The 115,343-nt window shown below is 68.3% G+C and carries 103 protein-coding genes and 2 pseudogenes (2 of these 105 running past the window's edge); 59 read left to right on the plus strand and 46 right to left on the minus strand.

Annotation, left to right across the window (positions count from 1 at the left end):
* Positions 1-5,120: the 5' portion of an ATP-binding protein gene (locus tag RIF23_RS02055; protein WP_310910590.1), read on the minus strand. The gene continues 337 nt to the left of window position 1, outside the view; the window shows 5,120 of its 5,457 coding nt (coding positions 1-5,120); it begins with the start codon at positions 5,118-5,120; its stop codon lies beyond the left edge, outside the window.
* A 224-nt stretch (positions 5,121-5,344) separates the two neighbouring features.
* On the minus strand, positions 5,345-6,592 hold the full coding sequence (locus tag RIF23_RS02060) for an MFS transporter (protein ID WP_310910591.1): 1,248 nt from the start codon (positions 6,590-6,592) through the stop codon (positions 5,345-5,347).
* 37 nt (positions 6,593-6,629) lie between these two features.
* Here RIF23_RS02060 and RIF23_RS02065 point away from each other — a divergent pair, with 37 nt between their 5' ends.
* The gene (locus RIF23_RS02065) at positions 6,630-7,178 is read left to right on the plus strand and encodes an ArsR/SmtB family transcription factor (protein ID WP_310910592.1); all 549 of its coding nucleotides are present in this window, start codon (positions 6,630-6,632) and stop codon (positions 7,176-7,178) included.
* Between the two features lie 99 nt (positions 7,179-7,277).
* Here RIF23_RS02065 and gdhA read toward each other — a convergent pair whose 3' ends face one another.
* Positions 7,278-8,645 carry an NADP-specific glutamate dehydrogenase gene (gdhA, locus tag RIF23_RS02070; protein ID WP_310910593.1) on the minus strand — a complete coding sequence of 456 codons (1,368 nt, stop codon included), beginning with the start codon at positions 8,643-8,645 and terminating at the stop codon, positions 7,278-7,280.
* A gap of 110 nt (positions 8,646-8,755) precedes the next feature.
* Positions 8,756-9,379 carry a TetR/AcrR family transcriptional regulator gene (locus RIF23_RS02075; RefSeq protein ID WP_310910594.1) on the minus strand — a complete coding sequence of 208 codons (624 nt, stop codon included), beginning with the start codon at positions 9,377-9,379 and terminating at the stop codon, positions 8,756-8,758.
* A gap of 163 nt (positions 9,380-9,542) precedes the next feature.
* Here RIF23_RS02075 and RIF23_RS02080 point away from each other — a divergent pair, with 163 nt between their 5' ends.
* Complete coding sequence (locus RIF23_RS02080; protein ID WP_310910595.1) at positions 9,543-9,737, plus strand: hypothetical protein; 195 nt, start codon at positions 9,543-9,545, stop codon at positions 9,735-9,737.
* Between the two features lie 9 nt (positions 9,738-9,746).
* Here RIF23_RS02080 and RIF23_RS02085 read toward each other — a convergent pair whose 3' ends face one another.
* The gene (locus RIF23_RS02085) at positions 9,747-11,000 is read right to left on the minus strand and encodes an FAD-dependent oxidoreductase (RefSeq protein WP_310910596.1); all 1,254 of its coding nucleotides are present in this window, start codon (positions 10,998-11,000) and stop codon (positions 9,747-9,749) included.
* 522 nt (positions 11,001-11,522) lie between these two features.
* Here RIF23_RS02085 and RIF23_RS02090 point away from each other — a divergent pair.
* Both RIF23_RS02090 and RIF23_RS02095 read left to right on the plus strand, forming a co-directional pair.
* The gene (locus RIF23_RS02090) at positions 11,523-12,458 is read left to right on the plus strand and encodes an MBL fold metallo-hydrolase (protein WP_310910597.1); all 936 of its coding nucleotides are present in this window, start codon (positions 11,523-11,525) and stop codon (positions 12,456-12,458) included.
* Positions 12,459-12,492: 34 nt separating this feature from the next.
* Entirely contained in the window at positions 12,493-13,155 is a 663-nt protein-coding gene (locus RIF23_RS02095) for a TetR/AcrR family transcriptional regulator (protein WP_310910598.1), read from the plus strand.
* A gap of 183 nt (positions 13,156-13,338) precedes the next feature.
* Here the strand turns inward: RIF23_RS02095 and RIF23_RS02100 are convergent, their stop codons facing one another.
* Positions 13,339-13,941 carry a DUF4287 domain-containing protein gene (locus tag RIF23_RS02100; RefSeq protein ID WP_310910599.1) on the minus strand — a complete coding sequence of 201 codons (603 nt, stop codon included), beginning with the start codon at positions 13,939-13,941 and terminating at the stop codon, positions 13,339-13,341.
* A gap of 162 nt (positions 13,942-14,103) precedes the next feature.
* On the opposite strand from RIF23_RS02100, the gene RIF23_RS02105 reads away from it, so the two are divergent.
* Positions 14,104-15,171 (plus strand): winged helix DNA-binding domain-containing protein, encoded by a 1,068-nt coding sequence (locus RIF23_RS02105; RefSeq protein ID WP_310910600.1) that lies wholly within the window; start codon positions 14,104-14,106, stop codon positions 15,169-15,171.
* A 71-nt stretch (positions 15,172-15,242) separates the two neighbouring features.
* Here the strand turns inward: RIF23_RS02105 and RIF23_RS02110 are convergent, their stop codons facing one another.
* From RIF23_RS02110 to RIF23_RS02135, 6 genes are all read right to left on the minus strand, one after another.
* Complete coding sequence (locus RIF23_RS02110; protein WP_310910601.1) at positions 15,243-15,704, minus strand: hypothetical protein; 462 nt, start codon at positions 15,702-15,704, stop codon at positions 15,243-15,245.
* Positions 15,705-16,230: 526 nt separating this feature from the next.
* Entirely contained in the window at positions 16,231-16,452 is a 222-nt protein-coding gene (locus RIF23_RS02115) for an MmyB family transcriptional regulator (RefSeq protein WP_310910602.1), read from the minus strand.
* A gap of 126 nt (positions 16,453-16,578) precedes the next feature.
* Complete coding sequence (arfB, locus tag RIF23_RS02120; RefSeq protein WP_310910603.1) at positions 16,579-17,004, minus strand: alternative ribosome rescue aminoacyl-tRNA hydrolase ArfB; 426 nt, start codon at positions 17,002-17,004, stop codon at positions 16,579-16,581.
* A gap of 153 nt (positions 17,005-17,157) precedes the next feature.
* On the minus strand, positions 17,158-18,270 hold the full coding sequence (locus tag RIF23_RS02125) for a calcium/sodium antiporter (protein ID WP_310910604.1): 1,113 nt from the start codon (positions 18,268-18,270) through the stop codon (positions 17,158-17,160).
* 991 nt (positions 18,271-19,261) lie between these two features.
* On the minus strand, positions 19,262-19,828 hold the full coding sequence (locus RIF23_RS02130; protein ID WP_310910605.1) for a GNAT family N-acetyltransferase: 567 nt from the start codon (positions 19,826-19,828) through the stop codon (positions 19,262-19,264).
* Positions 19,829-19,911: 83 nt separating this feature from the next.
* Positions 19,912-20,286, minus strand: a complete 375-nt coding sequence (locus RIF23_RS02135; RefSeq protein WP_310911212.1) for a VOC family protein — start codon at positions 20,284-20,286, stop codon at positions 19,912-19,914.
* A 247-nt stretch (positions 20,287-20,533) separates the two neighbouring features.
* On the opposite strand from RIF23_RS02135, the gene RIF23_RS02140 reads away from it, so the two are divergent.
* From RIF23_RS02140 to RIF23_RS02155, 4 genes are all read left to right on the plus strand, one after another.
* Entirely contained in the window at positions 20,534-21,523 is a 990-nt protein-coding gene (locus RIF23_RS02140; RefSeq protein ID WP_310910606.1) for an arsenic resistance protein, read from the plus strand.
* 67 nt (positions 21,524-21,590) lie between these two features.
* The gene (locus tag RIF23_RS02145) at positions 21,591-22,040 is read left to right on the plus strand and encodes a hypothetical protein (protein ID WP_310910607.1); all 450 of its coding nucleotides are present in this window, start codon (positions 21,591-21,593) and stop codon (positions 22,038-22,040) included.
* Positions 22,041-22,118: 78 nt separating this feature from the next.
* Positions 22,119-23,186 carry an ArsO family NAD(P)H-dependent flavin-containing monooxygenase gene (locus tag RIF23_RS02150; RefSeq protein ID WP_310910608.1) on the plus strand — a complete coding sequence of 356 codons (1,068 nt, stop codon included), beginning with the start codon at positions 22,119-22,121 and terminating at the stop codon, positions 23,184-23,186.
* A 66-nt stretch (positions 23,187-23,252) separates the two neighbouring features.
* Complete coding sequence (locus tag RIF23_RS02155; protein ID WP_310910609.1) at positions 23,253-23,987, plus strand: class I SAM-dependent methyltransferase; 735 nt, start codon at positions 23,253-23,255, stop codon at positions 23,985-23,987.
* Between the two features lie 524 nt (positions 23,988-24,511).
* Here the strand turns inward: RIF23_RS02155 and argS are convergent.
* The gene (gene argS, locus RIF23_RS02160; protein ID WP_310910610.1) at positions 24,512-26,176 is read right to left on the minus strand and encodes an arginine--tRNA ligase; all 1,665 of its coding nucleotides are present in this window, start codon (positions 26,174-26,176) and stop codon (positions 24,512-24,514) included.
* Positions 26,177-26,472: 296 nt separating this feature from the next.
* Between argS and RIF23_RS02165 the strand changes: the two genes are divergently transcribed.
* The 4 genes from RIF23_RS02165 to RIF23_RS02180 all read left to right on the plus strand — a co-directional run bounded on the left by RIF23_RS02165 (position 26,473) and on the right by RIF23_RS02180 (position 29,755).
* Positions 26,473-26,634, plus strand: coding sequence for a hypothetical protein (locus RIF23_RS02165; protein ID WP_310910611.1), 162 nt, complete (start codon positions 26,473-26,475; stop codon positions 26,632-26,634).
* A 41-nt stretch (positions 26,635-26,675) separates the two neighbouring features.
* A complete protein-coding gene (locus RIF23_RS02170; RefSeq protein ID WP_310910612.1) occupies positions 26,676-28,010 on the plus strand; it encodes a tetratricopeptide repeat protein in 1,335 nt (444 codons plus the stop codon).
* Entirely contained in the window at positions 28,003-28,860 is an 858-nt protein-coding gene (locus RIF23_RS02175; protein ID WP_310910613.1) for a 2OG-Fe(II) oxygenase family protein, read from the plus strand. The genes RIF23_RS02170 and RIF23_RS02175 overlap by 8 nt, the downstream gene beginning before the upstream one ends.
* 364 nt (positions 28,861-29,224) lie before the next feature.
* The gene (locus tag RIF23_RS02180) at positions 29,225-29,755 is read left to right on the plus strand and encodes a protein-L-isoaspartate O-methyltransferase family protein (protein ID WP_310910614.1); all 531 of its coding nucleotides are present in this window, start codon (positions 29,225-29,227) and stop codon (positions 29,753-29,755) included.
* A gap of 186 nt (positions 29,756-29,941) precedes the next feature.
* On the opposite strand, the gene RIF23_RS02185 is transcribed toward RIF23_RS02180, so the two are convergent.
* The gene (locus RIF23_RS02185; RefSeq protein WP_310910615.1) at positions 29,942-30,751 is read right to left on the minus strand and encodes a UTRA domain-containing protein; all 810 of its coding nucleotides are present in this window, start codon (positions 30,749-30,751) and stop codon (positions 29,942-29,944) included.
* Between the two features lie 496 nt (positions 30,752-31,247).
* Here RIF23_RS02185 and RIF23_RS02190 point away from each other — a divergent pair, with 496 nt between their 5' ends.
* The 4 genes from RIF23_RS02190 to RIF23_RS02205 are packed head-to-tail and all read left to right on the plus strand — an operon-like array spanning position 31,248 to position 32,905.
* On the plus strand, positions 31,248-31,796 hold the full coding sequence (locus RIF23_RS02190) for a hypothetical protein (RefSeq protein WP_310910616.1): 549 nt from the start codon (positions 31,248-31,250) through the stop codon (positions 31,794-31,796).
* Positions 31,793-32,077 carry a hypothetical protein gene (locus RIF23_RS02195; protein WP_310910617.1) on the plus strand — a complete coding sequence of 95 codons (285 nt, stop codon included), beginning with the start codon at positions 31,793-31,795 and terminating at the stop codon, positions 32,075-32,077. Before RIF23_RS02190 ends, RIF23_RS02195 begins: the two co-directional genes overlap by 4 nt.
* Positions 32,074-32,364, plus strand: a complete 291-nt coding sequence (locus tag RIF23_RS02200; RefSeq protein WP_310910618.1) for a hypothetical protein — start codon at positions 32,074-32,076, stop codon at positions 32,362-32,364. The genes RIF23_RS02195 and RIF23_RS02200 overlap by 4 nt, the downstream gene beginning before the upstream one ends.
* Positions 32,357-32,905 (plus strand): ATP-binding protein, encoded by a 549-nt coding sequence (locus tag RIF23_RS02205; RefSeq protein ID WP_310910619.1) that lies wholly within the window; start codon positions 32,357-32,359, stop codon positions 32,903-32,905. Before RIF23_RS02200 ends, RIF23_RS02205 begins: the two co-directional genes overlap by 8 nt.
* Before the next feature lie 312 nt (positions 32,906-33,217).
* Here RIF23_RS02205 and RIF23_RS02210 read toward each other — a convergent pair whose 3' ends face one another.
* On the minus strand, positions 33,218-33,961 hold the full coding sequence (locus RIF23_RS02210) for a 5-formyltetrahydrofolate cyclo-ligase (RefSeq protein WP_310910620.1): 744 nt from the start codon (positions 33,959-33,961) through the stop codon (positions 33,218-33,220).
* 177 nt (positions 33,962-34,138) lie between these two features.
* Between RIF23_RS02210 and RIF23_RS02215 the strand changes: the two genes are divergently transcribed.
* Positions 34,139-34,573 carry a hypothetical protein gene (locus RIF23_RS02215; RefSeq protein WP_310910621.1) on the plus strand — a complete coding sequence of 145 codons (435 nt, stop codon included), beginning with the start codon at positions 34,139-34,141 and terminating at the stop codon, positions 34,571-34,573.
* A gap of 192 nt (positions 34,574-34,765) precedes the next feature.
* On the opposite strand, the gene RIF23_RS02220 is transcribed toward RIF23_RS02215, so the two are convergent.
* The 3 genes from RIF23_RS02220 to RIF23_RS02230 all read right to left on the minus strand — a co-directional run bounded on the left by RIF23_RS02220 (position 34,766) and on the right by RIF23_RS02230 (position 38,506).
* Positions 34,766-35,797 (minus strand): SGNH/GDSL hydrolase family protein, encoded by a 1,032-nt coding sequence (locus RIF23_RS02220; protein WP_310910622.1) that lies wholly within the window; start codon positions 35,795-35,797, stop codon positions 34,766-34,768.
* 424 nt (positions 35,798-36,221) lie between these two features.
* Complete coding sequence (locus tag RIF23_RS02225; RefSeq protein WP_310910623.1) at positions 36,222-37,727, minus strand: amidase; 1,506 nt, start codon at positions 37,725-37,727, stop codon at positions 36,222-36,224.
* A gap of 47 nt (positions 37,728-37,774) precedes the next feature.
* Positions 37,775-38,506, minus strand: a complete 732-nt coding sequence (locus tag RIF23_RS02230; protein WP_310910624.1) for a metallophosphoesterase — start codon at positions 38,504-38,506, stop codon at positions 37,775-37,777.
* Positions 38,507-38,789: 283 nt separating this feature from the next.
* Here RIF23_RS02230 and RIF23_RS02235 point away from each other — a divergent pair, with 283 nt between their 5' ends.
* From RIF23_RS02235 to RIF23_RS02245, 3 genes are all read left to right on the plus strand, one after another.
* Positions 38,790-39,791 (plus strand): FecCD family ABC transporter permease, encoded by a 1,002-nt coding sequence (locus RIF23_RS02235; protein ID WP_310910625.1) that lies wholly within the window; start codon positions 38,790-38,792, stop codon positions 39,789-39,791.
* 11 nt (positions 39,792-39,802) lie between these two features.
* Positions 39,803-40,873, plus strand: coding sequence for a FecCD family ABC transporter permease (locus RIF23_RS02240; RefSeq protein WP_310911213.1), 1,071 nt, complete (start codon positions 39,803-39,805; stop codon positions 40,871-40,873).
* Between the two features lie 106 nt (positions 40,874-40,979).
* Entirely contained in the window at positions 40,980-41,795 is an 816-nt protein-coding gene (locus RIF23_RS02245) for a siderophore-interacting protein (RefSeq protein ID WP_310910626.1), read from the plus strand.
* A 48-nt stretch (positions 41,796-41,843) separates the two neighbouring features.
* Here the strand turns inward: RIF23_RS02245 and ddaH are convergent, their stop codons facing one another.
* On the minus strand, positions 41,844-42,620 hold the full coding sequence (gene ddaH / locus RIF23_RS02250; RefSeq protein ID WP_310910627.1) for a dimethylargininase: 777 nt from the start codon (positions 42,618-42,620) through the stop codon (positions 41,844-41,846).
* Positions 42,621-42,839: 219 nt separating this feature from the next.
* Between ddaH and RIF23_RS02255 the strand changes: the two genes are divergently transcribed.
* The gene (locus tag RIF23_RS02255; RefSeq protein ID WP_310910628.1) at positions 42,840-43,247 is read left to right on the plus strand and encodes a RidA family protein; all 408 of its coding nucleotides are present in this window, start codon (positions 42,840-42,842) and stop codon (positions 43,245-43,247) included.
* Between the two features lie 19 nt (positions 43,248-43,266).
* Here the strand turns inward: RIF23_RS02255 and RIF23_RS02260 are convergent, their stop codons facing one another.
* Positions 43,267-45,045, minus strand: coding sequence for a serine/threonine-protein kinase (locus tag RIF23_RS02260; RefSeq protein ID WP_310910629.1), 1,779 nt, complete (start codon positions 45,043-45,045; stop codon positions 43,267-43,269).
* Between the two features lie 75 nt (positions 45,046-45,120).
* The gene (locus tag RIF23_RS02265) at positions 45,121-46,113 is read right to left on the minus strand and encodes an aldo/keto reductase (RefSeq protein ID WP_310910630.1); all 993 of its coding nucleotides are present in this window, start codon (positions 46,111-46,113) and stop codon (positions 45,121-45,123) included.
* Positions 46,114-46,501: 388 nt separating this feature from the next.
* Here RIF23_RS02265 and RIF23_RS02270 point away from each other — a divergent pair, with 388 nt between their 5' ends.
* Entirely contained in the window at positions 46,502-47,107 is a 606-nt protein-coding gene (locus tag RIF23_RS02270) for a septal ring lytic transglycosylase RlpA family protein (RefSeq protein WP_310910631.1), read from the plus strand.
* 36 nt (positions 47,108-47,143) lie between these two features.
* On the opposite strand, the gene RIF23_RS02275 is transcribed toward RIF23_RS02270, so the two are convergent.
* Together RIF23_RS02275 and RIF23_RS02280 are read right to left on the minus strand one after the other, a co-directional pair.
* Entirely contained in the window at positions 47,144-47,443 is a 300-nt protein-coding gene (locus RIF23_RS02275; protein WP_310910632.1) for a hypothetical protein, read from the minus strand.
* 147 nt (positions 47,444-47,590) lie between these two features.
* Positions 47,591-48,919: a flavin monoamine oxidase family protein gene (locus RIF23_RS02280; protein ID WP_310910633.1), complete on the minus strand. Its 1,329-nt coding sequence runs from the start codon at positions 48,917-48,919 to the stop codon at positions 47,591-47,593.
* 348 nt (positions 48,920-49,267) lie between these two features.
* Here RIF23_RS02280 and RIF23_RS02285 point away from each other — a divergent pair, with 348 nt between their 5' ends.
* From RIF23_RS02285 to dnaE, 3 genes are all read left to right on the plus strand, one after another.
* Entirely contained in the window at positions 49,268-49,741 is a 474-nt protein-coding gene (locus RIF23_RS02285; protein ID WP_310910634.1) for a hypothetical protein, read from the plus strand.
* Between the two features lie 62 nt (positions 49,742-49,803).
* Positions 49,804-51,012 (plus strand): site-specific integrase, encoded by a 1,209-nt coding sequence (locus RIF23_RS02290; protein ID WP_310910635.1) that lies wholly within the window; start codon positions 49,804-49,806, stop codon positions 51,010-51,012.
* Between the two features lie 151 nt (positions 51,013-51,163).
* Positions 51,164-54,724: a DNA polymerase III subunit alpha gene (dnaE, locus tag RIF23_RS02295; protein ID WP_310910636.1), complete on the plus strand. Its 3,561-nt coding sequence runs from the start codon at positions 51,164-51,166 to the stop codon at positions 54,722-54,724.
* A 99-nt stretch (positions 54,725-54,823) separates the two neighbouring features.
* Here dnaE and RIF23_RS02300 read toward each other — a convergent pair whose 3' ends face one another.
* Entirely contained in the window at positions 54,824-55,033 is a 210-nt protein-coding gene (locus RIF23_RS02300; RefSeq protein WP_310910637.1) for a hypothetical protein, read from the minus strand.
* Between the two features lie 393 nt (positions 55,034-55,426).
* On the opposite strand from RIF23_RS02300, the gene RIF23_RS02305 reads away from it, so the two are divergent.
* Complete coding sequence (locus RIF23_RS02305; protein WP_310910638.1) at positions 55,427-56,239, plus strand: hypothetical protein; 813 nt, start codon at positions 55,427-55,429, stop codon at positions 56,237-56,239.
* An 11-nt stretch (positions 56,240-56,250) separates the two neighbouring features.
* Here RIF23_RS02305 and RIF23_RS02310 read toward each other — a convergent pair whose 3' ends face one another.
* Complete coding sequence (locus tag RIF23_RS02310) at positions 56,251-56,790, minus strand: hypothetical protein (protein ID WP_310910639.1); 540 nt, start codon at positions 56,788-56,790, stop codon at positions 56,251-56,253.
* Between the two features lie 132 nt (positions 56,791-56,922).
* On the opposite strand from RIF23_RS02310, the gene RIF23_RS02315 reads away from it, so the two are divergent.
* Positions 56,923-57,351: an ankyrin repeat domain-containing protein gene (locus tag RIF23_RS02315; protein ID WP_310910640.1), complete on the plus strand. Its 429-nt coding sequence runs from the start codon at positions 56,923-56,925 to the stop codon at positions 57,349-57,351.
* Here RIF23_RS02315 and RIF23_RS02320 read toward each other — a convergent pair.
* Positions 57,312-57,929: an NUDIX hydrolase gene (locus tag RIF23_RS02320; RefSeq protein ID WP_310910641.1), complete on the minus strand. Its 618-nt coding sequence runs from the start codon at positions 57,927-57,929 to the stop codon at positions 57,312-57,314. The two genes, RIF23_RS02315 and RIF23_RS02320, sit on opposite strands and share 40 nt — an antisense overlap.
* Positions 57,930-58,057: 128 nt before the next feature.
* On the opposite strand from RIF23_RS02320, the gene RIF23_RS02325 reads away from it, so the two are divergent.
* From RIF23_RS02325 to RIF23_RS02345, 5 genes are all read left to right on the plus strand, one after another.
* Entirely contained in the window at positions 58,058-59,287 is a 1,230-nt protein-coding gene (locus RIF23_RS02325) for a hypothetical protein (protein WP_310910642.1), read from the plus strand.
* 119 nt (positions 59,288-59,406) lie between these two features.
* The gene (locus RIF23_RS02330) at positions 59,407-61,281 is read left to right on the plus strand and encodes an AAA family ATPase (protein WP_310910643.1); all 1,875 of its coding nucleotides are present in this window, start codon (positions 59,407-59,409) and stop codon (positions 61,279-61,281) included.
* Positions 61,278-61,991 (plus strand): 4Fe-4S single cluster domain-containing protein, encoded by a 714-nt coding sequence (locus tag RIF23_RS02335; protein ID WP_310910644.1) that lies wholly within the window; start codon positions 61,278-61,280, stop codon positions 61,989-61,991. Before RIF23_RS02330 ends, RIF23_RS02335 begins: the two co-directional genes overlap by 4 nt.
* The gene (locus RIF23_RS02340; RefSeq protein ID WP_310910645.1) at positions 61,961-62,527 is read left to right on the plus strand and encodes an FHA domain-containing protein; all 567 of its coding nucleotides are present in this window, start codon (positions 61,961-61,963) and stop codon (positions 62,525-62,527) included. Before RIF23_RS02335 ends, RIF23_RS02340 begins: the two co-directional genes overlap by 31 nt.
* A 5-nt stretch (positions 62,528-62,532) precedes the next feature.
* On the plus strand, positions 62,533-65,283 hold the full coding sequence (locus RIF23_RS02345; protein WP_310910646.1) for a protein kinase domain-containing protein: 2,751 nt from the start codon (positions 62,533-62,535) through the stop codon (positions 65,281-65,283).
* Between the two features lie 14 nt (positions 65,284-65,297).
* Here the strand turns inward: RIF23_RS02345 and RIF23_RS02350 are convergent, their stop codons facing one another.
* Entirely contained in the window at positions 65,298-65,762 is a 465-nt protein-coding gene (locus RIF23_RS02350) for an Lrp/AsnC family transcriptional regulator (protein WP_310910647.1), read from the minus strand.
* 163 nt (positions 65,763-65,925) lie between these two features.
* Here RIF23_RS02350 and RIF23_RS02355 point away from each other — a divergent pair, with 163 nt between their 5' ends.
* The 3 genes from RIF23_RS02355 to RIF23_RS02365 all read left to right on the plus strand — a co-directional run bounded on the left by RIF23_RS02355 (position 65,926) and on the right by RIF23_RS02365 (position 69,732).
* The gene (locus RIF23_RS02355) at positions 65,926-66,759 is read left to right on the plus strand and encodes a tryptophan 2,3-dioxygenase (RefSeq protein WP_310910648.1); all 834 of its coding nucleotides are present in this window, start codon (positions 65,926-65,928) and stop codon (positions 66,757-66,759) included.
* A 32-nt stretch (positions 66,760-66,791) separates the two neighbouring features.
* A complete protein-coding gene (kynU, locus tag RIF23_RS02360) occupies positions 66,792-68,030 on the plus strand; it encodes a kynureninase (RefSeq protein ID WP_310910649.1) in 1,239 nt (412 codons plus the stop codon).
* A 76-nt stretch (positions 68,031-68,106) separates the two neighbouring features.
* Positions 68,107-69,732 carry a DUF885 domain-containing protein gene (locus tag RIF23_RS02365; protein ID WP_310910650.1) on the plus strand — a complete coding sequence of 542 codons (1,626 nt, stop codon included), beginning with the start codon at positions 68,107-68,109 and terminating at the stop codon, positions 69,730-69,732.
* A gap of 66 nt (positions 69,733-69,798) precedes the next feature.
* On the opposite strand, the gene RIF23_RS02370 is transcribed toward RIF23_RS02365, so the two are convergent.
* The 7 genes from RIF23_RS02370 to RIF23_RS02400 all read right to left on the minus strand — a co-directional run bounded on the left by RIF23_RS02370 (position 69,799) and on the right by RIF23_RS02400 (position 77,225).
* Entirely contained in the window at positions 69,799-70,167 is a 369-nt protein-coding gene (locus RIF23_RS02370) for a hypothetical protein (RefSeq protein ID WP_310910651.1), read from the minus strand.
* A 14-nt stretch (positions 70,168-70,181) separates the two neighbouring features.
* Positions 70,182-71,183, minus strand: coding sequence for a sulfotransferase family protein (locus RIF23_RS02375; protein WP_310910652.1), 1,002 nt, complete (start codon positions 71,181-71,183; stop codon positions 70,182-70,184).
* Between the two features lie 38 nt (positions 71,184-71,221).
* Entirely contained in the window at positions 71,222-71,941 is a 720-nt protein-coding gene (locus RIF23_RS02380; RefSeq protein ID WP_310910653.1) for an alpha/beta fold hydrolase, read from the minus strand.
* Between the two features lie 12 nt (positions 71,942-71,953).
* Positions 71,954-72,799: an exodeoxyribonuclease III gene (locus tag RIF23_RS02385; RefSeq protein WP_310910654.1), complete on the minus strand. Its 846-nt coding sequence runs from the start codon at positions 72,797-72,799 to the stop codon at positions 71,954-71,956.
* A gap of 44 nt (positions 72,800-72,843) precedes the next feature.
* The gene (locus RIF23_RS02390) at positions 72,844-73,812 is read right to left on the minus strand and encodes a tyrosine-type recombinase/integrase (RefSeq protein WP_407659383.1); all 969 of its coding nucleotides are present in this window, start codon (positions 73,810-73,812) and stop codon (positions 72,844-72,846) included.
* A 172-nt stretch (positions 73,813-73,984) separates the two neighbouring features.
* Entirely contained in the window at positions 73,985-75,322 is a 1,338-nt protein-coding gene (locus tag RIF23_RS02395; RefSeq protein ID WP_310910655.1) for a DUF418 domain-containing protein, read from the minus strand.
* Between the two features lie 880 nt (positions 75,323-76,202).
* Complete coding sequence (locus tag RIF23_RS02400) at positions 76,203-77,225, minus strand: acyltransferase domain-containing protein (RefSeq protein ID WP_310910656.1); 1,023 nt, start codon at positions 77,223-77,225, stop codon at positions 76,203-76,205.
* 121 nt (positions 77,226-77,346) lie between these two features.
* Here RIF23_RS02400 and RIF23_RS02405 point away from each other — a divergent pair, with 121 nt between their 5' ends.
* Positions 77,347-78,966, plus strand: coding sequence for an AMP-binding protein (locus RIF23_RS02405; RefSeq protein WP_310910657.1), 1,620 nt, complete (start codon positions 77,347-77,349; stop codon positions 78,964-78,966).
* A 47-nt stretch (positions 78,967-79,013) separates the two neighbouring features.
* Here RIF23_RS02405 and RIF23_RS02410 read toward each other — a convergent pair whose 3' ends face one another.
* A complete protein-coding gene (locus RIF23_RS02410) occupies positions 79,014-79,817 on the minus strand; it encodes a hypothetical protein (protein ID WP_310910658.1) in 804 nt (267 codons plus the stop codon).
* An 84-nt stretch (positions 79,818-79,901) separates the two neighbouring features.
* Here RIF23_RS02410 and RIF23_RS02415 point away from each other — a divergent pair, with 84 nt between their 5' ends.
* Genes RIF23_RS02415 through RIF23_RS02430 form a run of 4 tightly spaced genes read left to right on the plus strand, consistent with a single transcriptional unit; the run spans position 79,902 to position 83,868 of the window.
* Positions 79,902-80,948 carry an AAA family ATPase gene (locus RIF23_RS02415; RefSeq protein WP_310910659.1) on the plus strand — a complete coding sequence of 349 codons (1,047 nt, stop codon included), beginning with the start codon at positions 79,902-79,904 and terminating at the stop codon, positions 80,946-80,948.
* A 29-nt stretch (positions 80,949-80,977) separates the two neighbouring features.
* Entirely contained in the window at positions 80,978-81,949 is a 972-nt protein-coding gene (locus RIF23_RS02420; RefSeq protein ID WP_310910660.1) for a DUF58 domain-containing protein, read from the plus strand.
* Positions 81,950-81,961: 12 nt separating this feature from the next.
* Entirely contained in the window at positions 81,962-82,918 is a 957-nt protein-coding gene (locus RIF23_RS02425) for a VWA domain-containing protein (protein ID WP_310910661.1), read from the plus strand.
* Positions 82,915-83,868, plus strand: coding sequence for an NUDIX hydrolase (locus RIF23_RS02430; RefSeq protein WP_310910662.1), 954 nt, complete (start codon positions 82,915-82,917; stop codon positions 83,866-83,868). Before RIF23_RS02425 ends, RIF23_RS02430 begins: the two co-directional genes overlap by 4 nt.
* A 111-nt stretch (positions 83,869-83,979) precedes the next feature.
* On the opposite strand, the gene RIF23_RS02435 is transcribed toward RIF23_RS02430, so the two are convergent.
* From RIF23_RS02435 to RIF23_RS02450, 4 genes and pseudogenes are all read right to left on the minus strand, one after another.
* The gene (locus RIF23_RS02435; protein WP_310910663.1) at positions 83,980-85,020 is read right to left on the minus strand and encodes a polyprenyl synthetase family protein; all 1,041 of its coding nucleotides are present in this window, start codon (positions 85,018-85,020) and stop codon (positions 83,980-83,982) included.
* Positions 85,011-86,422, minus strand: a pseudogene (locus RIF23_RS02440) (family 2B encapsulin nanocompartment shell protein). Before RIF23_RS02440 ends, RIF23_RS02435 begins: the two are co-directional and overlap by 10 nt.
* Before the next feature lie 437 nt (positions 86,423-86,859).
* Entirely contained in the window at positions 86,860-87,144 is a 285-nt protein-coding gene (locus RIF23_RS02445; protein WP_310910664.1) for a DUF1876 domain-containing protein, read from the minus strand.
* 116 nt (positions 87,145-87,260) lie between these two features.
* The gene (locus RIF23_RS02450; protein ID WP_310910665.1) at positions 87,261-88,016 is read right to left on the minus strand and encodes an SDR family oxidoreductase; all 756 of its coding nucleotides are present in this window, start codon (positions 88,014-88,016) and stop codon (positions 87,261-87,263) included.
* Between the two features lie 120 nt (positions 88,017-88,136).
* On the opposite strand from RIF23_RS02450, the gene RIF23_RS02455 reads away from it, so the two are divergent.
* The 4 genes from RIF23_RS02455 (at position 88,137) to RIF23_RS02470 (ending at position 92,082) form a co-directional block, all read left to right on the plus strand.
* Positions 88,137-88,781, plus strand: coding sequence for a class I SAM-dependent methyltransferase (locus RIF23_RS02455; RefSeq protein WP_310910666.1), 645 nt, complete (start codon positions 88,137-88,139; stop codon positions 88,779-88,781).
* Between the two features lie 51 nt (positions 88,782-88,832).
* Complete coding sequence (locus RIF23_RS02460; RefSeq protein ID WP_310910667.1) at positions 88,833-89,405, plus strand: TrmH family RNA methyltransferase; 573 nt, start codon at positions 88,833-88,835, stop codon at positions 89,403-89,405.
* A 260-nt stretch (positions 89,406-89,665) separates the two neighbouring features.
* Positions 89,666-91,069, plus strand: coding sequence for a hemolysin family protein (locus RIF23_RS02465; RefSeq protein ID WP_310911215.1), 1,404 nt, complete (start codon positions 89,666-89,668; stop codon positions 91,067-91,069).
* Complete coding sequence (locus RIF23_RS02470; RefSeq protein WP_310910668.1) at positions 91,069-92,082, plus strand: hemolysin family protein; 1,014 nt, start codon at positions 91,069-91,071, stop codon at positions 92,080-92,082. Before RIF23_RS02465 ends, RIF23_RS02470 begins: the two co-directional genes overlap by 1 nt.
* A gap of 255 nt (positions 92,083-92,337) precedes the next feature.
* Here the strand turns inward: RIF23_RS02470 and RIF23_RS02475 are convergent, their stop codons facing one another.
* Together RIF23_RS02475 and RIF23_RS02480 are read right to left on the minus strand one after the other, a co-directional pair.
* Positions 92,338-94,161: a hypothetical protein gene (locus RIF23_RS02475; RefSeq protein ID WP_310910669.1), complete on the minus strand. Its 1,824-nt coding sequence runs from the start codon at positions 94,159-94,161 to the stop codon at positions 92,338-92,340.
* Positions 94,121-95,185, minus strand: coding sequence for an EamA family transporter (locus tag RIF23_RS02480; RefSeq protein WP_310910670.1), 1,065 nt, complete (start codon positions 95,183-95,185; stop codon positions 94,121-94,123). The genes RIF23_RS02475 and RIF23_RS02480 overlap by 41 nt, the downstream gene beginning before the upstream one ends.
* A 71-nt stretch (positions 95,186-95,256) precedes the next feature.
* Here RIF23_RS02480 and RIF23_RS02485 point away from each other — a divergent pair, with 71 nt between their 5' ends.
* The 5 genes from RIF23_RS02485 (at position 95,257) to RIF23_RS02505 (ending at position 101,853) form a co-directional block, all read left to right on the plus strand.
* A complete protein-coding gene (locus RIF23_RS02485) occupies positions 95,257-96,210 on the plus strand; it encodes a LysR substrate-binding domain-containing protein (RefSeq protein ID WP_310910671.1) in 954 nt (317 codons plus the stop codon).
* A gap of 207 nt (positions 96,211-96,417) precedes the next feature.
* Positions 96,418-96,972, plus strand: coding sequence for a GNAT family N-acetyltransferase (locus RIF23_RS02490; protein ID WP_310910672.1), 555 nt, complete (start codon positions 96,418-96,420; stop codon positions 96,970-96,972).
* Between the two features lie 470 nt (positions 96,973-97,442).
* Positions 97,443-98,225 carry an ABC transporter substrate-binding protein gene (locus RIF23_RS02495; protein WP_310910673.1) on the plus strand — a complete coding sequence of 261 codons (783 nt, stop codon included), beginning with the start codon at positions 97,443-97,445 and terminating at the stop codon, positions 98,223-98,225.
* A 90-nt stretch (positions 98,226-98,315) separates the two neighbouring features.
* Positions 98,316-99,626 carry a coiled-coil domain-containing protein gene (locus RIF23_RS02500; protein ID WP_310910674.1) on the plus strand — a complete coding sequence of 437 codons (1,311 nt, stop codon included), beginning with the start codon at positions 98,316-98,318 and terminating at the stop codon, positions 99,624-99,626.
* Between the two features lie 202 nt (positions 99,627-99,828).
* Complete coding sequence (locus tag RIF23_RS02505; RefSeq protein ID WP_310910675.1) at positions 99,829-101,853, plus strand: FUSC family protein; 2,025 nt, start codon at positions 99,829-99,831, stop codon at positions 101,851-101,853.
* Between the two features lie 24 nt (positions 101,854-101,877).
* Here the strand turns inward: RIF23_RS02505 and RIF23_RS02510 are convergent, their stop codons facing one another.
* Complete coding sequence (locus RIF23_RS02510; protein WP_310910676.1) at positions 101,878-102,555, minus strand: cyclase family protein; 678 nt, start codon at positions 102,553-102,555, stop codon at positions 101,878-101,880.
* A 152-nt stretch (positions 102,556-102,707) separates the two neighbouring features.
* Here RIF23_RS02510 and RIF23_RS02515 point away from each other — a divergent pair, with 152 nt between their 5' ends.
* Both RIF23_RS02515 and RIF23_RS02520 read left to right on the plus strand, forming a co-directional pair.
* Positions 102,708-103,406, plus strand: coding sequence for a lysophospholipid acyltransferase family protein (locus tag RIF23_RS02515; RefSeq protein WP_310910677.1), 699 nt, complete (start codon positions 102,708-102,710; stop codon positions 103,404-103,406).
* Positions 103,407-103,859: 453 nt separating this feature from the next.
* Positions 103,860-105,527 (plus strand): penicillin-binding transpeptidase domain-containing protein, encoded by a 1,668-nt coding sequence (locus RIF23_RS02520; protein ID WP_310910678.1) that lies wholly within the window; start codon positions 103,860-103,862, stop codon positions 105,525-105,527.
* A gap of 291 nt (positions 105,528-105,818) precedes the next feature.
* Here RIF23_RS02520 and RIF23_RS02525 read toward each other — a convergent pair whose 3' ends face one another.
* The 3 genes from RIF23_RS02525 to RIF23_RS02535 all read right to left on the minus strand — a co-directional run bounded on the left by RIF23_RS02525 (position 105,819) and on the right by RIF23_RS02535 (position 109,055).
* Positions 105,819-106,064: a DUF3040 domain-containing protein gene (locus RIF23_RS02525; RefSeq protein WP_310910679.1), complete on the minus strand. Its 246-nt coding sequence runs from the start codon at positions 106,062-106,064 to the stop codon at positions 105,819-105,821.
* Positions 106,065-106,293: 229 nt separating this feature from the next.
* Positions 106,294-107,985, minus strand: a complete 1,692-nt coding sequence (locus tag RIF23_RS02530) for a glycoside hydrolase family 10 protein (protein WP_310910680.1) — start codon at positions 107,983-107,985, stop codon at positions 106,294-106,296.
* 338 nt (positions 107,986-108,323) lie between these two features.
* The gene (locus tag RIF23_RS02535) at positions 108,324-109,055 is read right to left on the minus strand and encodes an HAD family hydrolase (protein ID WP_310910681.1); all 732 of its coding nucleotides are present in this window, start codon (positions 109,053-109,055) and stop codon (positions 108,324-108,326) included.
* Between the two features lie 186 nt (positions 109,056-109,241).
* On the opposite strand from RIF23_RS02535, the gene RIF23_RS02540 reads away from it, so the two are divergent.
* On the plus strand, positions 109,242-110,048 hold the full coding sequence (locus tag RIF23_RS02540; RefSeq protein ID WP_310910682.1) for a helix-turn-helix domain-containing protein: 807 nt from the start codon (positions 109,242-109,244) through the stop codon (positions 110,046-110,048).
* A gap of 11 nt (positions 110,049-110,059) precedes the next feature.
* Here RIF23_RS02540 and pdxR read toward each other — a convergent pair whose 3' ends face one another.
* Positions 110,060-111,571 (minus strand): MocR-like pyridoxine biosynthesis transcription factor PdxR, encoded by a 1,512-nt coding sequence (gene pdxR, locus RIF23_RS02545; RefSeq protein ID WP_310910683.1) that lies wholly within the window; start codon positions 111,569-111,571, stop codon positions 110,060-110,062.
* Positions 111,572-111,650: 79 nt separating this feature from the next.
* On the opposite strand from pdxR, the gene RIF23_RS02550 reads away from it, so the two are divergent.
* From RIF23_RS02550 to alc, 6 genes and pseudogenes are all read left to right on the plus strand, one after another.
* Positions 111,651-112,262: a LysE family translocator gene (locus tag RIF23_RS02550; RefSeq protein WP_310910684.1), complete on the plus strand. Its 612-nt coding sequence runs from the start codon at positions 111,651-111,653 to the stop codon at positions 112,260-112,262.
* Positions 112,263-112,318: 56 nt separating this feature from the next.
* Complete coding sequence (locus RIF23_RS02555) at positions 112,319-113,083, plus strand: B3/B4 domain-containing protein (protein WP_310910685.1); 765 nt, start codon at positions 112,319-112,321, stop codon at positions 113,081-113,083.
* A 148-nt stretch (positions 113,084-113,231) separates the two neighbouring features.
* Positions 113,232-113,474, plus strand: a pseudogene (locus tag RIF23_RS20750) (acyl-CoA thioesterase domain-containing protein); the annotation flags it as partial.
* A complete protein-coding gene (locus tag RIF23_RS20755) occupies positions 113,472-113,954 on the plus strand; it encodes a thioesterase family protein (RefSeq protein ID WP_407659384.1) in 483 nt (160 codons plus the stop codon). The pseudogene RIF23_RS20750 and the gene RIF23_RS20755, both read left to right, overlap by 3 nt.
* Before the next feature lie 145 nt (positions 113,955-114,099).
* Positions 114,100-115,116: a LysR family transcriptional regulator gene (locus RIF23_RS02565; protein ID WP_310910687.1), complete on the plus strand. Its 1,017-nt coding sequence runs from the start codon at positions 114,100-114,102 to the stop codon at positions 115,114-115,116.
* 96 nt (positions 115,117-115,212) lie between these two features.
* A protein-coding gene (gene alc / locus RIF23_RS02570) for an allantoicase (RefSeq protein WP_310910688.1) crosses the window boundary here: on the plus strand, positions 115,213-115,343 show its beginning. The gene runs 1,006 nt beyond the window's last position; 131 of the gene's 1,137 nt are visible here — the first part of the coding sequence; its start codon is at positions 115,213-115,215; its stop codon lies beyond the right edge, outside the window.

Genomic DNA, 115,343 nt, shown 5'->3' on the forward strand with positions numbered 1-115,343 from the left:
GCAAGGACGGTCAGGTTGGGATTGAGGGCTTTGGAGAAGACCACGAACGCGCCACCGTGGTAGCGCGAGATCACGCAGAACACGATGGGGCCGCGGAAATTCACGATCGCTCGCCCAATCTCGGCGCCGTACTCCAGCTGGAGTTTGCGCATCGACTCCGGGGAGCCGTCAAAGCCCGACAGGTTCGCTAGTACCACCAGGGGCCGGTTCCCGCTGGCCGCGTTGATCGCCCGCGCCGCCTTCTTCGACGAGCGGGGGAACAGGGTGCCAGCGGTGTAGGCGTCCGGGCCGTCGGTAGGGGGAAATCCGCGTCGGGCCACCGAGTGGGACTCGATGCCGAGCAGACACACCGGGGTTCCGCCCAGGTGTGCGTCCTGGACCACTGTGGTGTCTGCGTCGGCCATTGCGGCCCAGCGTTCCAGCGTGGGGTGGTCCTGGTCGGACAGGGCGCGCATCACGGTGCGGATGTCGAAGGGTTTCTTGCGGTCCGGGTTGGTTTCGGCGGAGAAGATGTCGCCGACACGGGTGAAGTCGCTGCCGTCGAGGGCGTGTGGGAATTCGCAGATGTCACGGTCGACGGGGTCGGTGGTGGTGGTCCGGCGGGGTGTGTCCTCTCCTGGAGCGATATAGGTGTGATCGTAGTGCGCCATGAGTACGTCCCGGGCGGCGGTCAGGTTGGGTGCCCAGTACTGTGCCTGACCGTTGGGGCCCATCACCCGGTCGTAGCCGCCGATGCCGAAGTTGTCCTCGGCTGAGACCCCGCCGGAGAAGTCCAGGGACTGTTTTCCGGTCAGCACCATGGCCGAGTCCGGCGTCATCACCAGGATGCCCTTGGTGTGCATGAGCATGGTCGCTTCGGCGTTCCAGTAGGGCTGCGCGCCGACGTTGATGCCCGCGACCACGACGTTGATCTCCCCGCCGTTTTGGGTGAACTCGACGATGCGGCGCAGGGCGGCGGCGACCCAGTCCATGTTTTCGGTTCCCGATTCCATGGAGATGCGGGCGCCGGCGGATAGGGCGTACCACTCCAGGGGCAGGCGTAGGCGTTCGGCCAGATCCAGGGCCGCGATGACGCGGCGGCATTCCGCTTCGGCCAGGGCCCCTAGCGACTTGGTTGGGTCGCCGAACAGGACGACCCGCTGCATGCCCTGGGGGTGGCGTTGGGTGGGTGTGGTGATGGTTCCGGTGACCAGGCCGGCGCTGTTTTTGCCTTTTGGACGGTCGACGGGAACCAGGGTGTGGTCGGTGTCGAGGTCGTATTCGACGAAGTCGCCCAGCAGGGTGGCCAGCTCGTAGGGGTAGACCGTGTTGCGGCTGGCTGCGCGGAGGACCTTCCTGCGGTAGTCGTCGATCGGCTCGATCGGCTCCTCCGGGGGTGGGCCGACCGTCAATTCGTGCCCACCGGCGGCGTCGAAGGTGATCCGCACCGCGATTTTGGTGAGCTCTCCGGTGCTGCGGGTGTGCTGGCGGGCGATGACCAGGATTTCCTCCAGCCCGGCGCCGGTGGTGGTCGGCAGGATACGGTGCGCGATCGTGTCCAGTTCGGCGCGGGTGAGCTCGCTGGGTGGCCAGACGTAGAGCACGATCCGGTTGGTGGTGGAGCGTTTTTTGGGTGGTCGCTGCGCCTGTGCGCGCCGGATGGCGTCCAGGCAGGCGGCGACGGCGCCTTCGGCCGTGGGTAGTGCGACCAGCCGGCCGTCGTGTTCCCGGAGTTCCGTGAGGTCGCGTACCTGTGCGAAGGCGGCGAGGCGGTCGTCGCTGGGGTTGTCCTTAGCCACGCAGCGGAACAGGTACACCTCCTCATCGGAGGAGGGCAGGCGGGTCAGGTCGAACTTGTTGAGCCGCTCCATCTGCATGCGCTGGGCGATGTAGGGGTGCAGGCCGCGGATCAGGCGGTGTTCGGCCATGCCCGTGGCTGCGGGATGGAACGTGAAGTGATGGTGCATGACCGCGCCGCCCCGACCTGCGACTGTGGTGGTGAGTCGGCGGATGTGGTGTGGCAGCGGGTGGGTGCTGATGGCTTCGTGTAGGGCGGTGGCCATCGCGTCGGAATCTGCGGGCTGGTTCTCCCAGGCGAGGTAGATATCGGCGTCGACGTCGTGTTCGTCGCTGGCGAGCTGGGCTAGCCCGTGCAGTGCGTTGCCGATGTCGTCGAAGCTCACGGCGGTGGTGACTACGGGGGCCTCGGCGCGGTCGGCGATGACGAAGGTGCAGCCCGCTGCCGTGTGGGTGCGTACGTCGGTGATGGGTTTGTTGCCGTAGTAGCGCCGGGTGAGCACCTCCAGCATGACGGTGTTGTCGAGATGCTCGCGGCGGTTGAGACGCTGGCCCAGCAGGCGCACCAGGGGTTCGGTGCTGCGCACCATGTCGGCGATGCGTTCGCTGCGGTCGGGGGAGGTGGGGTGGGTGTCGAGGTGCCGGAGGTGTTTGCGAACGTTGGCGTAGACGCGGGCCCGGTTGCGTCGTAGCAGCGGCTGGGCGAACCAGGTGAAGACCACCCCGCGGGCCAGGTCGGCGACCGCGGGGAACCGGACCTGGGTGGCCGCGATCAGTCGTTCCAGGGCACGACCGGCCGGTTCGCGCAGCGGTTCGTCGGGGGGTGGTTCCTGCCCCCACACGCGCAGGAGGGCGCTGATGATCGCTGTGTCGGAGGTGGCGCGCTGTTGGGCGAGGAAGATCCGAAACACGGCCTCCTCGAGCTGGGGGCTGCGTTCCAGGTCGGTGACGCCGTAGTGGGCGAGAACCCGGGTGAGCTTGGCCTGGAACGCCTCGGGCAGCCCGGCGCGGGCCACGTCGAGGCTTTGCATGTAGGTGTGGAAGAGCTCGCGGGGACTGTGTACGTGCTCCTCGCCCGGGGTGTCCTCACCCGCGGGGCGGTTGCGGCTGAGTTCGGCGAGGTCGGCGAACATATCCACAAGGTCGATTTCGGCGGCCAGGGGGCGTTGGCCGTGTGCGGTGGCCTGTTGGCGGTCCGTCAGGTAGGTGTCGAGGGCGCGGTGTTCGTCGTGGGGGTCCGGGTCGAATCCCAACAGGAGACCACGTAGATCCTCCTGGCCCCGGGTCAGGCGCTGCGGAAGGGAGCGGACGTTGGCTACGTCCGGCAGGTCCAGCTCCGTGGACGTGCCGGAGGTGGTGTCCTCGGTGTCGGTGAGCGCGTCCAGTCGCAGCAGGGGCGCCCCGGTCTCCACCTGGCTGCCCACGGAGACGCTGCATTCCTTCACACGCGCGTGAAACGGTGCCCGCAGTACCGTCTCCATCTTCATGCTCTCCAGTACCAAGACCGGGGCATCCGCCTCGACCTCGGCCCCGACCTCCACGGGCGTGGCCACGACCAGGGCGGGGGTGGGGGCGCGGATGACTCCGCCCTCGTCCCGGTTGACCCGGTGGGTGACCCCATCGACCTCCACCAGATGGATCGGCCCGTGGGTTCCGGTCACCAGACTGTAGGGGGTGTCGTTGACGACGATCCGCCCGGTGTGGGCGTCGAAACGTTCCAGCTCCACATCGGCGGTGCGGACGTCGGTGCCCGCGTCGATGCCGATGCGGAAGCGGTGGCTGCCCACGCGCGCGACCCGCAGACGGTAGGTGACGCCGCGGAGTTTCAGGCCGAGGGGGCGGCCACTTTCGTGTTGGGTTTGGGGGCGACCCCCGTGGGCCGTGGACAGCAGCCGCTGCTGTTCGACCCGTTCCTCCTCCTCATAGGCTTCGATGGCGGCAGCGGCCAAGGCGACGCAGGAGTGCCGGTTGGCCACGAGTCGACCCTGGCCGCGGACTCGGTCGATCCAGCCGGTGTCGGCGGTGGCCTCGATCACCTCGGGGGCGGTGAGTAGGTCGAGCACGAAGCTCTTGTTTGTGGCGCCCCCGTCAATGATGACGATGGTTTGGGTCATTGCACGGCGCAGTCGGCCCAGCGCCTCCTGGCGGTCGCGGCCATAGGCGATGACCTTTGCGATCATGGAGTCGAAGTCGGCGGGGATGGTGTCGCCCTCGGTCACGCCGGTGTCCACCCGAATCCCCGGACCGGAGGGCAGCGTCAGTCGCGCGATTCGGCCCGGGGCGGGAGCGAAGTCGCGGTCGGGGTCCTCTGCGTTGAGGCGAGCTTCGATCGCGTGTCCGCGTTCTGCCGGTGGTTCACCCTCGAGGCGACCGCCGGAAGCTACATGCAGCTGCGCCTTGACCAGGTCGAACGCGGTGGTGGACTCGGTGATCGGGTGCTCGACCTGGAGGCGCGTGTTGACCTCAAGGAACGCGAACATCTTCTCGTCGGGGTGGTAGAGGAACTCCACGGTCGCCGCGCCGCGGTAGCCGACCCTACGGGCCAGGCGTTCGGCGGATTCCTTGACCTGTGCGGTCTGGTCGGGACTGAGCAGAGGTGAGGCCGACTCTTCAATAATCTTCTGGTTGCGTCGCTGCACCGAGCAGTCGCGTACCCCCAGAGCCCAGGCCGTGCCCTGACCGTCGGCGATCACCTGAACCTCCACGTGCCGGGCGCCGGTGACCAGGCGTTCCAGGAACAGGGTGCCGCTACCGAAGGCTCGTTCGGCCTCCTGACGGGTGCGGTCGTAGGCCTCGACCAGTTCCGTTTCGTTGGTGATGACGCGGATACCACGCCCACCCCCGCCGGCGGCCGCCTTGAGCATCAGCGGGTATCCGATCTCCCGGGCTGCGGCTACCGCCGCGTCCAGGTCCGCCACCGCGCCGCGGCTCCACGGTGCGACCGGAACACCGGCCTCCTCCGCGAGGAGCTTCGCTCCGACCTTGTCCCCAAGCTGACGCATCGCGTCTGCGCTTGGCCCGATGAAGGTCACACCGAGTGTTGCGCACAGTTCCGCGAACGCTGGATCCTCGGCGACAAACCCCCAGCCGACCCACGCCGCGTCGGCTTCGGTGTCGATCAGTGCCCGCTCGAGCACGGATAGGTCCAGGTAGGGGCGTGCGGACGCAGGTCCCAGTTCGTAGGCGAGGTCTGCCTGGCGAACGAATGCGGCCGTGCGGTCGACGTCGGTGTACAGGGCCACGGTCTCGATCCGTGTTCCCGTCTCCGTCGACAGGTCACGTACGGCATGGATGAGCCGCATGGCGGCCTCACCGCGGTTGACGATGGCGATACGCCTGAGCACTCGACCGAGCCCTTTCCGTTGACCAATGATGCTGTGAATACTGCGGAGACGGTGGTCCCGCAGTATTCACTCTGTCGGTTCTCGGGCCGGTGGCGCCATGCTCCACCCACCGAAGACGCGCGGGCTGACATTGTGGGAAATGACCAAGACTGGGGTGCCGTCGGGGCAGTCGCTGCTGCACAGCGGGGGTAGGTCTCGCTGCGTGCACCGGTTTGCCCGAGGCCTCAGGGCTGGGTGGAGCTCGGGCTGTCCTGTTCGGCTGCGGTGAGGGCGCGTTCGGTGAGGGTGGCAAAGCAGACCAACAGGGCCAGGCTGCTCGCGGCACTGGCCAGGAACAGGCCGCGTAGGCCGAGCAGTTCCGCCAGGAGGCCACCGAGGAGGGCGCCCAAGGGCAGGGTTCCCCAGGCAACGAGGCGGTAGCAGGAGTTCACTCGCCCCAGGAGCTCGGCGGGGATGATGCGTTGGCGCAGGGACACTGCGACCACGTTCCACATCATGAGGCCAACCCCGAAGCTGATGAAGCCGGCTGCGACCAGGAGGAGGTTGGCTGTGGCCGCGGGAAGGGCCTTGGCTAGGGCAGACACCACCACGGTTGCCGCGAGTAGCTGGGCGCGCCCCAGCCAGGCCTGGAGGCGTTCGGTGACCAGTGCGCCGAGCACGCTGCCGGCGGCGGTCCCCATGAGCAACCAGCCGTAGGCGTACTCGGGTAGGCCCATGGCCGATTCCGGTCCTACGGCGTAGAGAACGAACACGGCCATGAAGGCGGAACTGCCCAGATTCATGACGCCGGTCATGACCGCCAGGGTGCGTAACACGCGGTGACGCCACAGGTAAGCGATGCCGGCGGCGATGTCGCTGCGGAGTGTGGTGGCGGGCCCGCGGTGGGGACGGTAGTGGCCCGCGAGCAGGAGTAGGATCAGCGCCGATACTCCATACAGTGCTGCGGGGGTTGCGACGGCAGCCACCACGGTCACAGCGACCAGAACACCCCCCAAGGCCTGGCCGGCGAAGCTCTCCATGGTCTCCCGTGCGGCGAACAGTCGGCCGTTGGCGCGGCCGAGTTGGTCCCGTTCGACGAGCATGGGCAGGATCGACTGTGCGGTTCCGTCGAAGAAGACCTCACCGGTTCCCACGATCAGTGCCAGGACAAGCAGCAGCCAGAGACTGTCGATGCCGAGGGCGACGGATGTGGCGAAGGTGGCCAGGGCGGCCAGGCGCAGCCCGTTGGCGCTGACCATGATGCGACGTCGGTCCAGTCGGTCGGCGATCGCGCCGGCGTGGAGGGCCAGCAGCAGCCACGGGAGCGTGGCCAGCACAGTCACCAGGGCAATCAGGGTTGGCGAGCGGGTGTAGTGGAGTGCGATCAGGGGCAGCGAGACGCGGTACATCCCGTCTGCCAGGTTGGAGATGGTGGAGGAACCCCACAGCTGCCAAAAGCGGCGCCCGAGGGAGGAATCGAGGGAGGACGACACTGATATAGTTTTTCATATCGGTTAGGATGTGGCAATCGTGTCCGAACAACCCACCGCCTCATCCCAGCGTCGCCCCGCGACCCCGGAAGAGGCCAAAGCCCTGGCCCATCCGTTGCGCATCCGCATCCTGAGGTTGTGTTGGCAGCGTCCCCACACCAACAAGGAGCTGGGGGAGTGTCTGGAGCGAGAGCCGGGGGCGCTGCTGCACCATGTGCGCCGCCTGCACCGCACCGGATTCCTGGAACTGTCCGAGACTCGTCCGGGCCCCCGCGGCACCACCGAAAAGCTCTACCGCGCCACCGGAAAGTCCTGGACACTCGATGTCGCCGATACCGACCAGTCGGTGGCCTTCGCTGCGCTGGAGGCCTTCCGGGAGGAGGCCCGCGCGGCCGGTGCACAGCGACAGTTCCTCATCAACCGCTTCGCGTTGCAGCTGAGTGACCAGCGCGCCCACGAACTCAGGCAGCGGCTCCACGACCTCGTCGCCGAGTACTCCGCCAGCCCGGACGCCCACGGCCAGATCTATGGTGCATTCTTCGGGATGCACCTGGACGCGCGCGAGGACAGCCCACCCCCGGACTCCTAACGGCTCTGCGATCGGGGCCGGCGGCCCTCCCCGACGCGTCACCACCCGTGCCGCACAGCGCTGTGCGGCACGGGTGGTGACGCGTGCGCGTGGCTGCGCTCAGACGAGTCCCTGGGCAAGCATGGCGTCGGCAACCCGCTCCAGACCAGCAATGTTGGCCCCAGTGACGTAGTCACCCGGGACGTCGTAGCGAGCGGCGGTCGCGGCGCAGGCGCTGTGGATGTCGCCCATGATCTCGGCCAGCCGCTGCTCGGTGTACTCGAAGCCCCAGGGCTCGCGGGTCGCGTTCTGGCGCATCTCCAGCAAACTGGTGGCAACACCCCCGGCGTTGGCGGCCTTGCCCGGGCCGAAAGCCACCCCCGCCTCCCGCAACACCCGGACCGCATCCGGGGTGGTGGGCATGTTCGCCCCCTCCGAGACGGCCCGGATCCCGTTGCCAACGAGGGTGCGTGCAGCGTCGGCGTCGATCTCGTTCTGGGTCGCCGACGGCAGCGCCACATCCCCGGGCACATCCCACACCCGGCCCCCGGGAACGTGGGTTGCCGAACTGCCGCGCCGCTGGGCATAGTCGGCGAGCCGGCCCCGCTCCACCTCTTTGACCTGCTGGAGCAGTGCGAGGTCGATGCCCTTCTCGTCCACGACGTAACCACCGGAATCCGAACAGGTGAGCACGTGGGCTCCCAGCTGCTGGGCCTTCTCGATGGCGTAGATGGCGACGTTGCCCGATCCCGACACCAGGACCTGCTGGCCGTCCAGGTCCTCACCGCGGGCGCGCAGCATCTCCGCGGCGAACAGGACATTTCCGTAGCCGGTGGCTTCCTTGCGCACCGGCGAGCCACCCCAGCCCAGCCCTTTACCGGTGAGGACGCCAGCCTCCCAACGGTTGGTGAGCCTGCGATACTGGCCAAAGAGATAGCCGATCTCGCGTTCCCCCACACCGATGTCGCCGGCCGGAACATCGGTGTGCTCGCCCAGGTGCCGGTGCAGTTCGGTCATGAACGACTGGCAGAACCGCATGATCTCCGAGGGGGAACGGCCCTTGGGGTCGAAGTCACTGCCCCCCTTGGCGCCACCGATGTTCAGCCCCGTCAGCGCATTCTTGAATACCTGCTCGAAACCCAGGAACTTGACGGTGTCGAGGTTCACGGACGGGTGGAACCGCAACCCACCCTTGTAGGGACCGAGCGCGCTGTTGAACTCGACCCGGAAACCGCGGTTGATGTGAATGGTGCCGCTGTCGTCCTGCCACGGCACCCGGAAAATGATCTGGCGTTCCGGCTCGACGATCCGTTCCACAATCCGGGACGCGGCGAGATCGGGCCGCTGCGTCAGAACCGGGGCCAGAGATTCCAGTAACTCGCGTACCGCTTGATGGAAATACGGCTCGGCCGGGTCCCGCCGTCGGATCTCGTCGAACGTCCCGATCAGCTCGGGGGGCAGTGTGGCGTGCTCGGACGTCACCGTCATCGGGTCAGGCTCCTTCACGGGTCGCGGGAACATTGGCCGGGGACCGAAGTCAACCTATGTCAGCGCGCCCGAGCCTCCGGTCATTCCCGCTCCTGGCGCATCGTCCGGCATCACGCGGAACTCTCGCCCCACGCTTCCCCCGAGCCAGCATCGGCCTCGCCACCGCAGTGCCCCGAGGTCAGGAGGGCGTGCACCATCTGGCGGGCCTGCTGGCGGTGCCCGGCCTGACTGTCGATGCCCTGGTGGGCAACGGCTCCCTCCAACAGCAGAAACACGTGCTCGGCGACAGAGTCCGCATTGTGCAGCACCGGATAGTCCGCCGCGACGAGCGCGCCGAGCCGGGCCCGCACCTGCGCCTTGTGGCGGCGGATCACAACCAGGCCCGGATGATCGGCCGGAAGCTCCGCGGCCCCGTTGAGAAAACCGCAGCCGCGCGAGACATCCAGCCACGGATGGTCGAAGTAGCAGTCGAACAGAACCAGAGCTCGGGGCACGGCGGCGCCCTCCAGGCGCTGTTCCAGGTAGTCCCACCACCGGCTATGGCGGTCCTCGAGGTATGCCACCACCAGCTCGGTTTTGGAGCCGAAGCAGTCGTAGAGCGTCTTCTTGGTGACCCCGGCGACCTCGGCGATCCCCGCCACCCCGACCGCGTTGATGCCCTGGTGGTAGAACAGGTGTGCGGCGGAGTCCAGAAGACGCCGGCCGGCTTCCGTCCGTTGCGCACGCTGAACCACACACCAACCATACCTACCGGTGGAACAGCCAGCAGGCGCCGAATGGCGCAGGCCTACCCCGAGATGTCCCCCAGTTCCCCGGCCAGGGGTGGACACCTGGACACAATGCCCGAGACTGGAAGAGAGGCCCGGAGTACGACCGGCGACACATATGGAGGTTGCGATGTCCAGCCGCGGATGGATGATTGCCGGCGGTGTGGGAGCCGGGCTGCTGCTGTTGTGGCTGCTGCCGGGATGGCTGACACTGCTTGTGGTGCTGGCCGTGGTGGGCGTGCCGATCGCGGGATACCTGATGCTGGATCCGAGCCAGAGGCGCCGGCTGGGCCGCGCCGCCGGACGGGGACGGTTGGGTCCCTGACCTCCAGGATCAGGCTGCGTGCGCCCCGGAATCGGGGCGCATGGCCGCGGCCGGTGGGTGCTCACGACGGGCCCCGTAGGCCAGCAGGTACGGCGGAATCCCGCGGAACCACGGGAGGCGGTTGGCGACCCGGAGTGGCAGCGGAAGACGCGCGGCATCGCTGGTATCAATCGTGCCGGCCAGCGCCGGACGCACCACCCGTGCATGCATAGCCCGCTGGAACCCTTGCAGAAGGACCGTTGTGGGGAGCCGCCGCCGCTGGACCGCGGCCACCGCGTCGCGGGTGACCCGGCCCTCCAACAGCGGTCCGGCAAGCTTCCGCGCCGCGGCCACGGCATCCTGGACGGCCAGGTTGATGCCGATCCCACCCACCGGTGACATGGCGTGTGCGGCGTCCCCGATGCACAGCAGTCCAGGCACGTACCAGCGGCGCATGCGGTCCAGGCGCACATCCAGCAGCTTGACCTGTGCCCAGTCATCGAGCAGCTGTCGGCCGGCGAGCCAGGGAACCAGGGTGGTCAGGAACTCGTTGAACTCGGCGAGCGGGCGTGCCCGGCGTGCGGAATCGGTCCCTTTGGCGATGATGGCGGCGGCCTGGTAGTACTCGCCACGGTCGATGAGCAGGAGAAACATACCGCTGCGCATGGTGGGCACCACCCCAGAGGGATCCTGGGGGTGGCGGGGAAGCCGGAACCACCAGACGTCCATGGGTGTGGCATAGTCCCGTACCGTCAGCTCGGCAATGGTGCGGGCGATGGATCCGCGGCCGTCACAGGCCACGGTGATCGGGGCCCGGATCTCCCCGGTGCTGCCGTCGGCAGTGCGATAGTGCACGCCGTTGACACGGCCTGCCTCCCGAATCAGAGACGTGGCCTCGGTGTTCATGCGCAGGGTGAAGGTGGGCTCCTGGGCGCCGGCCTGGGCCAGCAGAGTGAGGAAGTCCCACTGCGGCACCATCGCGATGTAGTTGTGCTTGGTGGGGAGTCTGCTGAAGTCACCGAGGGTCACCAGCTGCCCGTTCGGGCCGATCGGAAACTGCACCTGCTGTACCCGGCGTTGGGGTAGTTCGGCGAATCGGCTGCCCAGTCCCAGGTCGTCGAGCAGGGACAGGGTGGTGGGATGGACGGTGTCGCCACGGAAGTCCCGCAGGAAATCGTTGTGCTTCTCCAGAACCGTGACCTCGATGCCGCAGCGGGCCAGCAACAGGCCGAGCACCATCCCGGCTGGACCGCCACCCACGACACAGCAGCGCGTACGAACCATGGGCATCTCCGTTCGTGCCGGCGCGTTCCGAAACTCATTCCCTCGTTCCGCGTTGCGCACGCCTGGCCGAACGGACGTGTCTGGGTCATGCGCAGTGCTGGCTGGACGGATACACAGCCCCGGTAAGCGTGCCGGGGGCTACGGCCCACGGGTAACGCCCGGGGGTCAGAGCCGGGCCGGAACGCGCGGCAGGTTCCTCGCGTCGCCGGTGGGTGCGGGAACCGACACCCGGGCGCGCCGGTCTGTTGGCCAGGGTGACCGGCACGCGGGCCGAGGTCGGCACACCGAGCTGTGCGGTCGACACGATGGTGCACGGTCCCCGGCCAGCGGCGGAGCAACGGCGGCCGCAGCTGTGTGGCCACGGTGAGCGCGTCTGCACCAGGTTCGGCAACGGGGCACCAGGTACGACACCCCAATTTAATAACACGTGTTGTGTGAATGGGGGGCGTGACCTATCGTCAGGGTCGTTTCCACGAAAGTACGCACGACCACCCGGAGGCGGGGTAGGGAGGCTGAAGGGCGATGGATACGCCGACCGCGGGTTACACGGTGGTGGAGTACGGTGGGGTCAGTGCCATCGAGGGCGCGGACCGCAGCGCCTACCCCTACGGGCGGTCGTTGCTGGTGCGTGGCCGTGACTCCTCGCTGGTCGTCGACCCGTCCCTGTCACTCGCCGACGGCGGCCCGCCCGCGGACGTGGTCGCGGTGAGCCACGCCCACGAGGACCACATCGCGGGATTGCGCAGCTATGACGTCCCGGTCCATGTCCACGAGCGCGATCTCGAGGCACTGCGCTCCCGCGAGACTCTCATCGCCGGTTTCGGGCTCCCGCCCGAGGCGGCTGCGGAGGCCGAGACGGTGCTCCGGGACCAGTTTCACGTGGCCGGACGCCCTGATGCGCTCGGATTTACCGATGGCGCCGTGTTCGACCTGGGTGGGCGCACCGTGACGGCCGTCCACCTGCCCGGTCATACCGCGGGCCACAGCGGTTTCCTGATCGAGCCCGATGGCTTCTTCTTCATCGCCGATATCGACCTGACCTCGTTCGGCCCGTACTACGGCGACGTTGACAGCAGCCTCGCGGATTTCGATGCATCACTACACCGTTGCCGCGAGATCGAGGCCCGGTGGTACGGCACCGCCCACCAGAAGGGCGTGATCGACGGCCCCGCGGAGTTCCGGCGCCGGCTCGACGCCTACGCTGACGTGGTGCAGCAACGGGACGCCACACTGCTGGACTTTCTCCGTGAGCCGCGGACCCTCCGGCAGATCGCAGAACACCGGCTGGTCTACCGTGCCCATGTGCGGGGATCGCACGTGGAGCTGGTGGAGCAACGCACTGCCACTCAGCACCTGGAGAGGCTTCGGAGGGAAGGCCGGATCACCGAGGTCGAGCAGGGGCTGTTCCGTGCGGTCCCGGGACACCGGGATCCACGCACCGCCGCGCCCCCGATCTAACCCGCCCACGTGTCCGTCGCGCCCTGGGACCGCCATGACCCATCCGAATAACCGCAATCCCCCCTCCACCACCGCGGGTGCGCCGCGCGGCCGCCCGGCCGGGGACCACACTGCCAAACGGGTCGAGCTGCTCCGCGCGGCCACATCGGTGATCGCGGAGAACGGCTACGCCAACGCGTCCCTACGCGCCGTGGCCCAGAAGGCCGGATGCACAACCGGGGCGGTCACCTACTACTTCGCCAGTAGGCAGGAGCTGGTCATCGCCGTGGCCGAGCACCATTTCGACTCCTTCGACGCGATGCTTGCCGACGTGCGCGACCAGACCGATATCCGGACACTTGTCGAGCGGTGGCTGTCCCACACCACCGACGACCCCGAATTCTGGCCGGTGATGTCCCAGCTGCTGGTCCACGCGCGCTACGCCCCGACCCTCGCCCGCGTCATCGAGCGGCGCTACACACACTTCCGGACCGTCTACACCGAGCTCCTCGCAACGGGGCAGGAGCAGGGCACCGTACGCGACGACATTCCCGCCGACCTGCTGGCTGACCAACTCGCGGCAATGGGTGACGGCTGGATGATTATGGCGCCGTTCGAGCCCGCTCGGTTCAGCCCATCTCGCATCCGCGCCCTCGTCGAGGCAGCCCTCACCCTGATCACCCCACCGCCCTGCCCAGCTCACGGTCCCCAGCCGTGACCCGACAACCATCCGGACCCGCGCCTGCGGAAGGACCGCCGCCCCCGACGCACCGGTGTGGCCGGGACAGACAGCCAGGGCCACGTCGTGGCGAGGGGGCGCAGGTGCTCCCACTCGGTCGCGCCAGGGAGTACGGGAGCAACGTTCGGGACGCACCGGGCGATGCCGACACCACGGGGCCGGTTAGGGGTCCATCAGCTCGCTGAGTACGGCCAACCGTTCGCGCCAGCGCGTTTTACTGTGCGCGGCAGCCGCAGCGTCAGCCAGCCGTTCCTGTTCGACCGACACCTGGCAGCGGGACGGCCCCTTGGCGGTGATCCCCACCACCAACCGGCTGCTGTCCTCGACCACATCGGCGCGGAAGTTGCGCGGGGCAGACTCCCGACGCACCGACAGAGACACGTCAGGCAGCCACCGCTGACGCAGCTGCGGATCGGCGAATGCAGCGAAAGCCAGCTCGGCAGGAACGTTCAGGGTGCGCGACGCTGTGGCCGAGAAGGTCCCGTCCCTGCGCTGTCCGGGAGCCCGAATCCCGCGGTCCTGCTCGTAGGCCACCGTGAGGGTCTGGGCCCACCAGCCGGGGACCTGGTGGTGTTCGGTGAGCCACCGTGCGATCTCGGCATGGCTCCGGGACAGCGCCCCCCACGCGTCCAGAAGCGCGAACCATTCCTCGCGGGGCCGCCCCGTGGTGCGTCGTATGGTCTCCGCGGAGTACCGCACCGCACCGACCTCGCTGGTGGGAGGGCCGTCGTCCGGCGGGGACGGGTCCGGGGAATTCGTCGACATGTGCTGCTGGCCCCTTTCGCTGTGCATGGTCAGCGCCCGATCCGGGGCGTATCACTGCGTCACCCGGATATGTTCCCTGGACCGGTCCCCATATCCGGATCCGTGCCCGAGGCGATGGCCGGGCCAGCCCCCAAGGTCACCCGTGCGCGATAGCCTGCCCGCATGAGCGATCTGCGAGAGCTCGCCCGGTTGCGGTGCGTCGCCCAGCTGCTGGCCGGGCAGCGAGCAGAGACACCGGCAGCCGCAGTGGCCTGGCTTACCGCGGCCCAGGGTCAGGACTATGCCGGTGCGCTCACCTCGATCGCCCTGCGTACCCGCACCGGAACTCGAGCTGCGGTCGAGCAGGCCCTGGACGCAGGCGAGATCGTGCGCTCCTGGCCCATGCGCGGCACCCTGCATCTGGTGTGCGCGGCCGACCTGGGGTGGATGCTGGAGGTACTGACCCCACGCGTCCTGGCGGCCAGCGCACGACGCCGTTCCCAGCTGGGGGTGGACGAGTCCACCATTGAGCGGGCCCGGACGATCGCGGTCACCGAGCTGGCCGCGCACGGCCGGCTCTCCCGCAGTCAGCTGCTGGCCCGGTGGGAAGAGGCAGGAATCGCCACCGCCGGCGGTCGGGGCTACCACTTGATCACCTATTTGAGTATGACCGGACTCCTGTGCTTTGGTCCGACCCGCGACGGGGAGCAACAGCTCGTCCTCGTCGCGGAGTGGATTCCCCAGCCGCGCACCGTGGAGCGGGAGGAGGCCCTGGGGGAGCTCGCGTTGCGTTACTTCCGCAGTCACGGCCCGGCCACCTTCCAGGACTTCGCCCGCTGGGCGCAGCTCACCGCGACCGACGCCCGAACCGGCGTGGCGCGGGTCGACGGCGAGCTGACCCGCCTGTACGTGCACGACACCGAGTACCTCCTCGATCCGGCCATACCGCAGCGGCTGGAGCAGTGCCGAGGCGAGATCGACGACGTGCTGCTACTTCCCGGATTCGACGAGTTCGTGTTGGGTTATGCCAACCGTGCGGCCGTGCTCCCCTCCGCGTTCGCGGACCGAATCGTTCCCGGCGGCAACGGGGTATTCCGGCCGACCGTGGTCCGCGACGGTCAGATCGTGGGGACGTGGCGCCATGTCGGCACGGCCTCGGCCCGCAGAATCGAAGCCACCGCGTTCACCGAGTTCGCGACGCAGGACCAGGCCCGAATCGCCGAGGTGTATGCGGCCCTGCCGCACCAGTAGGCCCCAGGGAGTGTGGTCCGCCGGGGCGGGCGGTGTGGCAGGGCGCGAGCGTCTGCGCTGACGGCGCCGACTCAGTCGTCGTGGTCCACCTCGACCTGCGGGGTGTCGTCCACACAGGTCACGTCATACTCGTAGGATTCGGTGTCGCTTTCGAATTCGATCTCGGCGTCATCCTCGGGTCCCGCGTCCACATCGTCGACGTGGAAGTCCTCGTCTGGAACCCACCAGACCAGTTCGGCCAGACCGTCGGCGCATCGGGCGAGGAACGTGCCGCCGCCCTGCTCCACCAACTCTTCGGTGTCGGTCACGTCGACGTCGTCGGGGACGCTGGACAGCTCGCCCCGGGCCTCCTCCTCGGCTTCGATCTCGCCGTTGGCTTCCTGGTCTTCTTCCTCAGCCGGGGCATCCGGAGTCTCTTCCTCGGCCGGGTCGTCATCGGTGAGGTCGTCGCAGGCCGGCAGCAGGAACATCGCCGTTGCCGCGGCAAGTGTCAGGGTGAGTGTGCGCGGGCTGGGCGCCGGTGCGTGGGGCATGGTCGCGAACCTCCGTGTTTCCCATCCTCGGCTATGACTCTGTGTGTTCGTTCCGCTCCAGGATTGTGTGAAGGGTCGCGCCGCTCCACCTGACACGCGGCTGACCGGAAAGGTTCCGGTTCCCCTGCACGGGGTGGTCCGGTGTGTTCGGCCGCCTCGGCCACCCGCGGTGCCTGGTGCTGCGGGTGGCCGGAATCGTCGTCGCAGCCAGGCCGCACGTTCTGTGCGGGATGGGGGCGGGGACGCTGGTGCGGGGATCATGTCGACAGTCCGGTCTCCACGACGGTCACGGCCGGGTGGTGGAGCCGTCCCGGCGGCGGGGCACCGAACAGCCGACACGCGCCGGCACCCGGGGGACGACTACGTGTGCGGGCCGAACATGTGACCGGACGCCCGACCGAGCCGGTCTCCTCCTCTCGGGGGAGGTCCGCGGGACCGTCGTGGTGAGGGCGCGGGTTCCGCGTCGACACCGGTCACCGACCACCCGACGACCTCATCGCTGGGGGTCAGGGCGCCGTTCGTGGGGCTAGTCCGTCGTTTCGGTAAAGGTGTGCTGCCGGGTCGTCCAGGAGGCGAGGATGCGCAGCCGCTCGTGGCTGGGGCTGTCGGCCTCGGCGGTCCAGGTGATGAGCTGCTGGTCCGGGTCGGTTGCACAGGTCGGCGTGTCCCAGTCGAGAGTGAGCTCGCCGACGACGGGATGGTGCATTGTTTTGGTGCCGATGCGCTGACCGGCGAGGTGGTGGGCCACGGCTATCCCGGAGTGTCTGCCACAGTGCACCCTGCCATGTTCGCCAGACCGTCCGGTGCGTCGACGCGATCGGATAGCACGACACGCAGCGGACCGCGCGTGCCCGTGCCGGCGGACCCGTGTCCGTTACTCCGGGCGGGGCGGACGTCGGTTCCGTTTGATGTCGGCGCGGGTGCGCTTGTCGTGCAGCCTTCGTTGGCGCGCTCCCCGGGATGGGCGGCTGCGGCGCCGCGGTGTGGGTATCGCCAACGCCGCCGCCACCCTGGTCCGGAGCCGCTGGAGGACGTCCTGGCGATTGCGGTGCTGGGATCGGTGCCGCGATCCCTGGATGCGAAGTATCCCCTCCGTGGTCAGTTGGGACGACAACCGTTCGAGGAGACGCCGGCGCTGGTCTGGAGTGAGAGCTGCCGACTCGGCAATATTCCAGCGCAGCTCCACTTTGGACGAGGTCGTATTCACATGCTGCCCGCCTGGCCCACCGGAGCGCGCCGTGCGCCACTCCAGCTCGGCGTCGTTCAGAACAACTCCGTGCGCCAGGTAAATCCTGGTCATCAAACCCTCCCGGGGCCAGTCATGGGGGAGCCGAATCGTGGTGCACCCGCCCCCAGTGTGAACTTCCAGCACAATCGGCCCACCAGGACCAGGGAGGTGTGTACGGCCACCGTCGACGTCCCCGCGCCGAATGCCCAGACGTGCTGGTGCTCATCACCGGTGCTGGGGAGTAGGGGCCGCACGCTGTCGGCGGCGACGCAGCTCGTGCGTGAGGTGCATCAGCAGTCCCAGGCCGATGATGGGGATGACGAATCCCAGCATTGCCACACTGAAGGGCTCCACCGCGTCGTTGCTGGTCGCCTGCAACACCAGGTAGGCGAGGTAGGCGGCGTAGCAGGCGAGGAGGAGTGCCCCCTCCCAGCGGACCACGGCCATCCCGGTGATGGCCAAGGGCAGGAGCATCACGGCGACGGCGAGCATGACCGGTAGGTCGAAATGCAGGGCTGAGACCGGGACGGACACCCCTTCGGGGCTGATGAGCGCCGTCAGACCAAGGACCGTCCCAATGTTGAAGGCGTTGCTGCCCACGATGTTGCCCACCGCGATGTCACGTTCCCCACGCGCCACCGCGACCAGGCTGGCCACCAGCTCCGGCAGCGACGTGCCGATGGCCACCACGGTTAACCCGACGACCAGGTCGCTGACCCCAAGCGCGGTGGCGATGTCGCTCGCCGCATCCACCAGTAGGCGTGCCCCGGCCACGAGCATGACCGCCCCCAGGATCACCAGCAGCAGGTCGACCATCGCCCGGCGTACCCGCGAGGTGGAAGGTGGCGCCGCACCGGTGCCACTGTCCGAATCGATACGTACGCCCTGTCGGCGGGCCATGACCACGGTCGTGGTGACGTAGGCGAGCAGGGCGGCGAACAGGAGGGCACCGTCGGTGCGGCTGAGTGTTCCGTCCAGTGCGAGGAGCAGCACCGCCACGGACAGCACCACCATCACCGGGATGTCGGCGCGGATGATCTGGGATTTGACCTGGAGCGGCACCACCAGCGCACACAGGCCGAGCACCAGCAGAATATTCGCAATGTTGCTGCCGACAACGTTGCCGATGGCCAGCCCCGGATAGCCGCTCAGTGTCGCCCCGGTCGTCACTGCCAGTTCGGGGGCCGAGGTGGCAAAGGAGACCACGGTCAGCCCCACAACCAGCGCCGACATCCCGATGGTGCGGGCCAGGGAGCTGGCACCACGGACCAGCGACTCTCCTCCGGCGATGAGCAGCCCCAGCCCTGCCAACAGGGCGAGAATCGTGAGCCAGCTCACCGGTCCGCCACGGCGTCAGCGCCGCCCCGTACTCCATCGCTGCTGCGGTGTGGATTCGATGTGGTGTGTCTGGACACTGGGCTCCCTTCCTCGCCAGCCAGGGAGCCTAGTAGGTCCCCCAGGGTGCTGTCCCTGCGGGCACGCATCATCCGCATCATCGCCGACCAGCGGATCCGGCGTCACGCCATGCCCAGGTGGTGCGCTGTGCTGTGGGGCACAGGTGCTGGTGGCGAGGTGTGTGCCACGCGGTGCCGCTCCGGCGACCCGGCGTGCCCGCAGTGGGGAGTCGGTCATCCCACGGTGTTCGCGGTCGCCCACCTCGTTGGGGGCCTCACGAGTGGCAGGACGTGCCCGTCATCGTTCTCGTGTGTAGCGATTTCGGGGATTGGTCCGCGTGGTTCTCCATGGATTCTCGTCGGCGTTGGCCCGTGACGGACCGGACCATACGGTCCAGGCGCCGCACCGGTCGCTCAGGTCACGGCCCTCCCGCCAGCTCCGCCGCTGGAGTTGCGGCCGGGTCATGTGTTCGGTCGATGTGACCGGCCGTCCTCCCCAGACCGGGCAGGGGGTCGCGGGCCGGGGGCCAGGGGCCGACCGGAGCCCCGAGGCGTTACCGCGCCTCAGACGCGAGCGCGCAGTGCGTGGTCCGGGCCGGTGCCCCTGCGGGCTGACATGGCTCGTCCCCCGCAGGCGGCGATGGGCGGTGCTCCACTGGTGGCTGCCCCCATGCCGACCTCATGAATACGTAGCGTTTGAAACGTTATGTAATAACGTTATATACGTATTGCGAGACTCGAGATGCACCCGCGCCGGTCGAATCCTGGGGTCCGATAAGTGGGCCTTATCGGACGTCAGGACAGGCCAGGAGTCCGAGGTGGCAGGGATTCCGTGCGTGGGGGTGCAACGAAACCCAGGGATAACGAGAAAGTCACGGAGAATGCCCCCCCGGTAGGGGGTACGGCGAGGAAACGAGCCGTAGCGCCGCGGGCCCCTATCGGGAAGGCAGCTCCCTTGCCAGCTCCTCGAACTCCAGGTCGCCGCGCTTGGGGATCCCGAGGCGGGTGTCACCGTAGGGAAACGGCTGACGCCTACCCGTACGGCGGTAGCCACGCCGTTCGTACCAGGAAATGAGGTCATCCCGCTGCCGAAGCACGGTCATCACCATCCGAGTGCAGCCCCATTTCTGGACCACCCGCCGCTCTGCCTCGGCGAGCATCTGGCGACCGAGACCGTGTCCCTGCATCCCGGGCGACACGCAGAACATACCGAAATAGGCCGTGTCATCACTCAGCTGGCGCAGCTCGCAGCAGGACCGCAGCGCGCCGGCCTGCTCGGCGAGCAGCAGCACCGTGTCCGGTCGCTGGAGGAGTTCCACGATGCTGTCACAATCGACGCGTTGCCCACCGAGAAGATCCGCCTCGGTGGTCCAGCCCCGACGCGACGTCTCCCCCCGGTAGGCACTGTTGACCAGAGTGACCAGGGCAGCCGCATCGGCTGCCCCCGCCAGACGATAGGCGCCATCGCCCGCCCCCGGACGGGACTTCCGAGTATCGACCATCCTTGGCCTCCGAGCACCCAGCCGAGGACGCGGGGCCCCTGCACCCTGCGGGATGCGTGGTCCGCAGCGTCCGAAGAGTTCCGTCAGATCGGGGCGATGCGCGCCTTGAGTAGGCAGAACTCATTGCCTTCGGGATCGGCGAGGACGTGCCAGGGCTCCAGCCCGGTCTGACCGATATCGACACGGTGGGCCCCCGCAGCCAGGAGACGTTCCAACTCGGCCTGCTGATCCTGGTCGGTGGCGCTGACGTCGATATGGAGCCGGAGCGTGCCGTTCTGCCCATCGGTGCGACTGAGAACCATTGTCGGTTGTGGACCGCCGAAGCCGGAACGTGGCCCGATCTCGATGTCCTCATCGTCCCGATCGAGCACGACAAAATCCAGGACCTCGCACCAGAACTTCGCCAACCTTTCCGGGTCGCGGCATCCAAGCACGAGCTCACTGATCCGGCAGGCCATGGACACACCCTACTCTCCATCGAGGCTCGGGGGCCGCACGCGCAGCGCGTTGCTAACCCGAGGCGCACCTGCCGCGACCGTACTAGGCCCAGCGGGTACCGCGGAACGAATTCTTCCGACGCAGCGCCGGCCTCGGGCCACTGCTCCACCACCCATCTGCCGGGCCTGCGATCCTGGTCGCAGGCCCGGCAGATGGGCGGTGGCAGGTCCCGGGGAGGCGAGCCACCAGCACGATAGGAGGTCCAGGGTGTCTCTGGTCGAGCGATTCCAGAGCCTACTCGTGGCCGCAGCCGCGGCGGTCGGTCTCGCTGCGGGGCTCGTCTGGCCCACAGCGCAGGGTGCACAGCACGTGGTCCTGCCCATCCTGCTCGTCATGCTCACGGCCGTGTTCGTCCAACTGGAGGCGGGCCACATCCGTGAGGTGCGCCAGGCGCGTTCCCTCGTAGCCGCCAGCCTCCTGCTCAACTTCGCCCTCACCCCGCTGCTGGCCTGGAGTCTTGGTGTGGGGATGCTGGCAGATCACCCCGACCTGCGCATCGGGCTGCTGTTGTTGCTGGTGACGCCCTGCACCGACTGGTACCTGGTGTTCACCGCGCTGGCCAGGGGCCACACCGCCATCGCCGCGGCACTGCTGCCGCTCAACCTGGGCCTACAGCTGGTGCTGCTTCCGCTGTACGTGCTGCTGCTGGGGGGCGAGGCCGCCATGGTGGATGGTGCGACGCTGCTGCGCTCGGTGCTGCTGGTGCTGGTGCTGCCCCTCGCTGTCGCCCTGGTGCTGCGGTGGCTGGCCTGCCGCTGGGGCGGGGACGCCTGGCGAGCTCAGGTACTGTCCCCGGCCGCGGGTCGAGTGGTCATTCCGCTGCTGTGCCTGGCTGTTCTGGCCATGTTCGCCGGACAGGCCCACGTTGTCGCGGTCCACGCCACCGAGATCCTCCTGTTGCTCGTACCACTGGCGGTGTTCTTCGTGGCCGCACCACTCGCGGCCAGCGCAACCGCAGCATCCCTACGACTGCCCGCGGACCACCGCGCCACCCTGACCATGACCGTCACCGCCCGAAACTCACCCGTCGCCCTGGCCATCGCGGTATCCGCCTTTCCGGATCGCCCCCTCATCGCGGTGGCACTGGTGGTGGGGCCATTGGTGGAACTGCCCGTGCTCACGTTCTTGAGCCAACTGGTGCGGGCGCCGACACGGGCATCGACGTCACCGCCACACGGTCCCCCAGACTCCCGGTAGCGACCGGACGGGGCCGCCAGGTCGAGGCCCATCGAGATGGCGGCCCTGACTGGGGCACAATGCCGGAATGGAGATTGTCGCCACCCTGGTGCGGACGGTGCATGTCCTCGTGGCCGCGCTGTGGCTGGGGGCCATGACCTACAGCCTGCTCGTAATCCAGCCACGGCTGCGCACACTCACCGGCGCGGACCCGCAGCGCCTGGAGGAAGCCCAACGCGTACTCGCTCAGGGCAATCGCTGGCCGGTGGCCGCACTGATTACCGCGTTGTGGGCCAGCGGCCTGGCACTACTGATCGTTCCGGGCGCCGCGGCATCCATCGGCTGGGTCGTGGCGGTGAAGGTCGGGCTACTGGCGGGCGCGAGCGTGCTGTTCTGGTGGGTGTCCTGGCGGGGATGGCCGCGCCGGGTATTCGCACATCCCGAGGAACTGCCCGCGCTCCAACGTCGGTTCGGTCGTGTTGCGGTCGCAATGGCCACCCTGGTTGGAATCGCCTTCGTCCTGGCGGTCGTGGCCTGAGGCCACCCGGGCATATCGGCGTTCCCCAGGACGCTGTGCCGCGTGGAAGGCGTCAGGACCGTGGCGAGGGGAAGGCGAATGGACGTCGATGTTGCAGTGGTCGGTGCGGGACAGGCCGGACTGGCGGCGGGCTATCACCTGCGCCGAACTGGGCTCGACTTCGTGCTGCTGGACGATCAGCCCCAGCCGGGCGGGGCCTGGCAGCACTACTGGGACTCGCTACGGCTCTTCTCGCCAGCGGCGCACAGCCCGCTGCCGGGCTGGTGGATGCCCGAGCAGCCCGGAGCAGAATTCCCCACGGCCAGGCATGTGGTCGACTATCTAAGCGCCTACGAGCAGCGCTACCAGCTCCCCATCTACCGGCCGGTGCGAGTGGCGACGGTGCACGAGCGTGGGCCGCGCCTCGAGTTGACCACCGACCAGGGGCTGTGGCGCACCCGCGCGGTGATCAGCGCGACCGGAACCTGGAGCCATCCCCACGTGCCCCGCTATCCAGGGGGTGACACTTACCAGGGGCGTCAGCTACACACGGTGCACTACCGCAGCGGACACGAGTTCGAGGGACAGCGTGTGGTCATCGTCGGGGGCGGCAACTCTGCGGCACAGATCCTCGCCGAGGTGTCCCAGTATGCTGAGACGCTGTGGGTGGCGCGCCGGGAACCGCGCTTCATGCCGGACGACATCGACGGGCGCGTGTTGTTCGACGTCGCCACCCGGAGCATGGCCACCCGCGCGCAGGGAATGGACGACACCGTTGACGTATCCCGCCTCGGCGATATCGTCATGGTGCCGTCGGTGCGTGCGGCACGTTCCCGCGGCGTCCTCAAAGCCCACCCCATGTTCGAGGCGTTGACCAGCACTGGGGTGGTGTGGGGCCAGGGGCGCGAGCAGTGGGCGTGCGACGCGGTGATCTGGTGTACCGGATTCCGGCCGGCATTGGGGCATCTCGCCGGGATGGACCTGTTCGACGTGTCGGGGCACATTCCCACCACCGGGACGCGCGCGCACCACGATCCGCGGGTCCATCTGCTCGGCTACGGAGACTGGACCGGCCGGGCCTCGTCCACGATCATCGGCGCAGGTCGTACCGCGAAAGCAGCGGTGCGCGAACTCGCCGAGCGTGTGGGCCCGCCACGGTATCCGTGATGAATCTACCTTCCTCCACGATAAATCCGTTGCTGCGGCGGGAGCCGCCCAGCAGAGTGCTCCAGTATGGACAGTCTGATCTATCTCGATTCCAGCGTCGCCCGGTGGTACGACTGGTTCAATACCTCCCGTGGCGACACGGACTTCTACCTGAACCTGGTCATGTCTGCGGACTCCGTGCTCGACATTGGCTGCGGGACCGGAGTCATCTTGCGCGAAGCCCGCGCTGCGGGACATACCGGTCGGCTGTGTGGGATCGATCCGGCTCCGGCGATGCTGGACATTGCGCGTCGGCGCACCGACATCGAGTGGACACTGGGCGATGCGGCCTCGATCACCTGGCGGGACGCGTTCGACCTCGTGATCATGACTGGGCACGCGTTCCAGGAGTTGGACACCGACACGGCGGTGCATACGGCGCTGACCCGAATGGGAGGCGCGCTGCGTCCCGGAGGTCGGGTGGCGTTTGAAACCCGCAACCCCCAGGCACGAGCATGGCAGCGCTGGACGCCGGAGCATGCCCGCACGGTCACGAGGCCGGACGGGACCTGGGCTCGGATGGAGCACCAGGTCCAGAGATGGGACGGTGACTGTGTGGAGTTCACCCACACGTTCACGGGATCGGACTGGGACCATTGCCAGGTCAGCCGTAGTCGGCTGCGGTTTCTCGATGTCAGGGCCGTGGACCACTGGGTTTCCGCATCCGGGATGACGGTCGACCAGCGGTACGGGGACTGGGACCGTTCCCCGCTGGTGGAGCACAGCCCGGAGATCATCACTGTGGCCCGCAAACGCTACTGAGGTTTTCGTTGGTTGGTTGCAGGGCGGGGGGTGCGGATGTGGGCGATGCTGGTCTGGGTGGCGTGGGCGGTGTCGGCGAGGTGCTCCCCGGTGAGGTTGGCCAGCTCGCGCGTCCTCAGGCTGGCCCCCAGTTTCGCCATGGGGGTGAGTTCGGGGCGTAGGCGGGCCAGCGTTCCTGGTCGGCGAGCCCGTCGCGCAGGGCGCGGCTGCGGCCGAGTCAACGGCGACACAGGCTCAGCGGAATTTCCAGTACACCACGTTCACATCCGGAGCGATGAATACCTCCCTCGAAGGGCACAAAATATCCCAGGTCGGATGGCGTGCACCAAACCGACGTAGGGTCATCACCGCTGATCAGTGATCCGCCTGACACACAAGTCCACCATCTGTTAATTAAGTCGAAGCGGATTCAATTAATAATAAGCTATCGTGACTTATGCTCATTTTCTTTAGAAGACAATCTTCGTCTTATGTATTCTTTCGGGTTTTATTTTAGCAGTTTTTGTGTTTTTCTGTAAAGTGACTCACATGCGGTCGGGAACCTTGATCCCAAGGACTCCAAGGCCGTGTTCGAGGATGGCATGGACGCGTTCGACGAGGAAAAGCAAGCGGTCGTCGGCGGCATTGTCGGTGATGACCTTCTCGCTGGCGTAGAGTTTGTTGAAGGCTTTGGACAGTCGGGTGAGGTAGTCGCAGACGACATTGGGTTGCAGTCGGGCCGCGCTTTCCAGGAACGCACGTTCGTACTGGTCGGCTACGAGTGTGACGTCCCACATGGCATCAGATACGTCTTCCGTGATGGCTCGCCGTTCAACCCCTGAGGCTTTTTCGCGAATCGAGGCGCAGCGCACGGCCGTGTATTGCAGGTAGGGGCCGGTCGCTCCTTCGAAACGTACAGCGTCGGCCAGGTCGAAGGTGATGGTGCTGGAGGGAGAGTTTCGCAACAGGGCGAAACGCACTGCCGCCGTAGCGACGTCTTCGGCAATGCCGTCAATCTCGACTGTTTCCAGATTGGGGTTGGCATTGGCCACACGCTCACGAGCGAGCTGGCGAGCTTGGTCTATGAACTCGCTGAGCAGAACAACGCTGCCCTGACGGGTGGACATCTTTCCGTCTTTGAGCGCGACATAGGAGTAAAACACCGATTCGGGTGTCTGTTCTCCAAGCGAGCCGATCACGAGGTCCAACTGTTCCATGTACAGCTTGTGGTCTTCGCCAAGGACGACGATATTGCGCCCTTCGTTCGCGGCGCGGGCCTTACGCAGGTTGTAGGCCAGATCTCGCAATACATACATGGAGCTGCCATTGGCGCGGCGAAGGACCAGATACCGGCCTTCCTCCCGATCGAACCCAAGGCTGGTGAGATCGATAACAACGCGGCCGTGCTCATCCTTGTGCGTCAGGTTCTTCTCGCTGAGATGTTCTTCGATCTCGCCGAGCTCAGCGCTGTTCAGCAGATCAGTTTCGAAGTCGAAATCGTCGAAGGTGATGCCAAGCTGATTGAGAATGGCAAGCTGGCCTTGAAGGGAGTGCCGCGCAATCTCGCGCAATGCGTCTAGCGTGGCCGTATCACCTGCTTCGGCTTTGGCGAGCAGTGACAGGGCTTGTTCTCCGATCGCGGGGTCGTCCTTGGCCTGGGCGTTGATACGCACGTAGACGTCAAGGATGTCGGCAAAGTCCACCGAGTGCACACCGTCGGGTCCCAGGGCAACCAGAAGCAAGGCGATCTGGCGGCCGAAGTCGTTCACGTAGTAGTGACTGGTCAGCTCCGCACCCAATGCACGCAGGGTGCGGGCGATGGTGTCGCCCAGGATGGCGTTGCGTGAACGGCCCACGTGCGGAGCGGCATTGGGGTTGATACTGGTGTGTTCCAGGAGTACCGGCATGCCGCGCATGCCGGCCTGGTCGATGTCGAGCACGGTGCTCGCGCGCAGTGCCTCGACGTAGTCGGCCCGGTTCAGGCGGATGTTGAGGAACTTACCCACGTAATGAACGTCGGCCACGTAGGGCAGGTCTGCCAGCGCATCTTTGATGGTCTCGGAGGTGTGTCGGTCCAGCAGCGAGGAGTCCAGTGCGTGGAAGGCGAAGCCAATATCGCCATGGACTGCGGTTCGTCCGCTGTTGTAGCGCGCCTCCACACGGGTTCCGAGCAGGCTGGCTATGCGTGACTCAACTTCGCTGATCAGCATGTCTACTTTCTCATCCCACGCTTTGCGGTGGCCGACTCTTGTGCGTTCGCCAGGCAGGTGTGTCTAGCGAAGCGGTATTGGACACACCCACAGCCCGGGGATCAACAACGAAGGAACAGTGGATACGCCGAGGCTGTGGGACGGTGTCAGTGTAATGGTCTGCCCCCATGCCTTGTGTCGGAGCGATCGCATGGGCCTGACCAGCCGTGTCGCTACGTTCGGCGAACATGCCCTTGCCTTACGTATATACCGCGTTTTACGTTTAAGTGGCAATGTCGGCACGAGGAAGGCCGGAGATGACTGTCCCCTACGAGCAGTTGCACGGCGTCGAGGACATCCCTGAGACTCGCGATGAATCCACCGACCGTATCGAGGAAGCAGCGACCGCGCTGGCCACAGCGCGCTATGAGGATGCCCAGGGAACCACGAGCATCTACCCCCGCTTCACCGATTGCTGAACACCTCGCCACCTGTCTGGCTCGGGCTTGCTGAGAAGTTCGTGCGCGCTGGGTGCTGTCACGAGGACATCACCCAGCCGCTACACCAGCGAATCCGTCGTGCAGTCGATCCTGCTGAGGACCATTGGACGCAGACCTACTGGTGGGGGGAACGTCCCGACGCCGATGCTCCGCTGACCGCGTGGGTTCCCTTCTTCGCACTGCACCGCATGCGATCCGGATACCGACCGGCAACGCATTCGGTCGCGTTGCAGCGTTCGGTCAGTCGCACCTTCCGCCGTGAAGCACTGCTCTGCCGCCAACCTGGCCTACCAGCCGGGGAGGCTACCTCGACCGCTGAGGACGTGTACCAGGTACGCGGAGCCGTCCGCGAAGCCGTCACGACGTGGCCTGATGGGCAGGCAGCTCGGCTTGTCGGACGTCTCGGGTTGCACGAGCAGGCATGGGGCCAGATCCGCCGTGTTCCCCTGCACAGCGGAAACGAACTGGTCATGGGAACGCTGCTGGACCAGGTCGCGATCAGTCACTACCTGGTCGCATCCTCAACCAGCACACCTTTCCTTGATGCCATCGGCGCGCTGGCCCACCGTCTGGACCAGCATCCCTCCGCCGTGCCGCCCGAACAAGTCCGTCCCGCCGCGCTTGGCGCTGTCAAAGCCACTGTCCACTACGGCACCAGCAACGATGCCGCATCGTGTGCGTGGTGGGCTGGCCACGCCACAGAGCTGGGTCGTCGCTACGACGGCCCGGAGTTTGAAGCGCTGCTGTTGCACACACGGATCGACCGAGCCAAGGCGTTCCTGCCTCACCTCCACGGTCGTCTCGACTCCCTTATATCGGCAGCCAGGGCATTACTGGATGATGCCGCCAGGCTTACCGCCCTAGCCGACGGTCCCGACGAGGTACTGATGGCACGCGAGAACCGGTTGGCGGTCTACGAAACCACCTCGCGCATGTTCGAGGGCACCGGCGACGACACTACCGCGCACCAGGTTCTCGAAACGGCTGCCGACCAGGTCGATCCTGCCGACCCCAAGATTCGCCTTCACCTGGGCGATTTCCACCACAGGAGAGGCGAGACGCAACGCGCACTGGTTCACTTCATCGCCGCTGGCGCGCTGGACGCCCCCTATTCGCGTATCGGGTGGTACCGCGCGGGCTTCCTTCTGCAAAACCAGCAGCGACACCACGATGCGATCGGCGCCTACCTTCTCTCACTGTCTTACTGGCCCGAAGGTACCTCGGCACACGCCGGGATCGTGCGATCAGCACGCCGCATCGGCCTGCCCGAGGATGACTACCGCTTCGCGCGGACTGCCCTGGAACGCACGATTGCCGCCCCCGAATCAGAACGCCAAGGAGCGCCCCGTGGATGAGATCGGCGTCTACACCTGGGACCGTACGCCGGCCAACGCCGCTGACATGGTGCAATCCCTGCGGGACACCGGCTACACGTTTGTCCCCATTGCTCACGACCCCATCAAGGACGCGCTCGACACCGCGCAACGGATGTCCACCCTCACTGATGAGGACCTCTGCCGATTCGTCTGGGAAGACGTAGATGAATTCGGCTCCCTGGGATGGGAGAAACGCGTGCTCACCGATGGTGTTCGCCGGGACATGCTCAACGTCACGGGCGGGCTCATCGCCAACGATCAGCACTGGCTCACCGATGAGCATCGGAGGCTCCGCGCGATCTGTGTCGCGGCCCACCATGAACTCCACGCCGTCCTCACCGAGGTCTACAGCGCGATCGACGTCCAACTCTGCCTTGACTCCCCCATCACCCAGCTGCTGGACCATGAGGTCAGTACACTGCGCCTGCTCTGGTACGTCGGTGTGGAGCAACCCGACACCTCCCCGTACCCCACACCCCCGCACACAGACCTCGGACTGGTGACCGCCGTCGTGCAGGACCTCGATGGTGGCCTCGAAGTCGACATTGATGGCACCTGGTACCGCCTCCCGGTCCGTGCGGGACACGCTCTGGTGGCCGTTGGCGATCTCCTGGAAGTCATCACTGACGGGGATTTGAAATCCCGACCGCATCGGGTGCCCGCCCGTCCGCGGCAGGCACCCGATGCCGGGAACCGGGTGAGCATGGTTCTCTTCGCCCACCCCGCCGCTGACTTCGAACTCGCCAAGACCATGGCGAACCCACGATGGACAACAGCGGGCGAGTACCTGAGCTACCGTCTCGCCCACAAGGGCGAACCCATCTCATAGCGCTGGGCACGGCACCAGCCAGCCGGTCCGGGCGGGTAGGCAGGACGGTCTTGGCCACGGTGAACCTCCCCTTTCAATGGCGCAAACGCGCCAAATGGGATGCATATGGTCTGGCGGGGGCTTGCAGGGCCTGCCGGGGCATGTCGGCTAGAAAGATTCTGGAAAGTCCGTAGGGGCGGCCCCGCGTTCCGCGTTTCCCGGTGCATGGTCGACCCCACGCGCTACCGTGCGAAGGCAGCTGATCAGCGCGGCGCGGCAGTGGGTCCGGCCCGTGTCCGCATACATCCACAGGGTGACGTTGTGATCACGGTGGGGTAGGGGTGGGGTGGTTCGTGGTGTCGCGTATGGAGAGGCCGATCCCCCTATGGCCGAGCCCGAGCACAAACCCCTAGAGGAGTTCGCCCCGAGCGCGGAGTGGGCCGCGCCGCGGGAATGGTTCGTGCCGGATGTGGCCTGGACAGTGGAGGACGGGCTGATCGACCGGCACGCCGACCTACCAACGTGGAATGCGGCGGTGGCACGCGATGACGCAATCGTGACCCAGATCGACGACGGGGCCACGCAGCTGACCGCATCGAATGTACGACGCACGCCGAACCGCTCCAGCTCCTGTTCGGCACCGTCCCTGGTCTTCGATTTTCTGCGGCTCCTCGAGCCCTACCCGGGGGATCGGGTGCTGGAGGTGGGTACGGGAACGGGGTGGACGGCGGCGCTGCTATCGGCCTACCTGGGGGCGCAGCAGGTGACCAGCATCGAGGTGGACGAGCAGATCGCCGCACAGGCCGAGGAACATCTCGATCGTGCGGGGTTCGCTCCTGGGCTCCTCGTTGGCGATGGCCGGTGCGTTAAGTGGATGCGTTGCGACGCCTGTAACGGCACCGGAAAGCAGCCCTGAGCCACGCGGTACCAGGTGGGCCACCCACGCCGACTGCGACGTCCGGACCCTGGCTCACTTACGCCGGCCGCCCGCGTTCGGAACAAGGGTGCGTCCCGGGATCAGGAACCACACCGGAACGTATCGCCGGTCATGGCCCCATGGGGCCATGAAGGCGCGGGTCGCACTGTCAGGTGGCGGGGGTGGTCAGAACTGGTCGGAGCCGACAGCTTGGCCGATGGGGAAGACGTGGCGGCTTGCCGCGCAGATCGTTTCCAGGGCGTGCACCGGCGCGTCGTCGGTGTTCACGCTGACCCGGAGTACCTGAACGACCCATTCGCCGGCAAGATCGAGGAGGTCAGCTTCATACACGGTCGCTGGGCGGGCGGTGAGAGTTTCGGTGGCGTGGGCGAAGACGTGACCCATGTCCTCCAGAGCCGCCTGGAGTGTTGGCAGGATGAAGCCCTCTTGTTCCAGCTGGGTATTCGCGGCCAGGTCACAGCGGAAGTAGCTGGTGGAGATCCGCACGGGGACCTCGTTGGCCCAAAACATCTTGCGCCGAGCGATGACCTCGTCCCCGGGGTCCAGTCGTAGCCCCGCGGCCACGTGCTCATTGACGGCCTCGCGCCCTACGTAGAGCATCTTCCGCTCTGGAGTGAGCCCCTGGCGTTCGGCCTCGGTCAGATACAGCGATCTCGAGCCCCGTACCGCCGGCGGAGTGGGCAGCGCACGTTCCACGAGTACCCGCGGACGTGGTTCCACCGGACCGATGGGCGCCGCGTGGCTGGAACCACCCGCCTTCTTCATCTGGCTGACCCGCCCCGGGGATACGCCAAGGTACTGGGCGATCTGTTCCTGGAGCAGGCCTGAATCCTGGGCCTCAATGATCGCCGCACGGCGGATCCGCGACAGTTCGACCGACTGTCCCTGGAGCGTGGCCATCGCTCCGGACGCGGCCTGGGCGCGTTCCAGCGGGTCCGTCAGTGCAGCAATCTCGTGCAGGGTCCTTGCATCCACGGTGTTGATCTTCCTCTGTTCGCGCTTACACAGAAATTTAGCCCCTCTATTGCACGATGCGACACGCCTGGGCTACGGTCACACCATGCGAGGGTTTACCCCCTATAAACACCATCCCATTTGGGGCTTTCTGGGGCGCAGGAGGGTCAGCGGAGGAGTGTCGGTCACCCCTTCAGTCTGCCGCATGATACGCGCCGGCTCTCGCGCAGCGGGTGCCTCATGGCCTCCGTAGTGGCGGGTGCAGGCCGCGCAGCGCTCGCATGCCAAGTGTCATACACCGGCCACCTCTCCTGGCCGGTGGTTTCCCGAAGGAGGGGTTCTTATGCGATTGGTGACCGCGATCACCGCGCCGGGGCTGTCGTGGCTCGGTCGTCTCGTGTCCGTACCATCTGTGCCGCGACCGCCTCGGCGGGTGAGTTCGCGGAACCATCCCGCCCCGGAGCCGCCTGGGTGGGTGCGCTCGTGGACTCTGCCCTCGGGGCGGTGGTCGGCCCGGGTGCGGCCGTACTATTGGCGCGGCTCGCTGGAGGCGCGCGGCATCCTGCCCCACGGTCCGGTGTTGAATTGGCGGTGCCCGGTGGCGGGGTGTGTGTTCGCGGCGATCTATCCGATGGGGCATCCCTGCCCGCTGCGCCCGGGTGGGGGCGAGGCGTCCCCCGCGGGGGCGGCCCGGGGTCCGGCCACGCCGGCCGTGCCGGCCGTGTCCGGGGCGGCGCCCGCTCCGGAGGTGCTGGGTCGGGTGTTGGCCGGTTTGCAGGAACTGGATGCCGCACCCCGAGGCCGGGCTCGGGGTGCGGCGAAGGAACCGGTGCCGGGGGTGGTGCCAGACGACCAGGCGGACCGGGAGCCCATCGCAGTTCCGGTGGGCGGTGCGGACTCGGCTCTGGGGAGTGCGTCCCGTCCGGCCCCCGGCGCCCGGCCCGGCCCTGGGGCCACCCCGGTTCCGCCGGTGAAGGCCGGGCCGTGGCCGGGCTCGGTGGCGATCGTGCCCACGAAGGTCATCCCGGACGCACCCACGATCCCGCTGGGGGTGATCTCGTCATGAGCCGCTCGACCCACCAGCTGTATCGGGCGATCGTGAACCAGGAGCTCACCCGGTCCGAACGCCACGCCGTGGCCCAAGTGGTCACCCTCGTGCTCGCACTGGCCCGCAGCGAACATCCGGACCGCAGCCGCGAGCACACCCAGGCCGCCGCCTGGCGCATGGCCCGCGCACAGCTCGCGTGCCAGCACGCCCTACTCCTGAACCTGAAACCTCCCGCCCACCCCCGAGAGAGCGACACCCCGTTCACACATCAGCACACGGCGGGGGTGGTCACGCCATGACCGGGAATCACGAGCAGCCCTGGGGGTTGGGGTTGGCAGAGACGCACCGGCTGCACCGGGCGATCCAGGCCCTGGACCAGGCCGCGGGCGATCTCGCGCGGGTGTATGCCAGTGGCGCTGCCCGGGACCTGTGGGACGCCCCGGGGGTGTCCCACCTGGGGTCGTTGTTGGAGCCGGGTGCGGCCCAGGCCGACCAGCTGGCCGAACAACTCCGTGCCGCGGCCTCGGGCACCGCGATCGTGCTGCCCAATCGGGCGCGGCCAATGGGGGGTGGGGACCATGTGTGAACGCTTCCACCACACCTTCCCTGGCATCCCCGCCAGTGTGGCCCACGCCCGGGCCTGGGTCACCGAAATCCTGTCTCCGCGGATCCCCGATGGCGAGGCCATCGGGGATGCCCAACTGGTGGTGAGCGAGTTGGTCACCAACGCGCTGCACCACACCAGCAGCGGCGACACCGGCATGGGACGCGCCGAAGCCCGGCTGCGGGCGATCCTGGGCCGCGTCCAGCTCCGCCTACTCCTCGCCCCCCACCGCATCCGCGTGGAAGTCACCGACACCGGAACGCTCCCCCGAACCGGTGGCTTATCCCCACACGGGGATAGCCGGGACGGCCCCGGAGCACCAGGCCCCATAGTGCGCCGCCCCGACCCCGACGCCGAACACGGCCGCGGACTCGCCCTGGTGGATCACCTGGCCCAACGTTGGTTCTGGCGAGGCGACCACACCAGCCGAACGGTCACCGCAGATCTCGCCCACCAGCCCGCCGAAGCCGGGCATTCCGCCACGGCCGGGACCAGCGGCGTGCCCGCCCAGCGGCAACCCTGATCGCGCACTGAGCAGCACCCTTGGGGATGGTGAAGCGCACCCCGCACGCCCGCCAGGCGCCCGAGGCAGGCCACACCACCCCACACACACCCGCCGAACCCTCCGGCCCCCGCCCGGCCCGGTTCCGTGTCTTTCCCCAACCGGGCTGGGTGGGCCTGAGGCCGCTCTGGCGCCTCGGGGCCACCCCCCAGACGATGAGAGCCCTCAAAAGCCGATGGGGGCGACGAAAAGCCGATGGGGGCGACACACGGTAGGCAGAGCCCGGACCCGGCCTGACCATTCACCCCGCCCTACAACCAACCAACGAAAAGCTCAGTAGGAACCGACGTCACCGGCGCTGTGGAGTTGTTGGAGTGCGGGGATCGCCGCGATGCGGTCGGCCTCCAGGTGGTGCCACAGAATCCCTGCGGGGCGGCGCGGGGAACACGGACGGATGACCTTGTCGGGAGTGACGATGAGATCGACCCGGAAGTCGTGCTCGGTTTCGGGAAGCTCGGTGTCGAGGACCTGGACGGGATGCACCGTGGTGGCGATGGTCGTCTGGTCGTCGACGAGACCGGCCTCGGTCAACAGCCCGAACTCCATGTCGGAGAACCCCCCACCCTTGCCCAGACGTCGCCCGGCATGGTCCACAGCCACGCTGCCACACAGGATCAGCTCCACCCGTGACATCTCGGACAGCGCGATCGGGCGGGCGTGGCGGGCCGAACCGGTGATGGATGTGGCCCCACGCGGGGCCACATCCAAACGGTGCCGTTCCAGCAGCAGGAAGGGGGCCTGGTCCGCGAGGCGGGGCACAGCCATGTACAGGCGTTTGTCGGCGGCTACGGCCCGGGTGCGGGCCGGCCACTGTGGCGAGTCGGGGTTGGATTTGACCACGGCGGATTCCACCCATTCGGGCTGATCGGCGAGGTGTTCGGCGGCCCGCTCGGCGCCGGGGAAATTGGGGATGCGGCCGCGGGTCCCCGGAAACCTGGCGGCACCGGCGGCGCGCAGCCGCGCCCACACGTCCTCACGTATGTCCTGCTTATCCGCCGCGACCTGATCCGGTTCCATCTCCGTATGTCCCGCCACGGGGCCAGGTTAGCCGGTCCGGGCGCGTTGGCCAGCCAGGTGTCGCGACCCGTCGGAGGCTTGGGTACGTTCCAGACAGCCGGGGCCGCATGGTTGCGGACGAACGCCCCACGGGCACCCCAAAAACTCCATGGCATGAACGGGAAGGCGCGATCTGGGATGAGTGAGCACGGATGGCCGGAGGACGATCGGCTGACAGAGCGGCAACGTCGCCTGGTCGAGGAGGAGCGGCGTCGCCAGGAAGAGGAGGGCTACGCCGATCCTGGTGGTGGTCAGGGCCCGGATGAGGCTACCCCACCAGGCGAAGGGCCGCGGCCACCCCGGCAGCCGCAGGGTGGGAAACCCCGGGGTGGGGCGATGTCGGGGTGCGGCTGCTGTTCCGGTGTGGGCTGTCTGGTCACTGTGGCTGTGCTCCTTGGGCTGGGCCTGGTGGTGTTCTTGTTGCCGTTGGACACGGTCTTCGGTGCGGACAACGTGTGTGGTTCGGCCACGGCCGTGGAGTGCCTCCAGGACGGATACGACGCGGTGGGCGAGGTCGTTGAGTTCGTGGAATCCATCCCCGAGGGGATCGGTGAGGTGTTCGACGCCGGCTGACCCGGGCTGGTGCGGGGCGCCGCGGCGTTGGGCATGCGATCCGGGTGGCCACTGTCGCCCCGGGACGCACGGGCGGATTCGAGCCAGGGCACCCACTGTTGGTGTGGGGGATCGGAGGTCAGGCCCTGCGGGACACACGACCATGGCCGGGGTGGTGTTGCCTCGGCCGAGGAATGGGGCAGGTGTGGCTGCTCAGGCCGGTGCCCGCTCGGCGTAGCGCTCGCCCATGAGCTCCAAGCCCGCCTGGTCTGGATGCAGCCCGTCGAGCAGATGCGCGGTGTCGTCTTTTCCCAGTAGTTCCTGCCCGTCGATGTAGTGCAGGGCCGTGTCTCCGCGGCGGCGCCGCGTGTGCACGACCTCGGCGAGAATGTCGCGCATCTGTTCCAGGGTGAGATCACCGGAGGCGCGGAACAGGGACTGGCCGTTCAGGTCGATGACGGTGTCGGTGGAGGCTTCGCGCGGGGGGCTGTGAATGGGAGACACCACCGTGATCTGCGTGTATGGCTGACGGTACCGGATGGTAGCCAACAGGCCATGCACCGCGGGACGGAACGCGCGTTCGCGTTGGGACTGCCAGTTGTGCACGTTGATGCCCAGCTTCAGGGTGATGAACTCGGCGGGACGTTCGGCGATCATCTGCCCGACGAGGGGGTCGAGATGACACTCGCCGGCGAAGCCCAGGTTGGTGACCTCCCGTCTCAGTCGGCGCGCGGCCACCGCCGGCCAGGTTTGCGCTGGCGCCCCCAGCAGCCCATGCGTGATGCTGCTGCCGTAGACGATCCACCGTGGCGCGCCGGTGGGGTAGGGCGCTTCGATCTGCGCACCGTCCAACGAACCGAGGTCGTAAAGCCGTACTCCGGCCAGTTCCGGCAGCCACAGTTCGACGTTGTTCATCGTCCCCGCCGGTTCCACACCGTCGAAACGCACCACGCTGCGGTGGGGCGGACCGAGAACCACCGGTTGTACCCGCCCGTTGATGACGAGCTGGTAGGGCGGGTGTAGACCGTCGAGGCGTTCGGACTGGCCCACCGGCTCGACGTCCATGCCGAGCGCGCAGGCTGTGGTGCGAAACCGCAGCCGCACCCCGCTGCTGCCGCTGGCGGCGGCCACCAGGCGGGGATGATGCAGCTCCATGTCTTCGGGTGGTAGCCGCCAGGGGCGCAGGTAGTCCGTCCCGCGCTCCACACCAACGGCACCGACGATCTCGACCTGGTTCGGCACCATGTCGTTCGTCCTCCTCCCTGCGGGGGCCAAGCCAGGACGGGCGTCACGTCGCCCCGCAGGCAGCCCGTCCCGCGGTCCCGATCAACACGTCCGTCGGCGGGCACACCACCCCGTGGCCTCGGCCCCAGGGCTGGCCCCACCTTGCTGCCCGCCCTGGGGCCAGGATGGGCCTCTGGTCCGGCCCGCTGGCTCTGGGCGCCTTCACTGCTATCACTCTCCAGGGCCACCACCGGGGACTGCCATCCCGACAGTGGCCGGATGGTACTGCTGAACGTGTTCAGCCTTCCTGTGCTTGCCCGGCCACGGGACGGTCGGCGCTGGTGCCACATCATGCGGCCCCCGGTTTTCGACCCGAGCCGGGACGGCCGGTCGAGGCCCCGCTCACGGAGTTCCTCGTTGCCCGCGCGGGCCCCAGGGGTAGGGCCTAAGCCGGGCCGCGAGACAACAAGCTCAGCCCGGAGGGACGTCGGTGGGACCAGGGGCGGGCCTGTTCCAGCTGGTTGGCCAGGCGCAGCAGGAGACCTTCGCCGCCGGGCGGCGCCCCGAACTGAACACCGAGGGGAAGTCCGCTCTCGGTCCAGTGCAGGGGGACAGACATCGCCGGGGTTCCGGTGAGGTTGGCGAGCTGGGTGAAGGGGGTGGCGGCGAGGTTGGTGCGAACCTCGCGCAGCACCAGATCGGTGGCGGCCACGATCCGTTCGGCGTGGGCGCGCACCAGGAGCCGTTCGGCGTTGCGTAGCCACTCCGGCGGGTCGAGCCGGCCGATCGTGACCGGGGGGCCGGCGATGGTGGGGGTGAGCAGCAGATCGTAGGTGCGGTGGAAGTTGAGGAGCGCGCGGGTGTGGTCGTGCCAGCGGGTGTGGGCGCGCACGTAGGTTGCCGCGGAGGTGGCGCGGCCGGTGGCCGCCAGCATCAGCGAGTCGGGTTCGAAGGCACTGTCCGTACAGCCGGTGGTGGATTTGACCCAGTCCACCAATGCGGCCATCTGCGCGAACCACATGGTCAGAAAGTCGTCGGTGAGTGCGTGACCGTCGATGTCGGGTTCGGCTTCCTCCACCTCGTGTCCCAGTTCGGCCAGCAACGTGGCGGTGGAGGTGACCGCGGTGTGGGCTTCCGGATGTACGCGGCTGTCCAGTGGGGAACGGGTGGTGACGCCGATGCGCAGTCGGCCGGGCTCGCGGTCGAGTTCGGCGCGGTAGCTGCGTTCGGGTGGGGCGATGGCGAACGGTGCCGTGGGCTCGGGGCCGGCCATGATGTCCAACAGCAGGGCGCTGTCCCGTACGGTGCGGGTGATGACCCCGTTGACCGCGGCCCCGTGCATCGGGTCGCTCCAGCGGGGCCCGGTGGGGACCCGCCCTCGTCCCGGTTTGAGACCGAACAGGCCGCAGCAGGCCGCCGGGATTCGGATGGATCCGCCGCCGTCGTTGGCGCCGGCCGCCGGTGCGATGCCGGCGGCGACCGCGGCGGCTGAACCGCCGGAGGAACCACCGGGCGTGTGGTTCAGGTTCCACGGGTTGCGGGTGGGGCCGAAGGTCAGGGGTTCGGTGACGCCCTTGGCGCCGAACTCCGGCAGGTTGGTCTTGCCGAAGACCACCAGACCGGCGTCCAGCCAGCGGCGCACGATCTCGGCATGCTCGGGCACAGGCATGTCCCGCAGTGCGGCGTTGCCGGCAGAGGTCGGCCAGCCGCCGTAGTCCTGGAAAAGGTCCTTGATCAGGAAGGGAACCCCGGACAGTGGACCGGTGCCGGGCTTGGTGGCGACGTGGCGAGCCTCGGCGTACATCGGTACCACGATGGCGTTGAGGCTCGGGTTGACAGCCTCGGCGCGGGTGATCGCGGCCTCGGTGACCTCGGCGGCGCTGACCTCGCCGGTGTGGATCAGCTGGGCCAGCGCGGTCGCATCGTGGGCCTGGTACTCCTCAGCCTTCATAGGCGAGAACCTAGCACGCTGGGGGTGGGCGGCCCCACCCCCAGCGGCTACACCGCGCGGAAGTGTGTGGTGATGCGGCCGTGTTCGTAGGTATGGAAGGCGATGAGTGCGGGGTGGTCGTAGTCCTGGGGGTGTCCCTCTTCCCAGGCCAGTCGTACGGTGGAGGCCAGCCCGGGGGCGACCAGGAGGGGGCGGTTGGCGAAGGTGGTGACGGCGGGAGTGTGGGCGTGTCCGCACACCACGGCGACCACGTTTGGGTGTCGCTCCAGCAGGGCCGCCAGTTTCTCGGCCCCGTGCAGGGGCCACTGGTCCACGAACGGCATGTGCAGCGGCACCGGATGGTGGTGGAGGCACAGGAAGACGGGCTCGTCGGCGTTGTCGGCGAGGGTGTGGTCCAGCCAGGTGTGGGTGGCGGCGCTGAGTTCGCCGGCGTTGCTGCCGGGAATCACCGAGTCGAGGAGGACGAACACGACCCCGCCGTGGCGGTGCACGGCGTTGACGGGGGTGTCGCTCGCGGTGAGGCCGTGGAGGTGGCGGCGGTAGTTGGCCCTGTCGTCGTGGTTGCCGGGCAGGGTCAGGATAGGGCTGGGGCCGAGCAGGAGCTGGCGGGCATGGGCATATTCCTCGGGCGTGCCGCGGTGGGTGATGTCGCCGGTGATCAGGACGAGATCCGGGGGTGTTGCCAGCCGGGCAATGTGGTCGAGGGCGCGGGTGGTGCGTTCCTGAGTGCGCGTGCCCCCGTCGATGTGGGTGTCGCTGAGGTGAGCCAGAACCAACACGAGTGGGCTCCTTGGTGGGTCGGCGCTCGGTGGCGCGTCGACACGTCACGGTAGCGTCCGGTCGATACCGATGCACACACCGTAGGTTGTGCCAGCTGTGCGGGGAGGTGATCCCCGCACGCGGCGGTGTGTCGGGGTCTGTAGGGAGTGCGACGGGCGACGGGCGCTGTCTGGTCCTGGTGCCGGGTGAGCGCGGCCTACGTGCACCCCCACCCCCCACCTCTGACAGATATAGGTTAGGCTTCGCTAAGTCCATCCTCGGTTCGTGTGACGGGAATCTGTGGTGCCGCGACGTCTGATCCGCTTGGCCACACTGGTGGCCGCGCTGGGAGTGCTGGGGCTGTGTGTGCTGCTCAGTATTGCTGTGGGCGCCAACGCGATCACACCGGCCACTGTCGGCGCGGCGCTGGTGCACAATGACGGCTCCTATGAGCACACCGTCATTCACGAGCTTCGCATCCCGCGCACCGTGTTGGGGGTATGTGTCGGGGCCGCACTGGGCCTGGCCGGAGCGCTGATGCAGGCGTTGACCCGCAATCCACTGGCTGAGCCCGGGATTCTCGGTGTGAACTCCGGGGCGGCGGCCGCCGTGGTCCTTGGCATCTTCGTGTTCGGTATCACCAGCCCCGACGACTACGTGTGGCTGGCGTTCGTCGGGGCTGGTATCGCCGCGGCCGTGGTGTACATCCTGGGAACCCGGGGCAGTGGCCAGGCGTCGCCGGTGCGCCTGGCGTTGGCGGGCACCGCGGTTGCTGCGGTCCTCCAAGGCCTGATCCACGGAGTCATCGTCCTCAACGATTTCGTCTTCGACCGCGTGCGGTTCTGGCAGGTCGGCTCCCTGACCGGTCGTGACGTGGACATGCTCGTCCTCGTGGGGCCCTTCCTCGCGGTGGGCCTGGTTCTGGGGCTGCTGTTGGGGCCGTCGCTCAACGCCATGGCTCTGGGGCAGGACGTAGCCACGGCGCTGGGGGCGCGCACCGCACGCACCCGCATGGTCACCGCGCTCGCGATCGTCCTGCTGTGCGGGGCGGCCACGGCCGTTGCGGGGCCGATCTGGTTTGTTGGACTGGTTGTTCCCCATATGGCCCGGGCCCTGGTGGGCATTGACCAGCGCTGGATTCTGCCCACCTCGGCGCTGCTGGCGGCAATCCTGCTGACCGGCGCCGACACGCTGGGGCGCATCGTCCTGCCCCAGGGGGAGCTCGAGGTTGGCATTATCACCGCCTTGGTTGGTGCCCCGGTGTTCATTGCCATGGTCCGGCGAAAGGAGTTGGCAGCTCTGTGACCCGCGAGACCATGTCCCCAGTACGCGCGGCACAGCCACCTCGGGGGGTGGTGCCGGGCCCTGTGTTGCACCGGGGCGGGATCGCCGTGATCGTGCATCCCCGTTCGGTTGTGGCGTGCCTGGCTCTGTTCCTGGTCTGCGTGATCGTGGGGGCAGCCTCCCTGGTTCTGGGGGACTATCCCGTCCCCCTGGAGCGGGTCCCCGCGGCACTGGCGGGGCGGGGCGAACACCTGGACGTGTTCTTCGTCCAGGGGGTGCGCCTGCCCCGCATGGTGACCGCGTTGTTGGTCGGCTTCGCGCTCGGTGTGGCGGGTGCGGTATTTCAGAGTTTGACCCGCAACCCCTTGGGCAGTCCCGACATCATCGGTTTCACCGGGGGAGCGGCGACCGGCGCCGTCGCGGTGATTCTGGTGGTGGGCGGCACGATGACCCACGTGTCACTCGGCGCGGTCGCCGGGGGGATGATCACCGGTCTGGTTGTGTACCTGCTTGCGATGAAGCAGGAGGTGCAGGGGTATCGGCTGGTCTTGGTGGGGATCGGGGTCAACGCCATGTTGTTGGCGGTGCGCGACTACCTCCTCACCCGCGCCGAGCTCACGGACGCGATGAGCGCCCAGGTGTGGATGGTGGGCAGCCTCAATGGTCGTGGCTGGGGCGAGGTTGGTGCCATCCTGGTCGGTGTCGTTGTGCTGACGCCGGTGTTGGTGAGTCTGGCGCCGCACCTACGGCTGATGGAGATGGGGGCCGACACCGCCCGGGGGCTGGGGGTGGCTCCCCAGCGCACCCAGACGGTGGCGCTGCTGGTGGCGACGGCCCTCACCGGTGCGGCCATCGCCGTGTCCGGGCCGATCTCGTTTGTCGCGCTGGCCGCGCCCCAGCTGTTTCGGCGTCTGGCCCGCACCACCGGCCCCAGTCTGGTTGGGGCCGGAACGATGGGAGCAAGTCTCCTGGTCACCGCGGACCTGCTCGCCCAGCATGGCCTTCCGGACAACCAGCTGCCCGTGGGCGTGGTCACGGCTGTGGTGGGGGGCAGTTATCTCGTGTGGTTGCTGTACCGGGAGTGGAGCAGTGGCCGGGCTTGAGGGGTGGTCCCTGCGGGGACCGAGCCGTTCCGGTTCCGCACACACCCCAAGTGAGTTAAGGTAAGGCTTACCTAGTTTAAGGTTAGCCTTAGTTAAGGATCATTGGATGTCTGTTGCTTCGTCCCGCGTCGAGCTGTACCCGGTGCAGGCCCGTCAACTCTCCGTGCGCACCGCCCACCGCCTCACCCCCCGCATGATCCGCATAGTCCTCACTGGAGCAGAACTGTCCGGCTTTCGCACCGACAACCACGACGACCACGTCAAACTCTTCTTCCCCGACGAGAACACGGGACAGTTGTGGCTTCCCCAGCCCGATGCCGAGGGCCACTGGAACTTCCGCGACCCAAACCTGACCTTCCGCGACTACACCGTGCGGCACTACGCCCCGGAACGCGCGGAGCTGACCATCGACTTCGTCGCCCACGACCACGGCCCCGCGGGGCGCTGGGCGCTCCATGCCACCCCCGGTGACCGCATCGGCGTCCTGGGCCCCCGCGGCACCCGTCACCTCGACCGCACCGCCGACTACTACCTCATCGTCGCCGACGAAACAGGACTTCCCGCCGCTGCCCGTCTCCTGGAGGAACTTCCCGCACACAGCACCGCCCTCGCCTTCCTGGAGGTCGCCGCCCCCAGCGAGGAGCAGACCATCACCACCGCGGCCACGACCCACATCACGTGGCTTAGTCGCGACGGCGCGCCGGCCGGATCCAGCAGCCTGCTCCACCAGGCACTGCGTACCACCCCCCTCCCACCGGGCACCGGAATCGCCTGGTGCGCCGGGGAAGCGCTCACCCTTAAGCCGCTGCGCCGCATCCTCAAAGAACAGGGCTTCGTGCGGGGCCACAACGCCGAGATCGATGGCTACTGGCGTCGTGGAGCCAACAACCGGGACCACCACCTGGCTGCGGAGGCCGCCTGAGTCCCGTCCCCGAGCCCCTGCGGGGCGCCACCAGCGCCCCGCATCGCCTCACCCCGTGCCAGGCAGCAGCACACTGAGGCAGGTGACACATCCTTCGAGCTTCTCGAACTCGCTGATGTCCACAACCCGCGGGACGAAACCGAGATCGGCGAGTTCCGCAGCAGTGCGGGGAGCCGCGGCACTGATGAGCACCTCGTCCCCGCCCAGGGGCACCACATGGCAGCCGGCCTCCTCAACGACCACACGGGGGTGGGGGAGCGCCCCCGCAGCCCAGTGGTCGGACCGTACCAGCATCGTTCCGTCCGGTAACGCCGTCGCCGCCGACTTCAGATGGAGTACCGCACCCAGACGCACCGGCACAACCGTACGTCCCCGGGGGTGCAGCAGCCGGCCCAGCTGCCGGATGCCCTCGCTGTTGGTACGGCCGCTGCGTCCCACATAGACGGTGGTGCCCACCTGGAGCACGTCCCCACCGTCCAGGGTGGCCGGCGCCTCGATGCGAGCCAGCTCCATCCCGAGCCCGGCCAGGGCCCGTTCGACCCCGACCAGCTCGCCGCGCCGCCGGTCATCGCCGCACCGTGTCAGCACCGCCAGGTCGTCACAGACCACCACGGTGTCCTCCACGAACACCGAATCCGGGTGGTCGGGCGCCGGTTCCACCTCCCGCAGCTGCCACCCGGCGGCCTCCACAACGGCGCAGTAGGCCGAGAACTGCTCGCGTGCCACATCCACATCAACCGGACTCCGGTCGATGTGGGTGACGATGCCCTCCGCCAGGAGGGGACTGGGCGCACGCACCAGGGCTCGGGGCTGGACTCTGGACACGGTGGTTCCCTTCGCCGGTCCCGGGGGCGACCGTGCTCAGCTTACTGCGCGCCACCCCACCACACCGAGGAAAGGTCCCCTTCGTGCCTCGGCCAGCCTCCGCGAGCGTGGGATCAGGAACCACAGCCACGCGCCCCCGCGGGGTGGGCGGGAACTCTCGCTGCGCATGCCCCGTTGTGCCACATACGTGCCACAGCCATCCCCAGGGGAGAGGTCTCTATGCCGGAATCCGTGACACTCGTTCGCAGCGACACACTCACCGACCAGGTGGACTATGCCTACGCCGCCGTCGTGGATCTGCCGTCGGCGCGAGCGGTGTGGACGGCAGGAGCCTGCCCCCTGGATACCGACGGAAATACGGTTGCCCCCGGCGACTACGTCGGCCAAGCGCACCAGGTCATGCACAATCTGAAGGCTGCCTTGGACAGCGCCGGGGTCGACCGAACCGACATCGTCAAGACCACCGTCTACGTGGCGTCCGCAGACCAGGGAGACCTGGTGGCAGCCTGGACTGTGGTGCGCTCGCACCTGGGGGAGCACGACCCACCCAGCACCCTGCTCGGGGTCGCCGCCCTCGGCTACGACCACCAACTCGTGGAGGTCGAGGCCGTGGCCCTGGCCCGGTAGCCCGCGGGCTCGCCCCGGTTCACGACCGGGCGTCGGCCAGCACCGCGGGCAGCTCGTCGGTGTTCCACTCGTCGACGATGTAGACCTCTTCCTCGGGCAGGTACCAGTCCCGTTGCACGTAGGTCTGCTGCTGGCCCCCTGCCTCCTGGCCAGCGCCAAAGCACGGACGCAGCCACTCGCGGTAGTGAGCCTCATGCTCACCGACCGCGGCAAAGTCCTCGGACTGCACATCCGTATCCTGGCCCGCAGTCATCGGTGTCTCGGACATCTCCATGGCCGGGTGACACGGTGGTGCCTCCCCGGTCAGGGGGTGGGCCGGATGGTCCTGACTCAGCGGTTCGGCGAGACTGGCCACGGCCGGCTCGTCGGCGAACTGATCCAGCCCCTGGATGCGCTCCGGCCCGTAGAAGACGATCACACCGCATTCGCTGAGCGCGGCAATGTAGGTATCGCGAATCCCTGCTTCCGTGCAGGCCGGGTTGTTGGTGTCGATCTCGAGTGCGCCCGGCACGCTCACCCCCGCGGTCTGCACGTCCACATCCCAGTCGTCGGGCACGTGCAGCGTCAGACTCCCGAACTGCACCGGCTGCCCCTCAGGATCGTCATCCGGGGAATCGGCAGGGCTCGGATCCACGGTGGGGGGCGTCTCGGGCGTACCTGCGTCCGCGTCTGGCTCCTCGGCCGCGCCCCCCACTCCGTTCAGGGCCAGGTAGCCGCCCAGGGCCAACGTCAGCACCACGGCCAGGCCGCCCCCCACCAGTGCCACGCGCCACCCGGGCCGATGCCGCGCCGGACCCGAGCCGGAGTCAACACCGCCGTCCGCGCTGTCCGCGCTGCCCGGCGCTCCCTCCTCGACGGGGACGTCCTGGCCCGAGAACCACCCCGATGCTTCGGATTCTGGTTGGCGCGGTGGTGCCGAGGCAAGAGCACGCCACTGATGGGGATCGTGGCCGGCGCCGTCAATGTCACTCCAGGCGAGATCAAGCAGGTCACGCACCATCCAGGCGAAGGATTGCCGCGACCGTTCCTCCTCGGTGAAACCGGCGGCGGCCAACAGCGCGTCCGTGGCCCAGGCAGCGGTGGGCCGCAATGAGGCGGTATCGGCCAGGGCTTCGGCCACAATGGCGCGCAATCCCTCGGGAAGATCATCCTGGGCGGTCACATCCGACGCATTCTCTGGGGTCGCTGCGCCTGCGGCATCGACCACCAGGTGGGCCCAGTCCCGCATGTCCTGTGGAGCGCCTGTGGCGACATCAGCACCGGTTGCAAACGTAGCCAGGTCACCCGGCAGCAGGACCGGGCCGCTGGGGTTGAGAATCACGGATTCCGGCGTGAGGTCACCGTGGATGTTCCCGGCGGCGTGCAGGGCCGCCAGTGCCTCGGCAACCCCCACAGCCAACGACATCAGGTGCTGTTCGGGCAGGGGGCCGTAGCGACGAACGTAGGCTGCCAAGCTGTGTCCGGCCACGAATTCGGTAGCCAGCCAGGGAGGCTGGGCCGTGGGATCGGATTCCACGATGCGGGGCACACACGTCGCGCCGACCGCCTGCCGCCGCTCAACGGCCTGGGAGAACCACGACGGTGCCTCGCATTCGCCGTCCGGTCCGACCTCGAGGGTCTGGACCGCAAGACACGTAGCCGTCTTGGTCAGGGCGGCGAACACGGGGCCGGTCGGCGTGGCCGCCAGGCGTCCCACGACCCGTAACGACCCGATCCAGGCCGGATCGTCGTGTCGCAGCGCCGACATCCCCGGAGGAAGCTCCGGGGATGGTTCCTCGTGTGGCGCGTGGGGGGACATCGCACCTCCAGGTTCTCCACTGCCGCAGGACCAGTATTTCGTGACATGCGCCCATCGGAGAAGTCAGGGATCGGACTATAGACGCACCCGCCGCATCGGACCCGCGTCGTAGCGTGCTCCGGCCGCCACACCGACGGGGGCAGCCTGCTCGATCGTGGCCAGGTCGTCGATACTGAGTGTGATTTCCGCGGCCGCGAGATTGTCCTCGAGGTAGCTGCGACGTTTGGTTCCGGGAATCGCGACGATATCCGAGCCCTGGGCCAACACCCAGGCCAGAGCCAGCTGCGCCGAGGTGACCCCCTTGGCTTCCGCCAGCGCACACAGGCGCCCCACAACGGCTAGGTTGCGGTCCAGGTTCTCCTCCTGGAACCGGGGCATGCGGCGACGCCGGTCATCGTCGGGCAGGTCGGAGCCGCTGCGAATCGTGCCGGACAGCACACCCCGGCCTAGGGGGCTATAGGCCACAAGACCGATACCCAGCTCACGCAGGGTGGCCAATACCCCGTCGGTTTCGATGTCGCGGGTGAACAGTGAGTACTCGCTCTGGAGCGCGGTGACCGGGTGCACGGCATGGGCACGCCGGATCGTCTCCGGCGCGGCCTCGGAAATACCGAGGTACCGGACTTTGCCGGCCGTGACGAGTTCGGCCATGGCACCCCAGGTTTCCTCGATGGGCACGTCCGGGTCCACGCGGTGCTGGTAGTAGAGATCGATGTGGTCAACACCCAGTCGGCGCAGGGAACCGTCCAGCGCCTGGCGTAGATACTCGGGGCGACCGTTGACCCTTTCGGTTAGGCGGCCGTCGGGGCCGACCTCGATTCCGAACTTGGTGGCCAACACGATCCGTTCCCGGTGCGGCCGCAGGATCGGGCCGAGAAGCTCCTCGTTGCTCCAGGGGCCGTATATGTCCGCTGTGTCGAACATGGTGACCCCATGTTCCAGTGCCCGTTCGATGGTGCGTCGAGACTCCGCGTCGTCGCGGCCGCTGTAGGCGTAGGTCATTCCCATACAACCAAGCCCCAGTTCGGCCACGGTGAGTCCCTGGGTGCCCAGTTCTCGATTGCGCATGGTGGCTCCCCTCGGCGGTGTGGCTGATGTGCGTTGTGGGTGTGCGTCGCGTGGCTGCGATCCTACGGCCAGCCCTACGCCTGGCCGCGCCGCGGGCATGGCCGACTGCGGGAGCGGTGGGCCATGCCCCGTGGCTGGACGGTGGTGTGCCCGTGGGGGAGGGGAGTGGTGAGGTGCCGTCCCGCCGTCCGTGTCGAGGGATCCGGGGATGAGCCGACACACACCCACACATAACTCGGACATTTAGGTACATACTTCATAATCTGGTCTGCGATTCATCGAAACCGCCCCCGTTATTGACTCGTTATCCGTAGAGTGTGCAGCACGTGCCCGGCCCTGACTGTGGACCGTGGTACCCAACACCGACCCCGAGGCGAGGAACACAGCCGTGCGCAGCCAGCCCGCTGCACCATCGACATCCCGGCGCCGGCGCGGCCCCGTCGCACTGGGCGTCAGCGCCGCGACCGTGGCGGCCGTTGGATCCATGGTGGCCTGGTACGCCGCCGGATCCACTGGGGAGGCCCCACCGCCCTCCTCAGCCATGGTGGCCACACCATCCCTGTTTGCCGAGGACGCCTCCCTGGCCGATACCGCGCTGCCCACGTCCCAACGTGAGCGGGCGGAGCGGCAACAGGATCAGGCTCGTGCCCGGGGGCACCGCAGTACCGAGGACACCACGGAGGCCAGGCCGGGGGAGCCGGCGCACGAGGACGGGGCTGGCCGCTGCGAGGCGTCGAACTACTCCAACCCCCAGCCCACGGCCAACGGCGAGCGGTTCGACCCGGACGCGATGACGGCCGCGCACCGAACGCTTCCGTTCGACACCCGGGTCGAGGTCACCAATCCGGACACCGGCGCACAGGTCACCGTGCGCATCAACGACCGGGGGCCGTTCATCGAGGGACGGTGTCTGGACCTGTCCCGCGCGGCGTTCGACGAGATCGCAGACCTGGATCAGGGGATCACCACGGTGGAGTGGACCGTGGTGCAGTAGACGGCGCAAGCCACGCATCTCGCGCCGTTGCCGAGCTCAGTCCACCAGGGTCGTGGCGAAAGACTCGCCCACCTGAACCCGGAAGTGGAAGGTGGACATCGCACCGTCGACGATGACCGTGTAGTCGTCCTCACTGTGTCGGATCACCTGCCGGCGCTGCGGACGATAGGGATGCTGCGGCACGTGAGTGTGGGCCAGACGCCAGGCTTCGGCACGCGCGTCTTCCTGGTCGGTGAAGGCTACCTTGCGGCTCCAGTCGAGGACCTGACGGCCATTCTGCTGGCGGTTGCTCTCCTCCTCGATCAGCACCACCCAGTGTGTCTCCAGCTGGGTCACGCCCGGGATCCTCCCTCACTGCGTTGACGTCTGCCCGGCGATCCACGCCTGCGCGACGCAGGCGGGGCCGTGTCCATGGCCAGTCAGCCGACCCTACCCGACGGTCACCCAGGTGGGACACCGGACCCCCGCCCCGAACTCGCGGGGTCACAGCTGCTCAGCGACGGCACGGGCGGCGGCCTCCCCTGACCGCACCGCGCCTTCGAAGTACCCGTTCCACACGGTGGCGTACTCCGTTCCGGCCCAATGCAGCGGCCCGGTGACGGCCATGAGGTCAGCCCCGTGGCTCATCCAACCATGGGTGCCGAAGCGCGCGGAGAAACAGCCCTGGGTGAGCGATTCGGTCGACCAGTCGAACTCCACGAAGTCGGTGAACTCCCGCAGCTGTTGCCCGAACACGGGCAACAGACTCTCCACCACGGCCTGTGGGCGCTGGGTGGGGGAGAGGCGTCGCAACGCCAGGGCGTCGACCCCATAGGCGAAACCGGTCAGCACACCATGCTCGTCACCGGGAACGGTGTTGTCGACCGTCTCGGTGATGGAACCCGTGGAATGGTTGCTCTGCCCAGACAGTCCCGCCTCACGCCAGAACGGTGTGGGATACACCAGGTGAAGCTTGAGGCCGATACCGGGCAGCAACGACCGGAGGGCAATCTGCTTGGTCACCGGAAGTGGCGGGGAAAAATCCAGCTCGGGGACGATGTGGGCGGGGATGGCCATCACCAGCTGGCGTGCAGGAAACGTGTGGGTGTCGGTGTGCACGGTGACTCCGGTGTCCCACTCCACCCGGCGGGCCCGCTGGTTGTGGCGCACCACCTCGCTGCCCAGGGAGTCGGCCATGGCTTGGGCAATGGCCTGTGGGCCGCCGAACACCCGATCCTGCTGTGCCCCACCCCGCATGTTCAGTAGGCGTTCCACCCCGTTGCCACTGCGCACGTAGAACAGTAGCCCCAGCATAGACACCTCGGCCGCCTCGACGGTCTGGAGTCCGCCAGCCAGCATGCGCCCCACCAGGGCACGCTCGTCAGGCGTACCCACATCCTGGGCATCCAACCAACCGCGCAGAGTGATCGAGTCCCAGTAGGCGGCGTTCGCGCTGGCCCAGGGACGGTCCGGATCGATGTCGCGGGCCAGGTTGTCAACGCGTTGGAGGAGTCGATCCACCGCGGCAGGCGGTTCCTCAAGCTGACGGTCCCCGATCCGATAGACCGGGCTGCCGTGGCTGGCGGTGGGAAACGTTGCGATCCCGAACTCGGCGGCCAGTGCGTACATTGTCTCCTGTGTCGGCCCGAGCCACTGGCCGCCCAGGTCGATTTGGGTTCCGTTACTGAGGTAGCGCGTGTGGGTGCGGCCGCCGACTCGGTCCCGGGCCTCCAGCAGCACCACATCGTAGCCGCGCCGGGCGAGGGCACGAGCCGCAGACAATCCCGCGAAGCCTGCGCCCACCACGACCACATCATGCTGGCTGCGAGACATGACCGTCCTCTCCTGTTCGTTCCGTATCCATGGTCGACCTCGGGGCCCCGATCCGAATCCGCAGGACCCCAGGCCACGACAACTATACCGTCCAGACGGTATAGTTGTCACGGTCGTGTTCCAGGCGTAGTTCCTGCCTCCTGCCAACGCAGGACCCCGCGCGCCAAGCCCCACCACCAACGCGGCGGCGACCATCTCCGCTGCGCAGCAGCAGGCCCGCATTTGCCGAGGTGGAGTCCTTGGCCTGGAGGCGAACGTCAATCGAGGCAGGCCCACACCGCACCACCACGGGACATCACGTGAGGTCCTAGGCTGGCGGGCAGAGCCGGCAGCGATGCGGAGGAACGGGTGTCCCCGAAGAAGAAGCGTCCCCTCAGAAAGCGTTCCCGTGCACACACCCGGGATGCGCCCCCCACCCATGCCCCTACCGCGGCCGCCGACGAGGGAATGGAGCCCCCGATCGGTCCCCTGTCGGGGCTCCGCATCAGCCGCACCCCCGTGGCCATCGAACCGCGGGCCCGCTGGCCCGTCGCCGTGTGGGTTCTGCTGGTCCTGCTGTGGGCCGTCGGCACCCCCCTGTTCTTGCTGTTCACCCTTGCCGAAGGGTTCTGGGCCCAGACCCAACCCGAGGTCCCCCAATCGTCGGTTACCGCGTTGCGCGGCTATGTCGCCGCGATGGTGGTGTGTGGCGTGTTCGCCCCGCTGGTCGGGTCCGGCCTGGCGTTGTGGCTACGTCGACGGATCGCCGCCGCCCTGTTCGGGTGTGCGCTGCTGCTCTCCATCGGCTTCGGCATCTGGCTCACGCTGTTGGGGCCGAGCTGAGGTCTGCGCCACACAGTCCTCCTCCGGCGACATACCCGCCCGTGATCGGCCACCCTGGGATCGTGACCGACACCAGCCCCACGGCGGAAACCCTCCCGGCCGAAGTTCGTACCCGCCTGCACCAGACCAACCCCGGCAGTGTTCTCGTGGACACCGCCGCACTGGACACCGTCCGGCAGCGTTTCGACGACCAGCAGGCCAGCACCCTGGCCCGCTACCTCAGCTCCGCGCAGTCGCCCAACACCCTGCGGGCCTACCGTGCCGACTGGCTCACCTTCTGCCGCTGGTGCCTGGCCGAGGGTCGCCAGTCCCTACCTGCCGACCCGGTCGACGTCGCCGTGTTCCTCGCGGCCGGAGCCCACGCCGAACGCGACGGGGTCTGGGCCCTGTCCCCCGCCACCCTCGAGCGCCGTGCCGCGGCCATCGCCGCAGTGCACGGGGCCCACGGCCTGGCGGCACCCACCCGCAGTGACGTGGTGCGCATGACCCTTCGGGGCATCCGTCGTCAGCGGCGCAGCCAGCCCAGCCGCAAACGCCCGGTGGTGGTGGACACCCTGGAGGCGCTGCTGGACTGCCGCCCGGCCCCAGGTTTTCCCGGTGGCGTGACGCGACGACGGGACGCCTGGCTGCTCCTGGCCGGTTTCGCCGGTGCGCTCCGCCGAAGCGAACTGGCGGGAGTGACCTGTGACGACATCACGGTCGGCGCAGAGCCGGCCACGGGCGATCCCCTGCTGGTGCTCCACCTGGCCGCAACCAAGACCGATCCCCAGGCGCGCCGTGGCCAGCAGGTCGCGCTGCCACGGGGCCGCCAGGTGCGCACCTGCCCGGTGTGCGCCTACGCCGCCTGGGTGGAGGTCCTGGAGGCCCACCACGACGGGGGCAGCACGGCGGTGCGCACGCTCCTCGACACCGAGGCTCGCACACGGTCCCAGCACCGCTGTGTCGGCTTCAGCGGCACCCGACTCGCCGACGGATCCGGCCAGCCGGTACTGCGTGGGGTGAACCGCCACGGCCACATCGCCGACCGCGCCCTCACCGGCCGCTCGATCGCGCGGATCGTCCAACGGTACGCCGCCAGTGCCGGCGAGGACCCGGCCCAGTTTGGAGGGCACTCGCTACGCGCGGGTTTCGCAACCCAGGCCGCGCTGAGTGGCGCGGCCGACCGCGAGATCATGCGTCAGGGCCGGTGGTCCAATGCACGCACCGTCCATGACTACATCCGTACCGCCCATCCGCTCGACGACAATGCCGTGACCCGTCTCGGGTTGTAATCCCCGCAGCCCAACGACGTCGCTAGCAGGTGGAAGCGGTGGGACACGGGACGCGTGCGGGGAGGAACAGTACCCACGGTGTGTGGGTGGTGCGCGTTAGGGTGGAGGCTCACTTCCCGCTTGCTCATTTCCCGCTTAGAGGAGCTGTGTCGTGGCCGATTCCTTCGCTCACCTGCATGTGCACACCGAGTTCTCCATGCTGGACGGGGCCGCCAAGCTCGTGCCGTTGTTCGCGGAGGCCGAGCGGATGGGCATGCCCGCGGTGGCGATGACCGACCACGGCAATATGTTCGGCGCCTACGAGTTCTACCAGCAGGCCCAGAAACACGCGGTCAAGCCGATCATCGGGATCGAGGCCTATGTGGCCCCGGAGTCACGGTTCCACAAGAAGCAGGTGTTCTGGGGGCGCGCCCGTGACGGCGACGATGCGGCCGAGGGCGGCAAGGACATCTCGGGTAAGGGCCGTTATCTCCACATGACGATGTGGGCCCGCAACGCCACCGGGCTGCGCAACCTGTTCAAACTGTCCTCCCTGGCCTCCATCGAGGGCTACTACATGAAGCCGCGTATGGACCTGGAGCTGATGTCGCAACACAGTGCGGGCATCATGGTCACGACCGGCTGCCCCTCCGGCGGGGTCCAAACCCGTCTGCGCCTGGGCCAGGAGCAGGAGGCCCTGGACTATGCCGCCCAGCTGCGCGACATCTTCGGTCAGGAGAACGTGTTCGTGGAGCTGATGGACCACGGACTGGACATCGAACGCGAGGTGCGCTCCGGGCTGTTGAAGGTGTCCAAGGACCTGGGGCTCAAACCCATCGTCACCAACGACAGCCACTACGTCACCGAGGACCAGGCCGGCGCCCACGACGCACTCCTGGCCGTGGGGGTGGGCAAGAACCTGGACGACCCCAACCGGTTCCGCTTCAACGGGTCGGGCTACTACCTCAAGAGCGCTGAGGAGATGCGCGGGCTCAACAATTTCGACGAGTGGAGCCAGGGGTGCGCCAACACGCTTCTGGTCAGCGAAATGGTGGAGGACGGCGCCTACGACGAGGTTTTCGCCCACCGTGACCTGATGCCACGATTCACGGTGCCCGAAGGGGAAACCCAGAGCACCGCGCTGCGCCGCATGATCGACGACAACATCCCGATGCGTTACCCCCAGGGGGCCAGTACGGAGGTGCGCGAACGCATCGAGCACGAGCTGGGCATCATCACCGAGATGGGCTTTCCCGCCTACTTCCTCGTGGTCGCCGACATCTGTCGCCACGCTCGCGACAACGGCATCGCCCTGGGGCCGGGGCGAGGGTCGGCCGCCGGCTCCATGGTGTCCTACGTGCTGGGGATCACGGACCTGGATCCCCTCGAGCACGGGCTCCTGTTCGAACGGTTCCTCAACCCCGAGCGGGTGTCGATGCCTGATATCGATCTGGACTTCGACGAACGTAAACGCGGCGACATGATCCGCTACGTCACCGACCTCTACGGAGAAGAGCGCGTCGCCCAGATTCTGACCTTCGGCGTCATCAAGGCCAAGGCCGCCATCAAGGACGCCACGCGCATCCTGGGCTTCCCCTACAACCTCGGCGACAAGATCACCAAGGCGTTCCCACCGCCGGTGGGCGGGGTGGAGATCCCCTTGGCTGCCGTGAACGACGAAAATCACGAACGCTACGCCGAAGCAACCGAGCTTCGCAGCCTCATCGAGTCCGAGCCCGATGTGCAGAAGGTCATGGAGACCGCCACCGGGCTCGAAGGGTTGACGCGTGGGACGGGCGTGCATGCCGCAGGCGTGATCCTGTCGGCTGAGCCGCTCATCGACGTGATCCCCGTCCACAAGCGCGATACGGACGGCGCGATCATCACCGGGTTCCCCTACCCGGAGTGTGAGGAAATGGGCCTGCTGAAGATGGACTTCCTGGGCCTGCGCAACCTCACCATCATCGACGATGCGGTGCACAACGTGCGCGCCAACGAAGGCGTCGACATCGACTGGCAACAGGTGCCCTTCACCGACCGCGCCACCTACGAGCTGCTCGCGCGTGGCGACACACTGGGTGTGTTCCAGCTGGACGGCACGGCGATGCGGGCGCTGCTGCGGCGGATGGCTCCCACCCAGTTTTCCGACATCACCGCGGTCAACGCCCTGTACCGGCCCGGGCCCATGGCGGCCAACGCCCACAACGACTACGCCGACCGCAAGAACAAGCGCCAAGAGGTCGTCCCGATCCATCCGGAGCTGAAACAGGCCCTGGATCCGATCCTGGACGAGACCCACCACCTGATCGTCTACCAAGAACAGATCATGGCCATCGCCCAGCAGCTGGCCGGCTACAGCCTCGGGGCCGCCGATCTGATGCGTCGGGCGATGGGCAAGAAGAAGAAGGAGGCGCTGGAGAAGGAGTACGTCACCTTCAGTGCCGGGATGCGCGACAACGGGTTCTCCCAGGATGCGATCGACACCCTGTGGGAGATCATGCTGCCCTTCTCGGGCTATGCCTTCAACAAGTCCCACGCGGCCGGCTACGCGATCCTGTCCTACCGCACCGCCTATCTCAAGGCCAACCATCCAGCCGCCTACATGGCCGCGCTGTTGACCTCGGTGGCTGATGACAAAGACAAGATGGCCGTGTATCTCGCCGAGTGTCGACGCATGGGCATCAATGTGCTGCCGCCCGACGTCAACGACTCGGGTCTGCGCTTCACCCCGGTCGGTTCCGACGTGCGTTTCGGCTTGGGTGCTGTGCGCAACGTCGGAACCAACGTGGTGGAGTCGATCATCGCCACCCGTGACGAGAAGGGCAAGTTCACCAGTTTCGCCGACTTCCTCACCAAGGTGGAACTGGGGGTGTGCAATAAGCGCGTTGTGGAATCACTGGTCAAGGCGGGCGCCTTCGATTCACTGGGGCACAGTCGCCAGGGGCTGCACCTCCAGCACGAACAGGCGATCGAAGCGGTGACCTCCACCAAACGCCAGGAGGCGATCGGGCAGTTCGACCTGTTCGGCGCCGTCGAGGACGAGGAAGCCGCCACGCCCCTGGGGCTGGATCTGGACTTCGACACCGAGGAGTGGCCCCGCAAGGAGATGCTAGCCCTGGAGCGGGAAATGCTGGGGCTGTATGTCTCCAGTCACCCACTGGCGGGGGCGGAACGGATCCTGGCCCGCAACTGCGACATGGCGATCGCCCGCGTTGTCGCCGGGGACAAGAGCGAAGGGGAGGTGCGCATCGCCGGCATGATCGCCAAGGTGGACCGGCGCACCAACAAGAACGGGCAGCCCTGGGCGATCATCACCGTGGAGGACCTGGACGCCAGTATCGAGGTCCTGTTCTTCGCCAAAACGTTCCCGCTGTACAGCGAGGAGCTGGTGGAAGATCGTGCGGTCACCATCAAGGGCCGGGTCAACGAGCGGGACGGAACCTACAGCCTGTTCGCTTCCGAACTCAGCCCTCTCGACATCTCCGACATCGCGATCGGCGAGGGCGAGCCGCCGGTCGTGTTGACTCTGGCAGAGCGCCAGATCACCCAAGAGCTGGTGCAGGAATTGAAGCGCTCCCTGACCGGGCATCGGGGCCAGACCCCGGTGCGGGTCAGGGTGACGGGCCCGGACACCTCCACAACGTGGTCACTTCCGGACTACCCGGTCACCCCTGGCCCCGAGTTCGCCGGTGAGGTCAAGAGCCTGCTGGGAGCGGAAGCCATCAGTTACTGAGCCCGCCGGCCCTCGCCGCGGCCTCGGCTGGTGCTGCGGCCGTGCACCCGGTTGCCCACCCGGGCAACCGGGGCCGTGTCGGGGGGACGCGTGGACCACCTATTTCCGGTTGAAGCGGGACACCGGCTGTTGGGCGTACCACCCGAAGAAGACGGTGCTGGCACCAAGCAGGAACATCGCCGCCTCATCCTCGCTGAGACTGATCGTTCCCGAGGGCAGTTTCACCGTGAACGGTGCGTCGTTGCGCCGTCCAGACGCATCGGTGCGACTGATTTCCAGCCCCTCAATCAGTCCCTGATTTTGGAGCATCGTCAGCCCCTCACACACCCGCCCATAACGATCGGACGATTTCCAAATGGACATGACGGCACCCTACCCGGCACCCAACACCGCCACAATGCGTGACAGCGAGGTAGGAACCACATCCGCGTCCACGCCGAGGATCCCACCCACGACGCATGAAATTCGCGTTTACGGATAAAAGGAACACTCCGGGTAGCTAACGAAAATCAACCGCCGTCAGGCACAAGCCAGCACAGAAACCCACAAAACATCACCGTGGACCCTGCCGGCACGGAACAACCGCCATCGCAGGCCCCCACACGCCGGACAGGCACACCCGGAGACCCCGCCCAGCCGGGAGGACGCTCCACAACCCCACCACCCGTGAATCCCCGCCGACAGCTGTGGCACCATTTCTGCGTGACCGACGCATTCCGCACCGCCGTCCTGGGACTCATCGACGCCGCCGAGTCCCAGGACACCCACAGGTTCGCCACCCACGTCCGTGACTCCTTCGAGCTGGCGGGACAGGTCGACGCCCAGGCACGCGAGGACGCGATCGCCCGAATTGGGCCCGTCATCGCCAATCCCGGCATCCTGCCCGGCGATGCCGCCGACCTCGCCATCGTGGCCGGTGCCATGGTCGACACCGGAGCCCGCGCCGGATCGGTGGGCCTGCTGGTATTGCGGAGCCTGGCCAGCACGGCCCAGGCGGCCACCCGCTTCGTTGAGGCCTGGGAACAGACCGGCGACGGACCACTCATCGAACCCGAAGCCCTGACCACCGCCGACGAGGAACGCGTGGCCACGGTCCTGGGAACCACGGCGGGCAGCGCGACCATGGCCTGGTGGACCGCCCGCCGTTTCGCTGCCGCCGGCGTGTCGATGCTCGGCGACACCGAAGTCCGGTCCCACCTGGCCGCCGAACCCGACCTGCACGCCGAACTGTACGGCGGAGCGCAACGCCTGGCACACGCCTTGCCCGAGTTCGCGCAGCTGCGCTCCCTGCTGGACAACGTCGATGTCCCCGCGGATAGCGCCCCACCATCCCCGCCGCCCGCGCCGCAGCCACCACAACCACCCCCGGCGCCTGCACCCTCCGCGGCCCCGTCCAGTCCACCCCCTCCGGGCAGGGGACTGGTTCCACCACCACCCGCGAGCGCCTGCGTTACGGCCCAGTGGGGCACCACCTGGCGCTACGCGGCCAGCACCCAGCCGCCACCGCAGACCTGAGCCGAGGCGGGTCAGGGCTCGGCGCGGCGCCGCCCCGAGTAGCGGTCACGGCCCGCCTGCACGGCCTCTTCGTCACCAGCCGAGCGCTCGTCTTCGTCGTAGAAGTCATCAAGGTAGTCCTCGACATCGTCGGGGTCCCGGCCACGCCATCGGGACGGCAGTAGCACCGGGAGGAACAGCGCTGCCGCCACCGGCAGGTACAGGCCCAGGGTCACCAGCTGGTCCACACTGCGCACCAGGGCCTGCATCCCGTCCGGATACGGAAGCAGCCCGGTCAGCAGCTGTGGAGCCGCAATGTGCGCCACGGTCACGCCGGCGAGGGCCAGGGCGGGCAGTCCCGGCGCGAGCGGGGAGAGCCGGGTACTGACCAGACACAGTCCCACCACCAGTGTGAGCACGGTGAGTGCTCCCACCGTGGACACCCCGGTGAAGCTGAGCAGGGTGCCGTTGAACCCAGCGATCTCCAACAGGCGGGGGGCGCCCCAGCCCGGCACGACGAGAACAACCGGAATCAGTACGAGTCCCAGCACACAACCTAGAAGATGTCGCATGTCTCGCTCCTCTCACGATGATCCCGAACCATACCGACAATTCAGACAATGTGAAGTCGAGGTTCGCGACCCACCCCCCGTGCCGACTTCAGGCCACCCCCGGGAGCGGCCGCGGCACCTAGGCTGGGCGCCGTGAGTGAGTACAGCACCCAGCCCAGCCACGACAGCCAGAACACCCATGAGGCCGCCCTGATCGAACTCGCCAGTCGGGTTTTCGACACGGCCCGCCGCGGGGATCTGGAGGGCCTGCGGGCGTTCCTGGAGGCGGGGATCCCCGTCAACATGACGAACGACAACGGCGACACCCTGCTCATGCTGGCGGCCTACCACGGTCACCCCGAGGTCGTGGAGCTGCTGTGTGCCCATGGTGCCGACGTGGACCGGCGCAATGACCGGGATCAGGCTCCGCTGGCCGGAGCGGTGTTCAAAGGTGAGGACACGGTGGTGCGCATCCTGGTCGACCACGGTGCCGACGCACACGCCGGCACCCCCACGGCCGCGCAGACCGCACGCATGTTCGGTCACCAGCACCTGCTGGCGCTGTGGCCCCCGCACGACTGACCTCCGGCGCTGGCAGCGGGATCCACCGGGACACCGTGCTCCAGATAGACGGTCACCCCCGGCGTCGTTGCCGCATCGAGACAGCTGCGTACGCGCCGCAGCAACGACGGTGGCAGATAGTTCCCCAGGCGAGACGCGACCACCAGTTCCACCGCGCTGAGTTCCTCAGCGGGCAACCGCACCTGATCCACCACCGTGTGCGCGACGTGCCCCACGAACACGAACGCCGTGGCTGCGCGCCCATCGGGGCTGCTGTGTGGCGGCATCCAGTCCACCCCCACCAGATGGCTCAACGCCGGAACAAACCCCAGCTCCTCACCGCATTCCCGCCGACACGCCGCCAACGGAGACTCTCCGGCCTCGATAACTCCACCCGGCAGGGTCCATCCGGGCTTGTAGGTCGGTTTGACCACCAGCACCCGAGCGTCCCCCGTGTACAGCAGGGCCGCCGCCACACCACGACTGCGCGGCAGACTGTCGAAGAAGGCCCGCTCGCCCGCCGCAACCTCACCCATCTCCGCATCGGTCCGGGCGACCTCCGCACGGACGCGGGTCCGTTCACCTGGCTCACTGCCCATACCCTCGACTCTACGCACCCGCCCCCGCGCGGGTCGGTGCGTGCCGTGGGTGGCGGAGGGGCGCCACCCACGCCACGCTGGAATCGACACCCTTCACAACGAGCCCCAACGTGGCCGGGAGAGCACCGATGAGCTTCGCGATCGCCGTGCGGTGGGTCAGTGTGCAGGGCCAACGCACCTCCTACGCCGAGGTTGTCGACGAGGCGGCCCACCTGCGTGGTGAATTGGCGCAGCTGCGGGCTCGCGCCGCCGCACTCCGGGAAAGCGGAACCATCGTGCAGGAACTGCCCCAGCTGCCCGACCTCGTGGCGCTCAAAGGCGAACCAGCCCTGATCGAATGGGTGGAATGGACTCGGCACGCCCTTCCCGAGCTCCGCTCCCACCTCGACGACACCGCCCACCAAACCCTCGCGGCGCGGCTGGGTGCCAGCCTGCCCCCGCCCCGCACCCGCCCCAGTGCAACCGAGGAATTGGCCCAGCTCCGCCAGAGCGACTCCGCAGCCAGTAACACCCCGGAAGCCGCCACCCCCCACCGACACCCGGCCAGGGCCCGTCAGCATGCCCTGGAGTCGGTACGCCACCTGTTGGCCGATGCCGCCGCCGAGCTCGACCCCCACGCCCACCGTGACCTGGCCGCGCGCCTCAACGAACTCCACCAGCTCGACGACACCAGTTCCGTGGCCACGATCCGCGAGGCGCACCATGCGGTGGTCGTCACACTCAACCGCGCGCTTCAGCAACACCGCAGCCAGCTGCACCGCGAAGTGGAACGCGCCCAGCTGCTGGGCCAACTCGCCGATGTCTCCGCGGACACCCGCGCCTACCTGCACGCCCAGATCGGCGCGGCCGACGATCCCGGCGCCTGGCGGCCGCACGTGGACCACGCCCGCGCCGCCGCCGAGAACCAGCGGCTGCGGACCCACCTGGCCCAAGCCGCAACCCAGGCCCTCACAGCAGTGGGATGTGACGTCACCGACATCCACACCACCACCCTCACCAGCACCGGAGAAACGGTGTGCCCTCTGCCCGACCAGGACGGCTACGGCATCCGGGTGCGCCTGCCCCCGGACCGCAACCAGCTCTCAGCGAGTCTCGTGCGGGACACCCACACCACCCCCAGCGCCGACGAGGACGCCGGACGCTGGTTCTGCACCCACACCGAACCCACCTTCTACCACGCCCTGTGCGACCACACCGAGCACCTGCACCTGCACCAGCGGCTACGTGTCGAGCCCGGGGACCGCCCCCTGCCCCAGGTGCGCCTCCCCGCCACGGACCGCGATCGCCACGACGAGCAGCACGAGCCCGAACAGAGCACCACCGACACGGGCGCACGGGCCCAGCAACGCCACCACTGACCCCGGCCCCGGAATGGACTTCTGGGGGCTGCGGTGCCACAATCCGCGCGGGGACCATGTCCCATCGTCCCCACCCCAGGAGACCAAACCCAGTGCAGCACGACCCCGGCAGGGAGGCCATGAGCGGCGCACAGCCGCACCCAGCGGCGTCGACCACCCCCGGGTGGGTGCGGGAACTCACCATGGCGCTGCCGATCTATCCCCAGATCCTGCTGGTGGGCAACGTCCGCGACGAATACCATCTGCCCACCCCGCACGCCCCCGAGGCCACCGCCATCTACAGCCTGGAGACGCTCCTAGCCCGGCTGCTGGAGGAGCAGGGCTACGCCGCACTGGCCACCCACGACATCGCGACCGACCACATCACCACCACGCGCCTGCACGACGAGGCCACCCTCGCCCCGACGCTGGCCTCCGGCCCCGGCTGGGCCGCCACACTCACCCGCTCGGCAAGCGGCCTGGACTTCCCGCACCTGCGCCAGGTCCTCACCGAACTCACCGCCAACCTCACCGCAGCCCCCACCGCCCTGCTGTTCCCGTTCGCCGACCGGCTCACCACCCCGGGCGAACGCCAGCCCGAATCCGCCCGCCTGTTCTTCTCCGCCGCGGACGCCCTGGCCCACCGCGCCCGCCGTCCCATCGTCGCCGGCACCGAACAGCCCTACAACACCGTGCTGTGGATCGCCGAACGCCTGGAAGACCTCCCCGCCGCCTTCGCCACCACCAACCCCCGTATCCGCCAGATCTCCGTGCCCCACCCCAGCGCCGAGGAGCGCCTGGTGGCCGCACGCCGAGCTGTGCGGATCATCACCACCCGCGAACCCGACCTGGGCGCCAGCCCCACCGAGCAGGAGCAGGCCGCCGAACACCTCGCCAGCGCCACCCACGGCATGCAGGCCACCCAGGTCGCCGCGATCGGACAGCTCGCCGCACACCAACGGATCGGAATCAACGAGATCACCGACGCCGCGCGGCTCTACCGCGTCGGTGTCACCGACAACCCCTGGCGCGACCCCCAGGTCCTCAAACGCATCAGTGAGGGGGAACAGCGCCTCAACGCACGGGTGCGCGGCCAGCACGCCGCAGTCCGCAAAACCATGGACATCTTCATGCGCTCCACCGCCGGCCTCACCGGAGCCCACGCCGGCTCCTCACCCAACCGGCCCCGTGGCGTGCTCGTCCTGTCCGGGCCCACCGGCGTCGGCAAGACCGAGCTGGCCAAAGGCATCGCCGAGCTCATCCTGGGCACCGACGCCGAACCGATCCGCTTCGACATGAGCGAGTTCGCCTCCGAACACGCCCGCGACCGGCTCATCGGCGCTCCACCCGGCTATGTGGGCTTCGACGCCGGGGGAGAACTCACCAACGCCGTGCGCGCCCACCCCATCAGCGTGCTGTTGTTCGACGAGATCGACAAGGCCAACCCGGCCCTGTTCGACCTGTTCCTCCAAATCCTGGAGGACGGGCGGCTCACCGATGGCCGCGGCGCGGTGGTGCATTTCACCGAGTGTGTCCTCGTCTTCACCACCAATCTGGGGGTGGTCGGGCCCACCGGCCGACTGACCCGCCACGACGAACCCGAACAGGTCCGTGCGCAGCTCACCGCCGCCTTCGAGGACTTCCTCGATCACCAGCTGGGCCGCCCCGAACTCCGCAACCGGTTCGGGGACAGCTTCGTGGCCATGGACTTCATCACCACCGACATCGCCGACGAAATCCTGGACGCCATGCTGGACACCGTCACCCACCGGGTGCGGCGTGTACACGAACTCACGGTGACTATCGGCGCCCACGCCCGCGAGGTGCTGCGCACCGAGGCCCACCGCAACCTCGACGACGGGGGCCGCGGTATCGGAACCGTCGTCGAAACCTGCCTGACCAACCCCCTGTCCCGGCACCTGTTCCACCACCCACCCCAGCCCCGGCAGCAGCTCCACATCACCGCACTCACCCACGACGGCATCGGCTGGTCGGTGGAGGTGCAGCACGGATGACCCCACTCCCGCCGCCACTACGCACGGCCCGCCTGCACTACCCGGTCACCGCTCTGGGCCCCGGGACGCGCCTGGGGATCTGGACCCAGGGCTGCCCCTTGGCGTGCCCCGGCTGCATGTCCCGCGACACCTGGGACTCCGGCCGGGGGACCCTGGTTCCCGTGGCGGCGCTGGCCCAGGTGTGGCACCGGGTTCTCACCGCCGGCGCTGCGGGCGTCACCATCAGCGGCGGCGAGCCCCTGAGCCAACCGCGGGCCGTGGCCACTCTGGTCACCGCCCTGGACCTGGTCCGCGCCCGCATCCGCCCCAGCGCCGACATCCTGCTCTACACCGGATACGCTCCCGCGGAACTCGCCGATCAGCTCAACGCGCCCCACCCCCACGGCCCTGCCCTGGCGCAGATTCTGACCCACAGCGACGCGGTGATCACCGGACGGTTCGACATCAGCCAGCCCACAACGGCGATCTGGCGCGGTTCGGCCAACCAACAGCTGCATCCCCTCACCCCACTGGGGCAGCGCCGCTACGAGCCCTACGTCGACTACGCACCGGCCGCGCCGCCGGTGCAGGTGGGTGTCGACGACACTGGGCTGTGGATCATCGGGGTTCCCCGACATCGGCAGCTGGCCGAGTTCGACCGCGCGTTGCGGCAGCGCGGGCTGACCCTGGAAGGAGTGTCATGGCGTCCCTCGTCTACCGCTGCCGACTGAATCCGCAGGGCTGTCCCACCCAGCAGGTGCCCGGCTACTGCGACCACCATCCCTGGATCGAGCTGGTCGCGGCCGAACCAAGCACCAACACCCGCAGCCAACCCAACACGGACGCCAGCCCCCACCCGACACCGTCGGGCCAGGACAGCGATACGGCGGGGCCCAGCCCGGACCCTGCCCGCCGCCACCCCGGCACTGAGACGGCACCGCAGCGCCCCCTGTGGGGAGTGTCCATTCCCGGACTGGATGTCACCGTTCCGATTCCCGCAGACGGATTGGAGGTGGGCCGGGACTGCCCTCGCTTCGCGACCGTGCCCGGCATGCAGCACCTCGACCAGGTCAGCCGCACCCATGCCCGCCTGACTTGGAAGGACACCACTCTTTACCTGGAGGATCTCGGCTCCACCAACGGCACCTTCGTGGATGAACACCCGATCCACACCGCTGTTGCGGTGACACCGCACAACCGCCTGCGCCTGGCCGAGGACGTGGACATCCGCGTGGTGGAACTGGACGAGGAACTCGAGGAACTCTGACCACGATGACCAGCCCCCACGACCCGCAGCAGCCGGCCCGTACCCGCCCCCAGAACACGGCCCCGACCCCACCCGCCACACCCCCAGCCAGCACCCGCGCGCAGGGTCGCCAGGCGGGCCCCGGAACCACACGGCAATCCCCACCATCCCCACCATCTCCACGATCCACGCGGGGCACGCACGACGACACCGCGGCTTTTCCCGCAGAGTTGACCCACTCCTACACCCCCGTGGACCTGGTGGGAACCGGCGCCGAGGGGGCGGTGTGGCGGGTCGTGGACGCCCGCACGCACGCCGAACTGGCGATCAAAGTGCACTGGGACAACCAGCCCATGGACCCCGACCTCCTCCGACATCTGGACAACGCAGCGTTCCATCGCCATGTGCCAGCCATTACCGACCATGGCCGGTTGACGACCTCGGCCGGAACCCGCGACTGGGTCGCCATGGAATACCTTCCGGTCAATCTCGCCGACGTGCTGGCCACGATGCCTGCCGTGGCCACCAGCAGCGACACCGACGTGCGGGAGCGGGCGCACGCCATCATCGCCGAATTGTGTGCGCTGATCGCGTTCTGGCAACAGCAGGTGGACCGCAACCCACTGGATTTCAAACCCGCCAACATCCTGGTGCGCCGCACCGGAACCGAACCAGGACAGTTCGTTATCGCCGACTTCGGCGGCATACACCGCTTCACCGCCTCCCAGCTGCACGGGGGCGCCAGCCGCTTCAACCTGGCCTACGCCCCACCCGAACACACCTGGTCCGAACATGCCGGGCCGTGGCCGTGGTGGGGCCTGGGCGAGATCGCCTACGAGCTGGCCTGCGGCCAGCCCCGCTACCGACACCGAGACGGCGGGGTCAAGGACGACGCCGAGATTCTCCGCGGCCAGATCCTGGGGGACCGGGGCGCCTCGATCCCTGACGAGCATTGGCGCCGACTGGTGCGTGGCCTGCTCACGGTGGACCCGGCGGACCGGTGGGGCGCCGCGGAGGTGCAGGCGTGGCTCAACGGGGAAGAGCCGGAGGTGGCCGAGGACCGAGCCGGCCCCGCCGTCGGGGACACACCGGGTCCCACGGCACCCGCGCCCACGGTGACCTTCGGACGCCTCCAGCTGAGTGACCCCGCCGAGGTGGCCGCGCAGATACTGGACCGGGGCGAGGACGCCGCACACTGGCTGCTGGCCGAGGGGGGTGCCCACCAGCTTGCCCACTATCTGGACCAGCTGGGCGAGCACACCTACGACACCACCCAACTGCACCGTCTGGAGCAGGATCCCGACCGGGCCCATCTGGCAGTGACCGCCTTGGGGGCGGCGTTCGCCCCGGAACTCACCCCCACCTATGCCGGACGCGCGGTGGACACCGCAGGGCTGGTCGAGCTGGCCGGCACGGAGCCGGGATTTCTCCGGCGGCTGCTGAGCCAGCCAGAGGCCATGCGCACCATCGCGGTCTACGCGTGCGGGCACCCCGAATGCCGACGTGTGCCCCGATGCGACCGGATTCAGCGGCTGGCGGCTGAGGCCCCCCAGCTGGCCCGGCAGGCCGAGGAGGACACCGCGCAGTTGGGGGAGCGTCTCACCGCGGCCGACGCCACGGGCGAAGCGGCGCCACCGGAGTGGGGCTCCCTGAGCGACGCCGAACACGATCACGCCCATGCACTGGCCACACTCGCGGTTTTGGACCCGGCGTCGCTGCGCACCCAGGTGGAGCAGATGCGGCCCACGGCACTGCTCGGTCCACACTGGTGGCGACGTCAGGTGTTGAGCTGCGACACCAGCGACACCCCGACCGGGCGGCGCAGCATGGTTGTGGCACTGCTGCTGGCCGACCGGGCGGCCGTGGAACGCGCGCGGCTGGCGCAGCGCCCCCAGGGCGGGGTGTATGCCAAGTCGTTGTGGCACCGGGTGGTGACCGGGGTGCTGGCGGGGCTAGCCCTGATCAACGCCGTATGGGCCGGGGCGGGCTCCTTCGACGACATCGGTGTGGTCTTGGCCAACGTGTTTCCCCTGATCGTGGTGACCTCCACGATCGTGGCGCTGTGGCCGTGGCCGTCCGCGGAGCGGGCCCCACGCGCGTTGACCGCCCTCAGCTGGGCCAGTGGACTTCTGGCCGCGGCGACCTACCGGGGCCTGGACGGATCACCCCCCACGCACGCCCAGGCCTGGTGGCCCGCCCCGGACTGGCTGGTGGGATTCCTGGGGCTGCTGCCCGCGCCGTTCCAGGTCACCACGTGGTGGTTTCCCACCCTGATCGCGGTGACGGTGGTGATGCTGGCCATCAAGTTCGTGCGTTTCCGAATGCGGCTGGCCTACCGGGAACGCTACGTGCACTTTTGGGACACGCCCCGGCTGGGCCCCACCCCGGAGGAGCGGCTGGGCCTGGCCCCGCTGCTGGCGGTCACCTGGCTGGGGATCGTGATCGTGGGGACGGTCACCGCCGGGGTCGCCCACAGCACCTCCAGCACAATCACCCTGGCCCTGGCGGGCCCCCCGCTGGCCTATCTCGCGGTGTACCTGGCCGTGGGGGCGGGCCTGCTGTACCTGTCGACGCCACGCAAACTGGTGGCCTGGACGGTCACCGCCGTGGTGAGCCTCGCCAGCTGCGGCTGGGTGCAGCCGTTGCGCCTGGTCGAGGTTTGGGACGTGGGGCCGCTGCAAGCCACCTGGTTGATCCTGCTGGGGCTGGGCATGCTCGGTGGGGCCGCCCTGTATGCACGAACCCGCCTGAGTCCCCGTCCCATCCCCAGCATCTGAGCATCCACCCCCCGTCAGCGTTCCGGGCCGGGGGAGCGGGGCGGGGACACCGCACGCCAGACCACGGGGCTGGACAACACCATGGTGCTGGCGGGACGCCCGTGCACCGCAAGCTCGTCGATGACGGTCTCGAAACGCTGCATCGACTCCACGGCCACCAGCACCACACAACACGCATCACCGGTGACCCGATGCACCTGCAACAAGTCGGGACGGGCCAGCGCCGTGTGATCCCGCAACAGGCAGCGGGCCCCGTAGCACTGGAGCCGAACCAGGGCCGTCACCCCACGCCCCACCGCGCCGGGGTCCACGTGCGCGTGATACCCGGTGATCACACCGCGCCGGGTGAGCTGACGCACCCGTTCGGTTACCGCTGGGGCCGACATGCGCACCCGCCGCGCCAACTCGTTGTAGGACAACCGCGCATCAGCCTGGAGCTCCGCAAGGATCTCCCAGTCCACCTCGTCCACAAGCGCCACCGCCTACCAATCACCAGGCCCACCCCTACACCGACCTTAACTACCCCAGCCACAACGGGACGAATACCAGGAAACACCACTTCCCGCGCCTACGGTGCATCCCGCACGATAGTCACACAGTCACACCATCCGACGTATCGGGGACCACCCTGAGGTGCCAACCATGCCATCCACCACCACACCCCAGAACACCGACGGACCCTGCCTGTCCTTCGACACCGCCGCGCCCTACGTTCAGTACGGGCACATCGACACCCTGCACGCGCTCCAACAACCCCGCACCACCCACCCCAGCGAACGCGACTTCATCCTCACCACCCAGATCATGGAACTGCTATTCCACACCATCATCCACCGCTGGGAACACGCCCGCACCGCCCTGGAGAACGACGACCCACGCACCGCCCTCACCTGGCTCAAGCGCGCAACCCACGCCCAAGACGTCCTCGTGGAATCCTGGCAGCTCCTCGCCGACCTCAAACCCACCGAATTCGCCCAGTTCCGCGACCACCTCGGCCCCGCCTCCGGGTTCCAGTCCTACACCTACCGACACATGGAGTTCCTACTCGGCAACAAATCCACAGCCGTCCTCACCACCCACACGGCCACACCACACATCCACCACCAACTCCACCAGGCCCTCCACCAACCCAGCCTCTACGACGCCGCACTGCGACTCCTCGCCCGACGCGGCCTGCCGGTTCCCAGCCACGCCACCCAACGCGACTGGTCCCAACCCCACCAGCCCGACCCCCAGGTGGAACAGGCCTGGATCCAGGTCTACCGTGGCCACGACCCGGAAGCACTGGATCTGGCCGAGACCCTCCTAGACACCGCAGAACGCCACACCCGCTGGCGCCACCGCCACCTGCACGCGGTCAAACGAGTGCTGGGCGCCAAACCCGGCACCGGCGGATCCAGCGGGCTGCACTGGCTCGAACAGGCCGCCCAACAGGACGTCTTTACCGAACTGTGGTCCCTACGCAGCACACTCTGAGACGCACCACCCCAACTCCAGAAGGCCCCACCATGCAACCCACCACCCGCGACCACTGCCAGACCCTCGACACCCACGACCCCCTGGCCGCCTTCCGCGAGGAATTCCACCTTCCCCCCGAGGTCATCTACCTCAACGGAAACTCCCTGGGCGCCCTTCCCCGCGCCACCCCCCACCGCGTCGCCGACCTGATCGAACGCGAATGGGGCCAGGGACTGGCCCACAGCTGGACCGCAGCCGGATGGTGGGACAAACCCCGCACCCTCGGCGCACGCCTCGCCCCCCTCATCGGCGCCGAGGACACCGAAGTCGTCGTCACCGACAACGTCACCACCAACCTGTTCAAAACCCTCATCGCAGCCCTCCGCTGCAATCCCCGCCCCACCATCCTCACCGAACAGGGCAACTTCTCCACCGACCTCTACATCACCAGCGGCGCCGCCGAAATCGCCGGCGTCCACGAACAACGCATCGACGTCGACAGCCCCCACCTGCCCACCGCCCTGGCCCACGCCGACGCCTCCGTGCTCCTGCTCAGTCACGTCGACTACCGCACCGCCACCCTGCGCGACCTGCCCGCCATCACCCGCCTGGCCCACGAGCACAACACCCTGGTCATCTGGGACCTCAGCCACAGCGTGGGAGCCCTGCCCATCCACCTCAACGCCGCCAGCGCCGACTTCGCGGTCGGCTGCACCTACAAATACCTCAACGCCGGCCCCGGAACCTGCGCCTTCACCTACGTCGCCCGCCGCCACCACATCCATGCCGCTCAACCCATCCAAGGCTGGCACGGCCACGCCGACCCTTTCTCCTTCGACGCGGACTACACGCCCGCCCCCGGCGCCTCCCGCTTCCTCAGCGGATCCCACCCCCTGATCGCCGACGCCGCGCTCGAGGCCAGCCTGGACCTGTGGGACCACGTCGACCTCACGCTGCTCCGCGCCAAGAGCCTCACCCTGACCGGCATCTTCCTGGACATCATCACCGCGGGCGGCCTCACCAGCGCCACCCCACACGCCCCCGAACACCGGGGCAGCCACGTGGCCGTCCAGGTCCCCGACACCGCCTCCGGCCCCGCCATCATCGACGCCCTGGCCGCACGAGGCATCCACGCGGGATTCCGCGCCCCCAACCTGCTGCGGTTCGGCTTCGCGCCGCTGTACCTCCGCCACACCGACGCCTACGACGCAGCCACGACCCTCGTGGACATCATCGCTACCGAAACCTGGCGCCACCACGCCACCACCCACAACGCTCCAATGTCCTGACCAGGCCAAACCCAGTCAGAACCCACCACACCAATCTCAATTGCCACACCACAGCACCACCTGCCACAGTTCGGACATGACACCCATATTTGAACTCTGCGAGCGCTACGTCGACCAGTGGTCCACCCTCGACCCGGTCGCAGCCAGCAGCACAGGCATCACCGGCACCCTCGGTACCGCCACCGACTACAGCCCGGAGGGCATCGACGCCCGCGCCGACCTCATCCGCCAGACTCTGGCCGAGCTCGACACCCGACAGGCCCACACCCACGCGGATCGCCGCGCAGCCGCACACCTACGCGAACGTCTCGAGGCAGAACGGGCATGGTACGAGGCCGGCGAAGCCCACCGCTGGCTCAGCGCCCCCATCGGTCTGCTCATGCACATCCGCGTCAGCATCGAACTCATGCCACGCGAGACCGAGCAGGACTGGCAACGCATCCGTGACCGCCTGGCAGCCGTCCCCACGATGCTCCACGGCTGGCGCACCAGCCTCACCCACGGCCACGCCCACGGCCTGACCGCCGCCCACCGCCAAGCCCTCGCCGTGGCCGAACAGGCCGACGGCTACGCCCACGGCACCCACCAACACCTCGTCGACGCCCACTCCGGCCCCCTGGCCACCGAACTCCAGCGCGCAGCCGATGCCGCCCACACCGCCTACGCCGAATTCGCCCAGTTCCTGCGCCAGGACTACGCCCCACACGCCAGCACCACCGACGCCGTGGGCGAAGACCGCTACCGCATCGCCAGCCGCCTCTACCTCGGCAGCGATATCGACCCCCACGAGGCCTACGCCTGGGGCTGGGACGAACTTGCCCGCATCGAAACCGAACTCGCCACCGAAGCCGACCGCATCCACCCCGGCGCCACCATCGAGCAGGCCACCGAACACCTCAACCGCACCGCGCACGTGGCCAGTGAGCAGGCCTACCACGAGTGGCTACGCTACTGGCACGACTGGGCCCTGGACACCCTCGACGGCACCCTCGTCGACATCGACCCCCGCCTCCGCGCCCTCGACGTCACCCTCGTCACCGACCCCACCGCCGGATCCCCCTACTACACCCCACCGACCGAGGACTTCAGCCGCCCCGGACGCACCTGGTGGCCCATCGCCAACCGAAGCCGATTCACCACCTGGAACGAACTATCCACCGTCTTCCACGAGGGCGTTCCCGGCCACCACCTCCAGCTCGGCGCCAACCGCGTCCACAGCCACACCCTCTCCCGCTTCTCCACCATCACCGACGTCAGCGGACACGCCGAAGGCTGGGCCCTGTATGCCGAACGCCTCGCCGACGAGCTCGGCTGGTTCACCGAACCCGGAACCCGCCTGGGCATGCTCACCAGCTCCGCACTACGCGCCGCCCGTGTGGTCATCGACATCGGGGTACACCTGGACCTCACCCGCCCCGACGGCACCCGCTGGACCTTCGACAACGCCCAGGAATTCCTCCGGGACCGAGGACGCCTCGCCCCCCACCAAGTCCAGCCCGAGATCCTGCGCTACTTCGGCTGGCCGGGCCAGGCCATCTCCTACAAACTCGGGGAGCGCGCCTGGATGAACGCCCGTGCCCGCGCCGAAACCCGCCCCGGCTTCGACCTCAAAGACTGGCACACCACCGCACTGAGCCTGGGCCCGCTCGGCCTGGACACCCTGGCCACCGAACTCGACCACATCGACACCACCTCCGGCTAGCCCCACCCCCGAGTGCTGCCCCCACTCGGGGGCAGCACCCCCACCGCACGAACCAGACCGCGGAGCCTACAACGGCTGCACCTGAGACCGCGCACAGACGGGACACCGCACCACCGACTCCGAGGCCAACGGCGCCTGACAGTGGCGACACTGCCCGCTGGACTCCACAGCCACCCCCACCTCACTCAAGGCCGCATCCAGCTCGGCCGCGCTGCGCGCCGCCGCAAACCCCGCCAGCAACCCGGCGTAGAAACCCGCAACCTGGCCGGCCGCCAGCTCCAGTGCCTGACCGTCAGCGGTATGCACCCGGTAGGTCTCGTCGCTACTCGCCGCCTCGTCATAGGTAATCAAGGCTTCCTCATGCGCCCGCCGCAGCAGCCGGTGCCGCTCATAGGCATCCGCTGTCGGAAGGCGTGCCACCCCGTCGTCCGTCACCCGAGTCCCAACATTCAGTCCAGTCGTGACACCAGCGGCGGCCGCGGAACCCACCACCGCCGCCACGCATCCATCCAGCGGCGACGACGTGTCGCCGCGCGTCGCCGAGTCACGGTCCACCCGTAACGCAACAGGAGCCGCAGTCCGGGCCAGCCCATCCGCTGTGCCGCATAACCACGGGCACGCAGCCGGGACGCCAACACCCAGGAACACAGCCGCGTCTCGGCCGGATCCAACCGCTCACGCCAGGTTCCCGCCCGATCCGTGCTGACCTCACGGTGGGTATTGCGGTGCCACACTTTGCGCTGCGGCACCGCAACTTGCGCCACCGCGTTCGGTTCCAACATTGCCGGGTCGAACTCCTCACCGAGAAACGAGCACAACCCCACAAGTTCGGTCTTGGGATCGGACACCAGGTCCTCATACCGCAGTTCGTACACGGTATCGGAGCCCCAGCGCCGCCGTGCGGAATCCGCGTCATCCATCGCCTGAGCCCAGGTCGCCATCGCATACACGCTGTCGTGGCGGTACCAGCTCATATGCTTCAACGACCCCACGCAGTCCCGACCGTCGCGCACCAGATGCACGATCTGGGCATTGGGAAACATCCGCAACAGCTCGTCGATGTAGTGCACGTAGGCGGGACGCTTATCGCCCCAGCGCACCTTGCCGAATCTGTGCGCGTACGCGCGAAACACGATCCCGAGCGCCGACCCGAGCGTTCGCGGCCCCCGCCGGATCTGGCTCGACACCGCACGCCGCTCCAGACCCAGATCACGAAATCGTGATGATCGTCGCCGCACGATCCAGTGGGCCAAGGCGCGCCGCGCCTCCCGATTCTCCAGATCCCCGAACTCGTGCCGACGAGTGTAGGCCTCCAGCACAAACCGTGTTTCCGGCGGAATCGCAATCCGCGGATGGGCGTGCAGCATCAGCTGCAACAGCGTCGTTCCCGACCGGGGGCAGCCCACAACGAAGATAGGGCGATTCTCAACAGCGTCCATGATGGTCGACATTGCACCACACGGGCACGCACCCCCACCAATCCGGCGCCCTAGAGTCCGGTGCGAACCGTCACCACATCGGCGGCGTCGCACACCACCCGAGCGAACACGTCCGGCTGGTCCAAACTCACCATGTGCCCTGCCCGAGGAATCGCCAACAGGCGCCCCTCCGTGCACGCCTCCAGGAACCTTCGCTCATGGATCCGGAAGTGATCGCGGGCACCGTTGACCAGCCACACCGGCCCCGGGTAAGACTCCAGCAGCTCCACGGTGTCCATGGTGGAGATCTCGTCGATCACCTCAGGGGCCACCTCCATGGACAGGCCGCCCTCCAGGGCTGCCTCGGCCCCGTCCGCGGGCAACGTCAACCGGTGAAACGCCGAATTCACCGCCTTACCCCGATCCGGAAGTCGATCCAACAACACCGACGGCAGCCGGTACATCTGGGTCAGCGACGTCACCGGCTGCACCGTGCAGCTCACCGCCACCAGCCCCGCCACCCGCTGGGGATCGGCCGCCGCCGCGGCGATACCCACAAACCCTCCCAGCGACAGCCCCACCACCAGCGCGCGTCCCCCAACGTCGTCGATTGCCGCCTGGAGGGTTTGCACCGCTGAATCCAGAGAGAAGGTCTCGCCCTGCCGCTCACCATGCCCCGGAAGATCCGGGGCCACCACGCACCGGCCCTGTTCGCGTAGCTGCGCCAGCTGCGGTTTCCACATACTCGCCGATAGCCGGAGCCCATGCGCCAGCACGATCGGAACGCCCATCACCGCTCCTGTTCACCCACGACCGTTATCGGCCGACCCACCGTCTGTCGCCACTCCCACATACCGCACTGTCACCGGAGCATGATCCGACCACCGCTCGGCGTGGCTGGGGGCACGCTCCACCCACGCATCCCGGGCGCGGGCCGCCAACCCCGCAGACGCCACCTGATAGTCGATCCGCCACCCCGTGTCATTGTCGAAGGCCCGTCCCCGATACGACCACCACGAGTAGGGTCCCTCCACATCCGGATACAGCGACCGCACCACATCCACAAGCCCCACCTCGTCGAAGACCCGCGACAACCAGGCCCGTTCCTCGGGAAGGAACCCCGAACTCCGTCGATTGTTGCGCCAGTTACGTAGGTCCACCTCGCGATGCGCAATGTTCCAGTCCCCACACACCACGAATTCCCGCCCCTGGTCCGCCGCCCGCCGCTGGGCCCGCTGGAGATAGGCCAGGAACTCGGCCATGAACCGTTCCTTCTCCTCCTGGCGCACGGTTCCGACCTCACCCGAGGGCAGATACAGGCTTCCCACCGTCACATCGGCGAAGTCCGCCTCCACATACCGGCCCGCAGCATCGAACTCCTGCGAGCCGAACCCAATACGCACGGCCACAGGCTCCCGACGACTGTAGAGCGCCACCCCAGCTCGCCCCGGAGTGGCCGCAGGCGCCAGGGTCACGTGCCAGCCGTGAGGAACCGCGGCCGCAGGCACCTGCTCCCACACAGCCCGCGTCTCCTGGAGGCAGACCACATCCGCAGACGTGGTCCCCAACCACTCCACGAAACCCTTGCGCGCCGCAGCCCGCACCCCGTTCACATTCACCGTCGAAACAACCGTCGCACGCTCACACACAGCCGCAAGCCTAGAGGCCCACCACCCCCACACGGCCCATCTCCTCACTCGCGCACGGAACCGTCGCTACGCCCCGCGACCCGCCGCACCACACCATAGGTACGGTTCACCCCGGCCGCCGCTCGCTGTGCCTGCGCGGTCACCCCGATATAGGCCTGCGCCGACACCACCGAACTGTGCCCCAACAGCCGCATGATCTCGGTCACCGACGCACCATCCTCGGCCAGCCGCGTCGCAAACGTGTGCCGCAGGGCATGGACCAGGGCGCCCTTCGTGACTCGATCATTGACACCCGCATGCCGATAGCACTGCTGCACCAGATACTGAAGGCCCCCACGACGCAACGCGTTCCCCCGCCGGTCCACCAAGAGCGGATCCGCCCCCTGTACGACCACACCGAACCGCTGCTGCCGCGAGGTCAGATAGGCCTCCAGCAGCGCCTCCATCGGCGCCTCCACCGGAACCCAGCGCACCCGCTCTCCCTTACCCACCACCCGCAGCCGCCGTTCACCTGGGCGCCCACACAGCGAGTCCACCCGCAGCTCCAGCAACTCCGCGGACCGCAACCCGGTCACCAGCGCCAGGGCCACCACGGCCACATCCCGCTCCGGCCAGGGGTCCCGGGCTCGACGACAGCCCGCCGCCACCGCCTCCAGGAGCCGCTCCGGGGTGTCTTCACCCACCAACGGCTTGGGTTCCGAACGCTGAACCCGCGGGCGGGTCACCCCGGCCATGGGGTTGCCGTGTACCGCCCCCTCACTCACCAGGAACCCGAAGAACTGATTCCACGTGGACCAGGCCCGAAGTACACTGGAGGCAGCTCGAGACGCGGCAAACTCCGCGAACGCCCGCCGCATCACACCGGTGGCGAGTTCGGCCACACCGATCTCCTCAGGCTCCCGCCCCAGCACACCGGCCACACACTCCGCCACCGCCCGCAGGTCCCGGTCGTAGGCTGCCACCGTGTGCGGGGACGGTTTGCCCGCCCGCCGCGCCGCGACGAACTCCGCCATCGCCGAGGTTACCGACAGCGACGATGGCCCCTCTGCCGCACGATGCTCCACCTGACCCATACCCCCAGGATTGCGCAGATCCGCACCCGCTGTACCCACTCCGCGGGAGATGGACATCCTCGCCACCCCGACAGACGAGGGATTGCGCTGGGACGGGGGCTGCGCCCCATGATCAGGGAATCCGACGTGCCCCCCACGACGACACCACGTGCAGCAGCCACTCCAGGGGGCCACGGCGCAGCACACCCCGCCACAGCGAAGCCAGTAGCAGCGCACCGACCAGAATGGACACGGCCAGATGGTCGGAAATGACGCCCAGGGGCGTCCCGTCCAGCGCCCCCGTATCGGCCACGTGGATCACCAGTACGTGCGCGACATACACCGTCAACGCCAGCGCACCCACCGCAGTAATCGGATACAGCACCCAGGACATATACGGCGTGACCAACAGACACAAACCCAACACAGCGAGAGCAACCCCGATCACCCCGAGAACCTCGAACGGGGTGCCGCTGTGGGGGGCGGCCACCAGCAACCAGGCCCCCTCGGATGTGGGGAGACCGAGCCCCGGAAACCCGGTGTGGAGCGCATCTGCCACTCCGGACTCCGTGTAGGCCTGCCCCGTTGCGGGGTTGGTGGAGCCGACGAGACGCCCGGTTCCCCCCACCGCCCACAACGCCAGAGCCGAAACCCCGTAGGCCGTCACCGCCACAGCGACGCCCACCGCGACCAAGCCCACCTGAACCCGCGGCCGGTGCAGGTCGAGCCGGCCCACAGCGAGGCCGGCGAGCACGAACGGAAGCCAGGTGATCGCCGGATAGGCCCCGGTGAGCAGAAAATCCACCACCCCCTCGCCGGTGAAGACCTGAAGCGGATCCACACCGTTGACCGTGTCCACGACCGACGCCAGCGCAGCACCGTCATCGATCATGCCCCGCAGATAGAACGAGGCCAGCGGCCCCACCACAGCCAACACCAGCGCGGCCCCAGCCACCACCTTCCAGCGTTCCTGGAGCAGGGGGACCGCCAGCACAAAGAACACGGCGTAGTAGGAGAGAATCACGGACACAGGTGTGTCGAGAAGGGTGAGTGCCACACCGATGGGCAGCACCAGCAACCCGCGAAGGACGACGCGCCACAGTGCCACGCCCCAGGCCGAACCCGAGGGTGGCTGTGGACCTCCCGACAGCAGTGCAATGGACACACCGGCCAGAACCGCGAACAGACCGGCGGCCCGCCCCGCGGTGATGGGGTAGAGGGCGTTGCTTCCATCAGCCAGGGTCCACCCCAACCCAACATGCACCACGAACATGCCCAGCACGGCCAGACCCCGCGCCGCGTCGACGCCCACCAGCCGGGGGGAGAGCCGGGCGGACGGGGCGGTGTCGTGCACGGAATGTGGGGGAGAGGCGACGCTGTTCGCGGCCCCGTTGGGGGCCAGCGCTGGTGGCGGCGCGGCCTGGGCTGGAGACGAGGACGCGGCGGCACGGCCGTTGTCGGAGTAGTTCACGCGTGGGGCCACACGTCGATGATCTCGCGATCGTTCCGGTGCGACAGGACATTTGCTGAAACTGGCCGCTAGTGGCCGGTGTCTACCACAGTGTCAACGATGTGTCGTGGCCGGACGTCCTGCATTGAACACCCGTAACGCCGCGGCTGTGGATGATCACGGCGCAGGGGGCGTCGGCCTGTTCGGCCCGGTTGGGGGAGGGGACACCCACACAGCGGCCACACAGCGGCCGTGTGTCTCGGTCACGGTGTGGCCACCAGGGAATAGGGAGTGTGTGCGGGCGCCCCACGGCTGCACATCCGCACAGCCGTCGTCACCGCGGTCGGACCGAGGGATGTGCGGCAACGATCGGAGTCCGTGACACGTGGTTTGCTGCATAAAGTACGTTATGCAGCAAACCACACATACCACTCCTTTTGTCTCATATCGGGCGCAGGTCGTACCTCCTGGGCAGGGGATCCCCGGCACCCAACCCCTCCAGAATCACGCCGCGGGGCTACGGTGCGCGGTCCGCAGGCCGCGGGCGGCCCTGCGTAGTGCATGGAATACCTGGCCACGACGGGGTAACACCCACCCGTGACGACGGCCAAGCCGGGAAAGCCGAAGGCAGACACACAGGCCCAACAGTCCGGAGCAGCGACACAGGACGACACGCGACCACGCGACACAGTGACGCCGTCGCCTCGAAGCCACCTCGAACAGGCTGCTCGGCACAGCGCCATCTACGCCACCGTGGATCTATGTCGAAATCCCGGCACCACGCGGAAGGCCAGACCGCCGGGCCGATGATCCCCGACAAACCCCTCTCGAATCTCCTTACTTAACATAATGTCTCTTATCATCTTAAGTGGGAACGCCCGCCAAGCCCCGCCCACACCGGCTACTCCGGCAGGCGCAGCCACCCGGTGCGCACCTGCCAATGCCCCCCGTTACGCAGGTGGTCGATGATGGTGCGTTCCAGGGTGCTGCGGGGCTCGACCGTGTCCGGATCCACCCGGTGCCGTCGAAACACGAACCGGAACACGTCGGCGTTCCCGTCGGTGCCGTGCGGCACCAGGGTGAACCGCCGCTGAAAGGCCAGAATGTTGGACTCGGCCGGCAGGTACGCGGCCAGCTGGGGATCCAACAACCAGGAGGTGCAGGTGGCGACGGGATAGTCCGTGGCGAAGTGGGTGGCGAAGAACCCACGGGCCTGACGCAGCGAGTCGGTGACGTGCTGCTCGTCCAGGGGGCCGGTTTCGGGAATGTGCAGCCGCAGCACAGGCTGGCCCGTGTGGAGATCGCGGGGCAGGTGCGCCTGCTGCTGTGGTGTGTACCAGGTCACCGCCGCCTGGGGGCCCAGCTGGGCCGGCTCGTACTGCAACCGCCCCAGCTCGAACAGGCCCCCACGAAAATGCAGGGCAATCCAGGTGGCCACCTCCAGGCCACAGCGCCCGAACATCGCCCGGTTCTTGGCGACATGGCGCCCCACATCGGCCAGGGTCGCCGCGGTGACCGCAGGCGGCACCCCGTGCCGGGCATGCCACTCCCGCAGGGCCGGCACGGCAGCGGCAAACGCGAACACACTCATGCAGCGCACCCGCGCGTCATCAACCTCGGTGAGCGTGGGCCAGCCACGCCACTGTCCCGTCCCCAGATCCGCAATGATCCGCTGGTACATCCACTGCAACAGCCAGTGGAACTCCGGGGGCCAGCTTTCGTCCGGCCACAGCGCACACAGTTCCCGTTCGTCCTCGGGCTGCAACGCGAACGGGGCCAGGGCCGTAGCCGCCTGCTCTGGGGGCGGCAACACAAGCCCACCCCCCACGGAATGGTTCGTGTCGGCCAAAGCCGCCAGTCCGGACAGCCAGGACCGATGCTCCTCGGCAAGTCCCAGACTGCGGTGCAGGTGATCGACATCCATGTGCGGTTTCGACTCCGTTCGCTGTGGGCGTGGACTGGCCGGGCGTGACCAAGCACACCCTGGGCTTAGGGTATGACGAGGACAACTCCGGCATTATCGACGTCGCGGCAAGGGAGCGTCCATGGGCGACCCGGCACAGCAGGTGCGTGACTGGCTGGACAGCTACGACACTCCCCACGCGTGTGTCGCCACCCTGCTGTGTGACCGGCATCCACCCGACACCGTGGCCCTCACCGAAGTCGACGCCGACATGCGCACCCGCGACCTCACCTACGGCGAACTCGCGACACGATCGCGCCGCCTGGCGTCCGGACTCGCCGACCTGGGCGTTGGCCCGGGCGTCCGAGTCGCCACACTCATGAGCACCGGACATGACCTCGTCGTGACCATGCTGGCCATCTGGCGCCTGGGCGCGGTATCCGTTCCCCTGTTCACCGCGCTTGCACCCAGCGCCATCGCCCACCGGCTGGATCACAGCGCCACCCACGTCGTCGTCTGCGACGCCGAGCACCGCGAGAAGATCACCGCCGCCGGAATCACCGCGACCGAAACCCGCATCGTGGTGGCGGCCCGGCAACGCAGCTGCCCCGACGAAGTACTACTCAGCGAACTGGAACAGGCCCCCCGCGCCGAAACCCCACCCGTGGCTGTGGGCGGAACCGCCCCCTTCATCCTGCTCTACACCCCCGGTCCTGTGGGATACCCCCGCGCTGTCCCCGTTCCGGTGCGGGCCCTGGCAGCGTTCCACGCCTACCTCGTGTACGGCCTGGATGTCGACGGGGACGACGTCTACTGGAACACGACCGATCCCGGCTGGTCCTATGGACTGTACTTCGGTGTGGTGGCCCCCCTACTGGCGGGGGCGGGCACCGTGCAGCTACGTGCCGGCTTCGACGCGGAGCTGACCCTGGACGTACTGGCGAGTTTAGGGGTCACCAACCTGGCGGCCGCCCCGACGGTGTATCGGGCGCTGCGCGCCTCGGTGAAGTCCCTGCCTCCGGAGGTCGCCCCACGGCGTCTTTCCAGTGCCGGAGAACCCCTGACTCCAGACGTGGCCGCGTGGGCACAGGATGTGTTCGGAGTCCCGATTCGGGACCACTACGGCCAGCCAGAGCTGGGGATCTGTCTGGGAGCGGGCAATCATCCCGAGGTGGCCGTGGAGCCCGCGCCAGGCTCAGCGGGCATCCCCCTTCCGGGATGGCGCGTGGGGGTCATCGAACCCGGAACGGAAACCGAGGCGGCTCCCGGCGATCTGGGCCAAGTCGCCGTGGACGTGCCCAACAGTCCCCTGGCGTGGTTCACCGGCTATGCCGAGCCGGCCCGGGGGGATGTCACCGCCGTGCAGCGGTTCAGCCCCTCGGGCCGCTGGTACATCACCGGCGACACCGGGCGTTGCGACACCTCGGGGCAAGTTTATCTGGCCTCACGAGACCACGACGTGATCGTGACATCGGGCTATCGGGTGAGCCCCTTCGAGGTGGAGTCGCTGTTGCTGGGGCATCCAGCAGTATTGGAGGCAGCCGTGTACGGGCTGGCCGACGAGATCGCCGGGCAGCTGGTTGCGGTGAAAGTGGTATTGCAGCAGGGCTGGTCGGCCTCGGTGGAGCTGGAGGAGCAGCTACGTTCGGTGGTGCGGCGCGGAGTTGGTGAGCACGCCGAACCACGCCAGGTCGACGTCGTGACCCGGCTGCCCCGCAACGCCAGCGGGAAGATTCAGCGTGGTCGAGTCCGGCGCCTGTAGGCGCTGCGAGTAGATGTATGCCAGCAGGGTGCCCTGCACACAGCTGGTCAGGCGAGATCTTCGGGGCTCTGCGCGGGGGTGGGCATCTGGGTGATGTCGTGGTCGTCGAGGGGAACCTCGGGTACAGAGTCGGGCTCCTCTCCCCCGTCCTCCTCGTCCACACCGTTGTCCTCGTCGTCTGGGGACTCGGGTGCGGGCTGTGGGCTGGGTGCCGGCACCGTTTCCACGGCCGGGTCGGGACGCAGGGAACTGAGGGCGAGATACACCGGAACCAACACGGTGATCAGCAAGAGCAGCATGGCGACAAGCCCCAGGACCACACCCGGGTGGGGGCGGTGGGTGGCCGGTGGTGCCCCCGGGGCAGGGCGGGAATCCCAGCGGTGGGGGGCGGCGGCCTGGTCGGACGCGGTCCAGTGTGGGGTGTAGGTGGGCCCCGCAGGGACTGTGACCTCGTCGACCTCGTCCAGGGCCGCAGCGGTGTCCAAAAGCCGGATCCCCATGGTGGGGCTGTGAGCCGGCAGGGCCGCCCATGCGGTGGCGGTGCTCCGGGTGCTGGCCGCCAGAATCCGGGGCACACTCGCCTCGGTCGCAGCGGCGGTTACAGCGCTGGTGAAGCGGGAACGAACGGCAGGGTCAGCAGCTGCACCGGGGTTCAGCATCGCCACGTGGACGCTGTGCCCGCCGGCATCGATGGCGGTATAGACAATACCGGCCGGATGGGTCTCCAGCCGGCCCCGAAGTCGATAGGCCCCAAGCTGGCGTGGGTCGGTGTCGGCGAGTGGGGTGGACAGGTGCTCCTCCGGCAGTATCAGGATCGGGGCTGTCGCCTGCCGCGCAGCGGGTAGGGTCACGGATGCGTGGTTCGGGCCCCAAGGTACCCAAGGCACCGGTGGCGACCCCGGATCCAGGCGAGGATGTTGCTGGAAGGGACGGCGATGGCAGACGAGGTCCAGCCCGATGACATGAACGCCTCCCCGGAGGCGACCCGCCTGGCGCGTGCCGCATTGCGTGAGGTCAGTACGGTCATCGTGGGACAGGACAGCATGGTGGAACGCACCATGGTGGCGCTGCTGGCCAAGGGGCACTGCCTACTGGAGGGAGTTCCCGGAGTGGCCAAGACCCTCGCGGTGGCGACCCTCGCCCAAGTCACAGGCGGAGACTTCCACCGCATCCAGTTCACCCCGGACCTGGTCCCCTCCGACATCGTCGGTACCCGGATCTACCACCCCTCCACCGAGCGCTTCGATGTGGAGCTCGGCCCGGTGGTGACCAACTTCGTGCTGGCCGACGAAATCAATCGCGCCCCGGCCAAGGTGCAGTCGGCCCTGCTGGAAGTGATGGCCGAACGCCAGGTGTCCGTGGGCGGCACCACCTACCCGGTCCCCGACCCCTTCATCGTGATCGCCACCCAGAATCCCGTCGAATCCGAAGGGGTGTATCCACTTCCGGAGGCCCAGCGTGACCGATTCCTGATGAAGGTCGTGGTCGAGCACCCCACCGCCGAGGAAGAACTCGAGATTCTGCGCCGGATGAGCCGCGAACCCCCCCAGGCCCACCGAATCCTGGACGCGCTCACTCTGGCCGAATTGCAGGCCGACGCCGAACGGGTCCAGGTACACCAGCTCATCGCCGACTATGTCGTACGGCTGGTCATGGCCAGCCGCGAACCAGCCACCTACGGACTCCCCGAACTCGACGGCATCATCGAGATCGGGGCAAGCCCACGCGCGTCCCTGGGGCTGGTCGCCGCAGCCCGAGCCCTGGCTCTGCTCCGCGGACGCGACTACGTACTGCCCGACGACGTGCGCCACCTCGCCAGCGACGTCATGGCCCACCGGCTCGTTTTGACCTTCGACGCGCTGGCCGACGGCGTCACCGCCACCCAGCTGGTGGACCGAATCGTGGCCACCGTCCCCGCCCCCCGCGTCATCTGGGACGACCCCCCCACCGCCGGAGACCAGCCCGTCGCGGCCCGCCGCTGAACCGGAACGACACCCCTATGAGCCCGGATATGAGCCCGGATTTCCCCTCCGCTACGCTCCCCCGCAATATGGTGCGCTCCCACCACGCACTGCGCCGCATGGAACTCACCATCACCCGCCGCCTGGACGGCCTACTCCACGGCGAACATCTGGGACGCGGCCTGGGCCAGGGCAGCGAGACCGCCGAAGCCCGCGCCTACCAGCCCGGCCAGGACGATGTGCGCCTGATGGACTGGGCCCTGACCGCACGCACCACCACCGCCCACGTACGCGACCTGGTCGCCGACCGCGAACTCGAGTCCTGGACCCTGCTCGACCTCTCCCCGAGCATGAACTTCGGCACCGCCGCCCACACCAAACGCGAGGTGGCCCTCGGCGCCCTGGTCGCCGTCAACGCCCTGACCCAACGCGGCGGCGACCGCCTGGGCCTGCACGTACTCCACGCCGGCGGCCACGACCGCTACGCCACCCGCTCCGGCCCCCAAGCCGTATTCAACCTGCTCCACCGAGCCCACCGCACCACACAACACCCCCCAAACTCCCTCCCACCCCCCACCGACAGCAGCGACACCGACCTGGCCCGCGCCCTCCACGATCTCACCCGCCAACAACGACGCCGCGGCCTACGCGTGATCATCTCCGACTTCCTCACCCCCCACACCTGGGAACCGGCCCTGCGCCAACTCACCCAACACCACCAGGTGCTAGCCATTGAAATCCTCGACCCCCGCGAACTCGACATCCCCAACCTGGGCTGGATCACCCTCCGCGACCCCGAAACCAGGCGCGTACGCGACGTGTACATCTCCGCACACGTCCGCCACACCTACCGGACCGCCGCCCTACACCACCGCGAAACCACCCACAACGCACTCCGCCGCACCGGCGCCCTACACCTGGTCCTACGCACCGACCGCGACTGGATCCGCGACATCGCCGCCTTCGTCGCACGCCAGCGCCGAGTGGCACACCTCGCGCACCGCACGGCGCGTGCACGCTAGGAGGGATGCCCCATGTCGTTCCTTGCCGCAGGCTGGCTGTGGCTGCTGGTACTACCAGCAGCACTCACGGCCGCCTACGTACTCCTCCAAGGCCGCCGACGCCGCTATGCCGCCCAGTTCACCAACCTCTCCCTCCTCGAACAAGTGGCACCCCACCGCCCCGGATGGCGCCGTCACCTCACCGCCGCCCTCTTCGGCCTCACCTGCATCACCCTGATCCTCGGGCTAGCCCGCCCCGTCATGGACGTCGATGTACCACGAGAACGCGCCACCATCATGATCGCCATCGACGTATCCCCATCCATGGCCGCCGCCGACGTCCCTCCCGACCGCTTCACCGCCGCCCAGGACGCCGCCACCCACTTCGTCAACACCCTCCCCGACCGCTTCAACGTCGGCCTCGTCGCCTTCTCCGCCACCGCCACCGTGGTCGCCTCCCCCACACAAGATCACCAGGCCATCATCGACTCCGTGGACGGTCTACGCATGTCCCCGGGCACCGCCATCGGCGAAGCCGTATTCGCCTCCCTCCAATCCATCGACTCTTTCGACGCCGAAACCACCACCAACCCCGACGACGCCCCACCCGCCGCCATCGTCCTGCTCAGCGACGGCGAGAACAACAGCGGCCGCCCGGTTCCCCTGGCCGCCGACGCCGCACACACCGCCGACGTCCCCGTATCCACCATCGCCTTCGGCACCGGCGCCAGCCTGATCGAACTCGACGGCCAACTGGTCGAAGCCGACATCGACAAAGACGAACTTCGGGGATTAGCCGCCGACACCGGGGGTAACTTCTACGAAGCCGAGTCCGAAATCGAGCTCGAAGAGGTGTATGACGACGTGGGTAGCGCCCTCGGATCAGAAACCGTCCGCCAGGAAATCGTCACTCGATTCGTCGCCGCCGCACTGGTACTCGCCCTGGCCACCGCGGTCGCCTCCCTAGCCTGGTTCTCCCGCCTCCCATGACCCAACCGAACCACCACCGCCGACTGCGACGCCTCACCGCGCAGCTCGTAGCCCGCACCCCCACCGGCCACATCGCCCTACACCCGGACCCGGATCAGCCACGCCTACCCGGGGCAAGTGTCCCGTTCGGTGCAGATCCCGCTGATGTAGCCCGGACGAGCCTCGAAGTGAGCATTGATACCCCGCTGCACCCCCTCGCGGTGCACAGCGAATTCACCACCCTCGACGTGCCCGACTCCGACGGTGACGGACACGACGGCTGTGGCCGACCCCTACAGTTGCACATTGACCGTCTTGTGTACACGTGTTCACTTCCATCGTTCCCCACCGCTCACATCCACTGGTGGCGCCCGAACGGATCCGAGTCCCCGATTACCGAGCACGGCGCGGATCCGCCACCCCACAAACTGCTGACCGAGAGGGACAGCCACGACTGTGCCCAGCTGCGGCGTCTGTCCTGTCCGCCACCCCACAAACTGCTGACCGAGAGGGACAGCCACGACTGTGCCCAGCTGCGGCGTCTGTCCTGCTATGGCCTGGCCATCGATCCGGCCGGACGCGTGCTCCTCACCCGGATCTCGCCCGGATACCCCGGCGCGGGGTACTGGCACCTGCCCGGTGGTGGGGTCGAGCACGGCGAAACGGTGTCCCAGGCACTGACCCGCGAACTCCGCGAGGAAACCGGACAGCAGGGCCACATCGGCCCGCTCCTGGCGATCCATCCATACCGCATGCGCGGGTCCCGACTCATGAGCCCAGGAGCCGACATCGCGGCTGTGTGGATCTTCCAGCGGGTACACATCCCTGATCCTTGTGCCCCACACGTCAGGGAACACACCGGTTCCACCTGTGCCGCTGCCTGGTTCACCACCGACCACCTGGCCACACTGCCGCTGTCCCCCACCGCCCGGCACGGACTAAGCTTGCTCGACCCACACCCCAACCACTAGCCACCACGCGGACCAAACGCCCCGGAAGACCGTGGGCCGCGAGGACGAGCCAGGCCGACCTCACCGACACCGACGGCCCACTCCCCGGATCGGTCCGGATCGCACATCGGCCTAACAACTCCGGCTCGTCAGGGCCACCGCCAAGGCCCGCAGATCCCGAGCCGCCGCATGCACAGGAACCACATCCTCAACCAAGCCCACAGCCCGCTCTCGTAACAGTCGCGCCTGCTCCTGCGACCACTGCCGACCCCCCGCCTCCTCCACTAACCAGGCGGCCCGCGGCAGCTGCCCGTCTCGTAGCGGCTCCGGCTGCGAATACATCCGCGCAAGCTCGTCGCCGGGAGTCGTCCCCGACGTAAGCGCCGCCACCACGGGAAGACTCTTCTTCCGACGCCGTAGATCCGCATAGATCGGCTTTCCCGTAACCTGAGGGTCTCCCCAGATCCCCAACAGGTCGTCCACATGCTGGAATGCCATCCCGACACACACGCCGAAACTGCGTAGCGCGGCTACCCGTTCCCCCGAAGCCCCCGCCGCCAGTGCCCCCATGGCCCCGGCACAACCCAACAGTGTCCCGGTCTTCTGCTGGGCCATCTCCTGGCTCTCCGCCGACTCGACCTGCACCCGGCGCTCCAAGCTGAGGTCGGCCACCTGCCCGGCGATCAGCTCCTGGACCGCAGCACTCAACGTCCGGGCACATGCCGTCGATGCCGCCCCGTGTCCCGACATCGCAACATCCAGTGCCAGGCTCAGCAGTGCGTCTCCGGCCAGGATCGCGGCATCCGTGCCGAATACGGTCCAGGCAGTGGGGCGGTGGCGGCGCGTTTCATCGGCGTCCAGCACGTCGTCGTGCAATAGGGAAAAGTTGTGCACCAGTTCCACTGCGACCGCGGCGGGAACCGCTGAGCGAACGTCCCCGTGTACCCCCTCGGCCGCCAACATGGTGAGCAGGGGGCGAACCGCCTTTCCCGAGCCTCCTTCCTGCGCGACACCGGCGGCATCCCACCAACCGAAGTGATACCCGGCAACCCGGCGCACTCCCGACGGTAGGCTCTCCACCGCTGCCCGCAGTTCCGGCTCGACCAGGTCCCGGATGCGGGCACGTTCGTGGATCTGCGCGATCGCGCTGCGGCTCGAGTGTGTCACTGCCATCGCTCGTCCTCTCGGCCGATTTCTACGTGTTCGAGGAGGCCGAGCGCGTCGGGGACGAGGACGGCCGCTGAGTAGTAGGCGCTGACGAGGTAGGAGATCAGGGCCTGTTCGTCGATGCCCATGAAACGCACGGACAGGCTGGGGGCGTACTCGTCGGGAATTCCGGTCTGGTGCAGGCCGATGACGCCCTGGCGATCCTCGCCGGTGCGCATTGCCAGGATCGTGGAGGTTCGGGTCGAGGACACCGGAATCTTGTCACACGGCAGCAGCCGCACTCCCCGCCACGCCGGAACCGACTGACCGGCCATATCCACATTCGCCGGATACACCCCCCGCCGGCTGCACTCCCGCCCAAACGCCGCAATCGCCCGCGGATGCGCCAGCAGAACCTTGGTCTTACGGCGACGGGACAGGAGGCGATCCATGTCGTCGGGGGTGGGGGGTCCGGTGCGGGTGTGGATGCGTTGACTCAGGTCGGCCTGGTGGAGCAGACCGAATTCGGGATTGGTGAGCATCTCCTGCTCCTGCTGCTCACGCAGCGCCTCAATCGTCAACCGCAGCTGCTGCTCCACCTGGTCCATCGGATCGTTGAACAAATCCGCAACCCGCGAATGCACCCGAAGCACCGTCTGCGCCACACTCAGCTCATACTCCCGCGGCCGAACCTCATAATCCACATACGTCCGCGGCAACTCCGCCACCCCCGAATGCCCCGACGCCACCGCAACCAACGCCTCACCCTGGTCGTTGGTCGGGCGGCGGGTTTGGTCGAGATAGCGGGTTACCTGGTGCTGCAACGAAGAGGACTGCTCCAGGACCGTGGCGAAGTCGGTGCGGGTGAGGGGAGCAGGGTGCAGTGGGTTTGGGCGGTGGCCGTGAATTCCCATACAGCCTGATCCTCGACCAGGGACTGGTCCCCGAAGTGGTCGCCATCGGCCAGAACGTCGAGCACCACCCCATCGTCGTACTCACCACGACCAACCTCAGCCACCTTGCCGTGCACAACCACCACCACCTCCTCGGCAGCGTCTCCTGCCCGCACGATCACATCTCCCGCGGCACACTCCCGATGGCTGAACCGCTGCGCCAGCTCCCCCAATACCTGCTCGTCAGCAAACCCCCGCAACAACGGCAACTCCGCCAGCTGCTGCGGAATCACCCGCGCCACCCCATCCGAAGAATCCACCGCGACCCGACCGTCGCCCACCACATAGCTCAACCGCCGATTCACCCGGTACACCCCACCCGAGGCCTGCACCCACGGCAGAACACGCAACAACCACCGCGAGGAAATCCCCGCCATCTGCGGCACCGACTTCGTCGTCGTCGCCAACTGACGCGCCGCAGCCGTGCCCACACTCACCGAACCCGACCCCGACTCCACAGCACCAAACTCAGACACCACACACCACCAACCAGAATCTACGATCGATGAACGGATAATCCTGCTACCGACTGATCCCGCTTGCATTATTCAGAATGAGACAAACCTCAGGACGCACCGACCACGAGAACTCTCTTGCCAACTAAATGCAATCAGGCGATCACAGCCGAAACCATTCGTACCCCTGTGGCCATGGCATATGCAACAGGGATCGAGAAATTTCCACGAAGGAATCAGGTTGCAGATTTCGGCGTTTTCGTCGATTTAACTAAGGTCGATCGTAGAAATGCCATGGCCAGCACAAACACAGAAAATCTAGAGTTATGGACACCAGGAACCAGGTCCGGCGTGCACGTGGCGCAGCGACCAACTAATGAACTAAACAAAATAGGGGTGGCGCGTCCGCTCAGGTCGCCACCCCTGACCGAGGAGATACACCCCCGGTGTCCTGCCGGCTACCGCTGAAGCGGAATCCCGGCCATACCCGTACTCTCGCCGATGTCCTGCCAGGCCGCCTGCCGCAACTGCCGTGCGAGATCTGATAGTGCTCGCGACACGGCCAGCTCCTCCCCGATCTCGGGAACATCCATGTCCTCGGGGTGCTTACGTGCCACCCCATGCCCCCGCAGATTCGGCAGGTCCGGAGACACCAACCCCACCTCAGCCCAGGTGTAGGCCTGGTTCCCCTCGGCCTCCTCAGACACCAGAATGTCGACGTTCCAACGCTTCGTGGTGTGCATGACGCTCACCCTCTTGTCCGGTGTGCACCGTGAACCGGCCCGGATGGCACCCCACGCCGATCCCCCTGCTCTGGGTATGCACACGGGACGCTGCACGCAAACCCGGACAAGAACTCCTAACCCAGGCCACCACCCAGCGTTACTCCCCCATCCAGGGTGAGCACCTGTCCCGTCATCCATTCCGCATCCGGGGAGGCCAGGAACGCCACCGTCCCCGCGACATCCTCCGGCGTGCCGAGACGACGCAGTGGATATCCCGCAGCGACCTGATCCTCATTGTCGGTGTAGAGTGCTTCGGCAAACCGTGTCTTGACAACCGCGGGCGCCACCGCGTTCACCCGGATCCCCGGAGCCAGTTCGAAGGCCAGCTGCTGGGTCAGATTGATCAGTGCAGCCTTGGTCACTCCGTAGGCACTGATCCCCGGGGACGGGAACTGGCCCGCGATCGAGGCGATATTGACGACCACTCCCCCGTGCTCGGCCATCCACGCCTGATGCACAGTTCGCACCCACTGGTGTGCGGCGATCACATTGACCTCGTAGACCTTCGCCATGGCGGCTGGTTCCACATCGAGCACCGGTGCCAGCACGGGGTTGATTCCCGTGTTGTTGACCAGGATGTCCACGCGTCCGAACGCGTCGATCGCACGGTGCACCGCATCCTGTTGGTGATCGGAGTCGTGCGCCTTTCCCGGAACAGCCAGCACCCGATCCTCGCCACCCAGCTCCGCCGCGGTCTGGTACAGCGGCTCCTCCGACCGGGCCGTGATGGTTACCGATCCTCCCTCCTCCAGAATCCGCTGTGCGATTGCCCGTCCAATGCCACGGCTCGCACCCGTGACGATCGCAACCCTGCCACCGAATCGATTCACCTGGTGTCTCCCTTCAGCCAGCCATCACCTGTGCACCATTCGCGCCCACGCAACACCGTAGCCACACCACAAACCGGAAGAGCGTCGGGATCCAGGTACAGGCCCTGGTAGCGTCACGGCGTGACGCCGCACTACTTCGACCCGGATCCGCAGACCGGAAGTGAGCCGCGTACGGTCTCCCTGGTGCTGCCCGATCTGTATCTCCCCTTGCGCACCGACCGCGCAATGTTCTCCGCGGACCACGTCGACCTGGGCACCAGGATCCTGCTGGAGACGGTTCCTCCCCCACCTCGGCAGGGCACTCTGGTGGACCTAGGATGTGGATACGGGCCAATCGCCCTCACCATGGCCAGCCGGGCCCCGCAGGCGTCGGTGTTGGGTGTGGATGTGAATGAACGGGCTGTGGAGTTAGCGGGGTATAATGCTCACCAGAACCACCTTTACAACGTAGATTTCAAAGTGGGTTCAGATCCGATGCTCGTGGACGATCACCTTGATGTCCAGGCAGAACAGGCTCCCGCGCACATCGCGGCCCTGTGGTCCAACCCACCGATCCGGATCGGAAAGCCCGCCCTCCACCATCTCCTGACCACGTGGCTGGCCCGCCTCGCCCCCACGGCCAGCGCCCACCTCGTCGTCCAGCGCAATCTCGGCGCGGACACCCTCCACCGCTGGTTGGAAACCCAGTCCTACCCCTGTACTCGCATCGCCTCGCGCTCCGGCTACCGAGTACTCCGCGTCGACGCCCCGACCAGCATCACCTAAGCTGTAGGATCCCAGTCCCGGCCATCCCTGGAGCACGAGGAACGCCTGGCAGTGAGCAAGCAACTGCGCCCCACCGACGTCAAGCGGCTGAACCGACAGTGGCGCCGGCACACCAACGGCCGTGCGGCCCTGATCGTCGAGTCGGTAACCCAACCCTTCAATCTCGGGTCTATCCTGCGCAGCGCCGCGGCGCTGGGGGTCACCGAAGTGTGGCTGGCTGGGAACACCGCCGATATCGACCACCCCGGGGTGGGCAAGAGCGCACTCGGCTCGGAACGCAAGCTGACGTGGTACCGCTCCCCCACAGCCCCCGATGCTGTGACGGCTGCGCGGTCCGCGGGCTACGGTGTACTCGCTCTGGAGCTCACCGATGATGCGCACCCGCTGCACGAGGTGCCGCTGGGGCCGGATACCTGTCTGGCCGTGGGGGCCGAGGATCATGGCTGTTCCCCAGGGCTGCTGGCTGCGGTCGATGCCGCCGCCTACATTCCCCAGCTGGGCCGGGTGGGATCTCTGAACGTGGCTGTGGCGACGGCCATCGCGCTGTCCGAGATTCGGCGGCGGGAGTGGGAACGGCTCGAGGAGCCCACGGTTAACGGTGCACACGGCCCCGCGGCCGGGTGAAGCGGGTCATCCGGAACCGGGGGTTCATCAAGAATTGACCGTAGCCCCATAATGCCTACACCGAAGTTGGGGAAGCACGTCGGTCCCGGACAGCGTTTCACCCAGTACAGCAGCGACAGCGACCAAGAGAGGACAATGGACCCGTCCCGAAGTAGCGGCAGCCTCCCGAGTGGAGGCTGTGCGCTCGCCCCCGACCCAGACCCACCCTCACCAGGCAGCGCACGCATCGAGATGAGCGTTTCCGAGGCGGTGCGTGCGTGATGGTCGAGATCCCGTCGATCCTCGCCAGTCTTGTCCTCGGAATCCTTGTCGTCGTCCTGATCATCGCCGCCAACGGCTACTTCGTGGCCCAGGAGTTCGGCTATATGGCGGTGGACCGTTCCCGCCTCAAGGCACGGGCCGCCGCGGGGGATGTGAGTTCCAGCCGGGCGTTGCGCGTCACGGCTCGCACCTCGTTCATGCTGTCGGGAGCACAGCTCGGGATTACCGTGACCGGGCTGCTCGCCGGCTACGTGGCCGAGCCCATGATCGGTTCCGGCATTGCCGATCTGTTGTCCCTGGCCACCGACCGTGTACCCGCGACGGTTGGTCTGACCCTGGGAACCCTGGTCGCGCTGATTCTGGCGACCGTGCTGCAAATGGTGTTCGGGGAGTTGTTTCCCAAGAACTTGGCCATTGCCCGGCCAGAGCCGATCGCACGCCGACTGGCCCTGTCCACGGGGATCTATCTGCGGGTGTTCGGTCCGGTGATCTGGCTGTTCGACCAGGCGGCTATCCTGCTGCTTCGTGCGGTCCGGATCCAGCCGGTCGAGGATGTCCAACACGCGGCGACTCCACGCGATCTGGAACGCATCGTTGCCGAATCTCGTCAGAGCGGCACGCTGCCCGCAGAACTGTCCACCCTGCTGGACCGCACACTGGAGTTTCACGACCGCACTGCGGCGCACGCCATGATTCCCCGCCCCCAGGTGGTGACGGTCGAGTCCACCGATGGTGTCTCGCGCGTGGTGGAGCTGATGGCCTCGGGGCACTCCCGGTTCCCGGTGGTGGGAAGCGACGTCGACGACGTTGTGGGGGTGGTCTGCCTGCGCGATGTGCTGGCGCTGACGTCTGCGGACACGGAAACGACCAGCGTGTCCGAGCTCGTGCGTCCCGCCCTTCGGGTTCCGGCCTCGCTGCCGCTGCCCGGAGTACTGGTGCAGCTGCGCGCCTCCGGTGAGGAGTTCGCCTGCGTGGTGGACGAGTACGGTGGCCTGGCCGGGGTGATCACCACAGAGGATGTCGCCGAGGAACTTGTAGGGGAGATCGCCGACGAGCACGATCCCACCGATGAAGTCACGGCCCGGGCAACCGGTGCGGGGACCTGGCTGGTTCCCGGCGCCATCCACGTCGACGAGGTTGAACGGTTGATCTCGCAGGATCTGCCGCCCGGCGACTACGAGACCATCGGAGGCTTGGTCATCGCCGAGCTGCGGCGACTTCCGGAGCCGGGAGACCGGGTCACGGTGGAGCTTCCGGTGGAGGTGCCCAGTGAAGGGGAACCACGTCGGGTGCTCACCCTGACCGTCGGAGAGATCGACCGGCATGTCCCGGCCACGGTACATCTGCGCCTGGAACAGCAGGATGCGGCACATGCGGGGAGTGAGTCCGGGGGGATGGTCTGATGAGTGAGCTGAACCCGTGGCTGGCGCTGGCCGTGTCGGTGCTGATCGTTGGCCTGAGTGCCCTGTTCGTCGCCATCGAGTTCTCACTGGTCGCCGCACGCCGCTATCGGCTGGAGGAGGCGGCGCACCGCAGTGCCTCGGCGCGGGCGGCATTGCGGAGTGCGCGGGATCTGTCCATGTTGTTGGCGGGGTCCCAGCTGGGCATCACGTTGTGCACGCTGGCGCTGGGAGCGATCACGAAGCCGGCGGTGCAGCGGCTCCTCGAGCCGTGGTTCGGCTGGCTGCCCGCGGCGGGCAGCTACGGGGTGGCATTCGTGCTGTCGCTGGTGGTGGTGACTTTTGTGCACCTGGTCGTCGGCGAGATGGCTCCGAAATCGTGGGCGATTTCGCATCCGGAGCGGTCGGCGACGGCACTGGCCCTGCCGATGCGCGCGTTCATGTGGCTGACACGTCCGGCGTTGGTGGCGCTCCAGGCCATGGCGAACTGGTGTCTGCGCCGGGTGGGGGTGGAACCCGTGGACGAGGTGGCCTCAGGACGGGACCCGGACGACCTACGCCAGCTGGTTGATCATTCCGCCCGGGCCGGGGCGCTGAGCGAGGATCGGCGCGAGGTGCTGGCCACGGCGCTGGAGGTGAACTCGCGGCCGGTTTCTGATGTGTTGACCCCGTGGCGGGATCTGGCCGCGGTTGGCCCGGATGCCACCGTGGACGACATCAAGCGGGTGTCGCGGGATACCGGGCATCTTCGGTTGGTGGTGCGTGATGGGCAGCGTCCCCTGGGTGTGCTGCATGTTCGCGATGCGTTGACGAGTGCCCCGACGGTGACGGCGGCGGGGTTGATGCGGCCGGTACGCACCGTGGATGCGGCCATGCCGATCTATGCGGCACTGGGCACGATGCGGGAACAGCGTTCGCATCTGGCTCTGGTGGTGACCGGTGGGCGTCATGTCGGTGTGGTGACCCTCCAGGACCTGCTGGACGAGCTGTTGGTGGGTGAGGGTGCGCAGACGTAGTTGGGTTGGCGGTGGCCCCGTGACCTCGATCAACATGTGAACACCGGCGTGGGCAGTCCGGGTTCCCCAGTGTCCTGCCGGCGCGGCGTGAATCGAGGAACTCCCCCGGGAGGACACGGCACCCTGGTTTGCCGATGAGCAGACCCAGGCCGCTGAACCGGTGGCGGTTGTTTTGCTGTGCGTTTGGATTGTAGTAAGGGGCTACACCTCAGCGGTCTTTACAATGTAGATTTCTTTTTGTGGGGGGTGCCTCGATCAGCCGCGTAGCAGGTCGCGGACGTTGACGACGAGGAGCACCAGCACCGCCGCGGCGATGGGCACCATGATCGAGATCTGCCAGTTCCACAGGAACGCCCAGATCAGACCGGCCAGCACACCGGAGACCACTCCCAGTACCGCAAGCACTGCCAGGAACGAGCGCAGTTTGCGGCGCGCCCAGGCGTCGAAGGCAGCGAACAGCACAACCACCCCGATCGCTGTGCTGACGGCGGTACCCGTGGCGAGCTGTTGCGGTCCGGGATAGATCAGCAGGGCGCCGAGGGCGATGATCAGCAGGGGGGTACTCAGTGCCGCCCAGACGTGCAGGAACCGCGTCTGTCGGTGCTGGCCGGAGGCGTAGGGGACGTGCGGAGCGCGCAGGTGGGCGGTGGGAGGGTCGACGATCGGGTCCCCGCGCTCGAGGGCCCGCTGGTGCGCGCCGCGCTCGTCAGCGAGCAGGGCGCGTCTGCGGTAGGTGTCGGCGAGTTCGCGTTCCTGTTCGTCGAGTTGGCGGGTGTAGGCGTTGACCCGGCTGCGCGCCTCGGGGTGCTGGCGTAGGACGGTGCGTGCGCTGGCTTGGCGGCGCAGTTCCGCTCGGCTGGTGTCGATCTGGGTGTCGAGCTCGGCGATCTGGGTGTCGAGCTCGTTCAGCCGTTGTGTGAGGTGTTGGCGGGCGCTGGTCTCGTCGGGGGGTGTCTTGTGCAGTCCCACCCAGGAGAGGGGATCCACCCAGGATCGCCGCGGGGTGCCGTCGCGTTCGTAGCGGGGGCCGCTGGGAGCGCGTTCCCCGTCGAACCAGTCGCCGGTGTCCCGTCCCCACAGGCCGCGGAACCCGATGACCCAGGGGGTTTCCTCACTGATAACGGTCGGTTGCCAGGTGCGGTCGCAGCCGGGGCCGATGTGGGTTCCGTCGCCGCGGGCATAGTCCACGAAGGGGACGCCGATGCCGTGCCGGCCAGTGGGGCTACTTCCGGGGAGGATGCGGTGGGCCAGCCGCCGCCAGGCGCGCACGAGGCCACGCAGGAAGGCGGGGTCCACCTGGATGAGGTAATCCCCCGGCTGCATCTGGTGGGAGTGGGAGCCCGCCCCGGAGTAGACGATGACGTGGTCGCCGCTGCGGTGCAGGTGGGGGTCGTCGAAGCTGCGCCTGAGGTCGTCGCCAACGTATTCGTGCGAGGAAGCCCCCACCCACAGTGGGGTGGTAATGCCGTCCTCGTTCTGGGTCAGATAGACCGTGACCTTTTCCCAGTCGGCCTCGTGGTCGTTGACTCCCCCGAAGGTGGAGCGCCAGTCGTTCATCGCGTAGAAGAACCAGTACTGGCAGACGATGTAGCCGCCTTCGCGGACAACGCGACCGTAGTAGGGGGCGGTGTCGGCGTCGCTGTCGAGGTGTTTCCGGTAGCGGGTGGCGGCGGCCGCCGCCACTCCCCCGGGAACGGCGCCGCGAATGAGTAGGGACAGGCGCATCAGGACGTCGAGGACGCGGCCGAATACGCCGACCGCGGCGAGACGTCCGCTGCGGGGGATGACGGGGCGTACGGTGCGGTGGAAGTGGCGGGCCTCCTCGCGCAGGGACACTTCCTGGACGAAGCGCAGATGCAGATCTTGGCCGGGCCACTCCTGTTCGGCGTCGGCGAGGCGTTCCAGGGTGAGTTCGCCGGCGGGCACGAGCTGTTCTTCGGATCCGCCTGGGAGGTCCCGCCACAGGCTGCAACAGCGCACGTATCCGTCGACATCGGTGGGGAAGAACAGCTCACCTTTGGTGAACGCGAGGATCGGCTCATAGGTCCGCAGCAGTTCGACATCGGTGCTCGTGGTCATAACGGAGTGACCCTAGTCGATCGGGGTGGGCGGCTCCAACGTGGTTAAGGGGTTGAGGGGTGTTCTCCGCGGGTCGGGCCGGAGTGCTGGGGTGGGGTGGGCTCGGCTTGGTGTGGGGGTCCCTGCCGGGCTGGTTGGCGGGTGCTGCGCTGGGGTCGGAACGGGCGGCTCCGATTCCAGCGAGGATGACCAGGGCCAGCCCGGCCAGCTGTCCGGGAACGGGGATCTGGGTGAGGATGATGCCGCCCAGGGTCAGGCTGACCGCGGGTTCGAGGCTGATGAGAGTGCCATAGGTGCCGCTGCGCATGCGTTGCAGCACCTGGAGGTCGATGAGAAACGGCAGCAGGGGGAAGAGCAGTGCGATGCCAAGGGTGGCCAGGATGAGGTTGAGGTCTGCGTGGTGGACGACCTGCGGGGCGCCCAGGGGTGCGCTGGCGAGGCTGGCCACGGCCATGGACAGGGCCAACCCGGGCACGACGCCGATGGTGGTTCCGACGCGCTGCCCCAGCAGGATGTAGAGGGCCAGGCAGCTGGCAGCGGCGAGACCGTATCCGACACCGACCAGGTCGACGGCGCCGCTCCAGGGGCGGGTGAGCAGGGCGACGCCCAGCGCGGCGGCCAGGACCCACACGAGGTCGCGACGGCGGCGGAGGGCCAGCAGGGCCACGGCAAGAGGGCCGAGGAATTCCAGGGCGTTGGCGGTGCCCAGGGGGATGCGGGCTGTGGACTCGGAGAAGCTGAGGGTCATTCCCGCGCTGGCGAGGCCGAGGGCGAGGACCGCGGCCAGATCCCGACGGCTCATCCGGTGCAGGATGGAGCGGAGCTGGTGTGCGGTCAGGGCCAGGAGGAGCAGTGCCGCCCAGCTCAGGCGCAGCCAGGTCACACCGGCGGGACCGACCGGGTCGAAGAGGTGTACCGCGAACGCGCTACCGGTGTGGAGTAGGACCATACCGGCGACGAGGAGCAGCGCTGGTGGGGTGTGGGCGACGATCCGCTGCATGAATACGAGGGGCGATATGGTCATCCCTCCATTTCAGTGCTCCTTTTTGTTGCTGTCCACGAACTGTTAGATCATAAATCATGTAGTTTGAGTGGATGGATGTCACTCGACTGCGGCTGTTGGTGGAGCTGGAGCGCCTTGGGACTATGGCCGCAGTGGCCGAGGTCACAGGTATGAGCACGTCTGCGGTCTCCAAGCATCTGGCGGTACTCGAACGAGAGACGCAGGTCAGGCTGCTGGTCCCGGAGGGACGTCGGGTTCGGCTCACCCCGGCGGGCCAGCGTCTGGTGGAGCACGCGGTGGGGATTCTGGAACGGATCGAGGCAGCCCAGGCCGAACTCCAGGGAGATACGACCCCCACGGGTGTGGTGCGTCTGGTGAGTTTTGTCTCCGCCGCTACGGCGATCGCGCTTCCGGCGATGCGCCAGCTGCGGGTGGATCACCCGGCCGTGGATGTGCGGCTGATCGATCTGGAGCCGGAGCCGGCCCTGGCTGCCCTGTTGTCCGGGACGGCTGACCTCGGGATTGTGTACGAGTACAGTCTCGTTCCCCGCACGGTTCCCGAACGACTCAATCGGACCGTCTTGGGGGACGAACCGCTGTATCTGGCCGAACCGGCCCGCAGCGAGTCTCCGGCGGCCCAGGGACGTCAGGCAACCCGGGCGCGGCTGCGCTCCCTGGCCAAGGCGGCGTGGATCACCAACTCACAGGGCAGTGATGAGGACGAGCTGGTCCAGCGCATCTGCGTAACCGCGGGGTTTACCCCGCTGATTCGGCATCGGCTGGACAATCTCGACCTCCACCTGGATCTGATCGGTGCCGGACTGGGGGTGGGGATCCTGCCGCAGTTGGGACTGCCGGACGGGGGTGAGCCCCCGCCCGAGACGCGCCTCACGCCCCTGGGTGCGCTCGGCGGGGTACGTCGAGTGTTCCTGGTCGCCCGTGGGGGCGAGTGGTCCTGGCCACCGATCCGGACGGTGGCTCGCTGTCTGCGTCAGTCGGCGACCCGGGTGCTGGCCTCTCCGGAGTCCGATTCGTCCGCGCACTGAGGCGTTGTGGTGCAGCGGCTCTCACGCGACACCCAGCAAACATTAAAAATGATAAAAGTTTCCTGAATAGGATCTCGTTCTGCTGTTTACTGGCGCGGCACTGCCGCTGCCCCCACGGCCGCGCATACCATCGAACACATCAGGCAATACACCCGAAGGGATTCGGGTCGGTCGTACTCCTCGTGTGGGACAGGCTGGGGGAAGAAGATGACAATTTCTCCGACGATGAACCCATCGGTGTCCGGGATGCTGAGGTTCCGTTACCTGCGTGCCAGCGAGGTCGACGAGCTCGCCGAGTTGTGGCAGGGGCTGCACCGGCATCACGTTGCCAGCACGCCCCATCTGGACGACCTGATCAGCCCGGTGAACGACGACGAATCGTGGCAGCGTCGTCGCCGCCACTACGCCGCGTGGCTGGCCGAGCCGGACACCCTGGCGATTCTCGCCGAACGCGATGGCACCAAGCTTGGCTACGCCATGGTCACCGTCCAGCAGGATCGGCGAGGATCCTGGAACCGTGGGGAGCGGGTGGCCACGCTCCAGACCCTGACCGTCGCTCCGGAACACCGTCGCCAGGGGGTGGGTTCGGCGCTACTGGAGGAGGTGCGCCGTCAGCTGGGAGCCTCCGGTATCAGCGACCTGGAACTGGCCGCGGTCAGCGGTAACGAGGAAGCGATGAGGTTCTACGAGCGGGAGGGCTTCCGTCCCTTCGTGACCACGATGGTGACACGCCTGGGGCCGGCGGCCGGCCCGCACGACTAGGGCGTGGTTCTGGAGCGCTTTCGGGTCAGGGAGCGGCGCTGCCGCACCGACAGAAACGGCGCCGCGCCCCACTCCCTCGTGTGGCCGACCGATCATGGCTCCCGGTCGGCCACACGAGGGTGTCGGGACGACCCGGTGACTGGCCGGGACACCCATCTCCAGATTTAATTAGGATAGGCTTGCCTCTTACAGTTCTCGGTTTACGGAGAGGTTGGCCGTGCATCACCACCCCCGCTCCCGCCCAGGCGCCCTGCCCCGGGCCGGCGCTACCGCCACCAGTGCCCTTCTCGTCCTCAGCAGCGGCTGCACCGCCGCCAACGACCCGGGTGCGCAGTCCGAGCCATCCGAGACACGCACCATCACCGCCGCCAACGGCGACGTCGAGGTTCCAGCCGACCCCGACGACATCGCCGTGTTGTGGCGCCCCACCCTCGCCGCTGCGACGCAACGGCCATTCCCCCACCGCCGCGTTGGGAGATCCGGGCGCCGAGGACGGCGGCCTCACCCCCTTCCTTCCGCCCGAGGCCACGGACGTGGCCGACGAGGTCACCATCGTGTCCAACTCCCTGGCCGAGGAGGACCTCAACCTCGAGGAGCTGGCCGCCACCACCCCCGATCTCATCCTCGGCGTCGCCACGGAGAACGGCACGCAGGCCGAACGGGTGGACGAGCTCAACGAGATCGCCCCCACGGTGCTCCTGGAGTGGAGCGGGACCGAATCCTGGCGTGATCACCTCACCGAGGTCGCCGAGGTTCTCGACGCTCACGAGCGGGCCGAGCAGGTCACCACCGACTACCGGGACGCCGTAGACGACGCCCGGGAGGCGGTGCGGGACACCATCGGGCCGGCCGAGGACACGCAGGTCTCGCTGGTGCGGCTGCAAAGCGACAGCGAGATCCGCTTCGAGACTCCCGCCTCGTTCCCCGGACAGATCATGGCCGATGTGGGCTTCGACCGGCCCCAGAGCCAGCTCCAGGACCAGGCCGAGGGCGGCACAGACTTCGTGTCCGAAAGCTACGAGAACCTCGAGGACGGTGACGGCGACCTCGTGTTTGTCTTCGCCAGCGGTGGCTACACTGACGCACCCGAGATTTTCGACGACCAGATGTGGGCCCACCTGGACGCCGTGGCCGACGGCCGGCTGTACGCGGTCGATTTCGACCACTGGGGGGCCGCCAGCTATCCGGCGGCACACCGGGTGCTGGACGACCTCACCGCGGCCGTCTCCGGGGAGCTCGATCCCGCAGTGTGAGCCCGCTCCGGCGCGGACGACACCTGCTCCGGGACAGGTCCCGGGCGCGCACGGCGCGCACCGGTGCACTCGGGCGCTAGGCTCGGGCTCGTGTCTGGTTCGGAGTCCGCCACCTGCAACTTTCCCGGCTGTACCCGTACGGTGCCGCAGAAGAACACCCCGGGGCGCCCGCCCGAGTACTGTGATCTTCCCGAACACACCCGCTGGCGTGCCTGGCGCGAACGCCAGCGTTTGAGCCAGGCCGCCTCCGCGCCCCCCACCGGCGAGTCCACATCCGGCGCGGCCGACCCCGCCGCTTGGGCCCCAGACCAGACCGGACACGACCCCCATGGGGTGGGCTCGTCTGGCACGACCCCCGACTCCGCGCCGGTCACCTCTGCGCGGCTGCGCGCCGACGAGTTGCTGACCCGGTTCGCTGTCCAGGCCGAACACCTCACGGCCACCCTGGCCGAGAGCCGCGCTGCCTTCGCCGCGATGACCGACCCCGCGTCCGTGGAGACCCAGGTGGAGGGGGTGCGGGTGGAGGCCGATCGGCGCATTGCCGAGGCCGAGGCCGCGCGGGTTCGGGCCGAGGAGCAGGCGCGGACCGCCGAACAGCGCCGGGTGACTGCCGAGGAGGCGGCCAGCTCCGCGGTGGAGGCCGCCGGGGCGGCGGAACGTATGGCCGACACGGCCCTGGCCGCGCGTGACACTGCCCTGGAGCAGGCTGAGCAGGCACGGGTAGAGCACGGGCGCATGGTCGAGGAGCTGGCCTCGGTGCGGTCCGAACTTCAGGAGACACAGCAGGAGCTGGCCCGGGTCCGCGAGGAGCACCAGGCAGCGCAGCAGCGCCACGTCGAGGAGCTGGCGCGGACCCAGGAACAGGCTCGCCAGGACCAGCAGCGACTCACGACGCAGCTGGAGCAGTTGCGCGCCACCGCCGAACAGGCGCAGACCCGCGCCGATGCGGCCGAGCAGGCCCAGCAGGAGGCCGAGGCGGGCGCTCGCGAGCTGCGTGAGCGCTGCCAGGACTACGAGCAGCGGGTTTCCGAGCTCACCCGGTCCCTGGAACGTGCGCACGAGGAGGAACAACGCCTCCGCGCGGATGGCGAGCAGCAGCGGCAGGCCCACGCCCGGGAGCTGGAGCAGCTCCGGTCGGGATTCGACGAGCGCCTCGCGGCTGTGGCCGAGGCCCGCGATCAGGCCATCGCCCGCGCCGAACGCGCCGAAACCCAAGCCGACCACAGTCTGGCCTGGGCCCGTTCGCTGGTGGACGCGGGGGGTGCCGCCCCCACCGCCGCAGCCCCCGAGACCTGTGCGGACGGAGAGTCGGCTGCCGCGCAGACCAGTGACGATTCCAGTGCGCGCCCCGCACTGACGTCGGACAGCCCCACGGGCTCGGACCACACACGGCCCGAGTAGCGGTCCGGGTGCGGGCTAACCGGGCTCTTCGCCGGGGCCGGGCGCCAATACCATGGGCGGTGTGCGGGAACAGGCTGGTCAGGCGGATGACGCGGGACGGGGGCCGTCCACCGACCGAACAGCGCGGTCGCACGGCTCCAGGCAGCACAGCGACGCGGCTGTGACACAGTCGCCACCCCCGGCGGGGCGGCGGCGGGTTCGAATGCCCGAACGGCCCCGCCCTCGCATCGACCTCCAGGCCGTGTTTGGTCTGGCCTCGGGGGACTGGGACTGGCGGCTGGGGATCCGGGCTGCCGTGGCCATGGGGGTGGCGTTCGCGGTTGCGGCCGCGCTCGTTGAGCCGGCCGCGGGCGTGGTCGCCGCGCTGGGCTCGTTCACCGTGCTGTACGAACGCAGCACCCCCTACGCTCGGCGGGCGGTCACGCTCAGTTGGGTCGCCGTGGGGTTCGTTGTCTGTGTGGCGATCGGTTCGTTGAGCGCCTCCCTCTCGCCCTGGCTGGGGGCCCTGGCGATCGGTGGGGTGGCGGGGCTGGCGACGTGGGTGTGCCAGTCGCTGCGGGTGGACAAGCCCGCCGCGTTCATGTTCATTCTGGTCTGCGCGATCGCCACGATCATGCCGGGCGGGGTGGCTGCACTGCCCACACATGTGGGCTTGGCGGCGCTGGGTGCGGGCGTGGGCTGGGTCACCTCCATGTCCGGGGCCCTAGTGGGGAGCCGCCAGCCCGAGTTCGACGCGGTCAGCCACGCGTTCCGGGAGATCGCGGAGCTTATGCGGGCCGTGGGCACCACGCGGTTCGATCATGCCCAGCATGAGGCTTCGGTTGCGGTGGCCGAAGCCTGGCGGGTCATGCTCCTCGCACAGACCCGCGGCTACCGTGACACTCCGGCCGCGGCGCGGCTGCGCGCCCTGCTGCGGTGGGTGTCTGACATCCATCTCAGCCTCACGGATCTGGCGTTGGCCCGCCACGAGCCGATGCCGGATGAGGTCGCGGCCTTCTGTGAGCAACTCGCCACCGCGGTGGCGCGGCCACAGCTGGCCCCGGCGGGTGAGGACCTGGATGCGTTGCGCCACGGTTTGCGGCCCCGCACGGCCCAGGCGCGGGTCTATAGCGCACTGTCGCGGGCGGCGCAGGTCGCCGGACGGGAGGAGCACGATGCGCAGGGGCCGGGACTGCACCTGCACGACCGTCGGTATCCGCCGGTGTGGGATGCGCTGCGGTCCGGACTGCGTACCGACAATCTGATTCGGCCGACTGCGCTGCGTATGGCCATCACGGTGGCCGCCGCGGGTGTGGTGGGCCTGGCGCTGGACCTGGAACGGTTCTATTGGATCTCACTGACTGCCGCGACCGTGCTCCAGGGCGGCAATGTGGTCCTGACCGCCAACCGCTCCACCCAGCGAAGCCTGGGAACGATCGTTGGGGTGTTCATCGCGGTGGGCATCCTGGCTCAGCATCCCCCACTGTGGGCGGTGATCGCCATTGCCGCCGTGGCGCACGGGCTGGCGCAGGCCACGATGCCGCGCAACTTCCTGTACGCCTCAATTCTGCTGACCCCGATGGCGCTGATCCTGGCCTACACGGCCCAGCCGTACCCGGTGGCCGAGCTGGCCCAGGACCGGGTCGTGGACACCGTTCTGGGGGCCGTCGTCGGGGTGGCCGGGGCGCTGTTGCTGTGGCGCAGCGCCTCGGCGGCACGCCTGCCGCAGGTGATCGACGAGGTTGTGCAGCAGGCACGGACGACCGTCGCCGCGGTCCTCGACCCTGAGGAGCCGATCTCCCCGCGCCGGGCGTACCAGCTACGTCGGGATCTACGGGGCGCGCTGTTGAGTCTGCGCGGGGTGTATGAGAGCGCGATCGGCGACGTTCCGCGCGCACGGGGCACCCAGCCGCTATGGCCGGTGGTGATCGCCACCCAACGGGTGGGATACCTCGCCCTGGCCATGCTCGCGCAGTCCGACCCGCCCCCGGCGTCCTACATCACCCGTCAGCGCGTGGATCTCGCGTTTGCGGAGCTGGCCTCGGCGCTGCGGGAACGACGCAGCCCGCGCCTGGGGGCGTTGCCGCGGTTAACCGACTATCCGCGACTCCAGATGGAGTTGCGGGCGCTGGCACAGTCGATGCGTACCGCTGTGGCGGAGGACGAGCACACCGCTGCGCTGGAACGCCAGCGCCGCGAGCAGCAGGAGCAGCGGCGGGCCCGGGAAGAGCCCGACGCGGACCTGTGAGAGCTGGTGGCTCCGGGCCGGGGCTCAGGTGGTGGCGAGGGTGGCGAATGCCCGCACGGGGAAGGTGCCCATACCGCGTACCTTGGCGGGGACGGCGAAGAACTCAAAGCCCTGCCTTGGCAGCTGGTCGAGCAGGCACAGGTGTTCCACGACCGGGATACCGGCCGCGAGCAGGATGGAGTGGGCGGGGCGTTCCCCTTCGGGGGCCGCGGTGTCGTCGATGTTGACCGCATCGATTCCGACGAGTTGGGCGCCGGCGTCGGCGAGGGCCTGAGCGCCCTGCGCGGTCAGGTAGGGGTGGTCCGCGGATCCGTAGCGCTCGGTACGCCAGTTGCGGTCCCAGCCGGTGCGCAGCAGCACGGCGCGTCCGGCCACGGCGCTGGTGTCGATGTGTTCGGGGGTGAATGCCCGACCCGCGTCGGCCGGGAGGTCGATCACGGTGCCGGGAAGGGCGGCGATGCGATCCAGGGCAACGTCGGCCACGTCGGCGCCGTTGCGGTACCGGTGGGCGGGGGTGTCGAGATAGGTGCCGGTGTTGGCGACCATGGTGATGCGGGCGATCTGGAACTCGGTGCCGGGGGCGTAGGTGGCGTGGGAGTCCTCGAAACTGACGTGGTCGTCGATCACCGGACCGGGCAGGCCCGGATAGGTGGTCATTCCGGCCGAGATCTGGTGGCTGAGGTCCAACAGTTGGGTGGCCACGGCACATTCCCCCGTCTCTGTGTTCGCGCCTGGATGCCTGCGTCACGATAGCGAAGGAGGATACGGCGGGGGGCGGTGGGGCCAGTACCATCGTGGCGGCCCGCCGAAACCGGTGGGCGTGTGGTGCAGTCAGGTGGAGTGAGGGAGTGCAGGTGTCGCTGTACAGTGCGGCGAAGGTTGTGGTGAAGCCGACCACACAGCTGTTGTGGCAACCCCGCGTCGAGGGGGTGCACCACGTGCCCCGGCAGGGACCGGTGATTCTCGCCTCGAACCATCTCTCACTGCTCGACCCGCTGTTCATCGGGGTGGCGGCACCGCGGGAGTGCATCTTTGTGGCCAAGCAGGAGCTGTTTGCCGGCTCCACGCTGCCGCGGCGCACCGTCACCACGGTGCTGCGGGCCTTGGGGCAGCTTCCGGTGGACCGTCGGCCCGGTGCCGGGGCGCGGGCGGCGATGGACTCCAGTCTGAACGTGCTCAACGACCGCCGGGTGCTCGTGGTGTTCCCGGAGGGGAGCCGTTCCCCGGACGGGCGGCTGCACCGGGGGCACACGGGGTTGGCGTGGCTGGCGCTCACGGCGCAGGCACCGGTGGTTCCCGTGGCTCTGGCCGCTACGCAGCACATCCTGCCCGATGGGCGCTTCGTTCCCCGGTTGAACCGGGTGGGGGTGCGGTTTGGCCCGGCGGTGGACCTGAGTGCCTGGGCAGGCCAGGCAGGTCGGGCCCGCGCCCGGCGGGAGGCCACGGACACGATCATGACGGCGATCCAGCGGTTGTCGAATCAGGAGCAGGTGCCGCGCTACGCGGCGTCGGTCAAGGCCGAGGTGGAGGCGGGGGCGGCGACGTCCGGGTGAGGATGGGACCGCGGGCCGGGCGGCGATGTGGGAGTTGCCACGTATCGTGTGCCCAGTTCGGGAACACAAGCCGGGCTGGATGCGTTACAGTCGCTGGTGGCCGGTGTGGTAGCAAGTGTCCCCCGGGCCTCACCTCACGCCTTCGCGGAATACCGCGTCCGTTCGGCCCCGCGGGTCGGGCGTACGGCCTTCGGAGCCGCGTTGTGCCACGCGCCGAGAGGCGACCGCCACACCGGCCACCACCGTCTTCTGTGTCCCCCGCTGCATGTCCCCGGGATCCCGGGGGCGCAGCACGGATCTCTCGGTGGCGGCGCCGCCGCCGCGTAAGGAGTCAGGGTGTCTGACCACCCCGTCTTTTCGGACCAGGCTGGCTCGGGGTCTGCCGTGCCACCACCGCCCCCTCCCCCGTCGGGGGTGAGCGGGCCGTCCCCGCGACGCCGGTGGCGCACGTTGGTGCTGGTTGGCGCGGCACTGGTGCTGGTACTGGCGCTGACCGGTGGTGTTGCCTCGTGGCTGTTGCTGCGTGGGCCGCAGCCGGTGGACACGGCCGTGGCCTACACCGAGGCGTGGGCCGATCAGGACTACGAGGCCATGGGTGATCTGGCCGCGGGCGAGTCCGCGGAACTGGTTGCGGCGCACACCGAGGTGGCCGAGCGGCTGGGGGTGGATGCGGTCCAGGTGGATCTGGGTGATGTTGCCTACGATCCGGAGACCGACACCCGCGCCAGCGCGCCGGTTGGGGTCACCTTGGAGCTCGACCGGGCCGGTGCGTGGAGCTACGACAGTGAACTGCACCTGGAGTTGAGTGCGGATACCTGGCAGGTCGACTTCACGCCCGCGACCATCCACCCGGACCTGTCCGAGGGGATGACGCTGGCTCGAGTCAACGACTGGGAGGAGCGTGGTCACGTTCTGGCCGCCGACGGCACCAGGATCGACTCGGAGCAGGCGTCCGGTTCCCTTCAGTTGCTGAGCGGGTCCGTGGGCGCTGCCGACGCCGAGGAGGCCGAGGAGCTGGGGCCCATCTATGCCGAGGGTGATCCGGTGGGGCTCAGCGGGCTGCAACGCACCTTCCAGGAGGAGCTTGCCGGCAGCCCGGCCACCTCGATTCGGGTGGTTGACGTGGATGCCGAGGATCCCACCGCCGCGGACCTGGCCGAGGATCCCGAAGAGTTTCCGGAGGTGGAGGCGTTCGCCGGCCAGCCGGGGACGGATGTCACCACCACGATCGATGTGGCGGTGCAGCAGGCCGCCGAGCAGACGATCGCCACGGCCGAGGAGCCCAGCGCGTTGGTTGCGGTGCGTCCCGACACCGGGGAGATTCTGGCCTCGGCGAATGCGCCGGCCGGCTATGACCGTGCCGTGGCGGGCCAGTACGCGCCGGGCTCCACGTTCAAGGTGGTGAGCTATGCCGCGCTGCTGGACGCGGGGATGGGGATGGACGCCACCCTGGACTGTCCCGAGACCGCGACGGTGGGCGGCTGGGAGTTCTCCAACGCCGGTGATGCCGCCTATGGGGAACAGAGTGTGACCGAGGCGTTTGCGACGTCCTGTAACACCGCGCTGTTGCAGGAGGTGGAGCAGCGGCTGGACGCCGAGGACCAGCTGGCGGCGGCGCAGCAGTTCGGGTTCAACACCGAGCTGGATATTGGGGTGGCGGCGACCGAACCGCAGTTTCCGGATCCGGACGGGGCGCCCCGGCTGATCGCAGAGAGCATGGGGCAGGGCCAGTTGTTGACGTCCCCCTTGCACATGGCGACGATCCCTGCGGCGGTGTCGGCCGGGCAGTGGCATGCGCCGCGGCTTGTCACCGCTCCGGAGCCCACCGATGTGCCCGAGCCGCGCCCGATCGCGTCCGCCGAGGAGCTGCGTTCGATGATGCGCGCGGTGATCACCGAGGGCACGGCCGAGGATGCCGGTTTCGGGGACGGGGTCTTCGGTAAGACCGGGTCCGCGGAGTACGGCGAGCGTGAGGACGAGGATGACGAGCTCGAGTCCCACGCCTGGTTCGTCGGGTTCGATGAGGGCCACGATATTGCTTTCGCGGTCCTGGTTGAGGGTGGTGGCAGCGGTGGAGGTGTGGCGGCTCCCCTGGGCGCCGACTTCCTGGCCGCGCTGTAGCGCGAGGGCAGCGACAGCCCCGCCGGGTGTGCTGGGCGCGGGGGTGGATGCGGTTCCGGCTGGTCTCCCGAGGGCCAGCGCAGTCCGGCCCCGGGCCTGATTCGGGACGCGGTGACGGTCCGACCGGGCTCAGTCCACGCGGGGATCTGTCCGGGGTGATCGACCTGCCCACGCGCAACCACCAGCGCGCAGCACGGCACCGGCGTGTTCCTGGCGTTGTGTCACCTCACGCGCGCCCAGCGCGGTGCTCGACGCAGTGGCCCACCCCGCAGACATCGCCCAAGCCGCGGCCTAGCCTGCCGGTGCGGAGATCAGCATCAGCACCACCAGCAGTGCCACGATGAGGGCGAGGCCCGCGGCGACACCCGCCCAGACCCAGCGGCGTGTCTGCGCACGCGGGGTGTACTCGTGGGGCAGCTGGCCCTGGGGGTCATCGGCGGTGAACGAGGCCAGCTGCTGCGCCAATGTGGGGTCTTCCTCGCTGAGGCGGTGGGCGATCTCGGAGAGGATCCTCCGCTCGTTCTCTCGGAGCGCCATAGCACCCTCCTGGCGGCGTCGGGGACGGGCGGCGGAGCCGCTGTCGCTGGCACGGTTTTGGGGCGTGCCAGAGGTGTGCCCCAAACGGGATGGGGTTACCCGCGTCGAGCCGGGGAATCTCTCCGGCCGCGTCGATGCGCACCGGTCACCGCTGTGGACCGCGTGTGGGGTCCACCCTCAGACGACGCTACCGCCCCGATCCCCCGCGACACGGGGCCGAGGCCCGGAGTCAGGTCGTGGGTGTGGCACTGGGGCTGGGTGCGCTCTCCACGCGGTAGCGGTCCAGAGTGGTCACCAGGTAGTGGTCATCGGTGTCGGCGGCCGTGTCGGTGTCGTGCACCGTGTGGGTCTCGCCGTCGGTGTCGTCGGGGACGCCGACAATATCCACAATGTGGGCGGCATCCGCCAGGGCGCACAGGTGTTCCTCCGCACCGTCGTCGATGCCTGCGGCGGTGTCGGCATCCACGCGGTAGATGACGAACGTGCGGGTCTCGGCGGGTACGGTCCAGGACAGCTCGACACCGGCGTCGGGGTCGGCGTTGTCGATGGGGGCGGCATCCAGGCGGGTCACCGGCGTCGGTGGCTCGCCGGCGCCGGTGGCGATGGGGGGCAGCGCGGGGTGGGCGTAGTGGGTTTCGGCTAGCTCGTCGGCGGCCTCGGCAGCCTCGGCGGCGAAGGAATCCAGGGAGTAGTAGACGTCGCCGGCGACGGCGTCGTGTTCGGTGTTGAAGTCCAGTTGCCGGCTGAGAGCGTCGTCGCGGTCCCAGCCGTCCTCGCCGACTCGGTAGGCGGCCTGGCCGATGTAGAGGTCGACGTCGGTGTCGGCGACCTCCGCGCTCCACCAGGGCGCCAGTTCTTCGTAGTCGGCGCCGGAGCGTCCCCGTTCCCAGTACAGCTGTGGAATGACGTTGTCGATCCAGCCCTGCTCGATCCAGGTTCGGGTGTCGGCGTGCTGGGCGTCGTAGGACTCCAGGGCCTGGGTGTCGGAGCCGCTGGGGTCGCTGTCGGCGTTGCGCCACACCCCGAACGGCGATACCCCGAACTGCACCCAGGGTTTGGTGTCCTGGATGCGCTCGTGAATATCGGCCATGAGGGTATCGATGTTGGCGCGGCGCCAGGCGGCGCGGTTGTCGTAGTCCTGGCCGTGCTCCTGCCAGCTGGCGTCGTCGTCGAATTCTTCGCCGTCGCCCGGGTAGGGGTAGAAGTAGTCGTCGAAGTGGATCCCGTCGACGTCGTAGCGTTCGACGACGTCGAGGACCACGTCGCTGACCCATTCGCGCGCCTGAGGGTTTCCCGGGTCGAGGTAGCCCTGGTCCTCGTGCTCGATGAGCCATTCCGGGTTGCGCTCGGCGGGGTGGTCGTCGGTCAGTTGATCCAGATCCCCCTCGGCGTGGCCGACTCGGTAGGGGTTGAACCAGGCGTGCAGCTCGATCCCGCGTTCGTGGGCCTCCCGGATGGCGAGTTCGAGGGGGTCATAGCCGGGATCGCCGCCCTGCTCCCCGGTGAGGTACCGCGCCCAGGGTTCCAGCTCGGAGGCGTAGAGCGCGTCGGCCGTGGGCCGCACCTGGAAGTAGACGGCGTTGAGGTTGTAGCGCTCGGCCAGGTCGAGCTGGTCGGCGAGTTCCTCGTGCTGTTCGTCGATACTCAGGCCGGGTTCGGAGGGCCAGTCCAGGTTGCGGACCGTGGTCAGCCAGGCTCCGCGTAGTTGGCGTTTGGGGGTGTCGCCGTCGGTGGTGCAGTCGGTGGGCATCGCGGCGGAGGGCTGCTCGGTGGCGGTGGTGTCGTCGGGGGGTGGTTGGGCCGCGCCGGGTGGGACGGGTGCGGGCTGTGGTTGGCTGGGAGGGTCGGTGGGGGCGGAGACGCATCCGCCGAGCAGGGGCACGAGCAGCAGGGATCCCAGCCATCGGCGTGTCCGTAGCATCGTCCCCTCCCCGAATCGACCATTATGTCCGACACTTCTTTCCAGCTTAGGTGGGGGTGCGGGGTGGGGTGACGGTGCGGGAAGGGCCGGGGTGGTTCTGGCCTGCTGAGCACGGGGATGTTTCGCCCCCGGCTTCGGTGTCGTGCTCCCGCGGGAGCTTTCCCAGCTCCCGCGGCCTGGGGCATCCCCCATCGGCCCGCGTCGCGGCTATCAGCCCGGCGGGGTGCTGTGATTCACAGCGGCCTGGGGTGTCGGAACGGGGTGAGGCGTGGCTGGCCCCATTGCGGTCCGCACCTGCGCCTTCGCTCGTGACCTCCAGGGGCTGCGCGCCCGCACGGTCAGGCGTGCCACTCCTCGACCAGGGCGGGGAGCTCGTCCAGTTCCTGGATCGTGGCATCGGGCTGCCCCTGGGAGTGGCCGCGCTGATCGGCGGGGATGTCGCTGTGCGGAATGTGGACGGCCCGCATGCCCAGGCGCTGCGCGCCCCACACGTCCTCGAACAGCCGATCGCCCACGTAGATACACCGGCGGGGATCGCTGACCTCCACGGCCCGCATCGCGGCGTGGAACGTGTCCGGGTGCGGCTTGTTCCAGGACAGGTCGCTGGTGTAGACGGCACCGTGCAGCAGATCGAGCACACCGTCGCGCTGAAGCCAGTGATCGTGCCAGGCGCGGGGCCAGGGCGTGTTCGAGAGGATGCCGACCCGGATTCCGCGGGCGCGGAGCGCCGCCAGCATGTCCGGGGCCTGCGGGTCGGTGTGGGTGGCGGGAACCCACTGCTCGTGCAGGGTGGCCAGGGCGGCCGGCGTGGGTTCGGTTCCGGCCTGGGCGAAGACCTCGTCGAGAGTGAAGGCGCGATAGTCGGTTTTCGCGCGCTGCCACAGTTCGGCATCGGCGGCGGCGAGTCGTTCGGCCAGCGACGCTGCGTCGGGCCGTGCCCCGTTTCCGGCGGCGCCGTCGCCTTCGGTGACCAGCGTGCGGGCGACCTCGGCCCAGATCGCCGGTACGTCAATCGTGCGCCAGGGAGTGAGGGTGCCACCCCAGTCGAAGAGGACCGCCTCGATCGTCATTGTGGTTCGCTGCCTTTCTGGGTCGCGGCCGCGGCGGCGTCCCGGGTGTTCTGGATCGGTCCGGCGGGACGGTTCGACGGTACCGAAGCGGCCTGTCGAGGACCATACCGCTGGCCCGTTTAGGTTCCCCCTCGGCGGGGACGGTGGCCGTTGGTTGGTGTGTCCTGGGCGGCTAAGCTGGCGCGGGTGACCAGTGCCCAGCAATCGCAGGTGGGTGCCCTGGTGCGCGAGTGGCGCACCCGGCGCCGACTGAGCCAGTTGGATCTCGCGTTGCGCACCGGGGTGTCCAGCCGGCACGTGAGTTTCGTGGAGACCGGGCGGACCCGACCCAGCCGGCAGATGCTGCTGCGGCTGGCCGAGGAGCTGGAGATCCCGTTGCGGGAACGCAACCACCTACTGCTGGGGGGCGGGTTCGCGCCGGTGTATCCGGAACGCAGTCTGGACGCGCCGGAGCTGGCGCCGGTGCGGGACGCGGTGCGGCAAGTGTTGACCGGGCACAGTCCCTATCCGGCGGTGGCGGTGGATCGGCACTTCAACGCGGTGGAGACCAACCGTGCCGCGCGATGGCTGCTGACCGAGGGGGTGGCCGCTGACCTGCTGGAACCGCCGGTGAACACGCTGCGGTGCAGTCTGCATCCGCGGGGGTTTGCGCCCCGGGTGGCGAACCTGGGTGAGTGGCGAGCGCACCTGCTGGGGCGGCTGCGGCGCCAGGTGCATGTGACGGGTGACGAACAGCTGGGGGCTCTGTATACGGAACTGCGGGAGCTGCCGTGCACTCAGGAGGAGCCGGAGGTGGAGCTTCCGGGGCCGGGTGATGTGGTGGTTCCGCTGCGGCTGCGCCACGAGGATCGGGAGTTGTCGTTCTTCACGACGCTGGCGGTGATCGGGACCCCGCTGGATGTCACGGCGGCGGAGATCATGATCGAGTCGTTCTTTCCCGCCGACGCGGCGACGGCGCGTTTCTTGCAAGAGTTCCATCTGCCGCTGGAGTGAGGCGGGCGGGGTTATCGCGGACGGCCGGGGTGGGACAGCAGGCCGCCCACGACGGCGAGGCCCTCGGTGATGGCGCTGGTTCCGGCGGCGGCGTAGCCCAGCACCAGGCCGGGTGGTCCCGGTCGTTGCCGGTGCCAGGACAGGGGCTGGACCTTCACACCGTGCTGGAGTGCCGCCGTGGCGAGGTCGACGTCCGAGCCGTGCTCGGCGATGTGGTCCTCGGTGAGGGTGAGGGTCAGGTGCAGCCCCGCGGCGGCTCCGTGGATGTGCGCGTCGGGCAGGTGCTGGCGTACCGCGCTGAGCATGGCGTCGCGGCGGCGGCGGTGGCGACGTCGCAGGAGCCGCAGCTGGCGTTCCATCTCGCCCGACTCCAAAAACCGGGCCAGGGTGAGCTGCGGGAGGGTGGCGCTGCCCAGGTCGCTACAGCGTTTGGCTTCCACCAGCTCCGCTTGGTAGCAGGGTGGGGCGATGAGCCAGCCCAGCCTCAGGGCGGGGGCCAGTAGCTTGGACACGCTGCCGGTGTAGCAGACCCGGTGGGGCAGCGCCGCGTGCAGGGCGGGCACGGGTGGGCGATCGTAGCGGTGCTCGGCGTCATAGTCGTCTTCCACGATGAGGCCACCGTCGGCGGCCCAGGCCAGCAGCTGGCGACGGCGTGGACCGGACAGTACGACCCCGGTGGGGAACTGGTGGGCGGGGGTCAGCAGGACGCTGGTGGCTCCGTGGGCGCGCAGTTGTTCGGGCTGGATTCCGTGGGCGTCGACGGCGACCGGCGGCGTGTGTAGCTGCCAGTGGTGGAGATGCTGGCGGGCACCGAGGGAGCCAGGGTCTTCGACGGCGATGTGGGTGTGGCCGCGCCGGGTGAGAATCTGGGCGATCAGGCTCAGGGACTGGGCCACCCCGGAGACGATGAGGATCTCCTCGGGGGTGGTGCGGATTCCGCGGGTGCGGGCGAGCCAGTGGGTGACGGCCCGGCGCAGCCGGGGATGGCCGCGCGGGTCGGCGTAGCCGAGGTCGTGGGGGTTGAGGTCGCTGAGCACGGCCCGTTCTGCGCGCAGCCAGGCGGTGCGGGGAAAGGCAGCCAGGTCGCAGTTGCCTGGGGTGAGGTCGGTGTGGGCCGGTGCGGCACGCAGGAACTCGAACACGGCGCTGGTTGTGGGCCTGCTGAAGAGGTGCTGCGGGGGCCGCTCCGGTTCGGGTTCCGGGGGCGCGGAGTGTGGTGCTGTGGGTGGGGTGGCCACAACGACGGTGCCGTTGCGGCCGCGTCCGGAGAGACAGCCGTCCTCGGCCAGGCGTTGGTAGGCCTCAGTGACCAGCCCCCGGGACACGCCGAGTTCGGTGGCGAGGACGCGGGTGGCGGGCAGGCGGGTGCCCAGGGGCAGCCGACCGTCACTGATGGCGTTGCGTAGCTGTTGCGTCAGCCAGTCGGTTCGGGTTCCGGGGGCGACGGTGGCGATGTCGAGAGTGAGGAAGTCCACCCCAGCCGGATTGGTCCCCTCATTACGTCCCTGATTGGACCTGTCCATAGGTCCAAAGTAGCGCCAGTGTGGGTGGGGCCGGCGCGTGTGTGGGGCCGGTGGGACACGGCCGACGACGGGGGCAGGTGTGTACGGCGAGTTTCTGGTCACGACGCTGGTTGTGGTGGCCATTCCGGGCAGCGGGGTGCTGTACACGATCGCGGTGGGGCTGAGTCGTGGGGGTGCGATGAGTGCGCTGGCCGCGCTCGGATGCAGCCTGGGGGTGGTTCCGCACCTGGCGCTGGCGGTGAGTGGACTGGCGGCGGTGGTGCACACCAGTCCTGTGGTCTACCGAACCGTCACCTACCTGGGGGTGGCCTACCTGCTCTATGTGGCCTGGAGCACGCTGCGAGCACGGGGTGCGGTGGCGGGCAGCGAGCACGCCACCCCGGCCGCGGCGGGGCGGGTGGTGGTGACCGCGGTGGCGGTTAACCTCCTCAACCCGAAGCTCACCCTGTTCTTCCTGGCGTTCCTTCCGCAGTTCGTTCCGGCGGGGGCTCCCGACGCCGCAGTGCGCATGGCGGGGCTGGGTGGGGTGTTTATTGCGGTGACACTGGTCGTGTTCCTGGGCTACGGACGGTTCGCCGCGGTGCTGCGCCGCCATGTCGTTACCCGCCCGCTGGCCATGACCTGGATACGTCGGGTTTGTGCGGTGACGTTTGTCGCGCTGGCGCTGCGGCTCGCGGTGGCCCAGCCGTGACGGGTCCCGCCCGTGCCGGCGACATGTCGCGTGGATCGTGTGGAGAGGAGGCGGACATGGCCGAGTTTCGGCACTCCGCCCAGCTGTGGCAGCAGTTTCCCGAGCTGGTGGCCGGGGTGGTGCGGAGTACAGGCATCGACGCAACGGGCAAGCAGGGGGCGGGGGTGGACATGGCCGCGGTGGCGGATCTGGTGTGCGACGGTGAGGCGCGGGCTCGACGGCGGCTGTCCGTCGAGCCGGAGAGCAGCTGGCCACAGATCCGTGCCTGGCGCGGGGCCTTTACCCGAATGGGAGAGAAGCCCACCCGCTACCGGTGTGCGGCCGAGGCGCTACTACGACGGCTGCGGCGGGCCCCGGAGGGACTGCCCCGAATCCACCCGCTGGTCGACGTGTGTAACGCTCTGTCGGTGGCGTTCGGAATCCCGGTGGCTGCGGTGGACCTGGATGCGGTGCACGGCAACCTGGTGGTGGGGCACGCCGACGGTACCGAGGTCTACCGGGATCTGGCTGGGGCGGTGACCCGTCCGGCGGCCGGGGAGGTGATTTTTGCGGACGACGCGGCCCGTGCCCACGCGCGGCGCTGGACCCACCGACAAAGCGGGGACTCGATGCTGCGGGACGACAGTTCGACGGTGCTGGTGGTCGCCGAGGCCCTGCACGTCGACGCGGAGGCGGAGGTGTCGCAGCTCCTCGCCGAGTTGACCCAGCACCTGCGCACGGCATGGTCGTGTGTGCCCCAGGCCAGCCTGCTCAGCCCACAGACGCCGCGATTCGATCTTGGAGCCCCGACGGAAGACAGCCCCCAGCGCACGCTTACCTGAGACGTAATTGCTTGCGTGCAGGAACTGGGGTGCACTGAATCCGGACCGATTCCAGCATCGAGGAGCAGCAGTGACCGGCATCAGCCCCCACCCATTCGACGAGGACACGGCCGCGGACAAGGTCGCCGACGGGCACTACCAGACCAGCGTGTCCGACCGTTGGTCGGCGATGACCGGCAACGCCAACGGGGGATATCTCGTGGCGCTGACGCTACGCACCCTGGGCGAGCAGATCACCCACCCGGACCCCCTCTCGGTGGCCACGTTCTTCCAGCGTCCCGGGGTCCCCGGTCCCGCTGAGCTCTACACCGAGGTGGCCCGGGAGGGTCGACGGTTGAGCACGGGCGAGGCGCGACTGTACCAGCAGGGAAAGGAGCTGGTGCGCACCGTGGCGCACTTCGGTGATTTGCGCTCGGCCTCCGGTCCCGAGCACGCGATCACCGCCGCACCTCAGCTGCCCCCGCCCGAGGAGTGTGTTGATCCGCTCGCGGAGGCGACCCTGGGGGAAATGTCCATCGTTGAGCAGGTGGAGTACCGAACCGCGGAGCCGGTGGGGTTCATGCACGGCTCCCCCAGCGGTGTGCCGCGCGGCGAGTTCTGGATGCGGTTGCGGGGAGATCGGGAGCCGGACCTGCTGTCGCTCGCCTTCCTGGTGGACGCGGCGGCACCGATCGTGCTGGAGCTGGGCGAAACCGCGGCGCCGACCCTGGAGCTGACCACCCACCTGCGGGATCGACCGACGTCGGCTTGGCTGGCCTGTCGGGTGGAGACCCGGCATGTCACCAAGGGGTTCCACGAGGAGGACTTCGAGATCTGGGACGCGACCGGCCGGCTGGTCGCCCAGTCCCGTCAGCTCGCCATGTTCGCCTGAGGAGCGCAGCTGGGAGCTGTCGGGTCATGGCCCAGATGTGTACGGACAGTACGGACACAGCCCGACAGCCCGGCCAATGCGACATACCTGCCTAACCTGACAACCGCAGCTCCGCCATGTTCCCGTTTCTCTTTAGTATGACTACATGAATGACTGGGATCTTCGGCGACTGCGGGTGTTGCGGGCCGTGCGGGACCAGGCGAGTGTGCGGGCCGCGGCGGAGGTACTGCGCATGACCCCCTCGGCGGTGTCGCAGCAGCTGTCCGCGCTGGCGCGGGCCACTGGCGTCACTCTGGTGGAGTCGCACGGGCGCTCGGTGCGGCTCACCGATGCCGCGCACGTCGTCCTGCGGCACGCGGACGCGGTTTTCGCGCAGCTGGAGCAGGCCGAGGCCGAGCTGCTCAGCTACGGGGCGGGCCGGGCCGGCACGGTGAATGTGGCCGCGTTCGCCACCGCCGTGCCGCGGCTGGTGGTGCCCGCGGTGCAGGAGCTGCGCCGGTACCAGCCGGAGTTGCGGGTGCGGGTGCGCGAAAGTGAGGCGGGCGCCGTCTACGGGCTGCTGGGCCGTGGGGAAGTGGACCTTGGCTTGTCCCTGGCTGCGCATGCCCCGCGGGCCCGCGACGGCGAATTCGAACGCCTGGTGCTGCTGGCCGATCCGCTGCATGTGGCCCTGCCCAGTGACCATCGACTGGCCCGGCTTCCCGGGCTGCGCCTGGCCGACCTTGCCGAGGAGCCCTGGATCGTGGGGGACAGTGGCCCCTGGCGCGAGATCACCGAGGCGGCCTGCGCCCAGGCCGGGTTCACTCCGGACCAGGCACATGCCGCCACGGACTGGCCGGCCATTTTCGCGCTGGTGGGCGCTGGGCTCGGGGTGGCACTGGTGCCGCAGCTGGCCGCCGGGCACGGCCCCGGGGTGACGGTGCGGCGGCTGGAGGCCGACCGGCCACACCGGCATGTGGTTGCGGTGGTGCGTGCCGGAGCCTGGGCTCGGCCCCAGCTCGTGCGGGTGTTGCGTGCCCTGGAGAACGCCGCCGCACACAGTTGGAGTGCCGGCACGTCGGGCACCGCACCCACAGCGGAGGTGGCAGAGATGGCAGACGTGGCGGGGATGGTGGGCACGCCGGTGGAGCACACGCGCGACACGTCCACCGGCGACTCATAAGTATTGCTGAACATTCCGTTCGAGATTATGAGATAGACGTAACGGGTTGGGTTTGGCACGGTTGAGGTGGCCCCATCGTCCATCCGAAGGAGTATCGTGACCGAACCGCAGTTGGCCGCGAGCAGCACCGGCGACGCCCAGCCCTACGCGGGCGGCGACCCCTTCGCCGACTACCGCAGCGAGCACCACCCGTTCACCGCCCTGGTGGATCTGGCCGACCGGCGGCT

This window comes from Lipingzhangella rawalii, from assembly GCF_031628175.1.
Lineage (GTDB): Bacteria > Actinomycetota > Actinomycetes > Streptosporangiales > Streptosporangiaceae > Lipingzhangella_A > Lipingzhangella_A rawalii.

Bases quoted from the DNA above. Each gene is read 5' to 3' on its own strand.
- RIF23_RS02475 (WP_310910669.1), bottom strand. From the start codon at position 94,161: ATGACCACGAGCACCGATGTCGAACTGCTGCGGACCTATGAGCCGATC.
- RIF23_RS02380 (WP_310910653.1), bottom strand. From the start codon at position 71,941: ATGGGCGTTCCGATCGTGCTGGCGCATGGGCTCCGGCTATCGGCGAGT.
- RIF23_RS02470 (WP_310910668.1), top strand. From the start codon at position 91,069: ATGAGTGAGCTGAACCCGTGGCTGGCGCTGGCCGTGTCGGTGCTGATC.
- RIF23_RS02130 (WP_310910605.1), bottom strand. From the start codon at position 19,828: ATGGTCGATACTCGGAAGTCCCGTCCGGGGGCGGGCGATGGCGCCTAT.
- RIF23_RS02300 (WP_310910637.1), bottom strand. From the start codon at position 55,033: ATGCTCCAAAATCAGGGACTGATTGAGGGGCTGGAAATCAGTCGCACC.
- RIF23_RS02415 (WP_310910659.1), top strand. From the start codon at position 79,902: ATGGCAGACGAGGTCCAGCCCGATGACATGAACGCCTCCCCGGAGGCG.
- RIF23_RS02430 (WP_310910662.1), top strand. From the start codon at position 82,915: ATGACCCAACCGAACCACCACCGCCGACTGCGACGCCTCACCGCGCAG.
- RIF23_RS02340 (WP_310910645.1), top strand. From the start codon at position 61,961: ATGGCGTCCCTCGTCTACCGCTGCCGACTGAATCCGCAGGGCTGTCCC.
- RIF23_RS02255 (WP_310910628.1), top strand. From the start codon at position 42,840: ATGCCGGAATCCGTGACACTCGTTCGCAGCGACACACTCACCGACCAG.
- RIF23_RS02080 (WP_310910595.1), top strand. From the start codon at position 9,543: ATGTCCAGCCGCGGATGGATGATTGCCGGCGGTGTGGGAGCCGGGCTG.
- RIF23_RS02530 (WP_310910680.1), bottom strand. From the start codon at position 107,985: ATGCTACGGACACGCCGATGGCTGGGATCCCTGCTGCTCGTGCCCCTG.
- RIF23_RS02240 (WP_310911213.1), top strand. From the start codon at position 39,803: ATGTCCCCAGTACGCGCGGCACAGCCACCTCGGGGGGTGGTGCCGGGC.
- RIF23_RS02355 (WP_310910648.1), top strand. From the start codon at position 65,926: ATGCCATCCACCACCACACCCCAGAACACCGACGGACCCTGCCTGTCC.
- RIF23_RS02220 (WP_310910622.1), bottom strand. From the start codon at position 35,797: ATGGTGCCGAACCAGGTCGAGATCGTCGGTGCCGTTGGTGTGGAGCGC.
- RIF23_RS02555 (WP_310910685.1), top strand. From the start codon at position 112,319: ATGGCCGAGTTTCGGCACTCCGCCCAGCTGTGGCAGCAGTTTCCCGAG.
- RIF23_RS02195 (WP_310910617.1), top strand. From the start codon at position 31,793: ATGAGCCGCTCGACCCACCAGCTGTATCGGGCGATCGTGAACCAGGAG.
- RIF23_RS02245 (WP_310910626.1), top strand. From the start codon at position 40,980: ATGTCTGTTGCTTCGTCCCGCGTCGAGCTGTACCCGGTGCAGGCCCGT.
- RIF23_RS02205 (WP_310910619.1), top strand. From the start codon at position 32,357: ATGTGTGAACGCTTCCACCACACCTTCCCTGGCATCCCCGCCAGTGTG.
- RIF23_RS02110 (WP_310910601.1), bottom strand. From the start codon at position 15,704: ATGCCCCACGCACCGGCGCCCAGCCCGCGCACACTCACCCTGACACTT.
- RIF23_RS02375 (WP_310910652.1), bottom strand. From the start codon at position 71,183: ATGTCGACCATCATGGACGCTGTTGAGAATCGCCCTATCTTCGTTGTG.
- pdxR (WP_310910683.1), bottom strand. From the start codon at position 111,571: ATGGACAGGTCCAATCAGGGACGTAATGAGGGGACCAATCCGGCTGGG.
- RIF23_RS02390 (WP_407659383.1), bottom strand. From the start codon at position 73,812: ATGGCGGAGTTCGTCGCGGCGCGGCGGGCGGGCAAACCGTCCCCGCAC.
- RIF23_RS02345 (WP_310910646.1), top strand. From the start codon at position 62,533: ATGACCAGCCCCCACGACCCGCAGCAGCCGGCCCGTACCCGCCCCCAG.
- RIF23_RS02320 (WP_310910641.1), bottom strand. From the start codon at position 57,929: ATGGGCAGTGAGCCAGGTGAACGGACCCGCGTCCGTGCGGAGGTCGCC.
- RIF23_RS02365 (WP_310910650.1), top strand. From the start codon at position 68,107: ATGACACCCATATTTGAACTCTGCGAGCGCTACGTCGACCAGTGGTCC.
- RIF23_RS02150 (WP_310910608.1), top strand. From the start codon at position 22,119: ATGGACGTCGATGTTGCAGTGGTCGGTGCGGGACAGGCCGGACTGGCG.
- RIF23_RS02155 (WP_310910609.1), top strand. From the start codon at position 23,253: ATGGACAGTCTGATCTATCTCGATTCCAGCGTCGCCCGGTGGTACGAC.
- RIF23_RS02420 (WP_310910660.1), top strand. From the start codon at position 80,978: ATGAGCCCGGATTTCCCCTCCGCTACGCTCCCCCGCAATATGGTGCGC.
- RIF23_RS02210 (WP_310910620.1), bottom strand. From the start codon at position 33,961: ATGGAACCGGATCAGGTCGCGGCGGATAAGCAGGACATACGTGAGGAC.
- RIF23_RS02480 (WP_310910670.1), bottom strand. From the start codon at position 95,185: ATGACCATATCGCCCCTCGTATTCATGCAGCGGATCGTCGCCCACACC.
- RIF23_RS02525 (WP_310910679.1), bottom strand. From the start codon at position 106,064: ATGGCGCTCCGAGAGAACGAGCGGAGGATCCTCTCCGAGATCGCCCAC.
- gdhA (WP_310910593.1), bottom strand. From the start codon at position 8,645: ATGACGGTGACGTCCGAGCACGCCACACTGCCCCCCGAGCTGATCGGG.
- RIF23_RS02425 (WP_310910661.1), top strand. From the start codon at position 81,962: ATGTCGTTCCTTGCCGCAGGCTGGCTGTGGCTGCTGGTACTACCAGCA.
- RIF23_RS02325 (WP_310910642.1), top strand. From the start codon at position 58,058: ATGAGCTTCGCGATCGCCGTGCGGTGGGTCAGTGTGCAGGGCCAACGC.
- RIF23_RS02105 (WP_310910600.1), top strand. From the start codon at position 14,104: ATGAGCGATCTGCGAGAGCTCGCCCGGTTGCGGTGCGTCGCCCAGCTG.
- RIF23_RS02085 (WP_310910596.1), bottom strand. From the start codon at position 11,000: ATGGTTCGTACGCGCTGCTGTGTCGTGGGTGGCGGTCCAGCCGGGATG.
- RIF23_RS02330 (WP_310910643.1), top strand. From the start codon at position 59,407: ATGAGCGGCGCACAGCCGCACCCAGCGGCGTCGACCACCCCCGGGTGG.
- RIF23_RS02280 (WP_310910633.1), bottom strand. From the start codon at position 48,919: ATGTCTCGCAGCCAGCATGATGTGGTCGTGGTGGGCGCAGGCTTCGCG.
- RIF23_RS02215 (WP_310910621.1), top strand. From the start codon at position 34,139: ATGAGTGAGCACGGATGGCCGGAGGACGATCGGCTGACAGAGCGGCAA.
- RIF23_RS02335 (WP_310910644.1), top strand. From the start codon at position 61,278: ATGACCCCACTCCCGCCGCCACTACGCACGGCCCGCCTGCACTACCCG.
- RIF23_RS02465 (WP_310911215.1), top strand. From the start codon at position 89,666: ATGGTCGAGATCCCGTCGATCCTCGCCAGTCTTGTCCTCGGAATCCTT.
- RIF23_RS02485 (WP_310910671.1), top strand. From the start codon at position 95,257: ATGGATGTCACTCGACTGCGGCTGTTGGTGGAGCTGGAGCGCCTTGGG.
- RIF23_RS02565 (WP_310910687.1), top strand. From the start codon at position 114,100: ATGAATGACTGGGATCTTCGGCGACTGCGGGTGTTGCGGGCCGTGCGG.
- RIF23_RS02145 (WP_310910607.1), top strand. From the start codon at position 21,591: ATGGAGATTGTCGCCACCCTGGTGCGGACGGTGCATGTCCTCGTGGCC.
- RIF23_RS02445 (WP_310910664.1), bottom strand. From the start codon at position 87,144: ATGCACACCACGAAGCGTTGGAACGTCGACATTCTGGTGTCTGAGGAG.
- RIF23_RS02165 (WP_310910611.1), top strand. From the start codon at position 26,473: ATGACTGTCCCCTACGAGCAGTTGCACGGCGTCGAGGACATCCCTGAG.
- RIF23_RS02260 (WP_310910629.1), bottom strand. From the start codon at position 45,045: ATGTCCCCCCACGCGCCACACGAGGAACCATCCCCGGAGCTTCCTCCG.
- RIF23_RS02135 (WP_310911212.1), bottom strand. From the start codon at position 20,286: ATGGCCTGCCGGATCAGTGAGCTCGTGCTTGGATGCCGCGACCCGGAA.
- RIF23_RS02405 (WP_310910657.1), top strand. From the start codon at position 77,347: ATGGGCGACCCGGCACAGCAGGTGCGTGACTGGCTGGACAGCTACGAC.
- RIF23_RS02310 (WP_310910639.1), bottom strand. From the start codon at position 56,790: ATGCGACATCTTCTAGGTTGTGTGCTGGGACTCGTACTGATTCCGGTT.
- RIF23_RS02435 (WP_310910663.1), bottom strand. From the start codon at position 85,020: ATGGCAGTGACACACTCGAGCCGCAGCGCGATCGCGCAGATCCACGAA.
- RIF23_RS02100 (WP_310910599.1), bottom strand. From the start codon at position 13,941: ATGTCGACGAATTCCCCGGACCCGTCCCCGCCGGACGACGGCCCTCCC.
- arfB (WP_310910603.1), bottom strand. From the start codon at position 17,004: ATGACCAGGATTTACCTGGCGCACGGAGTTGTTCTGAACGACGCCGAG.
- RIF23_RS02090 (WP_310910597.1), top strand. From the start codon at position 11,523: ATGGATACGCCGACCGCGGGTTACACGGTGGTGGAGTACGGTGGGGTC.
- RIF23_RS02505 (WP_310910675.1), top strand. From the start codon at position 99,829: ATGCCCGAACGGCCCCGCCCTCGCATCGACCTCCAGGCCGTGTTTGGT.
- RIF23_RS02535 (WP_310910681.1), bottom strand. From the start codon at position 109,055: ATGACGATCGAGGCGGTCCTCTTCGACTGGGGTGGCACCCTCACTCCC.
- RIF23_RS02400 (WP_310910656.1), bottom strand. From the start codon at position 77,225: ATGGATGTCGATCACCTGCACCGCAGTCTGGGACTTGCCGAGGAGCAT.
- RIF23_RS02265 (WP_310910630.1), bottom strand. From the start codon at position 46,113: ATGCGCAATCGAGAACTGGGCACCCAGGGACTCACCGTGGCCGAACTG.
- RIF23_RS02180 (WP_310910614.1), top strand. From the start codon at position 29,225: ATGGCCGAGCCCGAGCACAAACCCCTAGAGGAGTTCGCCCCGAGCGCG.
- RIF23_RS02095 (WP_310910598.1), top strand. From the start codon at position 12,493: ATGACCCATCCGAATAACCGCAATCCCCCCTCCACCACCGCGGGTGCG.
- RIF23_RS02225 (WP_310910623.1), bottom strand. From the start codon at position 37,727: ATGAAGGCTGAGGAGTACCAGGCCCACGATGCGACCGCGCTGGCCCAG.
- argS (WP_310910610.1), bottom strand. From the start codon at position 26,176: ATGCTGATCAGCGAAGTTGAGTCACGCATAGCCAGCCTGCTCGGAACC.
- kynU (WP_310910649.1), top strand. From the start codon at position 66,792: ATGCAACCCACCACCCGCGACCACTGCCAGACCCTCGACACCCACGAC.
- RIF23_RS02490 (WP_310910672.1), top strand. From the start codon at position 96,418: ATGACAATTTCTCCGACGATGAACCCATCGGTGTCCGGGATGCTGAGG.
- RIF23_RS02200 (WP_310910618.1), top strand. From the start codon at position 32,074: ATGACCGGGAATCACGAGCAGCCCTGGGGGTTGGGGTTGGCAGAGACG.